This is a genomic window from Pantoea sp. X-Soil-ISGK-355 (genome assembly GCF_059730805.1).
On sequence record NZ_AP035971.1, the window covers coordinates 3,957,090 to 4,041,845 of the forward strand.

The window sequence follows — 84,756 nt, forward strand, 5'->3', positions numbered from 1 at the left end:
CGGGTCCGGAACTTCAGCATCTGCTGCAGCTTGCTACAGCAGAGAACATCCAGCATCACGTGGTTTTTACGGGCTTTCAGAATAATGCTCTCGATTACCTCACGGCTTTTGATGCGTTTATTCTGGCCTCACGCAGTGAAGGTTTACCCCGGGTTGTGCTGGAGGCGATGCTGGTGAATACCGCCGTTGTGGGATCCCGTGTGGTCGGCACTGCCGAATTGATCAGTCATGACGTAACCGGACTGCTGTTTGATTACGGCAACGTGGTACAACTGACCCAGCACCTGACCGCACTGTGGCAGGATACGGAATTGCGTCAACGCCTGACCAATGCGGCAGCGAAACGCGTACGTGAACAGTACGCCATTGAAACTTATATCAGCGGCGTCGAGAATATTCTGCAAAGCGTCGTCAAAAAGAAACCTCATGCTTAATTTTTTAAATCCCCGTTACCGCCATATCAGGGCGCGCCATAACCTGCCTTATTCGCAAAAAGAGGTTCAGGGCACTGTACCGGTCACGTCTGTCGTGATCCCCTGCACAGGCGCGGACTATATTGAAGAAGCCCTGCTCAGTGCCGATTTTGCGGCACGTTTCGCAACGGGGACAAAAGAGGTCGTGATTGTCAGCGATCAGCCAGCGCACGCCTTTGGCAGCCTGCCGGCTAAAACCCGCGTGGCGACGCTGGATGTTCCGCATCGGGAAGAAAATTATCGCTATAAGCAAATCTATCGCAGTCGTTTGATCAAGTTGCAGGCGCCTTTACAGGCAGAAGGCGACGGTATTCTGATGATCGATTCCGACCTCAATCTGCTTAAGATGCCGCAGATCATGATGAAGCCAGGCCATCTCTATTCCAGCTTTCGTCAGGGGAAAATGATTGCCAAGCTGGACGGTGCGCCGGAAGCAGCGATCCCCGCCTACTATCCGCACAGTATCCGGCCTTATCTGGTGGACCATGTGAATGGCGCTTACCTGGCTGCCACCCGTGAAGTCTGGCAGCGCATTTCGCCGCTGTGGCTGACGCTGTTTAATGATACCTGGAATTTAATGAACGACAGCCAGCCGCCTACTGACCAGTTGCCGCTCGCAGTGTTGCTCGACATGCTGGATATTAAAACCGTCAATCTGGGGGAATGGGCTAACTGGCCGGTCTCAAAAAAAATCGGCGGTCAGTCGGCAGTCATCCCGCCGGATGTGGTTGGGGCGCATGGCGGATTCCCGTTGTCGGAATGGCAAAAATACCTGGCCGACCCGCAGCAGCCGCTGAACTTTAAAGGTCAGGATTACACGCGCAAAGTGCGCTACCTGACCGACGAAGAGAAGAAGCAAAGCTAATCAGGCGGCCGCCACGTCGGCGGCCGTTGCTTTAATCCCAGCTCAGTATCACTTTCCCCGAGCGTCCTGAACGCATCTCATCGAAACCCTGCTGGAAATCGTCGATACCGTAGCGATGCGTAATGACCGGCGTTAAATCGAGGCCGGACTGAATCAGCGCCGCCATTTTGTACCAGGTTTCAAACATCTCACGGCCATAGATGCCTTTGATGAAAAGCCCCTTAAAGATCACCTGGTTCCAGTCAATTGCCATTTCACCCGGCGGAATCCCCAGCAGCGCGATACGCCCACCGTGATTCATCACCTCCAGCAATGAACGGAAAGCAGGAGGTGCGCCCGACATCTCCATCCCGACATCAAATCCTTCCGTCATACCCAGCGCATGCATCACTTCCCGCAGGTCTTCATTCGCCACATTGACCGCGCGCGTGACGCCCATTTTCCGCGCCAGTGCCAGGCGATACTCATTGATGTCAGTAATTACCACGTTGCGCGCGCCGACATGCCGACAGACCGCGGCGGCCATGATGCCGATAGGACCCGCGCCGGAGATCAGCACATCCTCGCCGACCAGATCGAACGAGAGTGCGGTGTGCACTGCATTGCCGAACGGATCAAAGATTGCCGCCAGTTCATCGGAAATGTTGTCGGGAATTTTAAATGCATTAAAGGCGGGGATGACCAGATACTCCGCAAAGCAGCCCTGACGGTTAACGCCCACGCCCATCGTGTTGCGGCATAAATGAGTGCGTCCGGCGCGGCAGTTGCGGCAGTGTCCACAGGTAATGTGCCCTTCGCCCGAAACCCGGTCTCCAATCGTAAAGCCTTTCACTTCCTGTCCAATCGCGACCACCTCACCCACATACTCATGCCCGACAATCATCGGCACCGGAATGGTTTTGCGCGACCAGTCATCCCAGTTGTAGATATGGACATCGGTGCCGCAGATGGCGGTTTTACGAATCTTAATCAGCAGATCGTTGTGACCCGGCTCTGGAACCGGGGCATCAGTCACCATCCAGATGCCCGCTTCCTTCTTCAGTTTGGCAAGTGCTTTCATGACGGACTCCTCAGGCGATGACGCCCAGTTGTTTGCCGATGCGGGTAAAGGCCGCCATCGCACGTTCCAGCTGCTGCTGGGTGTGCGCCGCAGAGATCTGGGTGCGGATGCGTGCCTGACCTTTTGGCACCACCGGATAGAAGAAGCCGGTCACGTAGATGCCTTCCTGTTGCAGCAGGCGGGCAAACTCCTGGGCGACGCTGGCTTCACCCAGCATCACCGGGATAATGGCGTGATCGGCACCAGCCAGCGTAAAGCCCGCCGCCGTCATCTGCTCACGGAAGTAACGGGCGTTGTCCCACAAACGCTGACGCAGTCCGTCGCCTTCACTGAGCAGATCCAGCACCCGCAGCGAGGCAGCCACGATGGCTGGCGCCAGCGAGTTAGAGAATAGATAGGGACGGGAACGCTGGCGTAACCACTCCACGACTTCGGCTTTTGCTGCGGTATAGCCACCGGACGCGCCACCCAGCGCTTTACCCAGCGTGCCGGTAATGATGTCGACCCGGCCCATGACGCCGCAATATTCATGGGTACCGCGTCCGGTGTTCCCGACAAAGCCCACCGCATGGGAATCATCCACCATCACCAGCGCGGAGAATTCATCAGCCAGATCGCAAATGGCAGACAGATTCGCAATCACCCCATCCATTGAGAAGACGCCATCGGTGGCAATCAGAATATGTCGGGCACCTTTATCGCGTGCTTCCTGCAAACAGGCACGCAACTGCGCCATATCGTTATTGCCGTAGCGATAACGCTGCGCTTTGCACAGCCGGACGCCGTCGATAATTGAGGCATGATTCAGCGCATCCGAGATAACGGCATCCTGCGCATCAAGCAGGGTTTCAAACAGGCCGCCGTTTGCATCGAAACAGGAGGAGTAGAGAATGGCATCCTCCATGCCGACAAACTCTGCCAGCCGCTTTTCCAGCTGCTTATGGCTGTCCTGCGTGCCGCAGATAAAGCGTACTGACGCCATGCCGAAACCATGCGAATCCATCCCCTCTTTCGCCGCCTGAATCAGCGCCGGATGGTTCGCTAAACCTAAGTAGTTATTGGCGCAGAAGTTAATCACTGCCGGCTCGCTGCCAACCGCGATCTCCGTCTGCTGCGCAGAGGTAATGATCCGCTCCTGTTTAAACAGTCCTTCCTGACGTGCATCATCAAGTTGCTGACGAAGTTGTTGATAAAATTGCGCAGGCATCATTGCTCTCCTCAGATGGCAAAAATCTGGCATATCTTACTGAACAGGCCGCTTCTTCACGATAAATCGCCCAACAGAATGTCATTTTTGCAGCATAGTTCACGCCGCGACGATGTACGCACAACGCGTTACAGAGTCATCTGGCTGTCTGCACTCTGATGAAATGTTATGATGTGAGGTATTCGTGTGTGAAACCTCCTGTTTCACCCCACAACGTTGAAGGTAACAACATGATTATCGTAACTGGCGGCGCAGGAATGATTGGCAGCAACATCGTCAAAGCGCTGAACGATCGCGGTCACACCGACATTCTGGTGGTGGATAATCTGAAGGATGGCACCAAGTTTGCCAATTTAGTCGACCTGGATATCGTCGATTACATGGACAAAGAAGAGTTCCTGATGAGCGTGATCGCAGGCGACGATTTAGGCCCGATCGAAGCGGTCTTCCATCAGGGTGCCTGCTCCTCCACCACTGAGTGGGATGGCAAGTACATGATGGAGAACAACTATCAGTACTCCAAAGAGCTGCTGCATTTCTGTCTTGAGCGCGAGATCCCGTTCCTTTACGCCTCTTCCGCAGCCACCTACGGCGGACGCAACGAGAGTTTCATCGAAGAGCGTCAGTATGAGCAGCCGCTGAATGTCTATGGCTACTCCAAGATGTTGTTCGACCACTACGTCCGCCAGATGCTGCCGGAAGCGAACTCGCCGGTGTGCGGCTTCCGCTATTTCAACGTCTACGGACCGCGCGAAGGCCACAAAGGCAGCATGGCCAGCGTTGCTTTCCATCTGAACACACAGATCAGCAACGATGAAAATCCAAAATTGTTTGAAGGCAGCGATGGCTTTAAGCGTGATTTCATCCACGTTGATGACGTGGCAGAAGTGAACCTGTGGTGCTGGGAAAATGGCGTCTCCGGGATTTATAACTGTGGTACAGGCCGCGCCGAATCCTTCCAGGAAGTGGCTGATGCGGTTCTGAAATTCCATCAGAAAGGTCAGATCGAGTACATCCCGTTCCCGGAGAAACTCAAAGGACGCTACCAGGCCTATACGCAGGCCGATCTCACTAAATTGCGTGCTGCCGGTTACGACAAGCCATTTAAAACGGTGGCGCAGGGCGTCGCTGAATATATGGTCTGGCTGAACCGCAACGCATAAAGGAAGCTGCTCCGGCGATGAAAATTCTGGTAATCGGCCCGTCGTGGGTCGGCGATATGATGATGTCGCAAAGTCTCTATCGCACACTCAAGGCCGAACATCCGGATGCAGTGATTGATGTGATGGCACCCGCGTGGTGCCGTCCATTACTGTCACGCATGCCGGAGGTAAATCAGGCGCTGGCGATGCCGCTCGGGCATGGCGCACTGGAGATTGGTGAGCGTCGCCGGCTGGGAAAAGTACTGCGCGCCAGTCACTACGACCGTGCTTATGTGCTGCCTAACTCCTTTAAGTCGGCACTGGTCCCCTTCTTTGCCGGAATAAAACGCCGCGTCGGCTGGCGCGGTGAAATGCGCTATGGCCTGCTGAACGATTTGCGGGTGCTGGATAAAGCCGCGTTTCCACTCATGGTTGAGCGCTACGTTGCGCTGGGCTATGACACCCCTGTTGCCTCGGCGGCGCAGCTGCCACAGCCGCTGTTGTGGCCAAAACTGCAGGTTGAAGAGCAGGAAAAGATTGAGACCGCCGCACAGTTTCAGCTCGCGGCGACCCGTCCGATCATCGGTTTTTGTCCGGGCGCTGAATTTGGCCCCGCCAAGCGCTGGCCGCACTATCACTACGCCACGCTGGCCCGTCAGCTGATTGCTGACGGCTTCCAGATTGTGCTGTTTGGCTCCGCCAAAGATCGCCCGACCGGCGACGAGATTATTGCTACGCTGCCCGAAGAGGCGCGTGGCCACTGTCGTAATCTGGCCGGTGAAACCCAGCTGGAACAGGCAGTGATTCTGCTGGCGCAATGCCGCGCCGTGGTCAGCAACGACTCCGGCCTGATGCATATCGCTGCGGCGCTGGACCGTCCGCTGGTGGCACTCTATGGGCCGAGCAGCCCTGACTTTACGCCGCCGCTGGCGCGTCAGGCACGTATTATTCGCCTGATTACCGGCTATCACAAAGTGCGAAAAGGCGATGCCGGACAGGGCTATCACCAGAGCCTGATCGATATTCAGCCTGAGCGCGTACATCAGACGCTGAGCGAACTGCTCGCGCCACAGGAGGTGCCATGCACGTCCTGATTGTTAAAACCTCTTCAATGGGTGATGTGCTGCATTCACTGCCGGCACTGACCGATGCGATGCATGCTATCCCCGGCATCCGTTTCGACTGGGTGGTGGAAGAGAACTTCGCGCAGATCCCTGGCTGGCATCCTGCGGTCGATAAAGTGCTACCGGTCGCAATCCGCCGCTGGCGCAAACACTGGTTTGGCAGTCAGCAGCGTGAAGAGCGTGTGCTGTTTAAGCGCGCGTTACAGTCGCGTGAGTACGACGTCGTCATTGATGCGCAGGGGCTAATCAAAAGTGCCGCACTGGTTACCCGCTTATCGAAAGGGGTGAAGCATGGGCAGGACAGCCGCAGCGCGCGTGAGCCGTTTGCCAGCTGGTGGTATGACGTCCGCCATGAAATCAGTAAGCACCAACATGCGGTTGAGCGGACACGCGAACTGTTCGCTAAAAGCCTGGGCTATGAAAAACCGCAAAACCAGGGTGACTACGCGATTGCCGGACACTTTCTGCATCATCTGCCCGCTGACGCACATCATTACCTGGTCTTTCTGCATGCCACGACGCGTGACAACAAGCACTGGCCGGAATCACACTGGCGAGAGCTGATTGAGCAGATGCAGCCCAGCGGGCTGCGGGTGAAATTGCCCTGGGGGGCTGAACATGAGCATCAGCGTGCGCAGCGCCTTGCAGAAGGATTTGAGCATGTCGATGTACTGCCTAAGCTGACGCTGGAAGCGATAGCACAACAGCTGGCGGGCGCACAGGCGGTGGTCTCAGTGGATACCGGATTAAGCCATCTGACGGCGGCACTGGATCGCCCCAACCTCACGCTGTATGGTCCGACCGATCCCGGATTGATTGGCGGTTACGGGCAGAACCAACAGGCACTGAGCGCCCCGAATCATAATCTGGCGGAGCTGACTGCTGACACGGTGGCAGAGAAACTGCGTGCCGTTATTACGGAAAACATGCCATGAACTATGTGCTGATCTACCTGCTGTTGCTGCCTTTCCGGGCCATAATGCGGCTGTTTTATCGGCCAACGGGACGCAGCCTGATCATTCAGACGGCGAAGATTGGTGATTTCATCAATATCACCCCGATGCTGCGTGCGCTGGGTCAGTCTGAGCTGCTGATCAGCAAAGCAGTGGAGCCGCTGGCGCGTCACGATGACACGGTCAGCCGCTATTTCCTGATTGAAGAGGCGAAGCGCAGTTTTTTTGCCAAACTGAAGCTCGCGTTCACGCTGATGAATCGCTATGACAACGTCTATCTGGTGCAGCCAAACAGCGTAAACCTGTTCTTTGCCGCGTTATGCAACGCACCGAACAAGCAGTTTCTGCGCACCTATGTGCGTAAGTCCTACCATAAGACCTTCTATCGCAGCGCCAGCGGTATTGTCGACCACACCAAAACGGATTTAACGCTCGACAGCTACCTGAAGCTGATTAATCGGGACTACCGCTACACCGATTTCCCCAAGCATGCGACCTCACCGCTCTGGCAGCCGCCTGCGCCGCCCGCCGCGCTGCTTAATCCGCGCAGCGGCATTAAAATTGGCATCAGTATTTCTGCCGGTAATCGGGCTAAAACCATTCCTGCCAGCATCTGGCAGCAGCTGATGGCGTCGCTGGCTGACCTGCCCTGCACCTTTTATGTGTTTGGCCCACCGGCTGAGCAGCCGTGGCTGGATGAGTTACTGAGCCTGACCGGCCCGAAAGAGAATATCGTCAGTCTGATTGGTGAGCTAAAACTGGAAGAGGTTCCGTGGGCCATTGCACAGATGGATTTCTACATCTCCTCTGACTCTGGCAATGCTTATATTGCGGATGCGCAGCAGATACCGGTGATCATGCTTTATGGCCCGTGTGAAGTCCGGGAACAGCGTCCGGTCAATAACGTTTTGTTTATCGGACCGGATAATATTGCTGCGTCGACGTTCGTTTTTGCCACCCGTTTTCAGTTTGATCAGCCTGCTGAAAAATTATTCGGGCTGGATCACGATAAACTGACTAGAATACAAACGTTTATTACTCATAATCTGGAATAGTGAAGCGTAATGGCAATTACCCCTCTTGCTGAGGCCGTTCAGCAAAGTCAGCTGCTGGTTAACACGCTTGCTGACACGGATGATAATCCGGTTCATGTTGCGTTTGGCATCAACTACGCCTACGCGCGTGGCCTGGGCATTACGTTGTTTTCACTTCTCAGCCATCATCCTGATACCGCTTTCCACGCTCATGTTTTTTCAGACTCGCTTTGCGAAGAGGATGTGGAAAAACTGCGATCGCTGGCCACGGGCCATCGTCTGGCGATTACGCTGCATATCTTTAACCGTGCCTGGGTTGATCAGTTGCCTGCTGTGGGCCGCTATCCTAAAAGCATCCACTACCGCTTTCTGATCCCTGAAACTGTGGCAAGCTATAGCGATCGGGTGATCTATATTGATGCGGATACCCTGGTGGTGGGCGATTACTCTCCTCTGTTCGCCCTGGATATCACGGATTATACGCTGGCGGCCTGTAACGACACACCACGGGCGCGGCAGAACCAGTGCGCAAGGCTGGGACTGAAGCATCACCACTATTTTAACTCCGGCTTTATGCTGATCAATATTCCACGCTGGCTCGAAAGGCAGACCACCGCGCGCATTACCGACGTGCTGGTGACGCGAGGCGCAGCGTTTGGTTTCCCGGATCAGGATGCGCTGAATATTGTGCTGGAGAGTGAGATTCTGATCCTGCCGGACCGCTATAACCATATTTACGACATCATCGCCAATAAAGTCTGGGATCACTCGGGCGTGCCTGAAGAGACGGTGATGATTCACTACACCGGTAAATGCAAACCCTGGCATGCATGGGCTGGCAGCGATCTTTCCGAGCGCTACTATAGCTATTACCAGCGCTCACCCTGGGCTTCACAACCGCTTGATACGCCAAAACATTATAAAGAGATGAAGCGATTCGCCCGCGTAAAATGGCATCAGAAACAGTATGGCGAAAGCCTGAACTGGATGATGAAGTATGTCAGTCTCAAGTTTTTTAAAAAGAGCGAGCAGTAGCGCGCTCAGGTTTATCAGATTGATGCGGGCGCTGTTATTTCAGCGCCTGACTTTCCCGTCATTTATCCCGCTGGCTGTTTGCCATGACCTCTGTAATAACGACGCTGACAGCAGGCCGACATAATAATCTGTTTACCTGCACGACCACGTTGCGTAAAAAAAGCGCATATATCGCATTATTACTGGCGGACGTGGTTTTTAGTAAAGCAGGAAAGCCACACCGTCTTATAATCGTGAACTTCCTGATTCCACTCTGCTGATTTGGAAATGATTTATGACGAGGCAACGCCCTTTCGCAATGAATTTAACGCGGGTGCAGATAGCGTGATGAGTACTTCTCCTTTGCTGAGTATCATTACGCCGATGTTCAATGCGGGCAGCATGTTTGATGAGTTCATGCAGTCACTGCTGGCGCAGACGCTGACCTCGCTGGAGATCATCATTGTCGATGACGGTTCAACTGACGGCTCAGGTGAGCGCGCTGACCAGTATGCACAGCAGCACTCTCATATTCGTGTGATTCATCAGGAAAACGGCGGCGTGTCGCGCGCCCGTAACGCTGGTCTGGCGATAGCCCACGGGAAATATGTCACCTTTCCGGATGCAGATGACACCATGCAGCCCGATATGTATCAGACGCTGGTGACGATGGCAGAAGCGGACAATCTGGATGCTGCCCAGTGCAACGCCGAGTGGTTCTTTAAACACAGTCAGCGGGTAAAACCGCTGATTCCGCTGGATCGCCTGCGCAGCACACCGGTACTGAGCGGTGCCGACTGGCTCAATACCGCGCTGAAAACGCATCGTTATATGCATGTGGTCTGGCTGGGCATCTATCGCCGGGAACTGATTGAGCAGCATCATTTACAGTTTGAGCCGGGCCTGCATCATCAGGATATTCCCTGGACCACCGAGTTTATGCTGCTGGCAAAACGCGTGCGGTATACTGAAGCAGTGCTCTATCGCTACTATATGCACGATGCTTCAATCAGCAACCGCAAACGTACCGGCGAGCGTAACGTTGAATATCAGCGTCACTACCTGAAGATTGCGCGGCTGCTTGAAGAGCTCAACACCCGCTATCGTGACCGCGTGAAAATCTACCCGTCGTTTCACTATCAGGTAACCCATGAAGCGCTGAGCGTTTGTCACAGTGTGAGGCGTGAGCCTGATGCCCGCGCACGTCAGGCGATCATTGCCGATCTGTTCACGACCGGGACGCACCTGCGCATGCTACGGAATGCCCGGGGAATTAAGCAGTGGTATCAGCTGCTGTTATGGCTGGCACGGCTCTATCGCTGGCGTGATAAATAACCTTTGAGGCTGGCTTTATCCTAAAAAGGGTTTGCCCTACAATCGGTTCACTGAATTCTGAGAACTCTTGTTTATGGCCAGCCTGACTCCAGCAAACATCTCTCCAAAAAATATATTACTGATTAAGCTGCGCCACCATGGTGACATGCTGCTCACAACGCCCGCCATTAATGCGCTTCGTCAGCGTTACCCGCAGGCCAGCATCGACGTATTGCTCTATCAGGAAACGCGTCCGATGCTGGAAGCGCATCCGGCCATCCGCCATTTGCACGTCATCGATCGCAAATGGAAACAGGAGGGAACCTGGCGCAAGCTGGGCCATGAGCGTGCATTGATTCGCGCCGTACGTGACGCGCATTATGATCTGGTGATTAACCTGGCCGATCAGTGGCGCGCGGCCCTGATTACGCGGTTGTCCGGGGCACCCGTCCGTATCGGTTTTGCGTTCAAAAAACGCGATAACGCCCTGTGGCGCTGGTGTCACAACCGGCTGGTCCCCACACACAATCACAGCAAACTGCATACCGTTGAACAGAACATGTCGGCGCTGGCCCCCCTCGGCATCAGCAGCGATGGCGCACGTGTCTCCATGCACTACAGCGACGCTGATCGGCAAATCGTGCTGGCCCGACTGGCAGAACATCATATTGCCGCGCCCTATATTGTGGTGCAGCCGACTTCGCGCTGGGGCTTTAAATGCTGGGAAGAAGAGAGCGTTGCGGCCACACTTGAGCAGCTGGCGCAACCGGGCCGCAAAGTGGTGCTGACCGCCGGGCCGGACAAACAGGAGCTGGCAATGATTAACCGCATTCGCGCGCGCTGTGCGTCGCCTGACGTGGTTTCGCTGGCGGGTCAGTTCACGCTACCGCAGCTGGCGGCATTGATCGATCATGCCCGACTGTTTATTGGTGTCGACTCTGCGCCAATGCATATGGCTGCCGCGCTTGAAACACCCTGTATCGCACTTTTTGGTCCGACCAAGCTACAGCACTGGCGGCCCTGGGGTGATAACAATCATGTTATCTGGGCGGGTGATTATGGCCCGCTGCCCTCACCCGATTCCATCGACACCAAAACTGACCAGCGTTATCTCTCGGCCATTCCGGTAAAGGATGTGGTCGCGGCAGCGAGGAGCTACCTGAATGAGTAAGTTACGGCTGGCGATTGTCCGGCAGAAATATCGTCCGGATGGCGGTGCTGAACGTTTTATCTCACGCGCCCTGGAAGCGCTGGGCAGCGAAAGGCTCGATCTCAACATCATTACCCGCAGCTGGCAGGGCACGCCCAATCCAGACTGGCATCTGCATATCTGTAATCCGGCAAAGCTGGGCCGGGTCTCACGTGAGCGCGGTTTTGCCCGGGCAGCACGCGCCTGCTGGGAGCGCGAAAAGTTCGATATTGTACAAAGCCATGAGCGCATCGCCGGCTGTGACATTTTCCGTGCGGGTGATGGCGTGCATCGCGTGTGGCTGGAACAGCGCGCCCGCATCGTCTCATCATCGCAACGGCTGAGTGCTGTGCTCAGTCCTTACCATCGCTATGTTCTGCAGGCGGAAGCGGAGATGTTTAACTCTCCAACGCTGAAAGCGGTGATCTGTAATTCAGAGATGGTTAAGCGCGATATCCTGCGCTGTTTCTCGCTCGACGCCGGAAAAATCCACGTTATTCATAATGCTATCGACGCCAGCCGTTTCCAGCCCGCCACGGAAGCTGCACGTCGCGCCACCCGTCAGCAGCTGGCGCTGCCCGATGCCGCTACCGTACTGATTTATGTCGGCTCCGGCTTTGAACGCAAGGGGTTGAAAGCGGCGATACAGGCGCTGGCTGCCAGCGATCGTTATCTGATTGTGGTGGGTCAGGATAAACAATTACAACGTTACCAGCAGCTGGCAAACCAGCTTCACTGCCTGGACCGCCTGCGCTTTGTCGGCGTACAGCAGGATGTGCAGCCGTTCTATCACGCGGCGGATGGCCTGCTGCTGCCCACGCTCTATGATCCCTTTCCGAATGTGGTGCTGGAGGCAATGGCCTGCGGTTTACCAGTAATCACCAGCACCGGTTGCGGTGGCGCGGAATTTATTACCGCTGGTCAGGAGGGCTTCGTCTGTGATGCCCTGGATATCGATGGATTGAATCAGGCGGTTAATGCAATACCGCCGCTTTCTGTCGATTCACGAATGGGTGACGCAGCGCGGCGCAAAATTGAACCTTATGGTCCACAACAGCTGGCGCAGGCGCTGACTTCGCTTTATCAGCAGGTACTGAGTAGCAACTGACAATCCGGGATGAGTGCATGCGGGGTTTCTGATAACATGCCGCCATCTCATTTTAATCTGTTTTTAGACGCGAACCTGCCGTAACGGTAACTATGACGACCATTTACACCGCATTGCTCTACTTCATTCAGCCACTGATCTGGCTGCGCCTGTGGCTGCGCGGTCGTAAAGCGCCTGCCTATCGCAAACGCTGGGCAGAACGCTATGGCTATTGTGTCGGCAAAGTGAAGCCCGACGGCATTGTGCTGCACTCGGTTTCTGTGGGTGAAACGCTGGCCGCGATTCCGCTGGTGCGCGCACTGCGTCATCGTTACCCCACCCTGCCGATTACCGTCACGACCATGACGCCGACCGGCTCTGAGCGGGCGCAATCTGCTTTTGGCAAAGATGTGCATCACGTCTATCTGCCTTATGATCTGCCAGGTTCGATTAATCGTTTTCTGGATACGGTTAATCCACGGCTGGTGATCATCATGGAAACGGAGCTGTGGCCAAATATTATCCGCATTCTGCACCAGCGTAACATTCCGTTGGTGATCGCCAATGCCCGCCTCTCGGCCCGCTCCGCCAAAGGCTATCGCAAGCTGGGGAAATTCATGCGCCAGCTGTTGCAGAGCATCACGCTGATTGCGGCACAGAATACGGAAGATGGCGACCGCTTCCTGAGTCTGGGCCTGAAACGTTCACAGCTGGCGATTACCGGCAGCCTGAAGTTTGATATTTCTGTGACGCCAGAGCTGGCCGCCAGAGCGGTAACGCTGCGTCGCCAGTGGGCGCCGCGTCGCCCGGTGTGGATCGCCACCAGCACGCACGAAGGCGAAGAGGCCATCGTGCTGGATACCCATCGTCGCCTGCTGCAGACGTTTCCGGATCTGCTGCTGATTCTGGTTCCCCGCCATCCTGAACGCTTTAACGATGCGCGCGAACTGACGCAGGAACGCGGCTTCAGCTTTATCCTGCGCAGCAGCGGTGAGATCCCTTCGGGTTCCACGCAGGTGGTCATCGGCGACTCAATGGGTGAACTGATGCTGCTTTACGGCATCGCCGATCTGGCGTTTGTCGGCGGCAGCCTGGTTGAGCGGGGCGGACATAACCCGCTGGAACCCGCTGCCCATGCGCTTCCGGTGCTGATGGGGCCTCACATCTGGAACTTCAAAGATATCTGCAGTAAGTTGCAGGAAGGCCAGGGTCTGATTACCGTCACCGACGTAATTTCACTGGAAAAAGAGGTCACCAACCTGTTACAGGATGATGATTATCGCCGTTATTACGGACGCCATGCGGTAGACGTACTGCACCAGAACCAGGGTGCGCTTCAGCGTCTGCTACAGTTACTCGAACCGCATCTGCCACCACGGGCCCACTAATGTCAGCACGCCAGCGTCTTTCCGTGGTAATGATCGCCAAAAATGAAGCGGAGCTGTTACCGGATTGTCTGGCCTCAGTCAGCTGGGCCGACGAAATTATTGTGCTGGATTCTGGCAGCAGTGACGACACTGTTGAGATCGCCACGCAGGCCGGGGCGCAGGTCTATCGCAGTGATGACTGGCAAGGCTATGGCATTCAGCGCCAGCGTGCGCAGCACTATGCCACCGGCGATATGATTCTGATGATCGATGCGGATGAGCGCGTTTCACCCGAACTGCGCGCCGCGATTGAGCAGGTTCTGGTCGCCCCACCCAGCCGCACGATTTACAGCCTGGGCCGCAGTAATCTGTTCCTCGGCCGCTTTATGCGCCACAGTGGCTGGTATCCTGACCGCGTGATGCGCCTCTATCCACGCACCTTCCGTTACAATGACAATCTGGTGCATGAATCACTGCAGAGTGACGGTGCGCCGGTGGTGGCGTTGCCTGGCGATCTGGAACATCTGACCTGCCGCGATTTAATCGCCTTTCAGCGTAAGCAACTGGCCTATGCAGAAGCCTGGGCCACGGAACGTCATCAGCGCGGTAAGCGTTGCGGCCTCTTTTCTGTGTTCAGCCATACGCTGGGCGCGTTTGTGAAAACGTTGCTGCTGCGTGCCGGTTTTCTCGACGGCAAACAGGGCTGGATTCTGGCGGTAGTCAACGCGCAATATACCTTCAATAAATATTCAGCCCTCTGGGCGCTGAATCACGCTTCGGCAAAAGGGCGAGTATGACCACTAAAGCCATCTATCCCGGTACGTTTGATCCTGTAACGCTCGGTCATCTCGACATCGTGACGCGGGCAGCGCAGATGTTTGATCAGCTGATTCTGGCCATTGCTGCCAGCCCCAGTAAAAAACCGATGTTCAGCCTGGATGAACGCGTGGCGCTGGCCGGTCAGGTGGTTGCCCATCTGCCGAACGTTGAGGTGGTCGGCTTCAGCGACCTGATGGCGAATTTCGCCCGTGACCAGCAGGCGAATGTGCTGGTCCGTGGCTTGCGTGCGGTGTCAGACTTTGAATATGAAATGCAGCTGGCGCAGATGAATCGTCACCTGCTGCCCACGCTGGAGAGTGTCTTCCTGATGCCGTCTGAAGGCTTCTCGTTCATCTCCTCTTCGCTGGTCAAAGAGGTGGCGCGTCACGGCGGCGATGTTTCCGCCTTTCTGCCCGCGCCGGTGCATCAGGCACTGCTGGCTAAACTGGCTTAATGCTGGCAGCTCGGGCACCAGTAGGTGCTGCGCTGCCCATGCCTGCCGCTGACAATCGGCGTACCGCATGCCCGGCAGGGTTCACCTGCCCGGCCATAAACCTGCAGTTGCTGGGCAAAATAGCCAGGCTTGCCGTCGGTCTGTAAGAAGTCGCGCAGCGTAGTACCGCCCTGCTCAATTGAACGTAACAGCACCGCTTTAATAGTGTTGACCAGCAGCTCCGCTTCAGCCTGCGACAGACTTACTGCGGCACGATCGGGAAGGATCCCGGCGGTAAACAGTGACTCGCTGGCGTAAATGTTGCCCACGCCCACCACCACTTTGTTATCCATCAGCCATTGCTTGATGAGCGTCCGCTTGCCGCGTGACTTATCGAACAGGTAAGCCCCGTCAAATGCCTCGCTGAGCGGCTCCGGCCCGAGATGTGCCAGCACGCTGCTGCCCGCCAGATCGCTGCTCCAGAGCCAGGCACCAAAGCGACGCGGGTCGGTGTAGCGCAGTACTTTGCCGTTGCTCATCACTAAATCAACATGGTCATGCTTCGCTGCTGGCAGCTCTTCTGACAGCACGCGCAGGCTGCCCGACATGCCAAGGTGGATAATGATCCAGCCATGCGGCAGTTCCAGCAGCAGATATTTTGCCCGACGCTGCACGCTGAGCACCGGCTGATCGCTCAGCGCCAGGATCTCCTGCGAAACAGGCCAGCGCAGACGTGAATTACGCACCACGGCGTGAAGAATGGTTTCACCAACCAAATGCGGCTCGATACCGCGGCGGCTGGTCTCAACCTCTGGCAACTCTGGCATACCCTCTCCTCAGCGTTTTACACAAACAAAAAACCCGGCCGGAGCCGGGTTTTTAGCAGAACACTAAAATTACTTAATTTTAGCTTCTTTGTAGATCACATGCTGACGTACAACCGGATCGAACTTTTTCAGTTCCAGCTTCTCTGGTTTAGTACGTTTGTTCTTCGTGGTGGTATAGAAGTGACCTGTACCAGCAGAGGAAACCAGCTTGATCTTCTCACGAATACCTTTAGCCATGATTCAGTTCCTTAGTACCTTAGTACTTCTCACCACGGGCACGCATGTCGGATAAAACCGTATCAATGCCCTTTTTATCAATAATGCGCATACCTTTAACAGATACACGCAGAGTAACGAAGCGCTTCTCGCTCTCAACCCAAAAACGGTGTGAGTGCAGGTTCGGAAGGAAACGGCGTTTCGTCGCGTTCATTGCGTGGGAACGGTTGTTACCCGTTACCGGACGCTTTCCAGTTACCTGGCAGACTCGTGACATGTCTATATCTCCAAAAATCAAATCAGCTCGAGCTTTAAAAATTAGGTTTTGGCCGCCTCGTCAGGCTTGCAGCCCGCCAGGCGAGTTCCATGGAACCCGCTAAGCTGGCCTAACCGCCAAACCCGAGATTCTCAAAGGTGGCGTAGTATACGCCGCTCAGCCCAAGTGCTCAAGTCCCGAACAGATAAAGATCCCGAATGATCGGGCAAAAAGCCGCCACCTGGCGTGAAATTTCCCGCTGTCAGAGCCATCCCCGCTCCGCAAAGGAGACATATTCGCCATGACCAATCACCAGATGATCGAGCAGACGGATGTCGAGTAGCTGACAGGCTTCGCTGACTTTATGGGTTACTTCACGGTCTGCACGGCTCGGCTCCGCCATGCCCGACGGGTGATTATGCGCCAGTATCAGGGCGGCGGCATTGAGCTTCAGCGCTTCCCGGACAATCTCGCGGGGGTGAACTTCCACGCTGTTAATGGAACCCGAGAACATATTTTGTGCACGCAGCACCCGATGCTGATTATCCAGAAACAGTGCCATAAAGATCTCACGCTCCTGATGGGCTAACAGACTTTGCAGATACTGGCGCGTGATTTGTGGATTTTCCATGACGCTTTCGCGCGCCAGCTTACTGGCGAAAAAGCGCTTCGCCAGTTCGGCAATCGCGTGCAGTTGCGCCAGCTTGGCATCGCCGACACCTTTAATTTTGCAAAATGCCGCTTTGTCTGACGTCATGAGCTGATAAAGCGAGCCAAATCCCTCCAGCATCTGCCCGGCCAGTTCAAGGACGTTCTGCCCCGGCGAGCCAGTGCGGAGAAAGATGGCCAGCAGTTCGGTATCGCTGAGCGAATGCGCGCCCAGTTTCTGCAGTTTTTCCCGTGGTCCCTTGATTTTCATCTTTGCTCTCCCTGAGATGAACCTCAGAGTGGCCCATCCTGAAGCATGCCGCTATCAGTGGCGTATCAATCTTCGAGACGGCTCGCAAACGCAGTTGGTGAAAAGGCGCATCCACGCTTTTGTGATAAAGTCCGTGCATTCGCCGCCGCGAGCGGCAGAGAGCTTAGTGAGGCCAACATCATGATGGGATTAGCCGGCAAAAAAATTCTTCTTGGCGTAAGTGGCGGTATTGCCGCTTATAAAGCACCTGAGCTGGTACGTCGCCTGCGCGATCGCGGCGCTGATGTTCGCGTAATGATGACGGAGGGGGCAAAGGCCTTTATTACTCCGCTCAGCCTGCAGGCCGTCTCCGGCTATCCGGTGTTTGACGATCTGCTTGATCCGGCAGCGGAAGCCGCAATGGGTCATATTGAACTGGCAAAGTGGGCCGACCTGATTGTACTGGCACCGGCCACTGCCGACCTGATTGCCCGTATAGCTGCCGGTATGGCAAACGATCTGGTGACCACTGCTGTATTAGCGACGGCCTCACCCGTGGCGGTGGTGCCCGCTATGAATCAGCAGATGTATCGTGCGGCGGTGACCCGGCATAATCTGCAGACGCTGCATGAGCGTGGCGTGCTGATCTGGGGGCCAGACAGCGGCAGCCAGGCCTGCGGCGACGTCGGGCCGGGCCGGATGCTTGATCCGCTGGCGATTGTTGACCATGCGGTGCAGTGGGCTGCACCCGTCAACGATCTGCAACATCTCAACATTATGATAACCGCCGGTCCGACACGTGAGGCGCTGGATCCGGTGCGCTACATCACGAATCACAGCTCCGGCAAAATGGGTTTTGCGATTGCCGCTGCCGCTGCCAGACGCGGCGCACAGGTCACGCTGGTCAGTGGTCCGGTCAGCCTGGCGGCACCAGCGGGTGTGCAACGCGTTGACGTTACCAGCGCGCTGGAGATGCAGGCCGCCGTCATGAGCGAGATAGCTAAACAACATATTTTCATTGCAAGCGCAGCCGTGGCAGACTACCGGGCAGCCGATATTGCGACCGATAAAATCAAGAAACAGGGCGGCGATGATAACGTCACGCTGAACCTGGTAAAGAATCCCGATATTGTTGCCGGGGTCGCCGCACTTCAGGAAAACCGGCCATTTGTGGTTGGATTTGCTGCTGAAACACAGAATGTGGAAGAATACGCCCGGCAAAAACGGGTGCGCAAGAATCTGGACCTGATCTGCGCTAACGATGTCGCTAAAGCCGGACAGGGATTTAATAGCGACACCAATGCTCTTCACCTTTTTTGGCAGGATGGAGAAAAACGCTTACCGCTCAGCGATAAGTCTCTCCTTGGCCAACAATTAATAGACGAGATTGTCAGCCGTTATGATGAAAAAAATAGACGTTAAAATCCTGGACCCGCGCGTCGGCAAAGAGTTTCCACTGCCGACCTACGCGACTTCAGGTTCCGCTGGGTTAGATTTACGCGCCTGCATTGATGATGTTCTCGACATCGCACCAGGCACCACAACGCTGGTCCCGACCGGCCTGGCGATTCATATTGCCGACCCCGATCTGGCCGCTGTGATCCTGCCGCGCTCAGGTCTTGGCCATAAACACGGCATCGTGCTGGGCAACCTGGTCGGGCTGATTGACTCCGACTATCAGGGACAGCTGATGGTCTCGGTCTGGAATCGCGGCCAGGAAAGTTTCTCTCTGCAACCCGGCGATCGCATGGCACAACTGGTCTTTGTACCGGTGGTACAGGCGGAATTTAACCTGGTCGACGATTTCGACGCCAGCCTGCGCGGCGAAGGCGGCTTCGGCCATTCAGGTCGCCAGTAACCCGCATTACCGACTTTCACTTACGCCCGTTATTTTTCCTCATCGCCATGGGACGCGTTCCTGTGGCAGATGCGTAGGTGTTGCCTGTTTTTAGGTGAATTTCAGGGGTCTTTAAGGTCATGGCAGAAAAAAAAGTCGCGAAGCGAAACCGTCGCGAAGAGATTTTGCAGGCGCTGGCACAGATGCTGGAGTCGGGTGATGGCAGTCAGCGCATTACCACCGCCAAACTGGCAGCCACGGTAGGCGTTTCCGAAGCGGCGTTGTATCGTCACTTCCCCAGTAAGACACGCATGTTCGATAGCCTGATTGAGTTTATCGAAGACAGTCTGATTACCCGCATCAATCTGATCCTCAAAGATGAAAAAGAGACCATGACGCGTCTGCGTCTGATCGTGCAACTGATTCTGGGATTTGGTGAGCGTAATCCGGGACTGACGCGCATCCTGACCGGCCATGCATTGATGTTTGAGCAGGACCGACTGCAGGGACGCATCAATCAGCTGTTTGAGCGGATTGAAGTGCAGCTGCGACAGGTGATGCGGGAACGGAAAATGCGTGAGGGCGAAGCTTTTCAGGCTGATGAGGCGCTGCTGGCAAGCCAGCTGCTGGCATTCTGTGAAGGTTTACTGTCGCGCTATGTCCGTTCTGAGTTTCGTTTCAGTCCTACCGCAGACTTTGAGGCTCGCTGGCCGCTGATTGCCGCGCAGCTGGCGTAAAGCGTAAAAGAAGGCGGGCATTGCGCCCGCCTCTGTTAAATCCCGTACGCTTTCTGATAGGCACGAACCTGAGCCAGATGATCGGCCATCTCCGGCTTCTCTTCCAGCCAGCTAATCAGATCGGCCAGTGTGATAATCGCGGTCACTTTGCAGCCGTAATCACGTTCCACTTCCTGAATCGCCGACATTTCTCCGCGTCCACGCTCCTGACGATCAAGCGAGACCAGCACGCCTGCCAGAGTAGCGTTGTGCGCGCCGATAATATCCATCGACTCACGAATTGCGGTGCCTGCGGTGATCACATCGTCCACCAGCATCACTTTGCCCTGCAGCGGACTGCCCACCAGCAGGCCACCTTCGCCGTGATCTTTCGCTTCTTTACGGTTAAAGCAGTAAGGCACATCGCGGTCATGATGATCCGCCAGCGCCACCGCCGTGGTGGTCGCAATCGGAATGCCTTTATAGGCCGGACCGAACAGCAGATCGAAGTCGACAGCGCCATCCACCAGCGCCTGCGCGTAGAAGCGTCCCAGCAGCGCTAAATCCCGTCCGCTGTTGAACAGACCGGCATTAAAGAAATAGGGGCTTTTACGCCCTGACTTCAAAGTGAACTCACCGAACTTCAGCACCTGCTTGTTCAGGGCGAATTCAATAAACTGACGCTGCCAGGCTTTCATTTCTCACTCCTCAAATAAAGAAAAGGCGACCCTGAGGTCGCCTGTTACATCAATTTTTCAGCGCTGCTTTCTGCGCCTGAATCAATTCCTCAATGCCGCCGCGTGCCAGCGCCAGTAACGTCAGCAGCTCTTCATGGCTGAACGGTTCGCCCTCGGCAGTGCCCTGCACCTCGATCATGCGACCATCTTCCATCATCACGACGTTCATGTCGGTTTCTGCCGCGGAGTCCTCAACGTACTCCAGATCGCACAGTGCTTCGCCTTTAACGATACCTACTGAAATCGCCGCGACCATGCCCTTCATCGGATTGGCTTTCAGCTTGCCGCTGGCTACCAGCTTGTTCAGCGCATCAGCCAGCGCCACACAGGCACCGGTGATTGAGGCGGTACGGGTGCCGCCATCGGCCTGAATTACGTCACAGTCGAGCGTAATGGTAAATTCACCCAGCGCTTTAAGATCAACTGCGGCACGCAGTGAACGGGCGATCAGACGCTGAATTTCCAGCGTACGTCCACCCTGCTTGCCTTTTGCGGCTTCACGCGCCATACGGCTGTGGGTTGAACGCGGCAGCATGCCATATTCAGCCGTGACCCAGCCCTGGCCCTGGCCTTTAAGGAAACGCGGAACCCCTTCGTCTACGGAGGCAGTGCAAAGCACTTTCGTTTCGCCGAATTCCACCAGAACGGAACCCTCTGCGTGTTTGGTGTAATTGCGGGTCAATGTGACTGGACGCACCTGTTGTGCGCTACGGCCTGCTGGACGCATGGGTATTCTCCGGCTTGCTAATGATTGGCTGCGCATTATACGGACTTCCTTGCCCGCTGTCTCTTGCGCCGGTCTGACGCAGGCATCAGATGAAATTCCCTGCCAGCTGTGGCTAAATGCGCTTTCCTTTCTCTCTGATAAAAAAAGACATATGGCCGCCATTCTTCATTTCCTGCTGGCGCTGGTGGTGATTTTTGCCCTTGCGCTGCTGGTCAGTCATGACCGTAAACAGATTCGCCTGCGCTTTATTGTTCAACTGATTGTGGCAGAAGCCGCGCTGGGTTGGTTCTTCCTTCACTCTGCCGGGGGGCTGGCGCTGGTCGGCTCGTTTGCGGGATTCTTTGAGACGCTGCTGGGCTTTGCCGCACAGGGTACAGAATTCGTGTTTGGCGGAATGAGCAAACAGGGGCTGGCATTTATCTTCCTTGGCGTACTCTGCCCGATTGTCTTTATTTCCGCACTGATCGGCATATTGCAGCACTGGCGCATCCTGCCGCTGCTGATCCGTATTTTCGGGACGCTGCTGTCGAAAATTAATGGCATGGGCAAACTGGAGTCGTTTAACGCCGTCAGCACGCTGATTCTGGGTCAGTCGGAAAACTTCATCGCCTATAAAGGGATTCTGGGTGATATCCCGCCGCGTCGGCTCTACACCATGGCAGCGACCGCTATGTCCACCGTTTCGCTGTCGATTGTCGGTGCTTATATGGCGATGATTGAACCGAAGTATGTGGTTGCCGCACTGCTGCTTAACATGTTCAGCACCTTTATTATCCTGTCGATCATCAACCCGATGAAAAGCCAGGATGAGCAGCCTATCGCGCTGGAAAAGCTGCATGAAGAGCAGAGCTTCTTTGAAATGCTGGGCGAGTACATCCTGGCTGGTTTCAAAGTGGCGATGATCATTCTGGCGATGCTGATTGGCTTTATTGCCCTGATTGCTGCCGTGAATGCCGTGTTTGCGGCGGTCTTTGGCTATAGCTTCCAGCAGCTGCTCGGCTACCTGTTCTATCCTCTGGCATGGCTGATCGGCATTCCCAAAGCGGATGCCCTGCAGGCGGCCAGCATCATGGCGACCAAGCTGGTGGCAAATGAGTTTGTGGCGATGATTGAGCTGCAGAAAGTCGCGGCGGGCATGAGTGCGCGCGGGCTGGGTATTCTGTCTGTGTTCCTGGTCTCCTTTGCTAACTTTGCCTCGATCGGCATTGTGGCGGGTGCCATAAAAGGCCTGAACGAAAAACAGGGGAATGTGGTTTCCCGGTTTGGCTGGAAGCTGGTCTATGGCTCCACGCTGGTGAGCCTGCTCTCTGCAGCTTTTGCCGGTCTGTTTATCTGACTATTCCGCGGGCGGCCTCGCTGCCGCCCGCGTTTATTCTAGAATCCGACGCAGACGGGTGCATCTACCCGCATCACCGACTCCTGAGCAAAGCGTTTCTTATAGAGTGTGCGTAGCGCCTCAATACCCTGATTGGTGGCAGGATCGATACCGTGGATCAGCATCAGCGCTTTACTGTTCTCCCGTGCCAGTTTGCCGTTCTCGCCCAGCCATTGCCCTTTAGCGTCATAAATCGACAGTCCCGCTTTGAAGCGTGGCGTGACCTCATTGTCCACAAAGTTCATCCAGTCGAGTGAACTCACCCTGCCGCCATCTGGCTTGCTCAGTCCAAACCACAGCGTGGTCTGCATCATCATGTCGCCACCCGCACAGATGGGTTGCGGTTTCGTGGGCGGCGCATGGCGCGTCTGGCAACCCGCCAGCAACAGAGCCATCACAACAGGAAGGGCAATAACGCGTGACATAGATCGGTCATCCTCACAAGGGGTCAGTGGTCATCATAAGTGGCTCTCGCAGAAAGCGGAAATGGTTCGTTATTTTCCAGTGAGACGCTTATGCCTGTTATGCCGTGGCTCGCCTCGCTATACTTCACCCATCTTTCCGCAAATGAGTACCGCTTATGATCCGCAGTATGACCGCTTATGCCCGCAGCGAAGCCAAAGGCGAATGGGGCAGCGCCGCCTGGGAGCTGCGTTCTGTTAACCAGCGTTATCTGGAAACCTACATCCGTCTGCCGGAACAGTTTCGTGGGCTGGAGCCGGTTATCCGCGAACGCATTCGCCAGCGTCTGACGCGCGGTAAAATTGAGTGCAACCTGCGTTTTGATGCCGACCCCAGCGCGCAGGGCGAGCTGATGCTCAATGAAACGCTGGCGAAACAGCTGGTGCAGGCGGCCAACTGGGTGAAAATGCAGAGCGATGAAGGCGCGATTAATCCGCTGGATATCCTGCGCTGGCCCGGTGTGATGTCTGCACAGGAGCAGGATCTGGATGCCATTAACACGCAGTTGTTGAAGGCGCTGGATAGTGCGCTGGATGATTTTATTGCGGCACGCGAAAGCGAAGGCACCGCACTGAAAGCGATGATTGAGCAGCGTCTGGAAGGAGTTTCGCAGGAAGTCAGCAAAGTGCGGGCGCAGATGCCTGAAGTCATCAAATGGCAGCGTGAGCGTCTGGTCGCCAAACTGGAAGATGCTGAAGTCCAGCTGGAAAACAATCGCCTGGAGCAGGAACTGGTGATGATGGCGCAGCGTGTTGACGTCTCCGAAGAGCTGGATCGCCTGGATGCGCACGTTAAAGAGACCTACAACATCCTGAAAAAGAAAGAAGCGGTTGGCCGTCGGCTCGATTTCATGATGCAGGAGTTCAATCGTGAATCGAATACGCTGGCATCGAAGTCGATCAACGCCGACATCACCACTTCTGCTATCGAACTGAAAGTGCTGATTGAACAGATGCGCGAGCAGATTCAAAATATTGAGTAAGATCTTTTCCTCAGGTCTGAGATGAAGCGTCAGCGATGGCGCTTTGTTCATTCTCTGAGTAATGACCTCTCTTCTGCATCAGCGTGCAGGGTGTTCTAAGCGTGTGGCTGGCCTCATTATTACGTAAAGATGGATAAATAATCATTTCCGGACTCTTCTGTAATGCGTGTCTGTCACGTTTTCCTTATCAGGCCTGTCTTTTTTAATATTCTGAATTTAATATCTTTTTTCTGTTGCGAACCCTTTTTTCGCACCCGAAACGCTGGCTCCATGAAACAGGTCAATCCTGTAGAGTCAGTAGTTTCCCTTTCTTTGAAGGCACTTTTTGATAAAGTGCTGGTCGAAATCAGTACAGCTGTAGCGCCTGGAGACTTTATGGAAGTGTTCTTTATGCGATGCATCCATTTATCTCATGAAGGTTTTAATGAAAAACACCGGAAAATTTAGCAGCTCGCTGCTGCATCCGCGTTATTGGTTTACCTGGTTTGGTCTTGGTGTACTCTGGCTTCTGGTCCAGCTTCCCTATCCTGTTCTTATGCGTCTCGGTGCCGGTGCGGGCAAAATTTCCCGCCATTTTCTGCAGCGCCGTGAGCGAATCACCCGTCGTAACATTGAGCTCTGTTTTCCTGGCATCAGTGAAGAAAAAACAGAACATATGATCGCCGGTAATTTTGCGTCGTTAGGCATGGCGCTGGCTGAAACCGGTATTGCCTGGTTCTGGTCTGACCGTGCGGTAAAACGTCTGTTTAAAGTGTCAGGTATGGATAATCTCCACGCTGCGCAGAATGAAAAGCGCGGTGTGATGCTGATTGGCGTGCATTTCATGTCACTGGAGCTGGGCGGCCGCATAAGCGGTCTCTGTCAGCCGATGATGGCGATGTACCGTCCGCACAACAATCAGGCAATGGAATATGTGCAGACCAAAGGCCGGATGCGCTCGAACAAAGCGATGATCGACCGCCGCGATCTGCGCGGCATGGTTAATGCTCTGAAACAGGGTGAATCGGTCTGGTTTGCACCAGACCAGGATTACGGCCCGAAAGGCAGCACCTTTGCGCCGCTGTTTGCGGTAGAAAAAGCGGCCACCACCAACGGCACTTTTGTGCTGTCGCGTCTGGCGAAGCCGGCGATGGTGCCGATTATGCTGATTCGTAATGCAGATAATGATGGCTATCATCTGATCATTGAGCCGATGCTGGAAAATTATCCTCATACGGATGAGGCTGCTGCTGCAGCCTATATGAATAAAGTGATCGAGAATCAGATTCTGCGCGCACCGGAACAATACCTCTGGCTGCATCGCCGATTCAAAACCCGACCGCCGGGTGAACAGTCACTCTACGTCTGAATAACCGGATAAAGCAGGCACCGCGCCTGCTTTTTTATTCTGCTAATCCACGCCTGCTTAGTATCCTCTCCGGTTTGTCCGTGTACAGCATGCTCTATCCCGGGTTAACACCCACTTTAATTTTTGCTGTTCAGCGCCTCCTCCACAGCCACCAAGCTGGTATCAGAAAGTTAATTAAGGAATGATGAATCCTCTTACCTCGTTAAAGCCGGATAATCTTATGGATATCAACGATACACAGCAGTGGCAGAGACCGCTGATTGATGACCGCCTTACGCCCTATATTGAAGTCGATGCAGAACGCCTGGAGCAGAATCTGCAGCATATGCAGCGCAAAGCCAGTGCGGCAGGCGTCGCATTGCGTCCGCATATCAAAACACATAAAAGCGTCTGGATTGCTCAGCGTCAGCTTGAATATGGTGCTCAGGGTGTCACGGTCTCTAAACCCAGCGAAGGTATCAGCTTTATTCAGGGGGGCGTTCGCGATCTGCTTTTAGCCTATCCGGTTGTGCAACCGCAAAGCGTGGCTGAGTTGCTGCGTCTCGCCGTGCTTCATCAGGCAAAACTTACCCTGATTGCGGACAGGCTGCAGGGTGTGGCAGCGATTGCGGATGCGTGGCAGCAACAACCAGACTGCGAGCTGGCGGTGGCGATTAAGGTGGATGTTGGATTACACCGGATTGGTGTTAGTCCTGATAGTGATGACGCCGTGCTGATTGCTCAGGCGCTGCGGGACAGAGGCGTACGCTTTGCCGGATTAGTGTCGCATGCCGGCCACGCTTATGGTGCCGGTAATGCTGCGGCTATTGTTGATGTTGCCAGGCAGGAAACGGTATTGATGCAGCAGCTTCAGGCAAAACTGCAGGCTGCGGGATTTACCGACTGCCCGCTCTCTGTGGGGTCAACGCCTACGGCCCTGGCAGCCGAGGTTGCGCCCTGCATCAGTGAAATCCGGCCCGGCAACTATGCACTGCTGGACCTTACCGCCTGTCGCCTCGGGCTAAGTTACGTCGATCAGCTGGCAATGAGCGTCATTACACGTGTGGTAGCGGTAAACGAGCATTTCGCAATTGTGGATGCCGGATCGAAAATGCTGAGTTCAGATAAAGGGCCACACGGCACCAATGCCAGCGGCTTTGGTGTTGCAGCCGACGAAGCGGGCCACACGTATGAGGTGACAAAGTTATCTGAGGAGCATGGTTTTCTGCTTTATCAGGATCGCCGTCCTGAAGTCGGCATGCTGCTTCGTATCTTTCCGAATCACAGCTGCGCAGTGATGGCACAGTCGGATGGCTTTGTTCTGCGTCGCGCCAGTGGGCATAGCGAAGAGCACGCAGTTTCTGCACGCGGCAATTTTATCTGAGTCAGCGGCAGACAGCCTCATCCGTTGTCTGCCGTTTGTACGAAACCCTCTCAACACCACACTTCTGCTGTTACAACGTATTAACGAGCCTGACCCCATGCTTTAATGCTTTTTTAGCTTATCCTCCGGAGGTTATATGCTCTCCTCGCGCACGCTGAGCCTGACAATTCCGCGTCACTGGTTAGATCTTTATGAAACCATCTGGAAGCCGGAATTTTTTCCAAAGTGGGCGTCCGGGCTGACGAATAGTGCATTAGAACCTGATGGCAATCGCTGGCGTGCTAAAGGCCCTCAGGGAAATGTAAAGCTCCGGTTCTCGCCACATAATCCGTTTGGCGTAATGGATCACTGGATTGATAGTGGCTCAGGAAAGGAAATCTATGTGCCGATGCGCGTGATAGCCAACGAGCAGGGTGCCGAGGTGATGGTGACGGTTTACCGCCAGCCATTTACTTCAGATGAGAGATTTAAGCAGGATATTGAATGGGTTAGCAACGATCTTGAGAAGCTTAACCAGCTTCTGACACAGTAAATCAATGACTTAGCTCGATTTTTTCTCTGTACTTATCACTGGCTGTTTATGAAAAAAAACAGAAAAACTTCCGATGATAAAGCATAAAGCGTTTATCTGATTGCATGCCTCTTTTACACATTTATCACCAACCCTGCTTAAGCATTGTTGCCAGGAAAATTCCTGGCAACATCACCCGACAGGCTGGCGATCTTCCCTGATTACAGGCCTCTTCATCTTCTGCACGAACACTTTCTCTCTGACGTATACATTAATCATCAACAATCGTTTATTACTGCCCTGCTGGGGATTTAATATTTATCATGCATAGAGTGAAACCATTTATTTCTGCGGTCGCGTAATCAGACTTTTCTTATGGTGTTAAATTAAATAAAACAATGTATAAATCATTCCACACACAGCAATACCCATAATGATAAAGCAGGAAAAGTCATGGACCGCTCTGCGTATCCTTTGTTATCAGAAAAAGAATTCGTTGAGATTGCCGCAAGGATGCTGGCAGGAGAATATAAAACTACAACAGGATTTATTCGTGATCTGGCGGAATTCTTATTAGCTGCAGGGGATTCCGCCATGACACGAAACAGAGAATTTACCAGGGATATCTATTTTTTATCCGAGCACCATTTGATTGAATCCATAATAACATGGCAAGCCTGGAAAGGTATTTCAGGACTCCGGCCAGAAAAATTGCACTAACTAACGGTGTGACAGCAACTTCTCATTGCTGTTACACAACGATTTAATTCTCACAGAGTCAATGAACTCTAACGAGTATATTATGGCAATACGTGAAAGCAGTCTTAATAGCGCAAAATGGTCTCTGCTCTCTTCAATCAAAATTATTGGCATCGGCGTACTGCAGCTCTCGTTGCTGGCGCAAATCCTGCAGGCGAATGAACTAAACCTGCTGGCGATCGCCGTGATAGCTTTACTGGCTATCGATACGCTGGCCGATCGCGGCTTCTCAAATAAGCTGATCCGCCGCTGTATGCTCTCTATCAACGACCTCTCCACGATTTACTGGGGTAATATGTTGATGGGTGTCGTAGTGTTTGGTCTGTTATTTACGGGCAGTCACCTGCTGAACAGTCTGTTTGGTCAACCTGAACTGGCGTTAATGCTGCAGATGGTCTCAGTGGTGTTTATTATCATCCCACAGGGTCAGCATTACCGTGCGATATTACAGCGCGAAAAACAATATACCCGTATCGCCTTTGCTGAAACCTCAGCAGTATTAGCCGGCCTTGCCGTCACTTTATTTACCGTCTGGCTGACCCCTTCAGTACTGTGTGCGATCTGGGGTTACCTGGCGATGGCATCCATTCGCATGCTGATTTACTGCTACTATGGTCGTTCATGGTTCCAGCCAGAATATCATTTTAGCCTGAAAGCCTTTTCTAAAATTCGTGCAAGAAACAAATAATAAAATAAGTCTGTTTGGTGGGCTCTGAGCATCTGAAACGATGCGTTGGCGTGCTGTTAACCAGCACGCCTTTTCTTTTCATTAAGCCTGTTGCTTTATTTCTCTAATTCTTCCTTTATCTGCCGCATCCAGCCTTTCTACCTCCTTTATAAACTGACTTACCTCCAGCCGTTGTCTGGCGTTCATGGTCGGTTAATATCCGCTAGTCCGGAACCGTAAAACAGCGGGCCGCAACGCACAAACCTTCTACAGACTGTGTCTTCTCAGATTTACACAGGCACTCACCGCAGGCTCTGCGCAGAAAAGTCTTTCTATACGGACGCCTTGGCTGGCTGGTATACACTGCGCTTATCCCGGACGCCGATCGCCTGAAAATCTCTGTCGCCGTCTTTCAGGCAAGGATATCGCCTTGCCCCCGTTTTACCGGAGTCTGCTATGTTACTGACCGTTCTCTACATCATTGGTATTACTGCTGAAGCCATGACGGGGGCGCTGGCGGCGGGCCGCCGCAAAATGGATCTGTTCGGTGTTATTATTATCGCCTCAGTGACTGCCATCGGCGGTGGTTCGGTGCGCGACATCCTGCTGGGTCACTATCCGCTGGGCTGGGTAAAAAATCCCGAATACATCATGATTGTGGCGGCAGCAGCGGTCATCACCACGTTCCTGGCACCCCTGATGACACACCTGCGCAAAGTGTTCCTGGTGCTTGATGCACTGGGACTGGTGGTTTTTTCCATTATCGGCGCGCAGGTTGCGCTTGATTCCGGACATGCCATGATTATTGCCGCCATAAGCGCGGTCATTACCGGCGTCTTCGGTGGCGTGCTGCGTGACATGTTCTGTAATCGCATTCCGCTGGTGTTTCAGAAGGAACTTTACGCTGGTATCGCCTTCGCCTCAGGCTGGCTCTATATCCTGCTGCTGAAAACTACGCTGGCACATGAAGCGGTGATAATCATTACCCTGCTGTTCGGCTTCTTTGCCCGTTTACTGGCGCTGCGCTTCCGCCTCGGTTTGCCGATTTTCAACTATCCCCATCCCGAGCATTAAGGAAGAAGGTATGCCTTGCTGCTGCAGGAACGCGATCAGCCTCTGCACACGGGCATCATGGAACTGCGCAACCAGGCGCTTTGCCAGCGCAGCCCCAACACCCGGTAACGCCTGCCAGCCCGCAATATCCCGCTGCATTAAGCTCTCCCACTGCTGATCGGGCAGTGACTTCAGGGCCTTCCGCGGCAGTGAAATACCTAAGGCATCCACCCAGCGACGAAACGGCTGCTGACGGGTGAGATTAAAACGATGCCAGAGCTGACCCGCCCGTTCCGGAGAGAAGCCCGTTGCGGCAGTGATCTGTTCCGGTGTTAACGTCAGCCAGCCGAACAGATGCGTCATACTGCCGGTTTCCAGTAAGCGCAGCCAGGTGCTGCGCTCAACGCCCGGAATATTCAGCACCGTTTTCTGACTGAGCCAGCGTAATTTTGCCAGTAACTGCTTCTGGCACTCCGCACTGAAGGTGTAACAGCTTAGCGGCGTGTAATGCGACGCGTCGGGAGGCTGAGGATAGTCGCGCTCTGCCACGCGCCAGATCACCCGCTCCAGCCGGGGGATCCCCTGACCCGCCAGACTCAGCGTAATCACATCACCCGCCACAATATCGCTCTCCTGCCAGCGACGCAGGGATCCGACATTGACCCGCCTGACAGTCTTGTCATCCAGCTGCACCGGCTGCAGATTAAGGACGGCAGCTATTTTCCCGGTTCGGCCAACCGGAAAATCAACGGAGAGCACTTCAGCGCTGACTTCAGGAGGCTGATACTTCCAGGCAACAGCCCAGGTGCCCTCTCCCGGCAGCCAGTTTTTTCCCGCAGGACGAAGGCTCTGATGAACCACCACGCCATCAGTGACAAAAGGTAGCGCAGCATGGAACCAGCGCTCCCGCCAGGTGGCGACCTCCTCTTCATCTTTGACGCGGTAACTCCATTTTGCGGCAACGCCCAGTCCCCAGCGGCTGAGTTGCTCAAGCCGTTCTGTCATTTTGGCGGGACCATCTGGCCAGGCCCAGATGAAAACATTAAGCGAATTCAGCAGAGGAATCCGTTGCTTGCTCATCATGGCCCCGGCCACCTGTGAGCGCGCATTTTTACCACCATCAACGGCCTGTTGATGACCGGTCATCGTCAGGAATAGCTCACCCTGCAACACCACCTCGTCGAGACGGGTGTCGATATTCAGCGGAATCGCCGGGATCCAGGCGGCTTTAGCCAGCCAATCCTCACCACGTAATCCATCGCCACGGCTTAACAGGGAGACCAGCCTGCCGTGGCGATATACCAGTGAAACGGCGATGCCATCAACTTTGGGCTGCACCCAGAGATCGCCACGCCCCTGCATCCAGTAAGCCAGCGCCAGCTTGTCGCGCATCTTTTTTACACCTGTGTGGGCGACCGGATGCAATGACTTGCCATTACCCGGCAGTTGCGGGGTGTAAACCGGCTGATAAGGGCTAAAGCAGTGCTGCCACTGAATCAGTCGCTGTTGAAGAGCGTCATAATCCGCATCCACCACCGGACTCTGCCCCTGACGATAGTAAGCGTCATCCCAGTGTTGTAGTTGCTGTTGCAGGCGGCGGATCTCTTCAGTCGCCCAAATCGGTGTCCAGACCGGACAAACGGCGCTATGCGCAGGCCATATGACGATCCACAAAACAGCCGCCAACAGCGGCCAGCCGAATCCTTTCATATTCTCTCCCCTGACGTTTTGCGGTATTCAATATCAATGCCCTGGCGTCAGCCAGAGACGATGTCCGGTTGCGGAAGAGATGCCGTAACAATAAAGGATTAATTGCAGCGGCCTGACAGACATTTGCGCGAAGATACGCAAAAGTTGGCTGTTGCCGCTGCGCAAACGCTGCGTGGCAGCGGGAAGCTGTGTATACTGTGCAGGAAATCGACTCCGCTTTTAATCAATTCAAGAAAACCATGGCTCAAGGCACGCTCTATATTGTTTCTGCACCCAGCGGCGCAGGTAAATCCAGCCTGATTCAGGCACTGTTAAAGACCCAGCCGTTGTATGATACGCAGGTCTCTGTTTCGCACACGACACGCGGCATGCGTCCGGGTGAAGCCCATGGCGAACATTACTTTTTCGTTGAGAAACATGAATTTGAGCAGATGATCGCGGAAGATGCCTTCCTCGAACACGCTAAAGTTTTCGACAACTATTACGGTACGTCGCGCCATGCTATTGAGCAGGTGCTGGCAACCGGCGTTGATGTGTTTCTCGACATCGACTGGCAGGGTGCGCAGCAAATTCGCGCCAGAATGCCAGGCGCACGCAGCATATTCGTTTTACCGCCGTCGAAAGAAGAGCTCGATCGCCGTCTGCGCGGTCGTGGTCAGGATAGCGAAGAGGTCATCACGCGTCGCATGGCGCAGGCGGTAGCGGAAATGAGCCACTACGCCGAGTATGACTATTTAATTGTGAATGATGATTTCGATCTGGCGCTGTCCGATCTGAAAACCATTATTCGCGCCGAACGTCTGCGTATGGCGCGCCAGAAGGCGCGTCACGATGCTTTAATCAGCAAACTGTTGGCAGTCTGAATACAGTTTCAGTATGATGCGCAGTCATTTCTTCATCTGTGGAGTAGCACACCTATGGCACGCGTAACCGTTCAGGACGCAGTAGAAAAAGTTGGTAATCGTTTTGACCTGGTGTTGGTCGCTGCACGTCGTGCACGTCAGATGCAGGTTGGCGGCAAAGATCCGCTGGTTCCGGAAGAGAACGATAAGCCTACCGTTATCGCTCTGCGCGAAATCGAAGAAGGTCTGGTCACCAATCAGATTTTAGATGTGCGTGATCGTCAGGAACAGCAAGAGCAGGAAGCCGCTGAGTTACAGGCCGTTACCGCTATCGCTGAAGGTCGTCGTTAACAGCCACCTGCAGGTCACCCTTGTATCTGTTTGAAAGTCTCAATCAACTGATTGAAAAATACTTGCCAGAGGAGCAGATCAAGCGCCTCCAGCAAGCCTACCTTGTCGCACGTGATGCCCACGAGGGACAGACACGCTCCAGCGGTGAGCCTTATATCACCCATCCGGTTGCCGTGGCCTGTATTCTGGCGGAAATGAAGCTCGACCATGAAACCCTCATGGCCGCGCTGCTGCATGACGTGATCGAAGATACGCCTGCCACTTACCAGGACATGGAACAGCTGTTTGGTAAAAGCGTGGCGGAGCTGGTCGAAGGCGTTTCCAAGCTGGATAAGCTGAAATTCCGCGACAAGAAAGAAGCGCAGGCAGAGAACTTCCGCAAGATGATTATGGCGATGGTGCAGGATATCCGCGTCATTCTCATCAAGCTGGCTGACCGCACCCACAATATGCGCACCCTCGGGTCGTTACGCCCGGACAAACGTCGCCGCATCGCGCTGGAAACGTTAGAGATTTACAGTCCGCTTGCGCATCGCCTGGGTATTCACCATCTTAAAACGGAGCTGGAAGAGCTCGGTTTTGAGGCTCTCTACCCGAACCGTTATCGGGTAATTAAAGAGGTGGTGAAAGCCGCGCGCGGTAATCGTAAAGAGATGATCCAGAAGATTCTTTCTGAGATTGATGGCCGTTTACAGGAAGCGGGCATTCCCTGCCGCGTCAGCGGTCGTGAAAAGCATCTTTACTCGATCTACCGCAAAATGACGCTGAAAGAGCAGCGTTTTCACTCCATCATGGATATCTATGCCTTTCGCGTCATCGTGAAAGATCTGGATACCTGCTATCGCGTTCTTGGCCAGATGCACAGCTTGTATAAGCCGCGTCCGGGCCGCGTGAAAGATTACATCGCCATCCCCAAGGCCAACGGCTATCAATCGCTCCATACCTCCATGATCGGTCCGCACGGCGTGCCGGTTGAAGTGCAGATTCGCACCGAGGATATGGATCAGATGGCAGAAATGGGGGTCGCTGCGCACTGGGCCTATAAACAGGCGGGCGAAAGTGGCACCACCGCACAGATTCGCGCTCAGCGCTGGCTGCAAAGCCTGCTGGAGCTGCAGCAGAGTGCGGGCAGTTCGTTTGAGTTTATCGAAAGCGTGAAGTCCGATCTCTTTCCCGATGAGATCTACGTCTTTACGCCTGAAGGCCGCATTGTTGAGCTGCCAACCGGCGCGACGCCGGTGGACTTCGCCTATGCGGTTCACACCGACATTGGCCATGCCTGCGTCGGCGCACGCGTTGACCGCCAGCCTTATCCGCTGTCGCAAACCCTGACCAGCGGCCAGACGATTGAGATCATCACCGCGCCAGGCGCCCGTCCCAACGCCGCCTGGCTCAACTTTGTCGTCAGCTCCAAAGCCCGCGCCAAAATTCGCCAGCTGCTGAAAAACCTCAAGCGTGAAGACTCGGTTAATCTGGGCCGCCGCCTGCTCAGCCATGCGCTGGGCGGCAGTCGTAAGCTGGCTGAGATCCCGGCTGAGAATATCCGTCAGGAACTGGACCGTATGAAGCTGACCTCGCTTGACGATCTGCTGGCGGAAATTGGTCTGGGCAATGCGATGAGCGTGGTCGTGGCGAAGAACCTGCTGCAGGCGGACAGCAAGACCATCAGCAGTAACAGCAAGCGCGGTAAGCTGCCGATCAAAGGCGCTGATGGCGTGTTGATTACGTTCGCCAAATGCTGCCGACCAATTCCCGGTGACCCGATTGTTGCTCATGTCAGCCCTGGCAAAGGACTGGTGGTGCATCATGAGTCCTGTCGAAATATTCGCGGCTACCAGAAAGAGCCGGAAAAATTCATGCCGGTCGAGTGGGATAAAGTCACTGAGCAGGAGTTCGTGGCGGAAATCAAAGTCGACATGTTTAACCATCAGGGCGCACTGGCGAACCTGACGGCAGCAATCAATACGGCCGGTTCCAATATTCAGAGCCTGAATACCGAAGAGCGTGATGGCCGCGTCTACAGCGCCTTTATCCGCCTGACCGCACGCGACCGTGTCCATCTGGCGAATATCATGCGTAAAATTCGCGTGATGCCGGATGTGATCAAAGTCCACCGTAATCGTAATTAGGCATGAACGATCAACGTTTTGCCCGGATTCAGGCGATGCTGGCACTGCGCCAGCACGACCTTACGGTCTGTATGGAGCAGGTGCATAAGCCGCACAATGTGTCGGCGGTGATCCGCACGGCCGACGCTGTCGGCATCCACGAAGTACATGCTGTCTGGCCCAGCCAGCGGATGCGCACCCAGGCTTCCGCGTCTGCCGGAAGCAACAGCTGGGTGAAAGTGGTCACCCATCCCACCATTGGCGATGCCGTAACACGGCTTAAACAGCAGAAGATGCAGGTTCTGGCGACCCATCTTTCTGACGATGCCGTAGATTTCCGTGAGATCGATTATACCCTTCCCACCTGCATCCTGATGGGACAGGAAAAAACCGGCATCACTGAAGAAGCACTGGCGCTGGCTGACCGGAAGATCGTAATTCCTATGGTGGGAATGGTGCAGTCGCTGAATGTCTCGGTTGCCTGTGCGCTGATCCTCTACGAAGCACAACGGCAGCGGCAGAATGCCGGTCTTTACCTGCGCGATTACAGCCTGCTGGATGATGATGAGCAGCAACGCCTGCTGTTCGAAGGCGGATACCCGGTGCTGGCGCGGGTCGCAAAGCAGAAAGGTTTACCCTATCCGCGCATCAATGCTCAGGGCGAAGTGGACGCCGATCCCAGCTGGTGGGCAACCATGCAGTCGACCGGTAAAAAAAGATGAAGGGCCGTCTGCTGGATGCCATCCCGCTCAGTACCCTGACCGGCGTCGGTGCCAGCCAGGCAGCAAAACTGGCCAAAATTGACCTGCACACCATTCAGGATCTCCTGCTTCATCTCCCGCTACGCTACGAAGATCGCACCCAGCTTTATGCCATTGACGATCTGCTGCCCGGTATCTGGGCCACCGTAGAAGGCGAAGTGCTGCATACCGACATCACCTTTGGTCGCCGCCGGATGATGGTGTGCCAGATCAGCGATGGTAGTGGTGTCCTGACGATGCGCTTCTTCAACTTCAATGCCGGGATGAAGAACAACCTGTCGCCAGGCCGGCGCGTCACCGCCTATGGCGAGATTAAACGCGGTCAGCGCGGTGCCGAGATTATTCATCCCGAATACCGCATCCAGGGCGAACAGAGCAATGTAGCGCTGGAAGAGACCTTAACACCAGTTTATCCCACCACTGAAGGTATCCGACAGGCTACACTGCGTAATCTTACCGATCAGGCGTTGACGCAGCTGGAGAGCTGCCCGATTGCCGAGTTGCTGCCGAAGGAACTGAGCGGCGGCTTGATCAGCCTGCCTGATGCACTGCGCACACTGCATCGTCCGCCGCCCGATCTCCGGCTCAGTGAGCTGGAAAGTGGCCGTCATCCGGCGCAGCGCAGGTTGATTCTGGAAGAGCTGCTGGCGCACAACCTCAGCATGCTGGCGGTACGCGCCGGTGCTCAGCGCTATTACGCGTTACCGATGCCGCCGCGACACAACCTTAGCGATCAGCTGCTGGCCGCGCTGCCCTTCTCACCGACCAATGCGCAGAAACGCGTGGTGGCGGAGATAGAGAAAGATCTGGCCAATGATTTTCCGATGATGCGGCTGGTGCAGGGCGATGTCGGCTCGGGCAAGACACTGGTTGCTGCGCTCTCTGCGCTGAACGTTATCGCCCATGGCAAGCAGGTTGCGCTGATGGCGCCGACCGAACTGCTGGCTGAACAGCACGCCAGTAACTTCCGTCAGTGGTTTGCGCCGCTGGGGATAGAAGTGGGCTGGCTGGCCGGAAAACAGAAAGGCAAAGCCCGCCAGGCCCAGCAGGAAGCGATAGCCAGTGGTCAGGTGGCGATGGTCGTGGGCACACACGCGCTGTTTCAGGAGCAGGTACAGTTTAATGGTCTGGCGCTGGTGATTATTGATGAGCAGCACCGATTCGGCGTCCACCAGCGACTGGCCTTATGGGAAAAAGGCGAGGAACAGGGTTTCCATCCGCATCAGCTGATCATGACCGCCACCCCCATTCCGCGCACCCTGGCGATGACGGCTTATGCCGATCTTGATACCTCAACTATCGATGAGCTGCCGCCGGGACGAACACCGGTGACCACCGTCGCTATCCCCGATACGCGACGCGATGAGATTGTGGCGCGGGTTGAGCATGCCTGCCGCGAGGGCCGTCAGGCCTACTGGGTCTGCACCCTGATTGAAGAGTCCGAATTGCTGGAAGCGCAGGCGGCAGAAGCCAGCTGGGAATCCCTGAAAACGGCGCTTCCCGACTTAAACATCGGACTGGTACATGGCCGGATGAAGCCCGCGGAAAAGCAGGCGGTGATGCAGGCCTTTAAAGCGAATGAGCTGCAGCTGCTGGTGGCGACGACAGTCATCGAGGTCGGCGTTGACGTGCCGAATGCCAGCCTGATGATTATCGAAAACCCGGAGCGGTTAGGGCTGGCGCAGCTGCATCAGCTGCGTGGTCGTGTAGGTCGTGGTGCTATAGCATCGCACTGTGTGCTGCTCTATAAAGCGCCACTGAGCAAGACGGCGCAAAAGCGTCTTCAGGTGCTGCGCGACAGCAATGATGGCTTTGTCATTGCCCAGTTCGATCTGGAGATTCGCGGGCCGGGTGAACTACTGGGCACGCGTCAGACCGGCAACGCCGAATTCAAAGTAGCCGACCTGCTACGTGATGCCGCGATGGTGCCGGAAGTGCAGCGCGTGGCGCGCCACATCCACCAGCACTATCCCGAGCAGGCCAGCGCCCTGATTGAACGCTGGCTGCCAGAGACCACCCGCTATACCAATGTCTGAGTGCGTTCCATTCTGGTACGGCCTTTTTTATCTTCACCGGGCAAACGATTGCTTTTAGCCTGCGGATGATTACAATCGCCACACTATTTTTTGGGAAGAACAGAAGATGTCCACCACTCCTCAGCCAGACCAGCCTTCCGCCACGAAAAGTGAACTGATTTATCGCCTTGAAGATCGTCCACCCCTGCCGCAAACGCTGTTTGCCGCCGGTCAGCACCTGCTAGCCATGTTTGTCGCGGTTATTACGCCTGCGATTCTGATTTGTCAGGCGCTGGGCCTGCCTGCAGAAGATACCCGGCACGTGATCAGCATGTCGCTGTTTGCATCGGGCGTGGCATCACTGCTGCAAATCAAAACCTGGGGACCAGTAGGTTCGGGCCTGCTGTCGATTCAGGGCACCAGCTTCAACTTCGTGACGCCTCTGATTATGGGCGGGATGGCGCTGAAAAATGGCGGCGCTGACGTGCCCACCATGATGGCGGCACTGTTTGGCACGCTGATGGTAGCCTCCTGTACCGAAATGGTGCTGTCGCGCGTATTGCATCTGGCGCGCCGGATCATTACGCCGCTGGTTTCCGGTATCGTGGTGATGATTATTGGCCTGTCGCTGATTCAGGTCGGCCTAACCTCCATTGGCGGTGGTTTCAGTGCGATGAATGACCATACCTTTGGCGCGCCGAAAAATCTGATGCTGGCCGGAGCCGTGCTGCTGGTGATCGTGCTGCTGAACCGACAGAAGAATCCCTACCTGCGCGTCGCCTCTCTGGTGATTGCCATGGCGGTAGGCTATCTGCTGGCCTGGACGATGGGTATGCTGCCTGCGGCAGGTATTCCCGCTGATCAGCCGCTAATCATGGTACCCACCCCGCTCTACTATGGGCTGGGCTTCGACTGGAATCTGCTTATCCCGCTGATGCTGGTATTTATGGTTACCTCTCTGGAGACCATCGGCGATATCACCGCCACCTCGGATGTTTCAGAACAGCCGGTGAGCGGCCCACTCTATATGAAACGTCTGAAAGGTGGGGTGCTGGCGAATGGTCTTAACTCCTTTGTCTCCGCGCTGTTTAATACCTTCCCTAACTCCTGTTTCGGCCAGAACAATGGCGTCATTCAGTTAACCGGCGTAGCCAGCCGCTACGTGGGCTTTGTTGTCGCGCTGATGCTGATTGTGCTGGGGTTGTTCCCGGCGGTCAGTGGTCTGGTTCAGCTCATTCCTGAACCGGTGCTCGGCGGTGCAACCATTGTGATGTTCGGCACCATCGCCGCCTCGGGTGTTCGCATCGTGTCACGCGAGCCGCTTAACCGTCGTGCCATCATGATCATCGCACTATCGCTGGCGGTGGGCCTTGGCGTTTCCCAGCAGCCGCTGATCCTGCAGTTTGCGCCTGACTGGCTGAAAACCCTGCTCTCTTCCGGCATTGCGGCGGGCGGCATTACCGCCATTGTGCTCAACCTGATTTTCCCGCAAGAGAAGTAAGTCCACAGGCAGGCTTCGGCCTGCCTGCTAATTATTCGGATTTACATCCAGGCTGTTGAGCTGTAACGGTAATTCAGGCATAACAACCTCTCACCGGATTTAACTCGGGAAGGATGCTATGAAATTTCTTGGAAAGTTTTTCCTCACCTTACTTTTGCTGCTGCTTTTCACCCTTGTGGTGATCTATGTATTGCTGCAGACACAGTGGGGTGCAGGCTGGTTTAGCCGTTGGGTGAGCGACAAAACCGAATGGCATCTCTCCCTGAGTAAAATTGAACACAATTTCTCTTCTCCCTCTCATATCATTCTGGATGACTTCAGCTTTGGTCATGATGGGCAGCCTGCGGTTCTGGTAGCGAAACGGGTCGATCTCGGTCTGGCTCTGATTCAGTTTAGCGATCCACTGCATTTCAGTAGCCTTGAATTGCGCGACGGGGAAGTGAATCTGGCCAATCTGACGCCAGGCAGTGCGCTACCCATTCAGGCCGATCGCCTGCAGCTCAATAACATGCGTATCGACAGCCCCAACAGCACGTTACCGCTGTTTGCTCAGCAGGTTAATGGCGGCATTCTGCCGTGGAAACCCACATCCCTCAATATGCTGGGTCGCGATGCCCGTTTCCAGATGAGTGCAGGCAGCATGACGCTGAATAAGGTGCCCGCTGAAAACGTCCTGATTCAGGGCAGTGTTTCCCAGAACCGGATGCGCTTTGATAATATTGGTGCCGACCTGGCGCGTGGATCCATGACCGGCAGCGGTGAGCGCGATGCCCAGGGGAACTGGAAAATCAATCAGCTACGACTGAATGATATTCGTCTGCAGACTGCCAGCAGCCTGAAAGATTTCCTGCATCGCCTGCAGGTGGTTCCCTCGATTGCCATTACGCGCCTCGACATGACCGATGCCCGCCTGCAGGGGCCTGACTGGGCGGTGACAGATCTTGACCTGACGCTGAGAAACGTTAACTGGCAGGGCGATGACTGGCAGAGTAATGATGGTTCGCTGGCGCTGAATGCCAGCAATTTTATCAACGGTGGATTCGAGCTTAATGACCCTATCGTTAACCTGGATTTCTCGCCGCAGGGTCTGGCGCTAACGCAGTTCAGTTCACGCTGGGCGAACGGGGTGATTCGGGCTGACGGTGACTGGTCACGCAGTGATAAACGCCTGACGCTGAAAAATCTGGCTATTGCCGGACTGGAATATACCCTGCCGCAGGACTGGCGTGACCGCTGGCAGGCGGCACTGCCCGCGTGGCTGGATAGCGTAGCGGTGACGCGTTTCACCTCTAATCGTAACCTGATTATCGACATCAATCCGGCGTTTCCCTTCCAGCTGACCTCACTGGACGGATCCGGCGAGAACCTGCTGCTGGCGCAGCAGCATCAGTGGGGGATCTGGTCGGGTAAGCTTAGCCTGAATGCGGCAGAGTCGACTTTTAACCGTACCGATCTGCGTCACCCATCCATTACGCTGAATGCAGACACGCAGCAGATTCAGGTGACCGAGCTGAGTGCGTTCAGTAACAAGGGGCTGCTTGAAGGGACGGCTACCGTCGGCCAGCAGCCAGCGCGCCCGCTGACGCTGCAATTGACGGGGCGTGCAGTGCCGGTGAATGTGTTGCAGAACTGGGGATGGCCCGCCTTGCCGTTAACCGGTGACAGCAATATGCAGCTGCAATTGAGTGGCGCTTTAGCCGCAGGCCAGCCATTACGCCCAACGGTCAATGGCACGCTGTCGGTGACAACGGATAGTCAGCAGGTGCAGCAGACCATGCAGGCTGGCGAGGTTCGTTAATAACTTAAGGGCCGCAGATGCGGCCCTTAAGGTTAGTTGATACGTGCGCCGGAACCGCCCTCTTCCAGCGGCCCATCCGGATCGGCGGGCAGGACGATATAAACTCCCTCAAACACCGCGCCACATTCATCATCGCCAAACAGCTCCACTTCAAGCTGAACGCGTGCTTTACGTCCGCGAGCCAGACGGTCAAGGTCGCCGCTTAGTGAGCCGAGATCGGCAATCGCGCCAGGTCGTCCGCTGATAGGGCGGCTATAGCGGATGTGCGCATCTGCCAGAATAATGGTGCCGCCGAGATGGCGTTCGCGCAGCAGCAGCCAGATCAATCCCCAGCCGGTCAGCGTGGCCAGCGAGAAAAGGCTGCCAGCGAACAGGGTGTGATGTGGATTCTGGTTGCCCGCTTCAGGCATGGTGGTGATAAATTTCTGCCCGGTAAACTGCAGGATACGCACACCCATCTTCTCGCTGAGCGGAATATGATCATACCAGGCCTGTTGTAGCTGACCGCACCAGTCGGCGCGATGCAGGATATCATCGAGCGTAACAACCGGCTTGATCATCAGAAAGTGGCGTACCGGCGTCGTCTGCGGCGCGGTAATCTCACCCTGATTGATGTAGCCGAGCTTGGCGAAGAAAGCGACCGCATCTTCACGGGCACTGCAGGTTACCCGCTTCGCGCCTTCCTGACGCGCTACCGACTCCAGGGTCATGGCCATCAGCGTACCCAGCCCTTTCCCCTGCACAGACGGATGAACAGCCATGAAGCGGATAGCGGCCTCATTATCGGCGTTGATGTAGAGACGGCCAATGGCGACCGGATTTCCCTGCTCATCAACCACCATCTGATGATGTGCCAGGGCATCCCAGGCGTCACGTTCCGACCCCTGCGGCTGACGCAGTGGTTTACGCAACATCTCCCAGCGGAACTGATAATAGATATCCAGCTCTTCCGCCGTCTGTGGCACGCGAAGGTGATACATGTAATGTTTCTCCCGCTCGGCCAGGTGGCCTGTTCCCTGCCGCTCCGCTTGCGATCTCAAACCTGTAACCAGAACGTCACAGGACCATCATTCACCAGCGAGACCTGCATATCCGCAGCAAAACGGCCATTTGCCGTGGTCATGCCCTGCTGACGACAGCATTCGCTGAAGTATTCATACAGGCGTTCGGCCTCAGCAGGCTCCGCACCGCCTGAAAAGGAGGGGCGCATCCCTTTTTGCGTATCTGCGGCCAGCGTAAACTGCGATACCACCAGCACGCTTCCGCCCGCCTGGCGGACACTCAGGTTCATTTTGCCCTGTTCATCACTAAAGATGCGATAGCCCAGTACGCGTTCTGCGAGACGTTCCGCACGCGCGTTGTCATCACCCTTTTCCACGCCCAGCAAAACCAGTAAACCGGCACCGATTTCGCCGATAACGTTCTGATCGACGCTGACGCTGGCGCGCTGCACGCGTTGGATCAATGCAATCATGTTTCCTCGCGTTGTTCTTCTTTGTGCTGCTGTTTTAACTGCCGATAGTCGGCTAACGCGACGGTAATTTCAGCGCCTAACAACACAATACACCAGGTCCAGTAGACCCAGAGAAACAGAATCGGGATCACGGCCAGTACGCCGTAGATCAGCTGATAAGAGGGGAACATAGTAACATAGAGCGCAAAGCCCTTTTTACCCAGCTCAAACAGCGCACCTGCAACCAGCGCGCCAATCAGCGCATCGCGTGGCGGTACCCGCTGGGTAGGCACAATGCTGTAGAGCAACCAGAAGGCGAGCCACGACAGCAGAAGCGGGAAAATGCGCAGCATCTGATCGACCAGGCTGGTGACGCCGGTCGCATTAATCCAGCGCAGTGACAGCAGATAGGAGCTGATCGCCAGGCTGGCACCCGCCAGCAGCGGGCCGAGCGTCAGAATCATCCAGTAGACCGCAAAGGAGTAAACCATTGGCCGCTTCTTGTTGCTGCGCCAGATGGTATTTAACGCGGTATCAACCGAATGCATCAGCAGTAAGGCCGTCACGATCAGGCCGACAGCCCCGACCGCCGTCATCCGGTTTACGTTAGCCACAAACTGCTCAAGATAGCGTTGCAACGTGTTGCCTGCAGCCGGCATCAGATTGTTAAAGACAAACTGTTTCAACTGCACGCTGATATCAGAGAAGACCGGGAACGCCGCAAACAGGGCAAACACCACCGCAATCAGCGGAACCAGCGCCAGCAATGAGACATAAGCCAGATTACCGGCCTGAGTCGTCATGCCATCCTCATCAATGCGTTTCCATAACAGCCTGAGCCACAACCAGAACGCATGCAGCCCGGGACGAAATTTACCTGACATCATGGGTTAAGATTGACCTGCAAACCAGTCACGTACCGTTTTACTGTCAGTAACCAGTACACTTTCAATGCCCAGGGCGCGCGCCGCCTCAATGTTATCCGGGTTATCGTCGAAAAACACCGTTTGATCGGCAGTCACACCCTCCGCGTCCAGCACATGCTGATAAATCCGGGCTTCCGGTTTACGCATACCCAGCTCCTGCGAGAGATAGAGTTTGTCTGCCGCCTGCTGTACGTCGGGATACTGCGTCGGCCAGAATTCGCAATGCAGCTTATTCGTGTTAGAGAGGATCACCACCCGATGACCTTCAAGTCGCAGCCGGTTCATCAGCGCCAGGGTTTCAGGACGTACGTCCACGAAGACCGCCTGCCAGCCAGCAGTAAACTGTTCATAACTCAGCGCGATTTCCAGCTTTTCACACAGTGCAAGCGCGAAGTTTTCGTCGCTGAGCTCACCACGTTCGTGTTGTTCAAACGCTTCGTCCATCTGGAAATGGCTTTGCAGCGAGGCCAGTGGCACACGGCTAAGGTCACTCCAGACACCCAGCACGCGGTTAAAGTCGATATCAATAATCACATTGCCCAAATCAAAGATATACAGCATGGTGTGTCTCCTTCTGTTCCCTGGAGTATTCACTCTAGCGGCAAAAGTGCAGGCTGAACAGGCACGCGTGGAGAGAAAAGCGTAAACGCCAGAAGATGGATAAAACGCACCCAAATATTTACTGGCCCGACTGAAGAAGCCGGAATTTCAGGCAAAAAAAAGCCCCGCATGCGGGGCTTTTATCAGTTAAAGGCGCATTTATGCGTCTTTAGGACCACGTGAAGCACGTTTACGGTCGTTTTCCGTCAGGTGACGTTTACGGATACGCACTGACAGCGGTGTTACTTCAACCAGTTCGTCATCATCGATGAACTCGATCGCCTGTTCCAGCGTCATTTTCTGCGGTGGAACCAGTGTCGTTGCTTCATCAGTACCGGAAGCACGCATGTTGGTCAGCTTCTTACCGGTCAGACAGTTTACGGTCAGGTCGTTAGAACGGCTGTGAATACCGATGATCTGGCCTTCATAGACTTCTGCACCGTGACCCAGGAACAGCTTACCGCGATCCTGCAGACCGAACAGAGCGAACGCTACGGCTTTACCCTGACCGTTAGAGATCAGTACGCCGTTCTGACGCTGGCCCACTTCACCTGGACGGATATCGTCGTAGTGGCTGAAGGTAGAGTAGAGCAGACCGGTACCGGACGTCATGGTCATGAATTCGTTACGGAAGCCAATCAGGCCACGGCTTGGGATCACGTAGTCGAGACGTACGCGGCCTTTGCCATCCGGATCCATGTTTTTCAGATCGCCTTTACGCTCACCCATGGCTTGCATAACGGAACCCTGATGCGTTTCTTCGATATCCAGCGTGACGTTCTCAAATGGCTCCTGTTTACGGCCTTCGAATTCGCGGAAGATAACTTTCGGACGGGATACCGCCAGTTCGAAACCTTCACGACGCATGTTTTCGATCAGAACTGACAGGTGCAGCTCACCACGACCTGATACGCGGAAGGCGTCAGAATCTTCAGTTTCTTCAACACGCAATGCCACGTTGTGAACCAGTTCTTTGTTCAGACGCTCAAGGATCTGACGTGAAGTCACGTATTTACCTTCTTTACCGCAGAACGGTGAGGTGTTGACGTTAAAGAACATGGTTACGGTTGGTTCATCGACGCTCAGGGCTGGCAGCGCTTCCACATTCTGCGTGTCACAGATAGTGTCAGAGATGTTCAGCTCGCCCAGACCGGTGATAGCAATGATATCGCCCGCTTCTGCCAGGTCGCTGTCGATACGCTCAAGACCCAGATGAGTCAGGACTTTACCGACTTTAGCGTTACGGGTTTTGCCTTCGCTATCGATGATAGTGACTTGCTGGTTAGGCTTAACTTTACCGCGCTTGATACGGCCGATGCCGATCACGCCCAGGTAGTTGTTGTAGTCCAGCTGAGAGATTTGCATCTGCAGTGGGGCATCAGCCTCAACCTGCGGAGGCGCAACGTGGTCAACGATCGCCTGATACAGCGGGGTCATATCGTCAGCCATGTCGGTGTGCTCAAGACCCGCAATACCATTCAGCGCAGAGGCGAAAATGATAGGGAAGTCGAGCTGCTCGTCAGTGGCATCCAGGTTTACGAACAGGTCAAATACCTGATCCACAACCCAATCCGGACGCGCACCCGGGCGGTCTACTTTGTTGATAACCACAATCGGCTTCAGACCATGCGCGAACGCTTTTTTGGTCACGAAGCGGGTTTGCGGCATAGGGCCATCCATCGCATCTACAACCAGCAGCACCGAGTCCACCATGGACATGACGCGCTCAACTTCACCACCGAAGTCGGCGTGTCCTGGGGTATCAACGATGTTGATACGGTAGTCATTCCACTTAATGGCGGTGTTTTTTGCGAGGATGGTAATCCCACGCTCTTTCTCCAAATCATTGGAGTCCATCACGCGCTCGGTTGCTTCGGTACGGGCATCAAAAGTACCGGATTGTTGCAGCAGTTTGTCAACCAGGGTGGTCTTTCCATGGTCAACGTGCGCGATGATGGCGATGTTACGCAAATTTTCGATCACAGCTTTGCCTCAGGCATTAGAAATAGCGCGGTATTGTACACGGATTAAGCGGAAGACTGAACAGGATCACACTTTTCACTGAAAGTTTATTGCATCGACGCAAATTTGCCCTGTTCCCGGTGCAGAAAATGCACTAAGTTGGTCCTGTGCACCAAAATAGTGCTATCAAATCACTGTTAAGCACCATAATGGTGCGCTAAGACCATCGTGGTGCAGGCGCTTTATGACAAAAAGGTGCATCACAAGGCGATTTAAGCAACATCAAAAAAGTTGGCACAGAATTCGCTTTGTCTGATACAAGCGTAAACGCCAGTCAGATGTCGGTTGAAGAGCGTGCCGGAAGAGATGAGTCAGGGAGTGGTTTTCCCAAACGCATTCCGGAAACGACGTTTCCTCGCCATGTAGATAATGAAAGACCATTTCCAGGAGAGTTGAGTATGTCCGCTGAACACGTTCTCTCGATGATGAACGAGCATGAAGTTAAGTTTGTTGACCTGCGTTTTACCGATACCAAAGGTAAAGAACAGCACGTTACGATCCCTGCTCACCAGGTTAACGCTGACTTCTTCGAAGAAGGCAAAATGTTCGATGGTTCGTCTATTGGCGGCTGGAAAGGCATTAACGAATCAGACATGGTGCTGATGCCTGACGCCACCACGGCAGTCATGGATCCTTTCTTCGAAGATTCTACGCTGATCATCCGTTGTGACATTCTTGAGCCAGGCACCATGCAGGGCTACGATCGCGATCCACGCTCTATCGCCAAGCGCGCTGAAGATTACCTGCGCTCTTCCGGCATCGCGGACACCGTGCTGTTTGGACCAGAACCCGAATTCTTCCTGTTCGATGACATCCGTTTCGGTTCATCAACGTCCGGCTCACATGTGGCTATCGACGATATCGAAGCGGCATGGAACACAGGTAAAGAGTACGAAGGCGGTAACAAAGGTCACCGTCCAGGTCTGAAAGGCGGCTACTTCCCGGTTCCACCGGTTGACTCATCCCAGGACATCCGTTCTGCCATGTGTCTGACCATGGAGCAGATGGGCCTGGTTGTTGAAGCGCATCACCACGAAGTGGCGACCGCAGGTCAGAACGAAGTGGCAACCCGCTTCAATACCATGACCAAAAAAGCGGACGAAATTCAGATCTACAAATATGTCGTTCACAACGTTGCGCACGCTTACGGCAAAACGGCGACCTTCATGCCGAAGCCAATGTTTGGCGACAACGGTTCAGGCATGCACTGCCACATGTCACTCTCTAAAGGCGGCCAGAACCTGTTTGCCGGCGATAAGTACGGCGGCCTGTCTGAAATGGCGCTGTTCTATATCGGCGGTATCATCAAGCACGCGAAAGCGATCAACGCCCTGGCGAACCCGACAACCAACTCTTACAAGCGTCTGGTCCCGGGTTATGAAGCACCGGTTATGCTGGCTTACTCTGCCCGTAACCGTTCTGCCTCAATCCGTATCCCGGTTGTTGCCAGCCCGAAAGCCCGTCGTATTGAAGCGCGCTTCCCGGATCCAGCAGCTAACCCATACCTGGCGTTCACCGCGCTGCTGATGGCTGGCCTGGATGGCATCATCAACAAAATCCATCCTGGTGACGCGATGGATAAGAACCTGTATGACCTGCCACCGGAAGAAGAAGCTGAGATTCCAAAAGTTGCAGGCTCTCTGGAAGAAGCGCTGAATGCACTGAACGAAGACCGCGAGTTCCTGACCCGTGGCGGTGTATTCACAGACGAATCGATCGATGCTTACATCGAACTGCGTAAAGCCGAGATGGATCGCGTTCGCATGACGCCACACCCGGTTGAGTTCGAGCTTTACTACAGCGTTTAACTGGTCAGACGTTTTTGTTGCCGTGGAAACTTTTAGCCCATCTTCGGATGGGCTTTTTTCTCCGCGAATTCACCGTTCATTCGCCCTCTTTTCGGCTTAAAGACTAAAATGCACCTGACTGGTGCAGAGGAACGTTGTATGGCAACTGGCTCTCTGCCCGATGCAGGGCAGATTCTCAACGCGTTAATCAACAGTATTTTGTTAGTGGATAACGATCTGGTTATTCATTACGCCAATCCGGCGGCGCAGCAATTACTGGCGCAAAGCTCACGCAAATTGTTCGGCACACCATTACCGGAATTAACCGGCTACTTTTCGCTGAATATTGAGGTGATGCGCGAGAGTCTTGAAGCTGGCCAGGGATTTACTGACAGTGAGGTCACGCTGGTGGTAGATGGTCGCGCACATATTATGTCGCTGACCGCCCAGCGGTTACCCGATGGCTTAATTTTGATGGAAATGGCGCCGATGGATAATCAGCGTCGCCTCAGTCAGGAGCAGTTACAGCATGCGCAGCAGGTGGCTGCTCGCGACCTGGTTCGCGGTCTGGCCCATGAGATTAAAAATCCGCTGGGCGGATTACGCGGCGCGGCACAGCTTCTATCCCGCGCCCTGCCCGATCCGTCACTAAATGAATACACCAAAGTGATTATTGAACAGGCCGACCGGTTGCGAAATCTGGTGGATCGTCTGTTAGGACCGCAGCAGCCAGGCATGCACATCACGCAGAGCATTCATCAGGTGGCCGAACGGGTGGTCAATCTGGTGTCGATGGAGCTGCCGGAGAATGTTTCGCTGGTACGGGATTACGACCCCAGCCTGCCGGAACTGCCGCATGACCCTGACCAGATAGAACAGGTGCTGCTTAACGTGGTTCGCAACGCACTTCAGGCGCTGGGCGACGACGGTGGCACCATTGTTATCCGCACCCGCACCGCTTTTCAGTTGACGCTGCACGGCACGCGTTATCGCCTGGTGGCACGTATTGATATTGAAGATGATGGCCCCGGCATTCCGGCCCAGCTGCAGGATACGCTGTTTTATCCGATGGTCAGCGGACGTGAAGGCGGAACCGGTTTAGGCCTCTCCATCGCCCGTAGCCTGATTGATCAACATTCAGGAAAAATAGAATTTAACAGTTGGCCGGGACACACCGAATTTTCGGTTTACCTGCCTATTCGCCAGTGAGGTTTCTATGCAACGAGGGATAGTCTGGATCGTCGATGACGATAGCTCCATCCGCTGGGTGCTTGAACGCGCGCTCACTGGAGCCGGTTTGAGCTGCGCGACGTTTGACAGCGCAAGCGAGGTGCTGGATGCCCTCTCAACCAAGACCCCGGACGTTTTACTGTCAGATATTCGCATGCCCGGTATGGATGGCCTGGCGCTGCTGAAACAGATTAAACAGCGTCATCCGATGCTTCCGGTCATCATAATGACGGCGCATTCGGATCTGGACGCAGCCGTCAGCGCTTATCAGCAGGGTGCCTTTGATTACCTGCCTAAACCGTTTGATATCGATGAAGCCGTTGCGCTGGTCGAGCGTGCTATCAGTCACTATCAGGAGCAGCAGCAGCCGCGTAATCAGCCTGTCAGCGGACCCACCACCGATATCATTGGTGAAGCGCCGGCGATGCAGGATGTGTTTCGTATCATCGGCCGGTTATCGCGCTCGTCGATCAGTGTGCTGATCAACGGCGAATCCGGTACCGGTAAAGAGCTGGTAGCTCATGCGCTGCATCGCCACAGTCCGCGTACCAAAGCGCCTTTTATTGCGCTGAACATGGCGGCGATTCCCAAAGATTTGATTGAGTCCGAACTGTTCGGTCACGAGAAAGGTGCCTTTACCGGCGCAAACCAGATCCGTCAGGGCCGTTTTGAGCAGGCGGATGGCGGCACGCTGTTTCTGGATGAGATCGGTGATATGCCGCTGGATGTGCAGACCCGTCTGCTGCGCGTGCTGGCCGATGGTCAGTTCTATCGCGTTGGTGGCTATGCACCGGTCAAAGTGGATGTGCGTATTATCGCGGCGACCCACCAGAATCTGGAATTACGCGTACAGGAAGGCAAGTTCCGTGAGGATCTTTTTCACCGCCTGAATGTGATTCGCGTGCATCTGCCACCGCTGCGTGAGCGTCGTGAGGACATCCCGCGTCTGGCACGTTACTTCCTGCAGGTGGCGGCCCGAGAGCTGGGAGTGGAAGCGAAGATTCTGCATCCGGAAACCGAGACCGCCTTAACCCGGCTTCACTGGTCCGGTAACGTCCGTCAGCTGGAGAACACCTGTCGCTGGCTGACCGTGATGGCGGCGGGCCAGGAAGTACTGATTCAGGATCTGCCCGGGGAACTGTTTGAATCCAGTACCCCGGAAAATCCGGTGCAGTCGCTGCCTGACAGCTGGGCAACCCTGCTGGCACAGTGGGCCGACCGCGCCCTGCGTTCCGGTCATCAGAATCTGCTGTCAGAAGCCCAGCCAGAGATGGAGCGTACGCTGCTCACTACTGCGCTGCGTCATACGCAAGGCCATAAGCAGGAAGCAGCACGTCTGCTGGGCTGGGGACGAAACACGCTGACGCGCAAGCTGAAAGAGCTTGGCATGGAATAAGCGGTTCAGTACGGGCTGGAGTGGTTGCCAGCCCGTTTCTTCAGATAACGCGTGAGAACTGCTGCTGACGCGCTTTCTGACGCAGATAACGATCAAAACACATGCAGATATTACGAATCAGTAAGCGGCCAATCCCCGTCACCTCCAGCCCGCCAGCCGTTTGTACTACCAGCCCGTCGGCAATTAACGGTTTCAGCAACGCCAGATCCTCAGCAAAATAGTCGCTGAAGCAGATTCCCCATTGCGCTTCTGTCGCGGCAAAATCCAGCGAGAAGTTACAGATCAGCGTTTTAATCACGTCACGACGCAGGCAATCATCGTCGGTTAAGGCGATGCCGCGCCACAGGCCATTCCCCTGCTGTTCAACACTCTTGTACCAGGTGTTGAGGTCTTTCTGGTTCTGCGCATAACTGTCGCCAATCATGCTGATGGCTGAAACGCCAAGCCCCAGCAAATCGCTGTCGCCCTGTGTCGTGTATCCCTGAAAATTGCGATGCAGCTGCCCTTTTCGCTGCGCGATGGCCAGCTCATCCTGCGGCTTTGCAAAGTGATCCATCCCGATAAACTGGTAGCCCTGCTGAGTCAGCGTCGCGATGGTCTGCTGTAAGATATCCAGCTTTTGCTGAGCAGATGGCAGTTCGTCCTCTTTGATTTTACGCTGTGCCGCGAACATCGCTGGCAGATGCGCATAGTTAAACACGCTAAGGCGATCGGGATTGAGTGCCAGTACCCGCTCCAGCGTCCAGGCAAAGCTGGCTGGCGACTGCAGGGGTAAGCCATAGATCAGGTCGATGCTGACAGAGCTGAAGCCCTGTTCACGGGCGCGCGCCATCAGGCCAAAAATTACCTCTTCGTCCTGCACCCGGTTAACCCGTTCCTGCACCGATTTATTGAAGTCCTGTACTCCCATGCTCAGACGATTGAATCCCAGCGATCGCAGGTGATCAATCACATCCAGCTCTATTTCCCGGGGATCAACTTCGATCGACATTTCGGCCTCATCAGCCACGCTGAAATGCTGCTTGAGCAAACCCACCAGCCGCGAAATCTGCGCATTGTCGAGAAAGGTTGGCGTGCCGCCGCCCCAGTGAAGCTGCGTGACCTGACGCTGACGAAATAGCGGCGCACGCTGAATAATCTCCTGCTCAAGCACATCCAGATAACGGTCCGCTTTGTGGCGCTGACGGGTCACAATCTTATTACAGCCGCAGAAGTAGCAGAGACGATGGCAGAAGGGAATATGGACGTAGAGCGAGAGCGGACGATCAGGGTAGCGCGTCACGGCTCGCTGAAAATCGCCTTGTGCATAGTGCTCGCTGAACTCCAGCGCGGTGGGATAAGAGGTGTAACGCGGGCCGGCATAATTGTACTTTTCAATTAACGCCTGATCCCACTCAATCTGCTGCGATGGCATGCTCACTCCTTCCGGTGACGTCGTCTGAGAGAAGGTCGCGAAGAAGAGGAGATGAAAGGTGAGCGGGTCGAGACCCGACGTAAACGTTGCTTCAGCCGCGACAGGCGTCGTAGTTTAAACAATAACCACAGCAGATAACATGTCGCCAGTAGCGCGAAAATTGATCCAGGCCAAAACATTGTTGTTTACCTGATAAGTACGGCACGCGGAAACCGCATGCCGATCAAATCTGCTTAGTTGCCCTTCAGCAGACGGTACATATCTTCTTCAGCCTGCTCATCGTCGGCATCATCCATCACAATGCCTAACTGCTCCATCAGTTCGTCGATACGGTCCAGCGAAGCATCCAGCCAGCCCTGATCTTCTGCCGACAGCGTTTCGCCATTTTCCAGACGATCCAGCAGCGCATCCAGACGCTCGTCATTTTCCAGCTTCGCCAGCTCTTCTTCGGGTGTCAGACGCACTTTCTTCTCAGATGCCGGTTTTGCCACGCTTTTCTTTGGTTTAACGGCTGCGGTTTTCCCCTCAGCAATCAGAGCTACCGGTTTTTTACTTCCGATACGCGGATCTTTTACGCTGCTCTCCTGGCGTCCGCCGTTGCTTTCGGACGCAGCCGGATTAGCACGGCTGCCAGATGCGTGTCCGCGATGCTTTTTATCACGTTTGCGATCGCGTGCTTCATGGTTGATATCGTCACGCGATTTGCGTTTGGCTTTGACGGCAGGTTTGCCGTTAGCAGCTCGTGCAGGTTGCTTCATAGTATTCAGTCCCGGCTTTTTTATTCAGTATAGAATTGCGGCGAAATCTAGCAGAAACCAGGCAAAGAAAAAAGGCGACAGCTCAAGCTGTCGCCTTATTTCATACCTTCGTAAGAAGGAATCATGTTTTAAGTCCTTTTCGGCTCGTAACATCCCGGTTAATCCCGCGCCTGCTCAACTCCTGAGCTTTTCCTTATCCCTGTCTGGCCGTATCCCTGACCGTTTCCATTCCACCGCTCTTTGCCTTCCTGACATCCCTGAGCGCATCATCCTGATGTGTGCTGCCGTTCACTGCACAATAATGTAGACCAACTGGTAAAAGCCTCAAGTCGATGGCAAAAATAGTTAGTTCAAAAAAAGAACAATAAAAGTCAAAACCATGAATTTTAATGCTTTTTATTTTTAGTAATTAAAGTAAAAAGCGAAATAACCCGCAGCCTGAATGGCAAATCTCTTACACACTTTGTTATCGAGATGTGATTGAGCACTTTCGCGCCATAACGCGTATAATCGCCGCCATTGCCTTAATGCGTTTTCTGGAGTGTTACCTTGTCTGAATTGAATTATCACGTTACCCACTTTGTCATGAGCGCGCCGGATATCCGTCATCTGCCTGCCGATACCGGAATTGAAGTGGCTTTTGCTGGCCGTTCGAACGCGGGAAAATCGAGTGCGCTGAATACGTTAACCAATCAGAAGGGTCTGGCACGTACCAGTAAAACGCCGGGACGTACGCAGCTGATTAACCTTTTCGAAGTGAAAGAGGGTAAGCGTCTGGTCGACCTGCCCGGTTACGGTTATGCCGAAGTGCCGGAAGAGATGAAGCTCAAGTGGCAACGTGCGTTAGGGGAATACCTGCAAAAACGTCAGGCATTGAAAGGACTGGTCGTGTTGATGGATATCCGTCACCCGCTGAAAGACCTTGATCGACAGATGATTCAGTGGTCAGTGGAAAGCGGTATTCCGGTGCTGTTACTTCTGACTAAAGCAGACAAACTGGCCTCAGGTGCCCGTAAAGCGCAGCTCAATGTCGTGCGTGAAGCTGCACTCGCATTCGCTGGTGATGTGCAGGTAGAGCTCTTCTCCTCGCTGAAGAAAATCGGCGTGGATAAGGTTCGTCAGAAGCTGGACAGCTGGTTTAATACGCTTGAACCGGCGGTTGAGGATCCGGACGGGGAAGAGTAACTGGCAACCCGGTGCCGCTGAAGCTGGCGGTGCAAAAAGCCCAATAAAAAACGCCCCAGTCACAGAATGACTGGGGCGGCTAAATTCAGCCAAATCCGATTACGTGAAGTAAAAGGTCTGAAAGATAGAACATCTTACCTCTGTACCCTACGCGACGAACTTTACCTGATTTTCTGTGCGTGACAAAGGCTTTTTTGTTGCTTACTTACATCAGGCAGGACTTTTTTTACCATACACATCACAAAAATAGCGTTGCGATGTAGTTAAATAACGAAAAAAGTGTTTAGCCGATAAGCAGTTATAAAAACGCTTAATCTCAGTACCAGCGCTGGCCGGTCTAAACCAGGGAATTAAACGATTTACTTATACCTGATTAAGGGTCGATTCCGCTCTGTGGAACCGACCTGAAGCCGTGAATCAGTGGGCTTCATCCCAGTTGTCACCCACACCGACTTCAACCAGTAAAGGCACGTCGAGCTGCACGCTACCTTCCATCAACGCACGGATTTTCTGGCTGGCTGCTTCAACGGCCTCCGCTTTCACTTCGAACACCAGTTCATCGTGAACCTGCATGATCATTCTGACACTATTGTCGTTTTGCTGTTCCAGCCACTCATCAACAGCAATCATCGCCCGCTTGATAATATCCGCTGCCGTTCCCTGCATTGGCGCATTGATCGCGGCACGTTCTGCAGCTTTCCGGCGAATCGCGTTGCTGGATTTAATATCGGGCAGCCACAGCCGACGGCCTTCAATCGTTTCGACATAGCCTTTACTTGCCGCCAGCTGGCGGGTGTTCTCCATATAGCGCAGTACGCCCGGATAGCGTTCAAAGTAGAGATCCATATACTTTTTCGCTTCGCCTGCGCCAATGTTCAGCTGGCGCGACAGACCAAATGCGCTCATGCCATAGATCAGACCAAAGTTGATCGCTTTCGCACTACGGCGCTGTTCTGCACTGACCTTATCCAGTGGTACACCAAACACTTCGGATGCCGTGGCACGGTGAATATCTTCGCCCTGGGCAAAAGCGTCCAGTAATCCTTTATCCTGAGAAAGATGCGCCATGATACGCAGTTCGATTTGCGAATAGTCTGCCGCCACAATGCGATAGCCTTTGGCCGCCACAAAGGCCTGACGGATTCGGCGTCCTTCGTCATTACGTACCGGAATGTTTTGAAGATTCGGGTCGGCAGATGACAAGCGACCGGTGGCGGTAACGGCCTGATGATAAGAGGTATGTACGCGCCCGCTCAGCGGGTTGATCATCAGCGGTAATTTATCCGTATAGGTCGACTTAAGTTTGGATAAGCCGCGATGCTCCAGAATCACTTTGGGCAGCGGATAGTCGAGTGCCAGCTCAGCTAACACTTCTTCGCTGGTTGACGGTGCCCCACCCGGTGTTTTCTTAGTGGGCTTGATACCCTGTTTTTCAAACAGAATCACCTGAAGCTGTTTGGTGGATGAGAGGTTAAAGGGTTCTCCCGCCAGCTCATGCGCTTTTAATTCAAGCTCAGCGAGTCGGGCAGTCAGCTCTTTCGAGTGTTGCGCCAGAATAGCCTGATCGATTAACACGCCATTGCGCTCAATCCTGGAAATTACCGTCAGTAACGGCATCTCAATCTGCTCGAAGACTTTTCTCGGGCCCGCTTCTTTCTCCAGCTCTGGCCACATTTTCAGATGCAATTGCAGGGTCACATCGGCATCTTCGGCAGCATAATGGGATGCCTGCTCCAGTGCGATTTGATTGAACGTCAGCTGATTTTTGCCTTTACCAGCGATCTCCTGGAAGGTGACCGTTTTGTGGTTAAGCCAGCGAGCAGCCAGGCTATCCATGTCATGTTTGCCCACCACGCTGTTAAGAATATAGGACTCAAGCATGGTGTCGAATTTGATACCGGCCAGTTCAATGTCGTAATTCTTCAGCACGCCACGATCGTATTTCAGGTTCTGGCCCACTTTCCAGGCGCTGTCATCTTCCAGCAGGGGCTTGAGCTGTGCCAGAACGGCCGCGCGATCCAGCTGATCAGGCGCATCGAGATAGTCGTGTGCAACCGGCAGATAGGCGGCTTCGCCGGGCGCAACCGCAAAGCTGATGCCCACGATGTTAGCGCTCAGGGTATCCAGCGCGTCGGTCTCCAGATCAAAGGCAAAAACCTCGCTGTTTTTCAGCTTCTCCAGCCAGCTGTCGAAAAGATCCTGATCCAGAATGGTGACATAATTCTCGGTCGGTAATACGCTGCTGGTTTCAGCCACAGGAACCGGCTCATCGGAGAGCGATTTCTGCGCCTGAGTATTGCTCTTCTTGCCCTGCAGCCATTTCCCATCCTGCAGGTCGCTCAGCCAGCGTTTGAATTCGTACCGGCTGAACAGTGCCTGCAATGCTTCGACATCGGGTTCAGTGACCGTAAGCTCTTCACAGGGCAGCGCCAGCTCAACGTCGGTTTTAATTGTCGCCAGCTGATAAGAGAGAAAGGCTACATCACGATTCTGCTCAAGTTTAGTCGCCATGGTTTTGGCACCACGAAAGCCGAGATCGGCTACCTTGTCCAGATTGTCATAAATGGTCTGCATGCTGCCCAGGCCCTGCAGCAGAGCCTGTGCCGTTTTCTCACCCACGCCGGGAACGCCAGGGATGTTATCTGAGCTGTCGCCCATCATGGCCAGAAAATCGATGATCAAAGCTGGCGGCACACCATATTTCTGCTCAACCTCTTCCGGTCCCAGAATGGTATTGCTCATGGTGTTAATCAGCGTGATGGCTGGCGTGACCAGCTGCGCCATATCTTTGTCGCCTGTGCTGATTAGTACTGAAAGGCCTTTTCTCTCCGCTTCCAGCGCCAGTGTACCGATGACATCATCGGCTTCAACGCCGCTCACAGCCAGCAACGGCAGACCCATCGCCCGCACCATCTCATGCAGCGGCTCGATTTGCGCACGCAGTTCGTCAGGCATCGGCGGACGATGAGATTTATAATGCTCGAACAGCTCGTCCCTGAAGGTTTTGCCCTTGGCATCGAACACCACAGCAACGTGACTAGGATTATATTGCGCCAGCAGGCTTTTCAGCATGTTGAGCACGCCGTACATGGCGCCAGTGGGTTCACCTGCACTATTGGTCAGCGGCGGAAACGCATGATATGCGCGATAAAGATAGGATGAGCCATCGACCAGAATGAGGGGATTTTCTGCTATTTGCGCCATAAGTCTGTGTTGTCTTCGTTGCTATGGGTTGGTCTATAAGGATGCCACAAGCTGGCGGAAATGGTGAACTAAGGCGTAGGATATGTCACGTTTTTGACGGTTCTGGAGGGAAGATCGCAACGATCGTTCTGTGGATAACTTTGTGCGTAAAAATTATAACGCGCTGTTATTCAGGATCTTAAAGGATTTAGCCTTTAATAAAATCTATAATTTTCATTGACTTATTTAATTTCCGTGACCCGATCGCCATTTTTAATTACGCGATCCCTTGTGTGGATATTAAATTTATGCCCTGGAGATGGACAAAATTTGCGCCGCTGTTCAATGGCATAAAAAAACGCCAGCAGAGCTGGCGTCAGATGGGGTGGTAAAGCAGATTACTTCTGGCTTAAAAGGAATTTCACGACGTTCGCATAGTCTGCGACCATATTATCCATAGAGCTGAGATCCAGACCGCCGTTGTTCACCATATATTTGCCATTCACGAACATCGCTGGCACGCCACGCAGGTCAACATCCGCAGCCGCTTTCTGCTGCTGCGCAACCAGCGCTTTTACGGCGAAGCTGTTCCACGCAGCATCGTATTCAGCAGCGGAGATACCGGCTGCTTTGACAAAAGTTTCTTTCAGACTGGCAGGATCGGTGATTGTCTGCGTTTTCTGAATGCCATCGAAGATCGGGGCTGTCACCTTATCTTCAACACCCAGCGCCATTGCAACAGCCCAGGCCTGGGTCACAACCGGCCCCATATCACCACCGAGGAAATCGACGTGGTATTTCACCATTTTGGTGTCAGCAGGCAGGTTGTTTTTCACCGCGTCATTGACGTGATAAATACGCTCAAACTGATAGCAGTGCGGGCAGAAGAAGGAAAAGAACTCCAACACCTGAGGTTCACTGGCCACAGGTTTTGGCAGACTCACATATTGTTTACCTTCAGTGAACTGGGCAGCAGACGCGCTGAATGCCAGCACTAAACCCATCAGTGCAAACCAAATTTTTTTCATCGTGAAAACTTCTCCTGACTACGTCGTTAATATTGCGGTGTCAGCTGCAGAGGAGGTTCCTGCAACAGCTTCTCCTGCTCGGTAAAGAGTGAAATTTGCCTGCGCCAGAAATCTTCATCTGTCATCCAGGGGAAAGCGCGCGGAAAAGCGGGATCCTGCCAGCGTCGGACAACCCAGGCCAGATAATAAACCATGCGCATGGCGCGTAAAGGTTCAATCAGTGACAATTCATTAATATCAAAATCACTGAACTCACTGTACGCCTCCAGCAGTATATCCCATTGAATACGCTGTTCCTGACGATCGCCGCTGATCAGCATCCAGAGATCCTGCACGGCCGGGCCATTACGGGCATCATCCAGATCCACAAACAGTGGTCCATCGCGCCACAGGATATTACCCGGATGGCAGTCGCCATGTAATCGTAGCGGCTGCCACGTGGTGTGCCACTGTTGTTGCAACGTGTTTCCCAGCTTATCGATAGCCTGTAGCAGTGCGACTTTAAGCGATGCAGGCACTAACAGAGAGTGCTCCAGCACCTGCCGGGGTTCATGCAGATATTCATCCAGACCGATGGCAGGCCGATGCCTGAACAGCGCTTTACGCCCGGTCTGATGAATGCGGCCCAGGAAGCGGCCTACCCACTCCATCTGATCTTCGTTGTCTGTCTCATATTGTCGTCCGCCCAGGCTGGGGAATACGGCAAAGAAGAAGCCAGCGTGACTGTGCAGGGTCTCACCCTTTAACCGCAGTGGTGCTGCGATGGGCACCTCGTCAGCCAGCAGATCGAGCGCATACTGATGCTCTTCATCAATCTGTTCAGCACGCCAGCGCTGTGGGCGATAAAACTTCGCAACATAGCGACGTTTTTCATCATCGCTGAATTGGTAAACCCGGTTCTCATAGCTGTTCAGGGCTGTCAGACCTGATTCGACGCGAATTCCTGTATCCCAGAGCGCATCAAGCAATACGTCGGGATTTAATGTCTGGAAGTTGAAAGCAGCGTCGCTCATCATATTACCTGTAGTTGCCCTAACATTTAGCTGCCAAGGATAACATTACTCGTCCTGTTTAATGACACCCCGTGCGCGGAGCAGTGCAGTTTTGAAATCAACTTCATAGTCTTTTTTCAGGCCTGGGATCGCATCATCGCTGGCGGAGTCACGCATTTTGAGATGGTAAATTAATACATCGTCAGTTAATTCACTTAACGGGCCACGGAAACCAGATTCCTGCGCCAGTTTCTGCAAAAATGTGACCAGATTCAGGTCAGGCTCTTTTTGCCAGGCGGGTTGCAGCAGTTCGATCAACTCGTTTAAACGATGGCATTTCATTGAGGTTTCTCCGTTATTCACAGTGCGTCATCAGCGAGGGCACAGTCATGACAAGATTGACCGGCATCATTCTGGCCGGAGGTCAGGGCCGCCGTATGGGTGGTCAGGACAAAGGATTAGTGCAACTGGATGGCAGGCCGCTTTATCAGCATGTCCTTGAACGGCTCAGGCCACAAGTCGACATTGTCATGATTAATGCCAATCGTAATATTGATCGCTATCAGTTAAGCGGGTGTCGGGTTGTGCAGGATGTTTTTGATGGCTATCCGGGTCCGCTGGCTGGTATCTACAGTGCATTAATAACCATCGACGGTGAATGGGCTGCGTTTTGCTCCTGTGATACGCCTGCCGTTCCTCTTAACTTCGTTGAAAAACTGGCTGAACAACGGGGAAACGCCCCTGCAGTCTGGGTTCGCTCACAATCACGCGACCACCCGACGCTGGCGCTGATTCATCGGGAGATGGCAGCACCTCTTCATGACTATCTTCACGCCGGTGAACGACGTCTGATGCACTTCCTGCGCGACCACGGCGGCCATGCTGTTCAGCTGGATGATGATGAATCTGCTTTCCGCAATATCAATACACCTGATGACCTGAAGTAGAGCGGTTGATATGTCATTACCTTTACTCGCGATTGTCGGCTGGAGTGGAACCGGCAAAACGACACTATTACAGCAGGTGATACCGATTCTTCTTAATAAAGAGATTCGCGCCGGGCTGATTAAGCACACGCATCATGAGATGGACGTAGATACACCAGGCAAAGATAGCTATCTGCTCAGAAAAGCAGGAGCCAGTCAGGTGATTGTAGCTAACAGAGAGCGATGGGCATTGATGTGTGAGACACCGGAAAAGCCGTCGATTGATCTGCCTTATCTGCTCAGCCGCATGGATCACTCTGTGCTGGAGATAGTGCTGGTTGAGGGCTTTAAAGAGGAATCGGTGCCTAAAATTGTTGTCTGGCGTGCCGGGATCAAGGGTGAGATCGAGGAACTGCTTGATGGGCAAGTGATCGCTGTCGCCAGCGACCAGAAATTAGCGCTAAATGTGCCGGTTCTGGATATAAACAGTCCGGACAACGTTGCAGATTTTATTGCTGACTGGCTGCAAAAGCGTTGAAGCAGAGAGGTTTTCGTGTTTTTCACGATCTGCAGACGTAAAAAAGCCCCGCACTGCGTGCGGGGCTTCTTCACTTATATAATGCCTGGCAGTTCCCTACTCTCGCATGGGGAGGCCCCACACTACCATCGGCGCTACGGCGTTTCACTTCTGAGTTCGGCATGGGGTCAGGTGGGACCACCGCGCTAAAGCCGCCAGGCAAATCCTGTCTCCGCGCCGCCCTTTAAGGCCGCGCAGAATATCCGGAACAGGGCTGAAAATCGTGTCTCTCAAAAACGCCTCTGGCGTTGTAAGGTTAAGCCTCACGGGTCATTAGTACCGGTTAGCTCAACGCATCGCTGCGCTTACACACCCGGCCTATCAACGTCGTAGTCTTCAACGTCCCTTCAGGACTCTCAAGGAGTCAGGGAGAACTCATCTCGGGGCAAGTTTCGTGCTTAGATGCTTTCAGCACTTATCTTTTCCGCACTTAGCTACCGGGCAGTGCCATTGGCATGACAACCCGAACACCAGTGGTGCGTTCACTCCGGTCCTCTCGTACTAGGAGCAACCCCCCTCAATTCTCCAGCGCCCACGGCAGATAGGGACCGAACTGTCTCACGACGTTCTAAACCCAGCTCGCGTACCACTTTAAACGGCGAACAGCCGTACCCTTGGGACCTACTTCAGCCCCAGGATGTGATGAGCCGACATCGAGGTGCCAAACACCGCCGTCGATATGAACTCTTGGGCGGTATCAGCCTGTTATCCCCGGAGTACCTTTTATCCGTTGAGCGATGGCCCTTCCATTCAGAACCACCGGATCACTATGACCTGCTTTCGCACCTGCTCGAGCCGTCACTCTCGCAGTCAAGCCAGCTTATGCCATTGCACTAACCTCACGATGTCCGACCGTGATTAGCTGACCTTCGTGCTCCTCCGTTACTCTTTAGGAGGAGACCGCCCCAGTCAAACTACCCACCAGACACTGTCCGCAGCCCGGATAACGGGCCTACGTTAGAACATCAAACATTAAAGGGTGGTATTTCAAGGTTGGCTCCACGCAGACTGGCGTCCGCGCTTCAAAGCCTCCCACCTATCCTACACATCAAGGCTCAATGTTCAGTGTCAAGCTGTAGTAAAGGTTCACGGGGTCTTTCCGTCTTGCCGCGGGTACACTGCATCTTCACAGCGAGTTCAATTTCACTGAGTCTCGGGTGGAGACAGCCTGGCCATCATTACGCCATTCGTGCAGGTCGGAACTTACCCGACAAGGAATTTCGCTACCTTAGGACCGTTATAGTTACGGCCGCCGTTTACCGGGGCTTCGATCAAGAGCTTCTCCTTGCGGATAACCCCATCAATTAACCTTCCGGCACCGGGCAGGCGTCACACCGTATACGTCCACTTTCGTGTTTGCACAGTGCTGTGTTTTTAATAAACAGTTGCAGCCAGCTGGTATCTTCGACTGGCTTCGGCTCGGGGAGCAAGTCCCTCCACCTACGCGCCAGCGTGCCTTCTCCCGAAGTTACGGCACCATTTTGCCTAGTTCCTTCACCCGAGTTCTCTCAAGCGCCTTGGTATTCTCTACCTGACCACCTGTGTCGGTTTGGGGTACGATTCTGTGTTACCTGATGCTTAGAGGCTTTTCCTGGAAGCTGGGCATTTATCACTTCAGCACCGTAGTGCCTCGTCGTCACGCCTCAGCGTTAATAAGGGACCGGATTTACCTGGACCCTCCGCCTACACGCTTAAACCGGGACAACCGTCGCCCGGCTGATATAGCCTTCTCCGTCCCCCCTTCGCAGTAACACCGAGTACAGGAATATTAACCTGTTTCCCATCGACTACGCCTTTCGGCCTCGCCTTAGGGGTCGACTCACCCTGCTCCGATTAACGTTGAACAGGAACCCTTGGTCTTCCGGCGAGCGGGCTTTTCACCCGCTTTATCGTTACTTATGTCAGCATTCGCACTTCTGATACCTCCAGCATGCCTCACAGCACACCTTCGACGGCTTACAGAACGCTCCCCTACCCAACAACACATAAGTGTCGCTGCCGCAGCTTCGGTGCATGGTTTAGCCCCGTTACATCTTCCGCGCAGGCCGACTCGACCAGTGAGCTATTACGCTTTCTTTAAATGATGGCTGCTTCTAAGCCAACATCCTGGCTGTCTGTGCCTTCCCACATCGTTTCCCACTTAACCATGACTTTGGGACCTTAGCTGGCGGTCTGGGTTGTTTCCCTCTTCACGACGGACGTTAGCACCCGCCGTGTGTCTCCCGTGATAACATTCTCCGGTATTCGCAGTTTGCATCGGGTTGGTAAGCCGGGATGGCCCCCTAGCCGAAACAGTGCTCTACCCCCGGAGATGAGTTCACGAGGCGCTACCTAAATAGCTTTCGGGGAGAACCAGCTATCTCCCGGTTTGATTGGCCTTTCACCCCCAGCCACAGGTCATCCGCTAATTTTTCAACATTAGTCGGTTCGGTCCTCCAGTTAGTGTTACCCAACCTTCAACCTGCCCATGGCTAGATCACCGGGTTTCGGGTCTATACCCTGCAACTTAACGCCCAGTTAAGACTCGGTTTCCCTGCGGCTCCCCTATACGGTTAACCTTGCTACAGAATATAAGTCGCTGACCCATTATACAAAAGGTACGCAGTCACCCCCGTAAAGAGGGCTCCCACTGCTTGTACGTACACGGTTTCAGGTTCTGTTTCACTCCCCTCGCCGGGGTTCTTTTCGCCTTTCCCTCACGGTACTGGTTCACTATCGGTCAGTCAGGAGTATTTAGCCTTGGAGGATGGTCCCCCCATATTCAGACAGGATACCACGTGTCCCGCCTTACTCATCGAGCTCACAGCACGTGTGCTTTTGTGTACGGGAGTATCACCCTGTACCCTGCGACTTTCCAGACGCTTCCACTAACACACATGCTGATTCAGGCTCTGGGCTGCTCCCCGTTCGCTCGCCGCTACTGGGGGAATCTCGGTTGATTTCTTTTCCTCGGGGTACTTAGATGTTTCAGTTCCCCCGGTTCGCCTTGCAGCACTATGTATTCATGCTGCAATGATGCACAGAGTGCACCGGGTTTCCCCATTCGGACATCGACGGCTGTAGCGGTTCATATCACCTTACCGTCGCTTTACGCAGATTAGCACGTCCTTCATCGCCTCTGACTGCCTGGGCATCCACCGTGTACGCTTAGTCGCTTAACCTCACAACCCACAGGCGTTTTGCAACGCTGCAGACTGCAGGGATTTGAGAGACTCGAACGTGCCGCATTTTTCATTCTTATTACGGAGAATGAAAGCGACACGTCGTTTCAATTTTCAGCTTGTTCCGGATTGTTAAAGAGCATAATACTTCGCAGCACACCGTTGCCGGTACGCTCTGAAGTATTCAGAAAAAACAGATAAACGGTATGGTGGAGCTAAGCGGGATCGAACCGCTGACCTCCTGCGTGCAAGGCAGGCGCTCTCCCAGCTGAGCTATAGCCCCATACAGTTACTGCAGAGACCGCTACTACCAGGAGTAACATTCTTCATGTAAAGAATGCGATTTTTTCTCAGGCAAGGCGTGTCGATGCGAAGCATAGTGAACTATGCGAGCCGTCGACACAACGCAGCATGAGGACAAATCTGGTAGGCCTGAGTGGACTTGAACCACCGACCTCACCCTTATCAGGGGTGCGCTCTAACCACCTGAGCTACAAGCCTGTAGAGGTTTTTTCTGCTCGTTACTTTTTATCAGACAATCTGTGTGGACACTGCGCGGGAAGGTATCTTCAGGTAAGGAGGTGATCCAACCGCAGGTTCCCCTACGGTTACCTTGTTACGACTTCACCCCAGTCATGAATCACAAAGTGGTAAGCGCCCTCCCGAAGGTTAAGCTACCTACTTCTTTTGCAACCCACTCCCATGGTGTGACGGGCGGTGTGTACAAGGCCCGGGAACGTATTCACCGTGGCATTCTGATCCACGATTACTAGCGATTCCGACTTCACGGAGTCGAGTTGCAGACTCCGATCCGGACTACGACGCACTTTGTGAGGTCCGCTTGCTCTCGCGAGGTCGCTTCTCTTTGTATGCGCCATTGTAGCACGTGTGTAGCCCTACTCGTAAGGGCCATGATGACTTGACGTCATCCCCACCTTCCTCCGGTTTATCACCGGCAGTCTCCTTTGAGTTCCCGACCGAATCGCTGGCAACAAAGGATAAGGGTTGCGCTCGTTGCGGGACTTAACCCAACATTTCACAACACGAGCTGACGACAGCCATGCAGCACCTGTCTCACGGTTCCCGAAGGCACTAAGGCATCTCTGCCGAATTCCGTGGATGTCAAGAGTAGGTAAGGTTCTTCGCGTTGCATCGAATTAAACCACATGCTCCACCGCTTGTGCGGGCCCCCGTCAATTCATTTGAGTTTTAACCTTGCGGCCGTACTCCCCAGGCGGTCGACTTAACGCGTTAGCTCCGGAAGCCACTCCTCAAGGGAACAACCTCCAAGTCGACATCGTTTACGGCGTGGACTACCAGGGTATCTAATCCTGTTTGCTCCCCACGCTTTCGCACCTGAGCGTCAGTCTTTGTCCAGGGGGCCGCCTTCGCCACCGGTATTCCTCCAGATCTCTACGCATTTCACCGCTACACCTGGAATTCTACCCCCCTCTACAAGACTCAAGCCTGCCAGTTTCAAATGCAGTTCCCAGGTTAAGCCCGGGGATTTCACATCTGACTTAACAGACCGCCTGCGTGCGCTTTACGCCCAGTAATTCCGATTAACGCTTGCACCCTCCGTATTACCGCGGCTGCTGGCACGGAGTTAGCCGGTGCTTCTTCTGCGGGTAACGTCAATCGGCGCGGTTATTAACCGCACCGCCTTCCTCCCCGCTGAAAGTACTTTACAACCCGAAGGCCTTCTTCATACACGCGGCATGGCTGCATCAGGCTTGCGCCCATTGTGCAATATTCCCCACTGCTGCCTCCCGTAGGAGTCTGGACCGTGTCTCAGTTCCAGTGTGGCTGGTCATCCTCTCAGACCAGCTAGGGATCGTCGCCTAGGTGGGCCATTACCCCGCCTACTAGCTAATCCCATCTGGGTTCATCCGATAGTGAGAGGCCCGAAGGTCCCCCTCTTTGGTCTTGCGACGTTATGCGGTATTAGCCACCGTTTCCAGTGGTTATCCCCCTCTATCGGGCAGATCCCCAGACATTACTCACCCGTCCGCCACTCGTCACCCGAGAGCAAGCTCTCTGTGCTACCGTCCGACTTGCATGTGTTAGGCCTGCCGCCAGCGTTCAATCTGAGCCATGATCAAACTCTTCAATTTAAGTTTGATTTGCTGCAACAAGTGCAGCGATGCTCATCTGTAAAACGTCATAATGAATTTCATTATGTGTTCACTCGTGAGGCTTTGATATTTTTGTGCGTCCAAAGACGCTGATATCAATCCTGCGAGTGCCCACACAGATTGTCTGATAAATTGTTAAAGAGCAGTGCGAACAGTGCGTTAGCGTCCTGTCGCGAGGTGGCGTATATTACGCTTTCCTCCTGCAGAGTCAACCTCTTTCTCAGAAGTTTTTCTCCGGCGGCGCAGTCTCCTGTGCCTCTCAGCCCGTCATCCCGTTGCCGGTGTGCCGTGTCGATGGAGGCGCATTATAGGGAGTTTCCGCAGGCTGACAAGTGTTTCTTCGAATTAATTTACTGAGCGCATCTTTTTTAAACGAACGGCTTAAAAAGAGACGTTTCATGGCCGAATAACGCACAAAAACAGCGATCAAACGTTGTAAAGAGACCTGCCGTTGCAGATTACGGGTGCTATTATTTTGCTTCTTCTCGCAGGATAACCCCAGGAAGGACACTCAATGATAAAATCCTCGCGCAGCATGGCCGGTTTGCCATGGATAGCGGCTATGGCCTTTTTCATGCAGTCACTCGACGCCACTATACTGAATACCGCCCTGCCCGCTATCGCCACCAGCCTTGACCGTTCTCCCCTGGCCATGCAATCCGCCGTCATCAGTTACACCCTCACTGTCGCTATGCTGATTCCGGTCAGCGGCTGGCTCGCCGATCGCTTCGGCACGCGCAAGGTATTTATCATTGCGGTTTCGCTGTTCACCCTCGGCTCGCTGGCTTGTGCGCTCTCACCGACGCTTTCGGTGCTGGTCATATCGCGAATCGTACAGGGCGTGGGTGGCGCAATGATGATGCCGGTCGCACGCCTTGCGCTGCTACGCGCCTATCCGCGCAGTGAATTGCTGCCAGTACTCAATTTCGTCACCATGCCAGGATTAGTTGGCCCAATACTGGGCCCCATGCTGGGCGGTGTGCTGGTAACCTACGCGACGTGGCACTGGATCTTCCTGATTAATATCCCGATAGGCATTCTCGGCATTATCTACGCACGCAAATATATGCCGGACTTCACTACACCCAAGCGCCGCTTCGACTTTTTCGGCTTCATATTATTCGGGACTGGACTGGTGATGATTTCAATTGGGATTGAGCTGTTCGGTGAGCGGATTGTTTCTGCCTGGCTGGCGGGCGGGATATTACTCAGCGGGATCGTGCTTTTGCTCCTCTATATAGTACATGCCCGGAATCACCCTTCACCGTTGATCAATCTGCCGATGTTTAAAACCCGGACATTCTCAGTCGGCATCGTCGGCAATATTGCCTCTCGTCTCGGCACCGGCTGTGTGCCCTTTTTGATGCCGCTCATGTTGCAGGTCGGGTTTGGCTTTTCTGCGATTATCGCAGGCTGCATGATGGCGCCAACCGCCATTGGTTCAATACTGGCGAAGTCAACGGTGACACAACTGCTGCGCTGGCTGGGCTATCGCCGTCTGCTGGTCGGCATTACCGCCATTATCGGCATCCTGATCGCCAGCTTCTCTCTGCAGTCACCCGCTGAAAGCATCTTTGTACTCTTGCTTCCACTGTTTGTTCTCGGTATGGCGATGTCTACGCAGTTCACCGCCATGAACACCATTACTCTGGCCGATCTGGATGATGATAACGCCAGCGGGGGTAATAGCGTGCTGGCAGTGACGCAGCAGTTAGCGATCAGTTTTGGTGTGGCCGTCAGCGCGGCGGTGCTGCGCTTCTATCAGGAGTTTGAAACCAGCACCATTTCACAGTTCCATGCCACGTTTCTGACCATGGGTGTTGTTACCGTGCTTTCGGCACTGACTTTTATGCTGCTGAAAAACGGCGATGGACGTAATCTGATCAGTAATCGCGACAAGAAGAAAAAGCGCTAAACCGAACCTCGCACCACCAGTTCCGGCGTCAGCACCAGCGTTTGCTGGCTGGCGTCGGGATCGCTGAGACGATGAATTAATGTATCTATCGCCAGTTCGCCCAGTGCATCTTTGGGCTGATGAATAGTACTCAGTGGCGGAGTGAGATAGCGCGCCAGTTCAATATCGTCATACCCCATGACCGCCATTTGCTGCGGAACCTGCATGCCAGCCTGATAGAGGGCATGATAAACGCCGACAGCCATCGCATCGTTACTGGTGAATACCGCTTCCGGCAGCGTTTCCAGCGCCAGCAACTCGATCATCCCGTTGTAGCCACCCTGAAATTCAAAGTCACCATTCACGATATAGCCAGGCAAAATCTCCAGCCCACTCTTAGTCATGGCGTTGCGATAACCTTCGAGCCGCATACGGGCCGGGGTTTTATCCTGAGGACCGGCTATACAGGCGATACGGGTATAACCGCTGTCGATAAGATGCTGAGTGGCCAGCTCGCCGCCCAGCAGCGCATTATCCTGAATGATGTCACCGCGCCCCTCAAATGGTGCCCAGTCCATCATCACCGCAGGTATAGAGGGATAACGATTCAGGATGTCTGCCGACGGCAGATGACTTTCAGTACACATGATCAGCAAACCATCGACACGCTTCTGCATCAGCGTTTCCAGGCTGCGATTCATCCGCTCCTCATCTCCCGCCGTATTACAGAGAATCAGGCTGTAGCCACGCTGATAGCAGCTCTCCTCCACGCCCCGCACCACTTCGGCATAAAAAGGGTTACTGCTGGTAGTCAGCAGCATACCGATAGTGTGCGTCTGATTAATTTTCAGACTGCGTGCCAGTGCAGAAGGAGCATAGTTAAGATGACGTATAGCCTGCTCAACTTTTTCCCGCACGCCTTCACTGACAAAGCGATTGTTATTAATGACGTGCGAGACAGTGGAGGTAGAGACGCCCGCGAGCCGAGCGACATCTTTCATGGTACTCAAGCGCTTAACCCTGCTGCAGCAAAAATTCATCGATCTCCGCGCGCCACGGCACGGAGGGCTGTGCACCTGAACGCGTAACGGCAATCGCGGCGGCGGCATGGGCAAATCGCACCGCGTCATACATCGGCTTCTGTTCCAGTCTTGCGGTAATAAAGGCACCGTTAAAGGTGTCGCCTGCCGCAATGGTATCAATAGCTTTAACGCTGAAGCCTGCAATACGCTGACCGTCTCCCTGCTCGCTCAACCAGACACCGCGGCGACCCAGCGTAATCAGTACCGTGCCGATGCCTTTCGCATGCAGTGCTGCCGCCGCGCGGGCCGCATCTTCATCATTGTTAACCGCAATGCCGGTCAGACTCTCCGCTTCCGTTTCATTCGGAGTAATAATATCGATCAGCGCCAGCAACTCATCGGAGAGAGGGGTGGCAGGTGCCGGATTGAGAATAACCTGCGTCTGATGCTGTCGGGCAAATGTCGCGGCGGCCAGCACGCTCTCCAGCGGTGATTCCAGCTGCATTAAAAGTGCATCGGCACCGGCAATGACCGGCTGATGACGCGCCACGCAATCAGGCGTTAGCGCCGCGTTTGCACCGGAGTAGATGCCGATAGTGTTCTCACCGTCACCGTTGACGAAAATCATCGCCACACCGGTCGACTCGCCTTCAACCACTTCTACAGGCGTGGTATCAATATTGTCCTGTGTGAGCTGCTCACGAATACGTTCGCCAATGTCGTCAGCGCCCACACAGCCTATAAAGGCGATATCGGCACCCGCACGACCCGCGGCGACCGCCTGATTCGCGCCTTTACCGCCAAACGCAACCTGATAATTCTGCCCGATCACCGTTTCACCGGGACGAGGGAAGTGCGCCAGATTAAGGATGTGGTCAGCGTTAATGCTGCCAAGAACGGCCAGTTTTGCGTTTTTGCTCATTAGGGGAGTCCGGAATAAGTGCGCCACCGGGAGGGTGGCGCGGTGCCCTGCTTTTCTTTGAGTTATTGAGTGACCAGCTTCAGGTCGACCGGATTGATCGCCTTCACTTTTTCACCCTTCAGCACTTTATCAGCGGTGTCCACGCCGATCATGCCAATTTTGTCTGGCATCTGTGCCACGGTCGCAGACAGTTTGCCAGCTTCTACGGCTTTCACGCCATCAGCAGTGCCGTCAAAACCAACCACGATCACACCTGTTTTTCCGGCGGTCTGCAGCGCACGCAGTGCACCCAGCGCCATTTCGTCGTTCTGAGCGAATACCGCCTGAACATCCGGATGCGCCTGCAGCAGGTTCTGCATGACGTTCAGACCTTTGGTACGGTCAAAGTCAGCAGGCTGGCTGGCGAGGATCTGGAATTTATGCGCATCAGCGGCCTGTTTGAAGCCCTCGCCACGTTCGCGGGCAGCAGAGGTGCCGGCAATGCCCTGCAGCTCAATAATTTTGGCATTTTCGCCGACTTTTTTGGCGATAAAATCACCGGCCATTTTACCGCCGAAACGGTTATCGGAAGCGACGTGGCTGACCACGGTGCCCTGTGCCGCAACACGATCCAGCGTGATGACAGGAATGTTCGCCTGGTTAGCCATCTTGACTGCGTTACCTACGGCATCAGAGTCAGTCGGGTTGATCAGCAGTAGCTTAGTACCGCGAACGGTCAGATCCTGCACGTTCGCCAGCTCTTTAGCCGGGTTGTTCTGTGAATCCAGCACCACCAGGTTATAACCCAGTTTGTCCGCTTCTTTCTGAGCACCCTCTTTCAGAGAAACAAAGAACGGGTTGTTCAGGGTTGAAACCACCAGCGCGATGGTATCTTTTGCCATAGCGCTGGTACTGAGCGTTGCGCCGAGGATCATGGCCAGTGCGGTTAACTTTTTCATCTTATTATCCTGTGTAAGGTCAGAGTTATTTACTGCTTTTATTATCCACCAGCACCGCCAGCAGGATGACTACCGCTTTAACGATCATCTGGTAGTACGAAGAGACGCCCATCAGGTTCAGGCCGTTGTTCAGGAAGCCGAGGATCAGCGCGCCAATCAGGGTGCCGAAAATACGGCCTTTACCGCCAGCCAGACTGGTTCCGCCTAACACGACCGCAGCAATCGCATCCAGCTCATAGCCGGTACCCGCCGTCGGCTGTGCTGATGAGAGACGCGCCACTTCAATGGTGCCCGCCAGCGCCGCCAGCATGCCGCTCAGTGAATAGACGATGATTTTGACGCGATTCACATTGATGCCTGAGAGACGCGTTGCCGCTTCGTTACCGCCAAGCGCATAGATATAGCGACCCAGACGCGTGTGCTGCAGCATGTACCAGGCGGCGACAAAGACCAGCGCCATCAGCCAGACCGGCGCAGGGATACCCAGCGGGCGACCAATACCAAACCAGCCCAGCAGATCGGCATTGGCACTGAAGCCGGTGTTAATCGGGCTGCCGTCGGTGTAGACCATGGTGACACCGCGCAGCAGCAGCATCATGACTAGCGTGGCGATAAAGGCCTGAACCTTACCGCGCGCCACAATGGTGCCGGTCAGGGCACCGATTGCCGCACCCAGCGCCAGCGAAGCCGCTACCGCGACCAGTGCATTGACTTCCATGCCCACCAGCGATGCACCGACCGCACCGGTCAGGGCCAGCAGCGATCCCACAGAGAGGTCAATACCGGAAGTCAGGATCACCAGCGTCATCCCGACCGCCATAATGGCATTGACCGAGGTCTGCTGCAGAATGTTGAACAGGTTCGCCACGGTAAAGAAGTTCGGGCTCTGGCTGGCCACTACGGCAATCAGCACCACCAGCGCAATCAGCGACTTCTGTTCCAGTAGCCAGCTTTTGCTAAACCAGCGACGGCTGGCCGGTAAAGTTTGGGTCGTCATACCACTAAATCCTCGCTGTGTTGCTTGCCTACGGCGGCTGCCATCAGGCTCTCCTGAGTGGCGTCTTCTCGGGTAAATTCGCCGCTGATACGGCCTTCATGCATCACCAGAATCCTGTCGCTCATACCCAGCACTTCCGGCATTTCCGAGGAGACCAGGATGATGCTCAGCCCTTCGGCTTTAAACTGGTTAATCAGTTGGTAGATCTCTTTCTTCGCACCGACATCCACACCGCGGGTCGGCTCGTCCAGAATCAGCACGTTAGGGCGGGTCATCAGACCGCGGGCAATCGCCACTTTCTGCTGGTTGCCGCCTGAAAGCAGGCCAATCGGCTGCTCCATAGAAGGGGTTTTCACGTTGAACAGCCGGATAAAATCGCCTACCGCCAGCTGCTCTGCTGCATGTTTCAGCGTGCCGCTGCCGTGACTGAAATAGCCTAACGCCGTCAGCGACATGTTCTCTTTCACTGACATGCCCAGCACCAGACCATCACGCTTACGATCTTCCGAGATATAGACGATACCGTTAGCCAGTCCATCCTGTGGCGAACGCGTCACCACTTCCCGGCCATTGAGCCACATTGCGCCTTCACGACGCGGCAGGGCGCCGTAGAGCACCTTCATCAGTTCAGTACGGCCCGCGCCCATCAGGCCCGAAATGCCAAGGATTTCACCTTTGCGCAGACTGAAGCTGACGTTCTCCACGCCCGGCCCGCTGACGTTTTCCACTTTGAGCCGCACGTCGCCGGGCGCCTGATTAAGATGTGGATATTGATCCTCCAGCTTGCGTCCGACCATCATCTCGATCAGGCTCTCTTCGGTCAGCTCGCTGACCGGACGTTCAGCAATAAACTGACCGTCGCGGAATACGGTGACGTCATCGCAGATCTCAAAGATCTCTTTCATGCGATGCGAGATATAGACGATGCCGCAGCCCTGCGCTTTCAGTTCGTTGATCACCCGGAACAGCGACAGCGTTTCGGTATCCGTCAGCGCATCGGTCGGCTCATCCATGATGATGACCTGCGACTCAAAGCTCAGCACTTTGGCGATTTCGACCATCTGCTGATCGCCAATCGACAAATCGCCAACCAGCTTGTGGCTGTTGAAGCGCAGATTGAGCCTTTTAAGCAGCGCATCGGCTTCGGCATACATACGCGGCCACTGGATACGGCCAAAACGACCCACATATTCGCGACCAAGAAAAATATTTTCCGCCACGGTTAACTGAGGGATCAGGTTCAGCTCCTGATGGATGATGCCAATACCCGCTTCCTGAGACGCTTTCGGTCCACTGAAACGGGTCTCTTTACCGAGCCAGCGCAGCGTACCGGCATCATATTGATAGATCCCGGTCAGCACTTTCATCATGGTGGACTTGCCTGCGCCGTTCTCGCCCACCAGCGCCATCACGCGTCCTGCACGGACATTCAGCGACGCACCCTTCAGGGCTTTCACGCCCGGAAAGGATTTTTCAATGCCGTCGAGTTGCAGTAAAGGTTGCATAGCGGCCTCAGAAGGTCACACCGGCGCTGAGGATGACATTCGCAAATGGAGAGCACTCTCCGCTGCGAATGACCGCCTGACTACGCTGCGTTTGTTGTTTGAATTTTTCATGACTGGTGTAGCTGATGGTGATGCTATTCCCCTGGTGCTGTTGCAAGGCTTCGAGCACGGCGACGAGCGCGCTATGAAGGTGCGGATTATGCTGCTTAATCTCCTCCGCGATCAGGGCACTCTCTACCTGCATCTCCAGTGCGACAGCATTCACCACCTGCATAAAATCGGGCGTACCCGGCGTAAGCGCTAAGTCGATGCGTCGCGGTCCGGCCGGAATGGGCAAGCCAGCATCGGCAATCGTCAGCGTATCCGTGTGTCCCAGGCGGGCAATCACATGAGAGAGTTCTGCGTTTAAAAGGCGACCTTTTTTCATCTTTTCACTCCATAGCGAAACGTTTCGCTGTCTGAAGTGTATGAAAAGCCCCCATCAACTCAACCGGCAAAGAAGAAATCTGTGATCGCTATCGAAACGTTTCGCTCACGCGGGGAGAAATTTGCATTAAGGCGGGGAATGGGAGGAAAAAAGGGCCGCGAATGCGGCCCTGAAGTAAACGATTAAGGCAGTTTCTTAACCTGCTTAACGTCCATCTCAATGCTGTTGAAATCTTTGTCCAGTTCACCCGTCAGCTCAACGTTATCTTTGGGCGTGATCGTCTGGCCGTTCCAGTGCTTGTGGTCGATTTCGACCTTCATGGTGCCGGTCTGGTCGCGGAACAGATAATCTTCCTTGCCGATCTGTTTTTCCAGCTTGCCGCGCACGGTGATCCAGCTGTCATCTTTCATCTCTTCAGCCTGCTTCACGGTCACCACACTGGTGTTATCGGCACTGAAGCCGCCCTGACCGGATGCTGACGGCGTCTGTGCGGCCGGCGCACTGGGATCAACAAATCCGCCCTGCTGTGCAGCGAAAACCGGGGCGGAAGCCAGCATAACGACGGCCAGAATTGCAGCGTGCTTTTTCATGGTGTACCCCTTTCTCAGTGGTGTTTTCGGTTTGAATACGCCCAGTTGACCACAGAGTTCTTAACAGCTTCTTAAGCGTGAAAAATAAGCCATTTTCGCCGAAATCAGCTGTACAGGGAGGAAGTTGCTTCGTATAAAGCGCTATCAGAACAGGGAGACGTAATGCGTATTTTACTGATTGAAGACGATCGCTTAATTGGCGACGGTATCAAAGCGGGACTGAGTAAACTGGGCTTCAGCGTTGACTGGTTTACCTCTGGTGAGTCGGGCTTTAACGCGCTGGAGGCCGCGCCCTGGGATGCGGTGATTCTGGACCTTTCTCTGCCTGAGCGGGATGGGCTCGATATCCTGCGGCAGTGGCGGCAGCTGGGCAAAGATGTACCGGTACTGATACTGACTGCCCGCGATGCGCTCGATCAGCGGGTTGAAGGCCTGCAGATGGGAGCCGATGACTATCTGTGTAAACCCTTTGCCTTAACCGAAGTGGCCGCGCGCTTACAGGCGCTGATCCGCCGCCGTCATGGTCAACTGCAGCCCGAACTCCGTCACGGTAACGTGGTGCTGATCCCCGGCAGCCATAGCGTCATGCGCGATGGCGAAGCGATTGAGTTAAAAAGCCGTGAACTGGCGCTGCTGGAACTCTTTATGCGCAACCCAGGACGGGTGCTGACGCGCAGCCAGCTGGAAGAGAAGCTCTACAACTGGGATGCCGATGTCTCCAGCAATGCGGTAGAGGTCCACATTCATCATCTGCGTAAAAAACTGGGCAGCGCGTTTATCCGCACGCTGCACGGCGTCGGCTATACCCTGGGAGCCGCTGAATGCGATCAATGAGCCTGTTTCTGCGGCTGGGTATCGGTTTTGTGCTGCTGCTCGGGCTCTGCTGGGCCAGCGCCAGCCTGAGTGCCTGGCATCAGACCCGTGAAACCCTTGATGAGCTGTTTGATACCCAGCAGATGCTGCTGGCCAAGCGCCTGCTGACGCTTGATTTCTCTTCGCTGGATAACACCACGCTGCCCCGAACCAAAGCGATGCTGCGCCACCATCGTGGGGAGCAGGATGACGATGCCCTGGCCTTTGCTGTTTTTACCCGTGACGGCAGGCAGGTGATGAATGATGGCGATAATGGCCGCTATCTGCCGTTTGAGGCGGACTATCAGGGATTTCATGAGGGTCAGCTCACCAATGATGACGATCGCTGGCGGTTTGTCTGGCTGACCACGCCGGATCAGAAATTCCGGGTAGTCGTCGGTCAGGAGTCGGAATACCGCGACGACATGACGCAGGATCTGATGAAAGCCAGTATGCTGCCCTGGCTGATCGCACTGCCGTTTATGCTGCTGTTGCTCATCGGCCTGGTCTGGTCTGAACTGCGGCCATTGAAAACGCTGGCACAGCAGCTGGCGCAGCGCGCGCCCGATGACGATACGCCGCTGCAGGCAGACCGCGTGCCGAAAGAGGTACAGCCGCTGATGATTGCGCTTAATGGCCTTTTCAGCCGTATCAGCGCCATGATGCAGCGTGAACGGCGCTTTACCTCCGATGCCGCGCATGAGCTGCGCAGTCCGCTGGCCGCGCTGCAGGTGCAAAGCGAAGTGATCCAGCTGACTGCGGATGACGAAGTGATGCGAACCCATGCGCTGCAACAACTGGATGCCGGCATTGTCCGCGCCACGCGGCTGGTGGATCAACTGCTGACGCTCTCGCGGGTTGAAGCTGATGATGCACGCAACGCCTTCGAACCGGTGGCGCTGAAACGCACGGTGCAGGAGACACTCGCCGCACAATTGCCGCTGGCGGATAAAACCGGTGTCACGTTGCGGCTGCACGCTGAGGTCGATCCACAAATTCAGGGCCATCCGCTGTTGCTGTCGCTGCTGGTGCGGAATCTGCTGGATAACGCCATTCGCTATACGCCTGCGGGCAGCGAAGTCGATGTGCGACTGCAGGCAAACAGCCTGTCGGTGGAGGATAACGGCGAGGGTCTGAGTGCTGCCGACCTGCAACGGCTCGGTGAGCGTTTCTGGCGACCGCCAGGTCAGGAGAAGAGTGGGAGCGGGCTGGGATTATCGATAGTGCGTAATATTGCCCAACTGCACGGGATGCAGATTACGTTCAGCCAGCGACCCGGTGGCGGCTTGTGCGTCACGCTACGCTGGGCAGCGCCCACCCCGTAAGGCGGGCGCTGCCGATCAAATCTCGACCTGAGTGCCCAGCTCAATAACCCGGTTTGGCGGGATCTCAAACTGGTCTGGCGCACGGAGCGCATTGCGCTGCAGCGCCAGGAAGAGTTTGCCGCGCAGGCGCAGATACCACGGCCGCTTGCCGATGATCAGCGACTCATGCGACATAAAGAACGAGGTCTCCATCATGCGACAGTTGAGTCCTTCCAGCCCGCAACGATGGAAGATCTCCTCAACGTTTGGCGTTTCACGCCAGCCGTAGCTTGCCACCACCCGCCAGAAGGTCGGCGACAGCTGCTCAATAGTGACACGACGCACGTTGTGCACGTAAGGCGCATCTTCAGTGCGCAACGTCAACAGCACGACCCGCTCATGCAACACTTTGTTGTGCTTAAGGTTGTGCAGCATGGCAAACGGAATCACATTCAGGGCACGCGACATATAGACCGCTGTGCCCGGTACGCGAACCGGCGGCGATTTCTCCAGCGACGCGATCATTGCCTCCAGGGAGTTACCATGTTCGTGCATGCGGCGCAGCAGACGGAAACGTTCGCTTTTCCACGTCGTCATAATGATAAACATCACCAGGCCGAGACAGAGCGGCAGCCAGCCACCAGAGAAAATTTTCACCAAATTGGCGGTAAACAACGGCACGTCAATGCAAAGCATCAGCACCAGGATGACGGCGACCGCCAGCTTATTCCAGTGCCAGTTTTTAACCGCCACGGTGCAGGAGAGCATCGCCGTCAGCACCATAGTGCCGGTCACCGCAATACCGTAAGCCGCAGCCAGATTGCTTGAATGCTCAAAGCTGATAATCACAATCAGCACGGCGAAATAGAGCACCCAGTTGATCACCGGAATATAGATCTGGCCCGATTCGCGCTCAGAAGTGTGGATGATACGCATCCCCGGCAGATAGCCCAGTCGCACCGCCTGACGCGTCAGCGAGAAGACGCCAGAGATGACCGCCTGTGAAGCGATAACGGTGGCCAGCGTTGCCAGAATCAGCATCGGGATCAGCGCCCAGTCCGGGGCCAGCAGGAAGAAGGGGTTTTTAATTGCTTTAGGATCGCTGAGTAACAGCGCGCCCTGGCCAAAGTAGTTCAGCACCAGCGACGGCAGCACCACTGAGAACCAGGCCAGTCGAATCGGCACTTTACCAAAGTGACCCATATCGGCATAGAGCGCCTCAACCCCGGTAATCGCCAGCACGACTGCACCGAGGGCGAAGAACGAAACAGACTTATAGTGCAGGAAGAATTCAACCGCATAGGCAGGATTCAGCGCATGCAGCACGTCCGGGTTTCGCATGATGCCCATAACCCCCAGGATCGCCAGCACCAGAAACCAGACCAGCATTACCGGCGCGAAGAGTTTACCCACCATACCGGTGCCATGCTTCTGAATGGCAAACAGCAGCGTCAGTACGGCAATCGACATCGGCACAATAAAGGGATCCAGCGACGGCGCAGCAATCTCAAGGCCCTCAATGGCGGACATCACCGAAATGGCTGGCGTGATCACCACCTCTCCATAGAAGAAGCTGCCGCCAATCAGGCCCATGATCACCAGCACCGCCGTGGCGCGTGCACCGGTATGGCGGCCAGCCAGCGACATCAGGGTCAGTATTCCGCCTTCCCCGGCGTTGTCGGCGCGCATCACATAACTGATGTACTTCAGTGAGACCACCAGCACCAGCAGCCAGAAAATCAGCGACAGAAAGCCAAATACCGCTTCCCGCTCAACGCCGAAACCAAACTGTCCGGAGAGACATTCACGCAAGGTATACAGCGGACTGGTGCCGATATCCCCGTAAACAACACCAATAGCGGCCAGCGTTAATCCGCGAAGTGACTGCTTATTATCCGAGCTCATAGAGTTATCTTTTGTTGGAGTCTAAGAGGTGCAAAAACCCCTCGCTCAGGCCATCAAAAAGCGCACAGTATGCACGGTTTAACGAAAATTCCTATACCCGCTTCGCCTCGCGGTCAGGGTAACGGGGTCATTTCAAGACGATAAATTGTCATCCAGCACCACTTTTAAAACAGGCAAACCTTCTGAAACAAAAAAGCTGACAGCTATCAACGCTTTCACGCATGATGATCTATAGAGTAAGGCGCTTGCTTAAGCGCGGCGGCCCGACGATCGTAAGGACATTGATGTGATTATGGCTCAACCCCATCTTTTGGCAGAAAGAATTTCTCGCCTTAGCAATACGTTAGAAAAAGGATTATATGAACGGCACCATGCCATTCGCCTTTGCCTGCTGGCGGCGCTGAGCGGTGAAAGCGTGTTCCTGCTGGGACCGCCGGGCATCGCCAAGAGCCTGATTGCCCGCCGCCTTAAATATGCCTTTCAGCACGCCCGCGCCTTTGAATATCTGATGACCCGTTTCTCCACGCCGGAAGAGGTGTTTGGCCCGCTCTCCATTCAGGCACTGAAAGATGAAGGACGCTACCAGCGCCTCACTAAAGGGTATCTGCCCGACGCCGAGATTGTTTTTCTGGATGAGATCTGGAAAGCCGGTCCGGCGATTCTGAATACCCTGCTGACCGCTATCAATGAACGCCGTTTCCGCAATGGTGACAGCGAAGAGACCATCCCGATGCGGCTGCTGGTTACCGCTTCCAACGAACTGCCGGAAGCGGATAGCGGCCTTGAAGCGCTTTATGATCGAATGCTGATCCGCCTGTGGCTGGATAACGTGCATGAGAAGCAGAATTTTCGCAGCATGCTGACCCACCAGCAGGATGAACATACCAATCCCGTCGCGGAATCCCTGCGCATCAGTGATGAAGAGTATGCGCAGTGGCAGCTCGGCATCAGCCAGGTCAGCCTGCCCGATGCCGTCTTTGAGCTGATTTATCAGCTGCGTCAGCAACTGGAGAGCCAGCCTGCCGCACCTTATATTTCCGATCGTCGCTGGAAAAAAGCCATTCATCTGCTGCAGGCCAGCGCTTTCTACAGCGGTCGCAATACCATTGCCCCGATAGATCTGATCCTGCTGAAAGATTGCCTCTGGCACGACGTCGCGTCCATGCAGCTGCTGGAGCGAGAAATCGATCAGCTGATGACGCAGCATGCCTGGCAGCAGCAGCCGATGCTGCTGAAACTGCAGCAGATCAAAGCGCGTCGCCTGGCTCTGCAGCAACAGCAGAGCATCGCGCAGGCGATCACCCTGGAAAAACACAGCGGCATGTTCAGCCGCAAACCCCATTACGATCTGCCGGAAAGCTTTACCGATGAGCAACTGACGCTGATGCTGCAAAAGCCGCTGATGCTGCACGACATGCAGGTGACCCACCTGGTGATTGCGCGTGATGCCCTGAATCAGTGGCTACAGAAAGGCGGCGAGGTTCGCGGCAAGCTTAATGGGATTGGCTTTGCGCAAAGCCTGGATTTACAGGTGGATGCGCAGCACTGCCTGGCTATCCGTGATGTCAGCCTGCAATCGTCGCGTCTGACCCTGCCTGGCGTCAGCAACAGCGAGCCGTTGCCCGGTGAGATCACCGATGCGCTGGATGCGCTGGAGAGTGAACTGCGGTCACAGCGTCATCTGTTCAGCCAGCACCAGCGTTGCCTGTTTATCAGTGATGACTGGCTGGCGCGCATTGAAACCAGCCTGCAGGATGTGGCGGAACAGCTGAAACAGGCGCGTAAATGATCCCACTGGAGACGCTCAGCACACTGCTCTCAGTGGGTGAAACCGAACTGATTGAAGAGCTGATTATTGCCCTGCTGGCGTCTCCGCAGCTGGCGCTGTTTTTTGAAAAGTTTCCCGGGCTGAAAAAAGCGCTGTTGCGCGAGGTGCCACGCTGGCGAGCGGAGATCAACGCTGAGCTCAAAACCACACCGGTTCCGGCCACGCTGGCCGAAGAGTTTCAGCTGTTCCAGCGGGTGCAACTCCTCAGCGATCGTGAATTCAGCCACCAGCTGAATGCCACGCTTCAGGCGCTTGAAAGCCTGCCTTCCCCTTTTCTGGATGAAGCCAACCGGCTGCTGCAGCACACCGATACCAGCCATCTCAGCAGCGCGCAGCACCAGCTTTTTCTACAACGCTGGCGGCTCAGCCTGACCTTACAGACGCTGACGCTGAATCAGGATTTGCTGGAGCAGCAGCGCGAACGCCTGCTGGCGGAACTGCAGCAGCGCATGGCGCTGAGCGGTCAGCTGGCACCTATTCTCGGTGACGATGATGAAGCCGCCGCGGGCCGGCTGTGGGACATGAGCAAAGCGTCACTGCAGCCTGGTGACTATCAGCTGATGCTGCAATATGGCGACTTTCTGGCGCAGCAACCGGAGCTACTGAAGCTGGCCCAGCAACTGGGTCGCAGTCGCGAAGCAAAATCGGTGCCGTCAAAGGATGCCCCTATGGAAGCTTTTCATCATCTGGTGCAGGAGCCTGCCTCCGTGCCGGAGGAGGTCAGCGGCATTCATCAGAGCGATGACGTGCTGCGTCTGCTGCCACCGGAGTTAGCTGCGCTGAGTATCAGTGAACTGGAGCTGGAGTTTTACCGGCGGCTGGTAGAGAAACGGCTGCTGACCTACAAGCTGCAGGGCGATGCCTGGCATGAAAAGGTCACTATGCGTCCGGCCAGCCACCAGCAGCATGAAGAGCAGCCGCGCGGGCCGTTTATCGTCTGCGTCGATACCTCCGGTTCGATGGGGGGCTTCAACGAGCGCTGCGCCAAAGCATTCTGTCTGGCACTGCTGAAAGTTGCACTGGCCGATCGCCGTCGCTGCTACATCATGCTGTTTGCGCATGAGGTGATTGGTTATGAGCTGACCGGTGACGACGGACTGGAACAGGCGATTCGCTTTCTGAGCCAGCGTTTCCGTGGCGGCACCGATCTGGCCGCCTGCCTCTCTTCCGTTGTGACCCGAATGGAAGGCGCACTGTGGGAGGAAGCCGATGCGGTGATCGTTTCCGATTTTATTGCTCAGCGTCTGCCGGAAGAGGTGATCGGGACCATCAAAACGCGTCAGCGAAATAATCAGCAACGTTTTCACGCCGTGGCGATGTCGGCCCACGGGAAACCAGGCATTCTGCGCATCTTCGACCATATATGGCGTTTCGATACCGGCATGAAAAGCCGTCTGCTGCGTCACTGGCGGCGTTAAGTCATCGGGCAGAAATGCACATTTGCTATAGTGAATTACCGTTTCACTTACTCAGCAATCTGGAGCTCCCTGTGACGCTTGCTCAACCTCATCGCGATCTGCCTGCGCCGACGCGAACGCTACTGCTCTCCGGCCATAACATTGAACAAAAACGTGCCGAATTGCTGGCCTATTTTCAGCAGACCTGGGAACAGTATGAAAGTCTGTTTACCTGTCTGGCCGATCCCCAGGCCTGGTTTACCAAAGCCATTCCGCTGCGCCATCCTTTAATCTTCTATTTTGGCCACACCGCTACCTTCTACATCAATAAGCTGATGGCCGGACGCCTTATCGACGCGCGTCTGGACGATCGTATCGAAGCGATGATGGCGATTGGTGTGGATGAGATGAGCTGGGACGATCTCAACGACAGCCACTATGACTGGCCCACTGTTGAAGAAGTCCGCGAATACCGCGGGCGCGTTAAAGCGCTGGTCAGCGATCTGATCCAGACCCTGCCGCTGACTCTGCCGATCACCTGGGAGAGTCCGGCCTGGGTGATCCTGATGGGCATTGAGCATGAGCGTATTCATCTGGAAACGTCCAGCGTGCTCATCCGCCAGTTACCGGTTGAATGGGTCAGACCGCAGGCCGCATGGCCGGTCTGTCCGATGGCGCGCCACCAGCGCGAAGCTGTGCCGGCCAATGCCCTGCTGCCGATGCCAGGCGGCACCGTCACGCTGGGTAAAACCGACGATACCTACGGCTGGGATAATGAATATGGCCGTCAGCAGATCGCGCTGCAGCCGTTCAAGGCGAGCAAAATGCTGGTCAGCAACGCAGAATTTCTGGCGTTCGTTGAGGCGGGCGGTTATCAGGATGCCCGCTGGTGGGATGATGAAGGCTGGGGCTGGTGTCAGTTTGCCAAAGCGGAGATGCCCACCTTCTGGGTCGGCACGCCAGCGATGCCCGATCAGCTTAAACTGCGTCTGATGTGTGAAGAAGTGGCGATGCCGTGGGACTGGCCTGCCGAGGTCAATCAGCTTGAAGCGGCGGCCTTCTGCCGCTGGAAAGCGGAACAGACCGGCATGAGCGTTCAGCTCCCGTGTGAAGCGGAGTGGGCTCAGCTGCGCGAGCAGGTTGCGGGCGATCAGCCGGACTGGGAGCGGGCACCGGGCAACATTAACCTGGCGTACTGGGCGTCCTCTTCACCGGTCGATCTCTTCGCCCAGGGCGACTTCTTCGATATCGTCGGTAACGTCTGGCAGTGGACGACCACGCCGACCAACGGCTTTGAAGGTTTTAAAGTCCACCCGCTTTACGATGATTTCTCTACCCCGACCTTTGATGGCAAACATTCGCTGATCAAAGGCGGTAGCTGGATATCGACCGGCAACGAAGCGCTGAAATCGGCACGCTATGCGTTCCGCCGCCACTTCTTCCAGCATGCCGGTTTCCGCTACGTGGTTTCCAGCCATCAGGAAACCATGGCGCTGAACCCGTATGAATCTGACGCCATGGTGTCGCAATACCTCGACTTCCAGTATGGCCCGCGCTATTTCGGCGTGGATAACTATGCCGAAAGCCTGGTAAACCTCGCGCTGAACTACACCACGGCACGCGGCGAGGCACTGGATATTGGCTGTGCCACCGGACGCGCCAGTTTTGAACTGGCTCGCCACTTTGAACGTGTCACCGGCATGGACTACTCGGCGCGCTTCATTGATGTAGCGCTTCAGCTGGCCAGCGGCGAAGACTTCCGTTATCTCCTGCCACAGGAAGGCGATCTGGTGGAGTATCGCCAGGTTCGCCTGAAAGATTTCGCGCTGGAGAGCGAACTGGCGCAGCGGATTCAGTTTGTTCAGGGCGACGCCTGTAACCTGAAGCCACAGCCTGGCCGATACGATCTGGTGCTCGCCTCCAACCTGATTGATCGCCTGCGTCAGCCCGCGCGCTTCCTGCGGGATGTCACGCCGATGCTGCGTCAGGGCGGCATCCTACTGCTCTCATCGCCTTATACCTGGCTTGAAGATTTCACGCCGAAGGAGAACTGGCTGGGCGGCGTGCGTGAGAATGGTGAGGCACTGACGACGCTGCAGGCACTGCAACGTCTGCTGGCAGCCGACTTCGAGCTGGTCGATGATCCACAGGATAAACCCTTTGTGATCCGCGAAACGGCCCGCAAGTTCCAGCACACACTGGCGCAGGTTACCGTCTGGCGTAAACGCTAAGTGAACCGGCAGCGGCGTCCGTCGCTGCCGGTAGTTGCCTGAACCGTTATTTTGCTGCACATTCACCCTTGTTTACTTAAAGCAGACCAATAACGAGGATGGCCATGGCCGAACATCTGCAGCTCGATAACCTGGATCGCGGCATTCTGAATGCCCTGCTCGACAATGCGCGCACTGCTTACGCCGAGCTGGCAAAACAGTTTAACGTCAGCCCCGGCACCATTCATGTCCGCGTGGAGAAGATGAAGCAGGCGGGCATTATCCTGGGCACCCGGGTTGATATCGATCCGCGCCAGCTGGGGTTTGATGTCTGCTGTTTTATCGGCATTATCCTTAAAAGCGCGCGTGACTATCCGGCTGCGCTGAGCAAACTGGATGCGCTGGATGAAGTGGTTGAAGCCTGGTACACCACCGGCCACTACAGCATCTTTATTAAGGTGATGTGCCGATCCATTGATGCCCTGCAACAGGTGCTGATCAACAAGATCCAGACCATCGATGAAATTCAGTCGACGGAAACGCTGATCTCGTTGCAAAACCCCATCATGCGCACTATCAAGCCCTGATCCTTCTCCGCCTTGTGCATAATCTTATCCCTGACGAATGTGGCGGCTGGCAACGGCTGCGTTCGCTTCTCTTAATCTATTAACCCTGTTGTCCACAGGTGGATCACCGCTTGATCACAGCGTACAATGCTCGCCTTAATGTCCGGGAGAGCAAGATGGCCGATATCACCTTAATCAGTGGCAGTACTCTGGGTAGCGCAGAGTATGTGGCTGAACATCTGGAAGAAAAATTACAGGAAGCAGGTTTCTCAACGCAGATGCTGCATGGCCCGGAGCTGGATGAAGTGCCACATGAGGGTATCTGGCTGGTGGTCTGTTCAACTCATGGTGCAGGCGATATTCCCGATAACCTGCTGCCGCTGTTCGAAGCCATCCGTGACAGCCAGCCCGATCTCTCTCAGGTTCGTTTTGGGGCAATAGGCCTCGGCAATCATGAATATGATCTCTTTTGTGGTGCGATCCGCCAGATTGAAGCACAGCTGATTGCTCTGGGAGCCCAGCAGATCGGCGATCGTCTGGAGATTGACGTGCTGGAGCATGAGATCCCTGAAGATCCGGCGGAAGCCTGGCTGGAAAGCTGGAAAAAGGCGATCTGAAGGGGGCTGGGGATCGCGAAATAGTGATGATCCCCAGTGGAAGATGCTGATTTTATCCTTTTCTGCTCGTTTATTTTGTGGATAACTACCCTCTTTTACTGCGTATAA

The 84,756-nt window shown here is 54.7% G+C and carries 75 protein-coding genes, 2 tRNA genes and 3 rRNA genes (1 of these 80 cut by a window edge); 45 read left to right on the top strand and 35 right to left on the bottom strand.

Annotated features, from left to right (window positions below; genetic code table 11):
• A protein-coding gene (locus tag AC6I8J_RS18265) for a glycosyltransferase (RefSeq protein WP_253420491.1) crosses the window boundary here: on the top strand, positions 1-434 show its end. Its footprint begins 796 nt before the window's first position; the window shows 434 of its 1,230 coding nt (coding positions 797-1,230); its start codon lies beyond the left edge, outside the window; its stop codon occupies positions 432-434.
• Entirely contained in the window at positions 427-1,338 is a 912-nt protein-coding gene (locus tag AC6I8J_RS18270; protein WP_253420494.1) for a hypothetical protein, read from the top strand. Before AC6I8J_RS18265 ends, AC6I8J_RS18270 begins: the two co-directional genes overlap by 8 nt.
• A gap of 31 nt (positions 1,339-1,369) precedes the next feature.
• Here the strand turns inward: AC6I8J_RS18270 and tdh are convergent, their stop codons facing one another.
• Positions 1,370-2,398 carry an L-threonine 3-dehydrogenase gene (gene tdh, locus AC6I8J_RS18275; protein WP_161732969.1) on the bottom strand — a complete coding sequence of 343 codons (1,029 nt, stop codon included), beginning with the start codon at positions 2,396-2,398 and terminating at the stop codon, positions 1,370-1,372.
• Between the two features lie 10 nt (positions 2,399-2,408).
• On the bottom strand, positions 2,409-3,605 hold the full coding sequence (locus AC6I8J_RS18280) for a glycine C-acetyltransferase (RefSeq protein WP_253422087.1): 1,197 nt from the start codon (positions 3,603-3,605) through the stop codon (positions 2,409-2,411).
• 230 nt (positions 3,606-3,835) lie between these two features.
• Here AC6I8J_RS18280 and rfaD point away from each other — a divergent pair, with 230 nt between their 5' ends.
• The 11 genes from rfaD (at position 3,836) to coaD (ending at position 15,102) form a co-directional block, all read left to right on the top strand.
• Positions 3,836-4,768: an ADP-glyceromanno-heptose 6-epimerase gene (gene rfaD / locus AC6I8J_RS18285; RefSeq protein ID WP_161732967.1), complete on the top strand. Its 933-nt coding sequence runs from the start codon at positions 3,836-3,838 to the stop codon at positions 4,766-4,768.
• 17 nt (positions 4,769-4,785) lie between these two features.
• Positions 4,786-5,841 (top strand): ADP-heptose--LPS heptosyltransferase RfaF, encoded by a 1,056-nt coding sequence (gene rfaF, locus AC6I8J_RS18290; protein WP_222924832.1) that lies wholly within the window; start codon positions 4,786-4,788, stop codon positions 5,839-5,841.
• Positions 5,829-6,806 (top strand): lipopolysaccharide heptosyltransferase RfaC, encoded by a 978-nt coding sequence (gene rfaC / locus AC6I8J_RS18295; protein WP_161732963.1) that lies wholly within the window; start codon positions 5,829-5,831, stop codon positions 6,804-6,806. The genes rfaF and rfaC overlap by 13 nt, the downstream gene beginning before the upstream one ends.
• On the top strand, positions 6,803-7,879 hold the full coding sequence (locus tag AC6I8J_RS18300) for a glycosyltransferase family 9 protein (protein ID WP_161732961.1): 1,077 nt from the start codon (positions 6,803-6,805) through the stop codon (positions 7,877-7,879). The genes rfaC and AC6I8J_RS18300 overlap by 4 nt, the downstream gene beginning before the upstream one ends.
• Before the next feature lie 9 nt (positions 7,880-7,888).
• A complete protein-coding gene (locus tag AC6I8J_RS18305) occupies positions 7,889-8,893 on the top strand; it encodes a glycosyltransferase family 8 protein (protein ID WP_161732959.1) in 1,005 nt (334 codons plus the stop codon).
• 327 nt (positions 8,894-9,220) lie between these two features.
• Entirely contained in the window at positions 9,221-10,207 is a 987-nt protein-coding gene (locus AC6I8J_RS18310) for a glycosyltransferase (RefSeq protein WP_311202151.1), read from the top strand.
• A gap of 73 nt (positions 10,208-10,280) precedes the next feature.
• A complete protein-coding gene (rfaQ, locus tag AC6I8J_RS18315; RefSeq protein ID WP_161732955.1) occupies positions 10,281-11,357 on the top strand; it encodes a putative lipopolysaccharide heptosyltransferase III in 1,077 nt (358 codons plus the stop codon).
• Positions 11,350-12,483, top strand: coding sequence for a glycosyltransferase family 4 protein (locus tag AC6I8J_RS18320; RefSeq protein WP_260060018.1), 1,134 nt, complete (start codon positions 11,350-11,352; stop codon positions 12,481-12,483). The genes rfaQ and AC6I8J_RS18320 overlap by 8 nt, the downstream gene beginning before the upstream one ends.
• A gap of 92 nt (positions 12,484-12,575) precedes the next feature.
• Entirely contained in the window at positions 12,576-13,850 is a 1,275-nt protein-coding gene (gene waaA / locus AC6I8J_RS18325; RefSeq protein WP_013359504.1) for a lipid IV(A) 3-deoxy-D-manno-octulosonic acid transferase, read from the top strand.
• Complete coding sequence (locus AC6I8J_RS18330; protein WP_253420500.1) at positions 13,850-14,626, top strand: glycosyltransferase family 2 protein; 777 nt, start codon at positions 13,850-13,852, stop codon at positions 14,624-14,626. The genes waaA and AC6I8J_RS18330 overlap by 1 nt, the downstream gene beginning before the upstream one ends.
• Positions 14,623-15,102 carry a pantetheine-phosphate adenylyltransferase gene (gene coaD, locus AC6I8J_RS18335; protein WP_161732949.1) on the top strand — a complete coding sequence of 160 codons (480 nt, stop codon included), beginning with the start codon at positions 14,623-14,625 and terminating at the stop codon, positions 15,100-15,102. The genes AC6I8J_RS18330 and coaD overlap by 4 nt, the downstream gene beginning before the upstream one ends.
• Here coaD and mutM read toward each other — a convergent pair.
• The 4 genes from mutM to radC form a co-directional block, all read right to left on the bottom strand.
• Positions 15,099-15,908, bottom strand: a complete 810-nt coding sequence (gene mutM / locus AC6I8J_RS18340; protein ID WP_161732947.1) for a bifunctional DNA-formamidopyrimidine glycosylase/DNA-(apurinic or apyrimidinic site) lyase — start codon at positions 15,906-15,908, stop codon at positions 15,099-15,101. The two genes, coaD and mutM, sit on opposite strands and share 4 nt — an antisense overlap.
• Before the next feature lie 69 nt (positions 15,909-15,977).
• Positions 15,978-16,145 carry a 50S ribosomal protein L33 gene (gene rpmG, locus AC6I8J_RS18345; protein WP_001051798.1) on the bottom strand — a complete coding sequence of 56 codons (168 nt, stop codon included), beginning with the start codon at positions 16,143-16,145 and terminating at the stop codon, positions 15,978-15,980.
• 19 nt (positions 16,146-16,164) lie between these two features.
• Entirely contained in the window at positions 16,165-16,401 is a 237-nt protein-coding gene (rpmB, locus tag AC6I8J_RS18350; RefSeq protein ID WP_013359508.1) for a 50S ribosomal protein L28, read from the bottom strand.
• Between the two features lie 241 nt (positions 16,402-16,642).
• Positions 16,643-17,299 (bottom strand): RadC family protein, encoded by a 657-nt coding sequence (radC, locus tag AC6I8J_RS18355; RefSeq protein ID WP_161732945.1) that lies wholly within the window; start codon positions 17,297-17,299, stop codon positions 16,643-16,645.
• A 180-nt stretch (positions 17,300-17,479) separates the two neighbouring features.
• On the opposite strand from radC, the gene coaBC reads away from it, so the two are divergent.
• The 3 genes from coaBC to slmA all read left to right on the top strand — a co-directional run bounded on the left by coaBC (position 17,480) and on the right by slmA (position 19,852).
• The gene (gene coaBC / locus AC6I8J_RS18360; protein ID WP_222924828.1) at positions 17,480-18,700 is read left to right on the top strand and encodes a bifunctional phosphopantothenoylcysteine decarboxylase/phosphopantothenate--cysteine ligase CoaBC; all 1,221 of its coding nucleotides are present in this window, start codon (positions 17,480-17,482) and stop codon (positions 18,698-18,700) included.
• Positions 18,678-19,136 carry a dUTP diphosphatase gene (gene dut / locus AC6I8J_RS18365; protein ID WP_161732941.1) on the top strand — a complete coding sequence of 153 codons (459 nt, stop codon included), beginning with the start codon at positions 18,678-18,680 and terminating at the stop codon, positions 19,134-19,136. Before coaBC ends, dut begins: the two co-directional genes overlap by 23 nt.
• Before the next feature lie 119 nt (positions 19,137-19,255).
• The gene (slmA, locus tag AC6I8J_RS18370) at positions 19,256-19,852 is read left to right on the top strand and encodes a nucleoid occlusion factor SlmA (protein WP_010258372.1); all 597 of its coding nucleotides are present in this window, start codon (positions 19,256-19,258) and stop codon (positions 19,850-19,852) included.
• Between the two features lie 35 nt (positions 19,853-19,887).
• Here slmA and pyrE read toward each other — a convergent pair whose 3' ends face one another.
• Together pyrE and rph are read right to left on the bottom strand one after the other, a co-directional pair.
• A complete protein-coding gene (gene pyrE / locus AC6I8J_RS18375) occupies positions 19,888-20,529 on the bottom strand; it encodes an orotate phosphoribosyltransferase (protein WP_003851333.1) in 642 nt (213 codons plus the stop codon).
• Positions 20,530-20,578: 49 nt separating this feature from the next.
• Positions 20,579-21,295 (bottom strand): ribonuclease PH, encoded by a 717-nt coding sequence (gene rph / locus AC6I8J_RS18380; protein ID WP_285086989.1) that lies wholly within the window; start codon positions 21,293-21,295, stop codon positions 20,579-20,581.
• A 151-nt stretch (positions 21,296-21,446) separates the two neighbouring features.
• On the opposite strand from rph, the gene AC6I8J_RS18385 reads away from it, so the two are divergent.
• Positions 21,447-22,631, top strand: a complete 1,185-nt coding sequence (locus AC6I8J_RS18385; RefSeq protein WP_253420513.1) for a NupC/NupG family nucleoside CNT transporter — start codon at positions 21,447-21,449, stop codon at positions 22,629-22,631.
• A 38-nt stretch (positions 22,632-22,669) separates the two neighbouring features.
• Here the strand turns inward: AC6I8J_RS18385 and AC6I8J_RS18390 are convergent, their stop codons facing one another.
• Positions 22,670-23,095: a DUF3574 domain-containing protein gene (locus AC6I8J_RS18390; protein WP_285086987.1), complete on the bottom strand. Its 426-nt coding sequence runs from the start codon at positions 23,093-23,095 to the stop codon at positions 22,670-22,672.
• Between the two features lie 155 nt (positions 23,096-23,250).
• On the opposite strand from AC6I8J_RS18390, the gene AC6I8J_RS18395 reads away from it, so the two are divergent.
• The 7 genes from AC6I8J_RS18395 to AC6I8J_RS18425 all read left to right on the top strand — a co-directional run bounded on the left by AC6I8J_RS18395 (position 23,251) and on the right by AC6I8J_RS18425 (position 29,836).
• Positions 23,251-24,114, top strand: a complete 864-nt coding sequence (locus tag AC6I8J_RS18395) for a YicC/YloC family endoribonuclease (RefSeq protein ID WP_161732937.1) — start codon at positions 23,251-23,253, stop codon at positions 24,112-24,114.
• A gap of 424 nt (positions 24,115-24,538) precedes the next feature.
• The gene (gene lpxP / locus AC6I8J_RS18400) at positions 24,539-25,462 is read left to right on the top strand and encodes a kdo(2)-lipid IV(A) palmitoleoyltransferase (protein WP_033734527.1); all 924 of its coding nucleotides are present in this window, start codon (positions 24,539-24,541) and stop codon (positions 25,460-25,462) included.
• A gap of 220 nt (positions 25,463-25,682) precedes the next feature.
• The gene (locus AC6I8J_RS18405; RefSeq protein ID WP_253420515.1) at positions 25,683-26,825 is read left to right on the top strand and encodes an alanine racemase; all 1,143 of its coding nucleotides are present in this window, start codon (positions 25,683-25,685) and stop codon (positions 26,823-26,825) included.
• Between the two features lie 136 nt (positions 26,826-26,961).
• A complete protein-coding gene (locus AC6I8J_RS18410) occupies positions 26,962-27,357 on the top strand; it encodes a hypothetical protein (RefSeq protein ID WP_033734531.1) in 396 nt (131 codons plus the stop codon).
• A gap of 432 nt (positions 27,358-27,789) precedes the next feature.
• Positions 27,790-28,056 carry a hypothetical protein gene (locus AC6I8J_RS18415; protein ID WP_161732931.1) on the top strand — a complete coding sequence of 89 codons (267 nt, stop codon included), beginning with the start codon at positions 27,790-27,792 and terminating at the stop codon, positions 28,054-28,056.
• Between the two features lie 82 nt (positions 28,057-28,138).
• Complete coding sequence (locus AC6I8J_RS18420; RefSeq protein WP_161732929.1) at positions 28,139-28,783, top strand: oligosaccharide flippase family protein; 645 nt, start codon at positions 28,139-28,141, stop codon at positions 28,781-28,783.
• A gap of 435 nt (positions 28,784-29,218) precedes the next feature.
• Complete coding sequence (locus tag AC6I8J_RS18425) at positions 29,219-29,836, top strand: trimeric intracellular cation channel family protein (RefSeq protein WP_161732927.1); 618 nt, start codon at positions 29,219-29,221, stop codon at positions 29,834-29,836.
• Here the strand turns inward: AC6I8J_RS18425 and ligB are convergent.
• On the bottom strand, positions 29,774-31,525 hold the full coding sequence (gene ligB, locus AC6I8J_RS18430) for an NAD-dependent DNA ligase LigB (RefSeq protein ID WP_497825621.1): 1,752 nt from the start codon (positions 31,523-31,525) through the stop codon (positions 29,774-29,776). The two genes, AC6I8J_RS18425 and ligB, sit on opposite strands and share 63 nt — an antisense overlap.
• Positions 31,526-31,764: 239 nt before the next feature.
• Here ligB and gmk point away from each other — a divergent pair, with 239 nt between their 5' ends.
• The 7 genes from gmk to AC6I8J_RS18465 all read left to right on the top strand — a co-directional run bounded on the left by gmk (position 31,765) and on the right by AC6I8J_RS18465 (position 40,901).
• A complete protein-coding gene (gene gmk / locus AC6I8J_RS18435) occupies positions 31,765-32,388 on the top strand; it encodes a guanylate kinase (RefSeq protein WP_161732923.1) in 624 nt (207 codons plus the stop codon).
• Positions 32,389-32,442: 54 nt separating this feature from the next.
• Entirely contained in the window at positions 32,443-32,718 is a 276-nt protein-coding gene (gene rpoZ, locus AC6I8J_RS18440; RefSeq protein WP_003851346.1) for a DNA-directed RNA polymerase subunit omega, read from the top strand.
• A gap of 20 nt (positions 32,719-32,738) precedes the next feature.
• Positions 32,739-34,847 carry a bifunctional GTP diphosphokinase/guanosine-3',5'-bis pyrophosphate 3'-pyrophosphohydrolase gene (spoT, locus tag AC6I8J_RS18445; protein WP_161732921.1) on the top strand — a complete coding sequence of 703 codons (2,109 nt, stop codon included), beginning with the start codon at positions 32,739-32,741 and terminating at the stop codon, positions 34,845-34,847.
• 2 nt (positions 34,848-34,849) lie between these two features.
• The gene (trmH, locus tag AC6I8J_RS18450) at positions 34,850-35,548 is read left to right on the top strand and encodes a tRNA (guanosine(18)-2'-O)-methyltransferase TrmH (protein ID WP_253420518.1); all 699 of its coding nucleotides are present in this window, start codon (positions 34,850-34,852) and stop codon (positions 35,546-35,548) included.
• On the top strand, positions 35,545-37,623 hold the full coding sequence (recG, locus tag AC6I8J_RS18455; RefSeq protein WP_497825622.1) for an ATP-dependent DNA helicase RecG: 2,079 nt from the start codon (positions 35,545-35,547) through the stop codon (positions 37,621-37,623). Before trmH ends, recG begins: the two co-directional genes overlap by 4 nt.
• Before the next feature lie 106 nt (positions 37,624-37,729).
• Entirely contained in the window at positions 37,730-39,103 is a 1,374-nt protein-coding gene (locus tag AC6I8J_RS18460) for a nucleobase:cation symporter-2 family protein (protein ID WP_161732915.1), read from the top strand.
• A 118-nt stretch (positions 39,104-39,221) separates the two neighbouring features.
• Positions 39,222-40,901 carry an AsmA family protein gene (locus AC6I8J_RS18465; protein ID WP_260060033.1) on the top strand — a complete coding sequence of 560 codons (1,680 nt, stop codon included), beginning with the start codon at positions 39,222-39,224 and terminating at the stop codon, positions 40,899-40,901.
• A 32-nt stretch (positions 40,902-40,933) separates the two neighbouring features.
• Here the strand turns inward: AC6I8J_RS18465 and fabY are convergent, their stop codons facing one another.
• From fabY to typA, 5 genes are all read right to left on the bottom strand, one after another.
• Positions 40,934-41,881: a fatty acid biosynthesis protein FabY gene (gene fabY / locus AC6I8J_RS18470; RefSeq protein WP_013359528.1), complete on the bottom strand. Its 948-nt coding sequence runs from the start codon at positions 41,879-41,881 to the stop codon at positions 40,934-40,936.
• A 56-nt stretch (positions 41,882-41,937) separates the two neighbouring features.
• A complete protein-coding gene (gene dtd, locus AC6I8J_RS18475) occupies positions 41,938-42,375 on the bottom strand; it encodes a D-aminoacyl-tRNA deacylase (RefSeq protein ID WP_161732911.1) in 438 nt (145 codons plus the stop codon).
• Positions 42,372-43,241: a virulence factor BrkB family protein gene (locus AC6I8J_RS18480; protein WP_161732909.1), complete on the bottom strand. Its 870-nt coding sequence runs from the start codon at positions 43,239-43,241 to the stop codon at positions 42,372-42,374. Before AC6I8J_RS18480 ends, dtd begins: the two co-directional genes overlap by 4 nt.
• Before the next feature lie 3 nt (positions 43,242-43,244).
• Positions 43,245-43,841, bottom strand: a complete 597-nt coding sequence (gene yihX / locus AC6I8J_RS18485; RefSeq protein ID WP_497825623.1) for a glucose-1-phosphatase — start codon at positions 43,839-43,841, stop codon at positions 43,245-43,247.
• A gap of 198 nt (positions 43,842-44,039) precedes the next feature.
• Positions 44,040-45,863, bottom strand: coding sequence for a ribosome-dependent GTPase TypA (gene typA / locus AC6I8J_RS18490; protein WP_033734551.1), 1,824 nt, complete (start codon positions 45,861-45,863; stop codon positions 44,040-44,042).
• Positions 45,864-46,300: 437 nt separating this feature from the next.
• Here typA and glnA point away from each other — a divergent pair, with 437 nt between their 5' ends.
• The 3 genes from glnA to glnG all read left to right on the top strand — a co-directional run bounded on the left by glnA (position 46,301) and on the right by glnG (position 50,315).
• Positions 46,301-47,710, top strand: a complete 1,410-nt coding sequence (glnA, locus tag AC6I8J_RS18495) for a glutamate--ammonia ligase (protein WP_013359533.1) — start codon at positions 46,301-46,303, stop codon at positions 47,708-47,710.
• A gap of 138 nt (positions 47,711-47,848) precedes the next feature.
• Entirely contained in the window at positions 47,849-48,898 is a 1,050-nt protein-coding gene (glnL, locus tag AC6I8J_RS18500; protein WP_013359534.1) for a nitrogen regulation protein NR(II), read from the top strand.
• A 7-nt stretch (positions 48,899-48,905) separates the two neighbouring features.
• Positions 48,906-50,315, top strand: coding sequence for a nitrogen regulation protein NR(I) (glnG, locus tag AC6I8J_RS18505; RefSeq protein WP_010258440.1), 1,410 nt, complete (start codon positions 48,906-48,908; stop codon positions 50,313-50,315).
• 40 nt (positions 50,316-50,355) lie between these two features.
• On the opposite strand, the gene hemN is transcribed toward glnG, so the two are convergent.
• Together hemN and yihI are read right to left on the bottom strand one after the other, a co-directional pair.
• Positions 50,356-51,729: an oxygen-independent coproporphyrinogen III oxidase gene (hemN, locus tag AC6I8J_RS18510; RefSeq protein ID WP_440829973.1), complete on the bottom strand. Its 1,374-nt coding sequence runs from the start codon at positions 51,727-51,729 to the stop codon at positions 50,356-50,358.
• 233 nt (positions 51,730-51,962) lie between these two features.
• On the bottom strand, positions 51,963-52,487 hold the full coding sequence (yihI, locus tag AC6I8J_RS18515; protein ID WP_161732904.1) for a Der GTPase-activating protein YihI: 525 nt from the start codon (positions 52,485-52,487) through the stop codon (positions 51,963-51,965).
• 549 nt (positions 52,488-53,036) lie between these two features.
• Between yihI and yihA the strand changes: the two genes are divergently transcribed.
• Positions 53,037-53,672, top strand: coding sequence for a ribosome biogenesis GTP-binding protein YihA/YsxC (gene yihA / locus AC6I8J_RS18520; protein ID WP_497825624.1), 636 nt, complete (start codon positions 53,037-53,039; stop codon positions 53,670-53,672).
• Positions 53,673-53,757: 85 nt separating this feature from the next.
• On the opposite strand, the gene spfP is transcribed toward yihA, so the two are convergent.
• The 5 genes from spfP to AC6I8J_RS18545 all read right to left on the bottom strand — a co-directional run bounded on the left by spfP (position 53,758) and on the right by AC6I8J_RS18545 (position 59,217).
• Positions 53,758-53,805, bottom strand: coding sequence for a small protein SpfP (gene spfP, locus AC6I8J_RS18525; RefSeq protein WP_071892919.1), 48 nt, complete (start codon positions 53,803-53,805; stop codon positions 53,758-53,760).
• A gap of 284 nt (positions 53,806-54,089) precedes the next feature.
• Positions 54,090-56,876 (bottom strand): DNA polymerase I, encoded by a 2,787-nt coding sequence (gene polA / locus AC6I8J_RS18530; RefSeq protein WP_222924817.1) that lies wholly within the window; start codon positions 56,874-56,876, stop codon positions 54,090-54,092.
• A 377-nt stretch (positions 56,877-57,253) separates the two neighbouring features.
• Positions 57,254-57,883, bottom strand: coding sequence for a thiol:disulfide interchange protein DsbA (gene dsbA, locus AC6I8J_RS18535; RefSeq protein ID WP_161732898.1), 630 nt, complete (start codon positions 57,881-57,883; stop codon positions 57,254-57,256).
• A 26-nt stretch (positions 57,884-57,909) separates the two neighbouring features.
• Positions 57,910-58,896, bottom strand: a complete 987-nt coding sequence (locus tag AC6I8J_RS18540; RefSeq protein ID WP_161733042.1) for a serine/threonine protein kinase — start codon at positions 58,894-58,896, stop codon at positions 57,910-57,912.
• Between the two features lie 45 nt (positions 58,897-58,941).
• A complete protein-coding gene (locus tag AC6I8J_RS18545; protein WP_033734564.1) occupies positions 58,942-59,217 on the bottom strand; it encodes a YihD family protein in 276 nt (91 codons plus the stop codon).
• Positions 59,218-59,264: 47 nt separating this feature from the next.
• Here AC6I8J_RS18545 and mobA point away from each other — a divergent pair, with 47 nt between their 5' ends.
• Together mobA and mobB are read left to right on the top strand one after the other, a co-directional pair.
• Positions 59,265-59,822, top strand: coding sequence for a molybdenum cofactor guanylyltransferase MobA (gene mobA, locus AC6I8J_RS18550; RefSeq protein ID WP_161732895.1), 558 nt, complete (start codon positions 59,265-59,267; stop codon positions 59,820-59,822).
• 10 nt (positions 59,823-59,832) lie between these two features.
• Complete coding sequence (gene mobB, locus AC6I8J_RS18555; protein ID WP_161732893.1) at positions 59,833-60,339, top strand: molybdopterin-guanine dinucleotide biosynthesis protein MobB; 507 nt, start codon at positions 59,833-59,835, stop codon at positions 60,337-60,339.
• 83 nt (positions 60,340-60,422) lie between these two features.
• Here the strand turns inward: mobB and rrf are convergent.
• The 5 genes from rrf to AC6I8J_RS18580 all read right to left on the bottom strand — a co-directional run bounded on the left by rrf (position 60,423) and on the right by AC6I8J_RS18580 (position 65,653).
• Positions 60,423-60,538 (bottom strand): 5S ribosomal RNA (rrf, locus tag AC6I8J_RS18560).
• Positions 60,539-60,630: 92 nt separating this feature from the next.
• Positions 60,631-63,539 (bottom strand): 23S ribosomal RNA (locus AC6I8J_RS18565).
• 207 nt (positions 63,540-63,746) lie between these two features.
• Positions 63,747-63,822 (bottom strand) — tRNA-Ala (locus AC6I8J_RS18570).
• Positions 63,823-63,963: 141 nt separating this feature from the next.
• Positions 63,964-64,040 (bottom strand) — tRNA-Ile (locus AC6I8J_RS18575).
• A 73-nt stretch (positions 64,041-64,113) separates the two neighbouring features.
• A 16S ribosomal RNA gene (locus AC6I8J_RS18580) occupies positions 64,114-65,653 on the bottom strand.
• The 16S, 23S and 5S rRNA genes sit together here with 2 tRNA genes alongside, the layout of an rRNA operon.
• Positions 65,654-66,188: 535 nt before the next feature.
• Between AC6I8J_RS18580 and mdtD the strand changes: the two genes are divergently transcribed.
• Complete coding sequence (gene mdtD / locus AC6I8J_RS18585; protein WP_161733343.1) at positions 66,189-67,589, top strand: multidrug transporter subunit MdtD; 1,401 nt, start codon at positions 66,189-66,191, stop codon at positions 67,587-67,589.
• Here mdtD and rbsR read toward each other — a convergent pair.
• From rbsR to AC6I8J_RS18620, 7 genes are all read right to left on the bottom strand, one after another.
• Positions 67,586-68,569, bottom strand: coding sequence for a ribose operon transcriptional repressor RbsR (gene rbsR, locus AC6I8J_RS18590; protein WP_161733341.1), 984 nt, complete (start codon positions 68,567-68,569; stop codon positions 67,586-67,588). The two genes, mdtD and rbsR, sit on opposite strands and share 4 nt — an antisense overlap.
• A 13-nt stretch (positions 68,570-68,582) precedes the next feature.
• Entirely contained in the window at positions 68,583-69,512 is a 930-nt protein-coding gene (rbsK, locus tag AC6I8J_RS18595) for a ribokinase (RefSeq protein ID WP_253420530.1), read from the bottom strand.
• 62 nt (positions 69,513-69,574) lie between these two features.
• Complete coding sequence (rbsB, locus tag AC6I8J_RS18600; protein WP_098051971.1) at positions 69,575-70,450, bottom strand: ribose ABC transporter substrate-binding protein RbsB; 876 nt, start codon at positions 70,448-70,450, stop codon at positions 69,575-69,577.
• A 25-nt stretch (positions 70,451-70,475) separates the two neighbouring features.
• On the bottom strand, positions 70,476-71,447 hold the full coding sequence (gene rbsC, locus AC6I8J_RS18605; RefSeq protein ID WP_161733336.1) for a ribose ABC transporter permease: 972 nt from the start codon (positions 71,445-71,447) through the stop codon (positions 70,476-70,478).
• Entirely contained in the window at positions 71,444-72,952 is a 1,509-nt protein-coding gene (rbsA, locus tag AC6I8J_RS18610; protein ID WP_161733334.1) for a ribose ABC transporter ATP-binding protein RbsA, read from the bottom strand. The genes rbsC and rbsA overlap by 4 nt, the downstream gene beginning before the upstream one ends.
• Positions 72,953-72,959: 7 nt before the next feature.
• Positions 72,960-73,379: a D-ribose pyranase gene (gene rbsD / locus AC6I8J_RS18615; protein ID WP_161733332.1), complete on the bottom strand. Its 420-nt coding sequence runs from the start codon at positions 73,377-73,379 to the stop codon at positions 72,960-72,962.
• A 182-nt stretch (positions 73,380-73,561) separates the two neighbouring features.
• The gene (locus AC6I8J_RS18620; RefSeq protein ID WP_161733330.1) at positions 73,562-73,969 is read right to left on the bottom strand and encodes a YgiW/YdeI family stress tolerance OB fold protein; all 408 of its coding nucleotides are present in this window, start codon (positions 73,967-73,969) and stop codon (positions 73,562-73,564) included.
• Between the two features lie 162 nt (positions 73,970-74,131).
• Between AC6I8J_RS18620 and qseB the strand changes: the two genes are divergently transcribed.
• Positions 74,132-74,803, top strand: coding sequence for a quorum sensing response regulator transcription factor QseB (qseB, locus tag AC6I8J_RS18625; RefSeq protein WP_222924815.1), 672 nt, complete (start codon positions 74,132-74,134; stop codon positions 74,801-74,803).
• Complete coding sequence (qseC, locus tag AC6I8J_RS18630; RefSeq protein WP_497825625.1) at positions 74,791-76,146, top strand: quorum sensing histidine kinase QseC; 1,356 nt, start codon at positions 74,791-74,793, stop codon at positions 76,144-76,146. The genes qseB and qseC overlap by 13 nt, the downstream gene beginning before the upstream one ends.
• A 15-nt stretch (positions 76,147-76,161) precedes the next feature.
• Here the strand turns inward: qseC and kup are convergent, their stop codons facing one another.
• Positions 76,162-78,030: a low affinity potassium transporter Kup gene (gene kup, locus AC6I8J_RS18635; RefSeq protein ID WP_013359553.1), complete on the bottom strand. Its 1,869-nt coding sequence runs from the start codon at positions 78,028-78,030 to the stop codon at positions 76,162-76,164.
• A gap of 292 nt (positions 78,031-78,322) precedes the next feature.
• Here kup and ravA point away from each other — a divergent pair, with 292 nt between their 5' ends.
• The 5 genes from ravA (at position 78,323) to mioC (ending at position 84,648) form a co-directional block, all read left to right on the top strand.
• Positions 78,323-79,819 (top strand): ATPase RavA, encoded by a 1,497-nt coding sequence (ravA, locus tag AC6I8J_RS18640; RefSeq protein WP_253420552.1) that lies wholly within the window; start codon positions 78,323-78,325, stop codon positions 79,817-79,819.
• A complete protein-coding gene (viaA, locus tag AC6I8J_RS18645; RefSeq protein WP_285086941.1) occupies positions 79,816-81,276 on the top strand; it encodes an ATPase RavA stimulator ViaA in 1,461 nt (486 codons plus the stop codon). Before ravA ends, viaA begins: the two co-directional genes overlap by 4 nt.
• Before the next feature lie 71 nt (positions 81,277-81,347).
• A complete protein-coding gene (gene ovoA / locus AC6I8J_RS18650; RefSeq protein ID WP_161733310.1) occupies positions 81,348-83,486 on the top strand; it encodes a 5-histidylcysteine sulfoxide synthase in 2,139 nt (712 codons plus the stop codon).
• Between the two features lie 104 nt (positions 83,487-83,590).
• Positions 83,591-84,052, top strand: a complete 462-nt coding sequence (gene asnC, locus AC6I8J_RS18655) for a transcriptional regulator AsnC (RefSeq protein WP_003849496.1) — start codon at positions 83,591-83,593, stop codon at positions 84,050-84,052.
• Between the two features lie 155 nt (positions 84,053-84,207).
• A complete protein-coding gene (gene mioC / locus AC6I8J_RS18660; RefSeq protein ID WP_161733308.1) occupies positions 84,208-84,648 on the top strand; it encodes an FMN-binding protein MioC in 441 nt (146 codons plus the stop codon).
• Positions 84,649-84,756: the final 108 nt, after the last annotated feature.

Bases quoted from the DNA above. Each gene is read 5' to 3' on its own strand.
- AC6I8J_RS18270 (WP_253420494.1), top strand. From the start codon at position 427: ATGCTTAATTTTTTAAATCCCCGTTACCGCCATATCAGGGCGCGCCAT.
- tdh (WP_161732969.1), bottom strand. From the start codon at position 2,398: ATGAAAGCACTTGCCAAACTGAAGAAGGAAGCGGGCATCTGGATGGTG.
- AC6I8J_RS18280 (WP_253422087.1), bottom strand. From the start codon at position 3,605: ATGCCTGCGCAATTTTATCAACAACTTCGTCAGCAACTTGATGATGCA.
- rfaD (WP_161732967.1), top strand. From the start codon at position 3,836: ATGATTATCGTAACTGGCGGCGCAGGAATGATTGGCAGCAACATCGTC.
- rfaF (WP_222924832.1), top strand. From the start codon at position 4,786: ATGAAAATTCTGGTAATCGGCCCGTCGTGGGTCGGCGATATGATGATG.
- rfaC (WP_161732963.1), top strand. From the start codon at position 5,829: ATGCACGTCCTGATTGTTAAAACCTCTTCAATGGGTGATGTGCTGCAT.
- AC6I8J_RS18300 (WP_161732961.1), top strand. From the start codon at position 6,803: ATGAACTATGTGCTGATCTACCTGCTGTTGCTGCCTTTCCGGGCCATA.
- AC6I8J_RS18305 (WP_161732959.1), top strand. From the start codon at position 7,889: ATGGCAATTACCCCTCTTGCTGAGGCCGTTCAGCAAAGTCAGCTGCTG.
- AC6I8J_RS18310 (WP_311202151.1), top strand. From the start codon at position 9,221: ATGAGTACTTCTCCTTTGCTGAGTATCATTACGCCGATGTTCAATGCG.
- rfaQ (WP_161732955.1), top strand. From the start codon at position 10,281: ATGGCCAGCCTGACTCCAGCAAACATCTCTCCAAAAAATATATTACTG.
- AC6I8J_RS18320 (WP_260060018.1), top strand. From the start codon at position 11,350: ATGAGTAAGTTACGGCTGGCGATTGTCCGGCAGAAATATCGTCCGGAT.
- waaA (WP_013359504.1), top strand. From the start codon at position 12,576: ATGACGACCATTTACACCGCATTGCTCTACTTCATTCAGCCACTGATC.
- AC6I8J_RS18330 (WP_253420500.1), top strand. From the start codon at position 13,850: ATGTCAGCACGCCAGCGTCTTTCCGTGGTAATGATCGCCAAAAATGAA.
- coaD (WP_161732949.1), top strand. From the start codon at position 14,623: ATGACCACTAAAGCCATCTATCCCGGTACGTTTGATCCTGTAACGCTC.
- mutM (WP_161732947.1), bottom strand. From the start codon at position 15,908: ATGCCAGAGTTGCCAGAGGTTGAGACCAGCCGCCGCGGTATCGAGCCG.
- rpmG (WP_001051798.1), bottom strand. From the start codon at position 16,145: ATGGCTAAAGGTATTCGTGAGAAGATCAAGCTGGTTTCCTCTGCTGGT.
- rpmB (WP_013359508.1), bottom strand. From the start codon at position 16,401: ATGTCACGAGTCTGCCAGGTAACTGGAAAGCGTCCGGTAACGGGTAAC.
- radC (WP_161732945.1), bottom strand. From the start codon at position 17,299: ATGAAAATCAAGGGACCACGGGAAAAACTGCAGAAACTGGGCGCGCAT.
- coaBC (WP_222924828.1), top strand. From the start codon at position 17,480: ATGATGGGATTAGCCGGCAAAAAAATTCTTCTTGGCGTAAGTGGCGGT.
- dut (WP_161732941.1), top strand. From the start codon at position 18,678: ATGATGAAAAAAATAGACGTTAAAATCCTGGACCCGCGCGTCGGCAAA.
- slmA (WP_010258372.1), top strand. From the start codon at position 19,256: ATGGCAGAAAAAAAAGTCGCGAAGCGAAACCGTCGCGAAGAGATTTTG.
- pyrE (WP_003851333.1), bottom strand. From the start codon at position 20,529: ATGAAAGCCTGGCAGCGTCAGTTTATTGAATTCGCCCTGAACAAGCAG.
- rph (WP_285086989.1), bottom strand. From the start codon at position 21,295: ATGCGTCCAGCAGGCCGTAGCGCACAACAGGTGCGTCCAGTCACATTG.
- AC6I8J_RS18385 (WP_253420513.1), top strand. From the start codon at position 21,447: ATGGCCGCCATTCTTCATTTCCTGCTGGCGCTGGTGGTGATTTTTGCC.
- AC6I8J_RS18390 (WP_285086987.1), bottom strand. From the start codon at position 23,095: ATGTCACGCGTTATTGCCCTTCCTGTTGTGATGGCTCTGTTGCTGGCG.
- AC6I8J_RS18395 (WP_161732937.1), top strand. From the start codon at position 23,251: ATGATCCGCAGTATGACCGCTTATGCCCGCAGCGAAGCCAAAGGCGAA.
- lpxP (WP_033734527.1), top strand. From the start codon at position 24,539: ATGAAAAACACCGGAAAATTTAGCAGCTCGCTGCTGCATCCGCGTTAT.
- AC6I8J_RS18405 (WP_253420515.1), top strand. From the start codon at position 25,683: ATGGATATCAACGATACACAGCAGTGGCAGAGACCGCTGATTGATGAC.
- AC6I8J_RS18410 (WP_033734531.1), top strand. From the start codon at position 26,962: ATGCTCTCCTCGCGCACGCTGAGCCTGACAATTCCGCGTCACTGGTTA.
- AC6I8J_RS18415 (WP_161732931.1), top strand. From the start codon at position 27,790: ATGGACCGCTCTGCGTATCCTTTGTTATCAGAAAAAGAATTCGTTGAG.
- AC6I8J_RS18420 (WP_161732929.1), top strand. From the start codon at position 28,139: ATGGCAATACGTGAAAGCAGTCTTAATAGCGCAAAATGGTCTCTGCTC.
- AC6I8J_RS18425 (WP_161732927.1), top strand. From the start codon at position 29,219: ATGTTACTGACCGTTCTCTACATCATTGGTATTACTGCTGAAGCCATG.
- ligB (WP_497825621.1), bottom strand. From the start codon at position 31,525: ATGAAAGGATTCGGCTGGCCGCTGTTGGCGGCTGTTTTGTGGATCGTC.
- gmk (WP_161732923.1), top strand. From the start codon at position 31,765: ATGGCTCAAGGCACGCTCTATATTGTTTCTGCACCCAGCGGCGCAGGT.
- rpoZ (WP_003851346.1), top strand. From the start codon at position 32,443: ATGGCACGCGTAACCGTTCAGGACGCAGTAGAAAAAGTTGGTAATCGT.
- trmH (WP_253420518.1), top strand. From the start codon at position 34,850: ATGAACGATCAACGTTTTGCCCGGATTCAGGCGATGCTGGCACTGCGC.
- recG (WP_497825622.1), top strand. From the start codon at position 35,545: ATGAAGGGCCGTCTGCTGGATGCCATCCCGCTCAGTACCCTGACCGGC.
- AC6I8J_RS18460 (WP_161732915.1), top strand. From the start codon at position 37,730: ATGTCCACCACTCCTCAGCCAGACCAGCCTTCCGCCACGAAAAGTGAA.
- AC6I8J_RS18465 (WP_260060033.1), top strand. From the start codon at position 39,222: ATGAAATTTCTTGGAAAGTTTTTCCTCACCTTACTTTTGCTGCTGCTT.
- fabY (WP_013359528.1), bottom strand. From the start codon at position 41,881: ATGTATCACCTTCGCGTGCCACAGACGGCGGAAGAGCTGGATATCTAT.
- dtd (WP_161732911.1), bottom strand. From the start codon at position 42,375: ATGATTGCATTGATCCAACGCGTGCAGCGCGCCAGCGTCAGCGTCGAT.
- AC6I8J_RS18480 (WP_161732909.1), bottom strand. From the start codon at position 43,241: ATGATGTCAGGTAAATTTCGTCCCGGGCTGCATGCGTTCTGGTTGTGG.
- yihX (WP_497825623.1), bottom strand. From the start codon at position 43,841: ATGCTGTATATCTTTGATTTGGGCAATGTGATTATTGATATCGACTTT.
- glnA (WP_013359533.1), top strand. From the start codon at position 46,301: ATGTCCGCTGAACACGTTCTCTCGATGATGAACGAGCATGAAGTTAAG.
- glnL (WP_013359534.1), top strand. From the start codon at position 47,849: ATGGCAACTGGCTCTCTGCCCGATGCAGGGCAGATTCTCAACGCGTTA.
- glnG (WP_010258440.1), top strand. From the start codon at position 48,906: ATGCAACGAGGGATAGTCTGGATCGTCGATGACGATAGCTCCATCCGC.
- hemN (WP_440829973.1), bottom strand. From the start codon at position 51,729: ATGCCATCGCAGCAGATTGAGTGGGATCAGGCGTTAATTGAAAAGTAC.
- yihI (WP_161732904.1), bottom strand. From the start codon at position 52,487: ATGAAGCAACCTGCACGAGCTGCTAACGGCAAACCTGCCGTCAAAGCC.
- polA (WP_222924817.1), bottom strand. From the start codon at position 56,876: ATGGCGCAAATAGCAGAAAATCCCCTCATTCTGGTCGATGGCTCATCC.
- dsbA (WP_161732898.1), bottom strand. From the start codon at position 57,883: ATGAAAAAAATTTGGTTTGCACTGATGGGTTTAGTGCTGGCATTCAGC.
- AC6I8J_RS18540 (WP_161733042.1), bottom strand. From the start codon at position 58,896: ATGAGCGACGCTGCTTTCAACTTCCAGACATTAAATCCCGACGTATTG.
- AC6I8J_RS18545 (WP_033734564.1), bottom strand. From the start codon at position 59,217: ATGAAATGCCATCGTTTAAACGAGTTGATCGAACTGCTGCAACCCGCC.
- mobA (WP_161732895.1), top strand. From the start codon at position 59,265: ATGACAAGATTGACCGGCATCATTCTGGCCGGAGGTCAGGGCCGCCGT.
- mobB (WP_161732893.1), top strand. From the start codon at position 59,833: ATGTCATTACCTTTACTCGCGATTGTCGGCTGGAGTGGAACCGGCAAA.
- mdtD (WP_161733343.1), top strand. From the start codon at position 66,189: ATGATAAAATCCTCGCGCAGCATGGCCGGTTTGCCATGGATAGCGGCT.
- rbsR (WP_161733341.1), bottom strand. From the start codon at position 68,569: ATGAAAGATGTCGCTCGGCTCGCGGGCGTCTCTACCTCCACTGTCTCG.
- rbsK (WP_253420530.1), bottom strand. From the start codon at position 69,512: ATGAGCAAAAACGCAAAACTGGCCGTTCTTGGCAGCATTAACGCTGAC.
- rbsB (WP_098051971.1), bottom strand. From the start codon at position 70,450: ATGAAAAAGTTAACCGCACTGGCCATGATCCTCGGCGCAACGCTCAGT.
- rbsC (WP_161733336.1), bottom strand. From the start codon at position 71,447: ATGACGACCCAAACTTTACCGGCCAGCCGTCGCTGGTTTAGCAAAAGC.
- rbsA (WP_161733334.1), bottom strand. From the start codon at position 72,952: ATGCAACCTTTACTGCAACTCGACGGCATTGAAAAATCCTTTCCGGGC.
- rbsD (WP_161733332.1), bottom strand. From the start codon at position 73,379: ATGAAAAAAGGTCGCCTTTTAAACGCAGAACTCTCTCATGTGATTGCC.
- AC6I8J_RS18620 (WP_161733330.1), bottom strand. From the start codon at position 73,969: ATGAAAAAGCACGCTGCAATTCTGGCCGTCGTTATGCTGGCTTCCGCC.
- qseB (WP_222924815.1), top strand. From the start codon at position 74,132: ATGCGTATTTTACTGATTGAAGACGATCGCTTAATTGGCGACGGTATC.
- qseC (WP_497825625.1), top strand. From the start codon at position 74,791: ATGCGATCAATGAGCCTGTTTCTGCGGCTGGGTATCGGTTTTGTGCTG.
- kup (WP_013359553.1), bottom strand. From the start codon at position 78,030: ATGAGCTCGGATAATAAGCAGTCACTTCGCGGATTAACGCTGGCCGCT.
- ravA (WP_253420552.1), top strand. From the start codon at position 78,323: ATGGCTCAACCCCATCTTTTGGCAGAAAGAATTTCTCGCCTTAGCAAT.
- viaA (WP_285086941.1), top strand. From the start codon at position 79,816: ATGATCCCACTGGAGACGCTCAGCACACTGCTCTCAGTGGGTGAAACC.
- asnC (WP_003849496.1), top strand. From the start codon at position 83,591: ATGGCCGAACATCTGCAGCTCGATAACCTGGATCGCGGCATTCTGAAT.
- mioC (WP_161733308.1), top strand. From the start codon at position 84,208: ATGGCCGATATCACCTTAATCAGTGGCAGTACTCTGGGTAGCGCAGAG.